The 115,343-nt window shown below is 70.7% G+C and carries 92 protein-coding genes and 1 pseudogene (1 of these 93 running past the window's edge); 51 read left to right on the top strand and 42 right to left on the bottom strand.

The genetic code is table 11. The annotated features are described in order from the left end of the window. Together ABIA38_RS28560 and ABIA38_RS28555 are read left to right on the top strand one after the other, a co-directional pair. A protein-coding gene (locus tag ABIA38_RS28560) for an APC family permease (protein WP_424641729.1) crosses the window boundary here: on the top strand, window positions 1-465 show its 3' portion. It extends 1,743 nt beyond the left edge of the window; only the last 465 of its 2,208 coding nucleotides appear in the window; the start codon falls outside the window, past its left edge; it ends in the stop codon at window positions 463-465. A 286-nt stretch (window positions 466-751) separates the two neighbouring features. Continuing rightward, window positions 752-2,110 carry a class I SAM-dependent RNA methyltransferase gene (locus ABIA38_RS28555; protein WP_424641728.1) on the top strand — a complete coding sequence of 453 codons (1,359 nt, stop codon included), beginning with the start codon at window positions 752-754 and terminating at the stop codon, window positions 2,108-2,110. A 244-nt stretch (window positions 2,111-2,354) separates the two neighbouring features. On the opposite strand, the gene ABIA38_RS28550 is transcribed toward ABIA38_RS28555, so the two are convergent. Both ABIA38_RS28550 and ABIA38_RS28545 read right to left on the bottom strand, forming a co-directional pair. Further along, window positions 2,355-3,563, bottom strand: a complete 1,209-nt coding sequence (locus ABIA38_RS28550) for a WXG100 family type VII secretion target (protein WP_424641727.1) — start codon at window positions 3,561-3,563, stop codon at window positions 2,355-2,357. Next, window positions 3,560-3,916 carry a hypothetical protein gene (locus tag ABIA38_RS28545; protein ID WP_424641726.1) on the bottom strand — a complete coding sequence of 119 codons (357 nt, stop codon included), beginning with the start codon at window positions 3,914-3,916 and terminating at the stop codon, window positions 3,560-3,562. Before ABIA38_RS28545 ends, ABIA38_RS28550 begins: the two co-directional genes overlap by 4 nt. 329 nt (window positions 3,917-4,245) lie before the next feature. On the opposite strand from ABIA38_RS28545, the gene ABIA38_RS28540 reads away from it, so the two are divergent. Both ABIA38_RS28540 and ABIA38_RS28535 read left to right on the top strand, forming a co-directional pair. Further along, on the top strand, window positions 4,246-4,797 hold the full coding sequence (locus ABIA38_RS28540) for a hypothetical protein (protein ID WP_424641725.1): 552 nt from the start codon (window positions 4,246-4,248) through the stop codon (window positions 4,795-4,797). A 66-nt stretch (window positions 4,798-4,863) separates the two neighbouring features. Beyond that, entirely contained in the window at window positions 4,864-5,787 is a 924-nt protein-coding gene (locus ABIA38_RS28535) for an LLM class F420-dependent oxidoreductase (protein ID WP_424641724.1), read from the top strand. Between the two features lie 218 nt (window positions 5,788-6,005). Here ABIA38_RS28535 and ABIA38_RS28530 read toward each other — a convergent pair whose 3' ends face one another. The 4 genes from ABIA38_RS28530 to ABIA38_RS28515 form a co-directional block, all read right to left on the bottom strand. Further along, window positions 6,006-7,631 (bottom strand): hypothetical protein, encoded by a 1,626-nt coding sequence (locus ABIA38_RS28530; protein WP_424641723.1) that lies wholly within the window; start codon window positions 7,629-7,631, stop codon window positions 6,006-6,008. Window positions 7,632-7,729: 98 nt separating this feature from the next. Then, complete coding sequence (locus tag ABIA38_RS28525) at window positions 7,730-8,503, bottom strand: hypothetical protein (RefSeq protein ID WP_424641722.1); 774 nt, start codon at window positions 8,501-8,503, stop codon at window positions 7,730-7,732. A 190-nt stretch (window positions 8,504-8,693) separates the two neighbouring features. Next, the gene (locus ABIA38_RS28520) at window positions 8,694-9,698 is read right to left on the bottom strand and encodes a substrate-binding domain-containing protein (RefSeq protein WP_424641721.1); all 1,005 of its coding nucleotides are present in this window, start codon (window positions 9,696-9,698) and stop codon (window positions 8,694-8,696) included. Between the two features lie 98 nt (window positions 9,699-9,796). Further along, a complete protein-coding gene (locus ABIA38_RS28515) occupies window positions 9,797-10,759 on the bottom strand; it encodes a PstS family phosphate ABC transporter substrate-binding protein (RefSeq protein WP_424641720.1) in 963 nt (320 codons plus the stop codon). 373 nt (window positions 10,760-11,132) lie between these two features. Between ABIA38_RS28515 and pstC the strand changes: the two genes are divergently transcribed. From pstC to ABIA38_RS28440, 15 genes are all read left to right on the top strand, one after another. Beyond that, on the top strand, window positions 11,133-12,149 hold the full coding sequence (gene pstC, locus ABIA38_RS28510; RefSeq protein ID WP_424641719.1) for a phosphate ABC transporter permease subunit PstC: 1,017 nt from the start codon (window positions 11,133-11,135) through the stop codon (window positions 12,147-12,149). Between the two features lie 52 nt (window positions 12,150-12,201). Beyond that, window positions 12,202-13,383 carry a phosphate ABC transporter permease PstA gene (gene pstA / locus ABIA38_RS28505; protein WP_424641718.1) on the top strand — a complete coding sequence of 394 codons (1,182 nt, stop codon included), beginning with the start codon at window positions 12,202-12,204 and terminating at the stop codon, window positions 13,381-13,383. Beyond that, window positions 13,380-14,993 carry a phosphate ABC transporter substrate-binding protein PstS gene (gene pstS, locus ABIA38_RS28500; RefSeq protein ID WP_424641717.1) on the top strand — a complete coding sequence of 538 codons (1,614 nt, stop codon included), beginning with the start codon at window positions 13,380-13,382 and terminating at the stop codon, window positions 14,991-14,993. The genes pstA and pstS overlap by 4 nt, the downstream gene beginning before the upstream one ends. A gap of 178 nt (window positions 14,994-15,171) precedes the next feature. Then, window positions 15,172-17,445, top strand: a complete 2,274-nt coding sequence (locus ABIA38_RS28495) for a hypothetical protein (RefSeq protein WP_424641716.1) — start codon at window positions 15,172-15,174, stop codon at window positions 17,443-17,445. Then, window positions 17,442-18,416 (top strand): sortase, encoded by a 975-nt coding sequence (locus ABIA38_RS28490; RefSeq protein ID WP_424641715.1) that lies wholly within the window; start codon window positions 17,442-17,444, stop codon window positions 18,414-18,416. The genes ABIA38_RS28495 and ABIA38_RS28490 overlap by 4 nt, the downstream gene beginning before the upstream one ends. Window positions 18,417-18,597: 181 nt before the next feature. Next, entirely contained in the window at window positions 18,598-19,314 is a 717-nt protein-coding gene (locus tag ABIA38_RS28485) for a phosphate ABC transporter ATP-binding protein (RefSeq protein ID WP_424641814.1), read from the top strand. Next, entirely contained in the window at window positions 19,292-19,678 is a 387-nt protein-coding gene (locus ABIA38_RS28480; RefSeq protein ID WP_355529452.1) for a hypothetical protein, read from the top strand. Before ABIA38_RS28485 ends, ABIA38_RS28480 begins: the two co-directional genes overlap by 23 nt. A 131-nt stretch (window positions 19,679-19,809) precedes the next feature. Further along, window positions 19,810-20,697 carry a MerR family transcriptional regulator gene (locus ABIA38_RS28475; RefSeq protein ID WP_424641714.1) on the top strand — a complete coding sequence of 296 codons (888 nt, stop codon included), beginning with the start codon at window positions 19,810-19,812 and terminating at the stop codon, window positions 20,695-20,697. Window positions 20,698-20,777: 80 nt separating this feature from the next. After that, the gene (locus tag ABIA38_RS28470) at window positions 20,778-22,706 is read left to right on the top strand and encodes a 3' terminal RNA ribose 2'-O-methyltransferase Hen1 (protein WP_424641713.1); all 1,929 of its coding nucleotides are present in this window, start codon (window positions 20,778-20,780) and stop codon (window positions 22,704-22,706) included. Next, a complete protein-coding gene (locus ABIA38_RS28465; protein ID WP_424641712.1) occupies window positions 22,703-25,303 on the top strand; it encodes a polynucleotide kinase-phosphatase in 2,601 nt (866 codons plus the stop codon). The genes ABIA38_RS28470 and ABIA38_RS28465 overlap by 4 nt, the downstream gene beginning before the upstream one ends. A 273-nt stretch (window positions 25,304-25,576) precedes the next feature. Further along, on the top strand, window positions 25,577-27,049 hold the full coding sequence (locus tag ABIA38_RS28460; protein ID WP_424641711.1) for an APC family permease: 1,473 nt from the start codon (window positions 25,577-25,579) through the stop codon (window positions 27,047-27,049). Window positions 27,050-27,180: 131 nt separating this feature from the next. After that, on the top strand, window positions 27,181-28,407 hold the full coding sequence (locus tag ABIA38_RS28455) for an arginine deiminase (protein WP_424641710.1): 1,227 nt from the start codon (window positions 27,181-27,183) through the stop codon (window positions 28,405-28,407). Between the two features lie 102 nt (window positions 28,408-28,509). Beyond that, a complete protein-coding gene (gene argF / locus ABIA38_RS28450; protein WP_424641709.1) occupies window positions 28,510-29,511 on the top strand; it encodes an ornithine carbamoyltransferase in 1,002 nt (333 codons plus the stop codon). A 229-nt stretch (window positions 29,512-29,740) separates the two neighbouring features. After that, window positions 29,741-30,676 (top strand): carbamate kinase, encoded by a 936-nt coding sequence (gene arcC, locus ABIA38_RS28445; protein WP_424641708.1) that lies wholly within the window; start codon window positions 29,741-29,743, stop codon window positions 30,674-30,676. Between the two features lie 216 nt (window positions 30,677-30,892). After that, the gene (locus ABIA38_RS28440; protein WP_424641707.1) at window positions 30,893-31,942 is read left to right on the top strand and encodes a hypothetical protein; all 1,050 of its coding nucleotides are present in this window, start codon (window positions 30,893-30,895) and stop codon (window positions 31,940-31,942) included. A gap of 430 nt (window positions 31,943-32,372) precedes the next feature. On the opposite strand, the gene ABIA38_RS28435 is transcribed toward ABIA38_RS28440, so the two are convergent. Next, the gene (locus ABIA38_RS28435) at window positions 32,373-33,638 is read right to left on the bottom strand and encodes a TerD family protein (protein ID WP_424641706.1); all 1,266 of its coding nucleotides are present in this window, start codon (window positions 33,636-33,638) and stop codon (window positions 32,373-32,375) included. A gap of 300 nt (window positions 33,639-33,938) precedes the next feature. Between ABIA38_RS28435 and ABIA38_RS28430 the strand changes: the two genes are divergently transcribed. The 4 genes from ABIA38_RS28430 (at window position 33,939) to ABIA38_RS28415 (ending at window position 38,815) form a co-directional block, all read left to right on the top strand. After that, on the top strand, window positions 33,939-34,793 hold the full coding sequence (locus ABIA38_RS28430; protein WP_424641705.1) for an ABC transporter permease: 855 nt from the start codon (window positions 33,939-33,941) through the stop codon (window positions 34,791-34,793). After that, entirely contained in the window at window positions 34,786-35,595 is an 810-nt protein-coding gene (locus ABIA38_RS28425; protein WP_424641704.1) for an ABC transporter permease, read from the top strand. The genes ABIA38_RS28430 and ABIA38_RS28425 overlap by 8 nt, the downstream gene beginning before the upstream one ends. Window positions 35,596-35,633: 38 nt before the next feature. Then, window positions 35,634-36,581: an ABC transporter ATP-binding protein gene (locus ABIA38_RS28420; RefSeq protein WP_424641813.1), complete on the top strand. Its 948-nt coding sequence runs from the start codon at window positions 35,634-35,636 to the stop codon at window positions 36,579-36,581. 596 nt (window positions 36,582-37,177) lie between these two features. Beyond that, window positions 37,178-38,815, top strand: a complete 1,638-nt coding sequence (locus ABIA38_RS28415) for a BCCT family transporter (RefSeq protein WP_424641703.1) — start codon at window positions 37,178-37,180, stop codon at window positions 38,813-38,815. 212 nt (window positions 38,816-39,027) lie between these two features. Here ABIA38_RS28415 and ABIA38_RS28410 read toward each other — a convergent pair whose 3' ends face one another. After that, window positions 39,028-39,486: an AMIN-like domain-containing (lipo)protein gene (locus ABIA38_RS28410; RefSeq protein ID WP_424641702.1), complete on the bottom strand. Its 459-nt coding sequence runs from the start codon at window positions 39,484-39,486 to the stop codon at window positions 39,028-39,030. 258 nt (window positions 39,487-39,744) lie between these two features. On the opposite strand from ABIA38_RS28410, the gene ABIA38_RS28405 reads away from it, so the two are divergent. Then, a complete protein-coding gene (locus ABIA38_RS28405) occupies window positions 39,745-40,131 on the top strand; it encodes a peptidase inhibitor family I36 protein (protein WP_424641701.1) in 387 nt (128 codons plus the stop codon). Between the two features lie 19 nt (window positions 40,132-40,150). Here the strand turns inward: ABIA38_RS28405 and ABIA38_RS28400 are convergent, their stop codons facing one another. The 4 genes from ABIA38_RS28400 to ABIA38_RS28385 form a co-directional block, all read right to left on the bottom strand. Beyond that, window positions 40,151-42,031, bottom strand: coding sequence for a serine/threonine protein kinase (locus ABIA38_RS28400; protein WP_424641700.1), 1,881 nt, complete (start codon window positions 42,029-42,031; stop codon window positions 40,151-40,153). A gap of 49 nt (window positions 42,032-42,080) precedes the next feature. After that, window positions 42,081-42,617 (bottom strand): hypothetical protein, encoded by a 537-nt coding sequence (locus tag ABIA38_RS28395; RefSeq protein ID WP_424641699.1) that lies wholly within the window; start codon window positions 42,615-42,617, stop codon window positions 42,081-42,083. A gap of 525 nt (window positions 42,618-43,142) precedes the next feature. Further along, window positions 43,143-44,705: an MDR family MFS transporter gene (locus ABIA38_RS28390; RefSeq protein ID WP_424641698.1), complete on the bottom strand. Its 1,563-nt coding sequence runs from the start codon at window positions 44,703-44,705 to the stop codon at window positions 43,143-43,145. Between the two features lie 83 nt (window positions 44,706-44,788). Beyond that, window positions 44,789-45,283, bottom strand: coding sequence for a hypothetical protein (locus ABIA38_RS28385; protein WP_424641697.1), 495 nt, complete (start codon window positions 45,281-45,283; stop codon window positions 44,789-44,791). A gap of 242 nt (window positions 45,284-45,525) precedes the next feature. Between ABIA38_RS28385 and ABIA38_RS28380 the strand changes: the two genes are divergently transcribed. From ABIA38_RS28380 to ABIA38_RS28370, 3 genes are all read left to right on the top strand, one after another. Next, window positions 45,526-45,948 (top strand): ATP-binding protein, encoded by a 423-nt coding sequence (locus ABIA38_RS28380; protein WP_355529513.1) that lies wholly within the window; start codon window positions 45,526-45,528, stop codon window positions 45,946-45,948. A gap of 842 nt (window positions 45,949-46,790) precedes the next feature. Beyond that, a complete protein-coding gene (locus tag ABIA38_RS28375; RefSeq protein WP_424641696.1) occupies window positions 46,791-48,704 on the top strand; it encodes an IucA/IucC family protein in 1,914 nt (637 codons plus the stop codon). A gap of 34 nt (window positions 48,705-48,738) precedes the next feature. Then, entirely contained in the window at window positions 48,739-49,680 is a 942-nt protein-coding gene (locus ABIA38_RS28370; protein ID WP_424641695.1) for a hypothetical protein, read from the top strand. A 237-nt stretch (window positions 49,681-49,917) separates the two neighbouring features. On the opposite strand, the gene ABIA38_RS28365 is transcribed toward ABIA38_RS28370, so the two are convergent. Continuing rightward, complete coding sequence (locus ABIA38_RS28365) at window positions 49,918-51,126, bottom strand: DUF4073 domain-containing protein (RefSeq protein ID WP_424641694.1); 1,209 nt, start codon at window positions 51,124-51,126, stop codon at window positions 49,918-49,920. 446 nt (window positions 51,127-51,572) lie between these two features. On the opposite strand from ABIA38_RS28365, the gene ABIA38_RS28360 reads away from it, so the two are divergent. Then, window positions 51,573-52,253, top strand: coding sequence for a hypothetical protein (locus ABIA38_RS28360; protein ID WP_424641693.1), 681 nt, complete (start codon window positions 51,573-51,575; stop codon window positions 52,251-52,253). A 38-nt stretch (window positions 52,254-52,291) separates the two neighbouring features. Here ABIA38_RS28360 and ABIA38_RS28355 read toward each other — a convergent pair whose 3' ends face one another. From ABIA38_RS28355 to ABIA38_RS28340, 4 genes are all read right to left on the bottom strand, one after another. Next, entirely contained in the window at window positions 52,292-52,846 is a 555-nt protein-coding gene (locus tag ABIA38_RS28355; RefSeq protein ID WP_424641692.1) for a methylated-DNA--[protein]-cysteine S-methyltransferase, read from the bottom strand. Continuing rightward, window positions 52,843-54,303, bottom strand: coding sequence for an AlkA N-terminal domain-containing protein (locus ABIA38_RS28350; protein WP_424641812.1), 1,461 nt, complete (start codon window positions 54,301-54,303; stop codon window positions 52,843-52,845). The genes ABIA38_RS28355 and ABIA38_RS28350 overlap by 4 nt, the downstream gene beginning before the upstream one ends. Before the next feature lie 468 nt (window positions 54,304-54,771). After that, a complete protein-coding gene (locus tag ABIA38_RS28345) occupies window positions 54,772-55,821 on the bottom strand; it encodes a hypothetical protein (RefSeq protein ID WP_424641691.1) in 1,050 nt (349 codons plus the stop codon). 89 nt (window positions 55,822-55,910) lie between these two features. After that, window positions 55,911-56,420 (bottom strand): SigE family RNA polymerase sigma factor, encoded by a 510-nt coding sequence (locus tag ABIA38_RS28340; RefSeq protein WP_424641690.1) that lies wholly within the window; start codon window positions 56,418-56,420, stop codon window positions 55,911-55,913. A 239-nt stretch (window positions 56,421-56,659) separates the two neighbouring features. Between ABIA38_RS28340 and ABIA38_RS28335 the strand changes: the two genes are divergently transcribed. Both ABIA38_RS28335 and ABIA38_RS28330 read left to right on the top strand, forming a co-directional pair. Continuing rightward, on the top strand, window positions 56,660-57,760 hold the full coding sequence (locus tag ABIA38_RS28335) for a PLP-dependent cysteine synthase family protein (protein WP_424641689.1): 1,101 nt from the start codon (window positions 56,660-56,662) through the stop codon (window positions 57,758-57,760). 49 nt (window positions 57,761-57,809) lie between these two features. Next, the gene (locus ABIA38_RS28330; protein ID WP_424641688.1) at window positions 57,810-58,184 is read left to right on the top strand and encodes a PH domain-containing protein; all 375 of its coding nucleotides are present in this window, start codon (window positions 57,810-57,812) and stop codon (window positions 58,182-58,184) included. A gap of 22 nt (window positions 58,185-58,206) precedes the next feature. Here the strand turns inward: ABIA38_RS28330 and ABIA38_RS28325 are convergent, their stop codons facing one another. Next, window positions 58,207-59,232 carry a Gfo/Idh/MocA family protein gene (locus ABIA38_RS28325; protein WP_424641687.1) on the bottom strand — a complete coding sequence of 342 codons (1,026 nt, stop codon included), beginning with the start codon at window positions 59,230-59,232 and terminating at the stop codon, window positions 58,207-58,209. 316 nt (window positions 59,233-59,548) lie between these two features. Here ABIA38_RS28325 and acnA point away from each other — a divergent pair, with 316 nt between their 5' ends. Continuing rightward, window positions 59,549-62,302 carry an aconitate hydratase AcnA gene (gene acnA / locus ABIA38_RS28320; RefSeq protein ID WP_424641686.1) on the top strand — a complete coding sequence of 918 codons (2,754 nt, stop codon included), beginning with the start codon at window positions 59,549-59,551 and terminating at the stop codon, window positions 62,300-62,302. Window positions 62,303-62,542: 240 nt separating this feature from the next. Here acnA and ABIA38_RS28315 read toward each other — a convergent pair whose 3' ends face one another. Continuing rightward, window positions 62,543-63,541, bottom strand: a complete 999-nt coding sequence (locus ABIA38_RS28315) for an asparaginase (protein WP_424641685.1) — start codon at window positions 63,539-63,541, stop codon at window positions 62,543-62,545. A 202-nt stretch (window positions 63,542-63,743) separates the two neighbouring features. Between ABIA38_RS28315 and ABIA38_RS28310 the strand changes: the two genes are divergently transcribed. The 4 genes from ABIA38_RS28310 (at window position 63,744) to ABIA38_RS28295 (ending at window position 69,492) form a co-directional block, all read left to right on the top strand. Then, window positions 63,744-64,211, top strand: coding sequence for a hypothetical protein (locus ABIA38_RS28310; protein WP_424641684.1), 468 nt, complete (start codon window positions 63,744-63,746; stop codon window positions 64,209-64,211). Between the two features lie 243 nt (window positions 64,212-64,454). Next, window positions 64,455-65,693 (top strand): ROK family transcriptional regulator, encoded by a 1,239-nt coding sequence (locus ABIA38_RS28305; RefSeq protein ID WP_424641811.1) that lies wholly within the window; start codon window positions 64,455-64,457, stop codon window positions 65,691-65,693. Between the two features lie 136 nt (window positions 65,694-65,829). Then, window positions 65,830-67,764, top strand: coding sequence for a 1-deoxy-D-xylulose-5-phosphate synthase (gene dxs, locus ABIA38_RS28300; protein ID WP_424641810.1), 1,935 nt, complete (start codon window positions 65,830-65,832; stop codon window positions 67,762-67,764). A gap of 258 nt (window positions 67,765-68,022) precedes the next feature. After that, window positions 68,023-69,492 (top strand): amino acid permease, encoded by a 1,470-nt coding sequence (locus ABIA38_RS28295; RefSeq protein WP_424641683.1) that lies wholly within the window; start codon window positions 68,023-68,025, stop codon window positions 69,490-69,492. Between the two features lie 92 nt (window positions 69,493-69,584). On the opposite strand, the gene ABIA38_RS28290 is transcribed toward ABIA38_RS28295, so the two are convergent. From ABIA38_RS28290 to ABIA38_RS28280, 3 genes are all read right to left on the bottom strand, one after another. Continuing rightward, window positions 69,585-70,379 carry a hypothetical protein gene (locus ABIA38_RS28290; RefSeq protein WP_424641682.1) on the bottom strand — a complete coding sequence of 265 codons (795 nt, stop codon included), beginning with the start codon at window positions 70,377-70,379 and terminating at the stop codon, window positions 69,585-69,587. 79 nt (window positions 70,380-70,458) lie between these two features. Next, complete coding sequence (locus ABIA38_RS28285; RefSeq protein WP_424641681.1) at window positions 70,459-70,788, bottom strand: hypothetical protein; 330 nt, start codon at window positions 70,786-70,788, stop codon at window positions 70,459-70,461. Between the two features lie 368 nt (window positions 70,789-71,156). Then, a complete protein-coding gene (locus ABIA38_RS28280) occupies window positions 71,157-71,966 on the bottom strand; it encodes an SDR family NAD(P)-dependent oxidoreductase (protein ID WP_424641680.1) in 810 nt (269 codons plus the stop codon). A 547-nt stretch (window positions 71,967-72,513) separates the two neighbouring features. Between ABIA38_RS28280 and ABIA38_RS28275 the strand changes: the two genes are divergently transcribed. Further along, entirely contained in the window at window positions 72,514-75,177 is a 2,664-nt protein-coding gene (locus ABIA38_RS28275; RefSeq protein ID WP_424641679.1) for a hypothetical protein, read from the top strand. 349 nt (window positions 75,178-75,526) lie between these two features. On the opposite strand, the gene ABIA38_RS28270 is transcribed toward ABIA38_RS28275, so the two are convergent. Then, window positions 75,527-76,579 carry an LCP family protein gene (locus ABIA38_RS28270; RefSeq protein WP_424641678.1) on the bottom strand — a complete coding sequence of 351 codons (1,053 nt, stop codon included), beginning with the start codon at window positions 76,577-76,579 and terminating at the stop codon, window positions 75,527-75,529. A gap of 49 nt (window positions 76,580-76,628) precedes the next feature. Next, window positions 76,629-77,150, bottom strand: a complete 522-nt coding sequence (locus ABIA38_RS28265) for a GNAT family N-acetyltransferase (RefSeq protein ID WP_424641677.1) — start codon at window positions 77,148-77,150, stop codon at window positions 76,629-76,631. Window positions 77,151-77,454: 304 nt separating this feature from the next. Between ABIA38_RS28265 and ABIA38_RS28260 the strand changes: the two genes are divergently transcribed. The 6 genes and pseudogenes from ABIA38_RS28260 to ABIA38_RS28235 all read left to right on the top strand — a co-directional run bounded on the left by ABIA38_RS28260 (window position 77,455) and on the right by ABIA38_RS28235 (window position 81,657). Further along, window positions 77,455-77,709, top strand: a complete 255-nt coding sequence (locus ABIA38_RS28260; RefSeq protein ID WP_424641676.1) for a hypothetical protein — start codon at window positions 77,455-77,457, stop codon at window positions 77,707-77,709. Window positions 77,710-77,827: 118 nt separating this feature from the next. After that, complete coding sequence (locus tag ABIA38_RS28255) at window positions 77,828-78,412, top strand: Uma2 family endonuclease (protein ID WP_424641675.1); 585 nt, start codon at window positions 77,828-77,830, stop codon at window positions 78,410-78,412. Between the two features lie 207 nt (window positions 78,413-78,619). Then, window positions 78,620-78,847: pseudogene (locus ABIA38_RS28250) on the top strand (DUF2397 family protein); the annotation flags it as partial. A gap of 220 nt (window positions 78,848-79,067) precedes the next feature. Beyond that, window positions 79,068-80,120 (top strand): SbcC/MukB-like Walker B domain-containing protein, encoded by a 1,053-nt coding sequence (locus ABIA38_RS28245; RefSeq protein ID WP_424641674.1) that lies wholly within the window; start codon window positions 79,068-79,070, stop codon window positions 80,118-80,120. Continuing rightward, window positions 80,117-80,353 carry a hypothetical protein gene (locus ABIA38_RS28240; protein ID WP_424641673.1) on the top strand — a complete coding sequence of 79 codons (237 nt, stop codon included), beginning with the start codon at window positions 80,117-80,119 and terminating at the stop codon, window positions 80,351-80,353. The genes ABIA38_RS28245 and ABIA38_RS28240 overlap by 4 nt, the downstream gene beginning before the upstream one ends. Next, a complete protein-coding gene (locus ABIA38_RS28235) occupies window positions 80,350-81,657 on the top strand; it encodes a TIGR02679 family protein (RefSeq protein ID WP_424641672.1) in 1,308 nt (435 codons plus the stop codon). Before ABIA38_RS28240 ends, ABIA38_RS28235 begins: the two co-directional genes overlap by 4 nt. Window positions 81,658-81,848: 191 nt before the next feature. Here ABIA38_RS28235 and ABIA38_RS28230 read toward each other — a convergent pair whose 3' ends face one another. From ABIA38_RS28230 to ABIA38_RS28220, 3 genes are all read right to left on the bottom strand, one after another. Continuing rightward, a complete protein-coding gene (locus ABIA38_RS28230) occupies window positions 81,849-83,984 on the bottom strand; it encodes a 3-hydroxyacyl-CoA dehydrogenase NAD-binding domain-containing protein (RefSeq protein ID WP_424641671.1) in 2,136 nt (711 codons plus the stop codon). After that, window positions 83,981-85,228 (bottom strand): thiolase family protein, encoded by a 1,248-nt coding sequence (locus tag ABIA38_RS28225; protein ID WP_424641670.1) that lies wholly within the window; start codon window positions 85,226-85,228, stop codon window positions 83,981-83,983. Before ABIA38_RS28225 ends, ABIA38_RS28230 begins: the two co-directional genes overlap by 4 nt. Window positions 85,229-85,473: 245 nt before the next feature. Next, on the bottom strand, window positions 85,474-86,901 hold the full coding sequence (locus tag ABIA38_RS28220) for an amino acid permease (protein ID WP_424641669.1): 1,428 nt from the start codon (window positions 86,899-86,901) through the stop codon (window positions 85,474-85,476). Between the two features lie 280 nt (window positions 86,902-87,181). Here ABIA38_RS28220 and efeO point away from each other — a divergent pair, with 280 nt between their 5' ends. Both efeO and efeB read left to right on the top strand, forming a co-directional pair. Then, window positions 87,182-88,318 carry an iron uptake system protein EfeO gene (gene efeO, locus ABIA38_RS28215; RefSeq protein ID WP_424641668.1) on the top strand — a complete coding sequence of 379 codons (1,137 nt, stop codon included), beginning with the start codon at window positions 87,182-87,184 and terminating at the stop codon, window positions 88,316-88,318. A gap of 71 nt (window positions 88,319-88,389) precedes the next feature. After that, a complete protein-coding gene (gene efeB / locus ABIA38_RS28210) occupies window positions 88,390-89,676 on the top strand; it encodes an iron uptake transporter deferrochelatase/peroxidase subunit (RefSeq protein WP_424641667.1) in 1,287 nt (428 codons plus the stop codon). Window positions 89,677-89,760: 84 nt separating this feature from the next. Here the strand turns inward: efeB and efeU are convergent, their stop codons facing one another. From efeU to ABIA38_RS28190, 4 genes are all read right to left on the bottom strand, one after another. Then, window positions 89,761-90,609, bottom strand: coding sequence for an iron uptake transporter permease EfeU (gene efeU / locus ABIA38_RS28205; RefSeq protein WP_424641809.1), 849 nt, complete (start codon window positions 90,607-90,609; stop codon window positions 89,761-89,763). A gap of 209 nt (window positions 90,610-90,818) precedes the next feature. Then, entirely contained in the window at window positions 90,819-92,096 is a 1,278-nt protein-coding gene (locus ABIA38_RS28200) for an HRDC domain-containing protein (RefSeq protein WP_424641666.1), read from the bottom strand. A 346-nt stretch (window positions 92,097-92,442) separates the two neighbouring features. Beyond that, complete coding sequence (locus ABIA38_RS28195) at window positions 92,443-93,111, bottom strand: response regulator transcription factor (RefSeq protein ID WP_078974877.1); 669 nt, start codon at window positions 93,109-93,111, stop codon at window positions 92,443-92,445. Window positions 93,112-93,290: 179 nt separating this feature from the next. Next, a complete protein-coding gene (locus ABIA38_RS28190) occupies window positions 93,291-93,887 on the bottom strand; it encodes a DUF3000 domain-containing protein (RefSeq protein WP_424641665.1) in 597 nt (198 codons plus the stop codon). Between the two features lie 106 nt (window positions 93,888-93,993). On the opposite strand from ABIA38_RS28190, the gene hemE reads away from it, so the two are divergent. From hemE to hemQ, 3 genes are all read left to right on the top strand, one after another. Next, window positions 93,994-95,058, top strand: coding sequence for a uroporphyrinogen decarboxylase (hemE, locus tag ABIA38_RS28185; RefSeq protein WP_424641664.1), 1,065 nt, complete (start codon window positions 93,994-93,996; stop codon window positions 95,056-95,058). A gap of 118 nt (window positions 95,059-95,176) precedes the next feature. Further along, complete coding sequence (gene hemG / locus ABIA38_RS28180; RefSeq protein ID WP_424641663.1) at window positions 95,177-96,649, top strand: protoporphyrinogen oxidase; 1,473 nt, start codon at window positions 95,177-95,179, stop codon at window positions 96,647-96,649. A gap of 30 nt (window positions 96,650-96,679) precedes the next feature. Then, complete coding sequence (gene hemQ, locus ABIA38_RS28175) at window positions 96,680-97,477, top strand: hydrogen peroxide-dependent heme synthase (protein WP_424641662.1); 798 nt, start codon at window positions 96,680-96,682, stop codon at window positions 97,475-97,477. A 39-nt stretch (window positions 97,478-97,516) separates the two neighbouring features. On the opposite strand, the gene ABIA38_RS28170 is transcribed toward hemQ, so the two are convergent. The 7 genes from ABIA38_RS28170 to ABIA38_RS28140 all read right to left on the bottom strand — a co-directional run bounded on the left by ABIA38_RS28170 (window position 97,517) and on the right by ABIA38_RS28140 (window position 103,088). Then, window positions 97,517-97,921 carry a hypothetical protein gene (locus tag ABIA38_RS28170; RefSeq protein ID WP_424641661.1) on the bottom strand — a complete coding sequence of 135 codons (405 nt, stop codon included), beginning with the start codon at window positions 97,919-97,921 and terminating at the stop codon, window positions 97,517-97,519. Next, window positions 97,918-98,730, bottom strand: coding sequence for a DUF692 domain-containing protein (locus ABIA38_RS28165; RefSeq protein ID WP_424641660.1), 813 nt, complete (start codon window positions 98,728-98,730; stop codon window positions 97,918-97,920). Before ABIA38_RS28165 ends, ABIA38_RS28170 begins: the two co-directional genes overlap by 4 nt. 60 nt (window positions 98,731-98,790) lie before the next feature. Beyond that, window positions 98,791-99,669 carry a TIGR04222 domain-containing membrane protein gene (locus ABIA38_RS28160; protein WP_424641659.1) on the bottom strand — a complete coding sequence of 293 codons (879 nt, stop codon included), beginning with the start codon at window positions 99,667-99,669 and terminating at the stop codon, window positions 98,791-98,793. A 118-nt stretch (window positions 99,670-99,787) separates the two neighbouring features. Further along, window positions 99,788-100,198 carry a peptide-methionine (R)-S-oxide reductase MsrB gene (msrB, locus tag ABIA38_RS28155; protein WP_424641658.1) on the bottom strand — a complete coding sequence of 137 codons (411 nt, stop codon included), beginning with the start codon at window positions 100,196-100,198 and terminating at the stop codon, window positions 99,788-99,790. Between the two features lie 75 nt (window positions 100,199-100,273). Continuing rightward, on the bottom strand, window positions 100,274-101,698 hold the full coding sequence (gene murC / locus ABIA38_RS28150) for a UDP-N-acetylmuramate--L-alanine ligase (protein ID WP_424641657.1): 1,425 nt from the start codon (window positions 101,696-101,698) through the stop codon (window positions 100,274-100,276). Between the two features lie 61 nt (window positions 101,699-101,759). Beyond that, window positions 101,760-102,236, bottom strand: a complete 477-nt coding sequence (locus tag ABIA38_RS28145; RefSeq protein WP_424641656.1) for an indole-3-glycerol phosphate synthase — start codon at window positions 102,234-102,236, stop codon at window positions 101,760-101,762. A gap of 111 nt (window positions 102,237-102,347) precedes the next feature. After that, on the bottom strand, window positions 102,348-103,088 hold the full coding sequence (locus ABIA38_RS28140; protein ID WP_424641655.1) for a pyrimidine reductase family protein: 741 nt from the start codon (window positions 103,086-103,088) through the stop codon (window positions 102,348-102,350). Between the two features lie 31 nt (window positions 103,089-103,119). Between ABIA38_RS28140 and zapE the strand changes: the two genes are divergently transcribed. Both zapE and ABIA38_RS28130 read left to right on the top strand, forming a co-directional pair. Beyond that, entirely contained in the window at window positions 103,120-104,163 is a 1,044-nt protein-coding gene (gene zapE / locus ABIA38_RS28135; protein WP_424641654.1) for a cell division protein ZapE, read from the top strand. Between the two features lie 85 nt (window positions 104,164-104,248). Further along, window positions 104,249-105,874, top strand: coding sequence for a PPK2 family polyphosphate kinase (locus ABIA38_RS28130; protein ID WP_424641653.1), 1,626 nt, complete (start codon window positions 104,249-104,251; stop codon window positions 105,872-105,874). 25 nt (window positions 105,875-105,899) lie between these two features. Here ABIA38_RS28130 and treZ read toward each other — a convergent pair whose 3' ends face one another. Next, window positions 105,900-107,660: a malto-oligosyltrehalose trehalohydrolase gene (gene treZ / locus ABIA38_RS28125; RefSeq protein ID WP_424641652.1), complete on the bottom strand. Its 1,761-nt coding sequence runs from the start codon at window positions 107,658-107,660 to the stop codon at window positions 105,900-105,902. Window positions 107,661-107,732: 72 nt separating this feature from the next. Then, entirely contained in the window at window positions 107,733-110,024 is a 2,292-nt protein-coding gene (gene treY, locus ABIA38_RS28120; RefSeq protein ID WP_424641651.1) for a malto-oligosyltrehalose synthase, read from the bottom strand. A gap of 155 nt (window positions 110,025-110,179) precedes the next feature. On the opposite strand from treY, the gene ABIA38_RS28115 reads away from it, so the two are divergent. After that, window positions 110,180-110,779, top strand: coding sequence for a Uma2 family endonuclease (locus ABIA38_RS28115; protein ID WP_424641650.1), 600 nt, complete (start codon window positions 110,180-110,182; stop codon window positions 110,777-110,779). A 14-nt stretch (window positions 110,780-110,793) separates the two neighbouring features. On the opposite strand, the gene glgX is transcribed toward ABIA38_RS28115, so the two are convergent. Together glgX and ABIA38_RS28105 are read right to left on the bottom strand one after the other, a co-directional pair. Further along, window positions 110,794-112,908: a glycogen debranching protein GlgX gene (gene glgX, locus ABIA38_RS28110; protein ID WP_424641649.1), complete on the bottom strand. Its 2,115-nt coding sequence runs from the start codon at window positions 112,906-112,908 to the stop codon at window positions 110,794-110,796. A gap of 161 nt (window positions 112,909-113,069) precedes the next feature. Continuing rightward, the gene (locus tag ABIA38_RS28105; RefSeq protein WP_424641648.1) at window positions 113,070-113,273 is read right to left on the bottom strand and encodes a hypothetical protein; all 204 of its coding nucleotides are present in this window, start codon (window positions 113,271-113,273) and stop codon (window positions 113,070-113,072) included. Window positions 113,274-113,582: 309 nt separating this feature from the next. Here ABIA38_RS28105 and ABIA38_RS28100 point away from each other — a divergent pair, with 309 nt between their 5' ends. Further along, window positions 113,583-114,992 carry an SAV2148 family HEPN domain-containing protein gene (locus ABIA38_RS28100; RefSeq protein ID WP_424641647.1) on the top strand — a complete coding sequence of 470 codons (1,410 nt, stop codon included), beginning with the start codon at window positions 113,583-113,585 and terminating at the stop codon, window positions 114,990-114,992. The last annotated feature ends 351 nt before the right edge of the window (window positions 114,993-115,343 follow it).

The raw sequence follows: 115,343 nt of genomic DNA, 5'->3' as shown, positions 1-115,343 counted from the left end.
GTGAAGTCGGTACGTCGGTCCAGTCCGCGTGACGTGGTCAACGTGTACATCCCGGAGTATGTGGTCGGGCGCTGGTACGAGCAGATCCTGCACAACCAGAGCGCGCTGCGACTCAAGGGGCGGCTGTTGTTCACGCCGGGCGTGATGGTGACGTCGGTGCCGTGGCAGCTGGAGTCGTCGGAACGGCTGAAGGAGCCGAAGGCGTTCGCCGCGCCCGGGTCGGTGCGGCGGGGGCCGGCGCGGATGCCGCGGGGGGCGGATGGCAAGCGGGGGGCCGAGGGGCGGTCTGCTTCGGAGGGGCGGAGCTCGGGGGCGCGGAGTTCGGAGGGTCGGTCTGCGGATGGACGGTCCTCCGAGGGTCGGTCCTCCAAGGGTCGGTCTTCGGACGGTCGGTCTTCGGACGGTCGGTCTTCCGAGGGGCGCTCGGAGGGGCGCTCGGAGGGTCGGGGCGGCGGGGAGTCGTGAGTCGGGGCGGCGGGTGGCCGTGGTCGTGGTCGTGGTGCGGCGCGATGGTGGGCGCGGGTTGATCGGGTAGGGACTACCCTGGGACGGCGCCCACGTCTGTGCGGCGCTTCTTTGTGTCGTCCCCTTTGGGTCTTTGTGTCGTCCCCGGGTGGCGCCGTCGAGTGTCGCCGGCTGTGGGCCCGCGAGCCTATGTCGACGTTGTATTTCGTCGATGTCGCACATCGTTCACCGTTGTTGTCGTTCGAGCTGTATTTCGAGCTGTATTTCGAGCTGTATGAGGAGTGCCGTGCCTGTCGGATCGACCACCCCCGAGTCGGATCAGTCCCTGCGGGGTGAGCGGTACGAGGTCGAGATCGGCCCGGTCGCTCACGGTGGGCACTGCGTGGCCCGCCACGAGGGTCGGGTCATCTTCGTTCGGCACGGGCTCCCGGGGGAGCGGGCCGTCGTGGAGATCACCGACGGCGGGCCGACGTCGCGCTTCCTGCGTGGGGACGTGGTCGAGGTGCTGACCGCGTCGCCGGATCGGATCACCCCCGCATGCCCGGTGGCCGGACCCGGGATGTGCGGCGGTTGCGACTGGCAACACGCGACGCCCGCGGCGCAGCGCCGGCTCAAGGGCGACGTGGTCGCCGAGCAACTGCTGCGGCTCGGCAAGGTCGACGTGCAGATCGAGGTCGAGGCCGTGGACAGCCCGCCCGGGCAGCCCGAGGGCCTCGGCTGGCGTACCCGCGTGCAGTTCACCGTGGACCCGGCGACGGGGCGCGCGGGGCTGCGCAAGCACCGCTCGCACGCCGTCCAGCCGATCGACGCGTGCCCGATCGCGGCGCCCGGTGTCGAGGAGCTCGGCATCGAGGCGCACGAGTGGCCGGGAGTGGCGTCGATCGAGGCGGTCTCGGCGACCGGCTCGCTGGATCGCGCGGTCACCGTGGTGCCGGCCGAGGGCGCCGACGGTCGGATGCCGATCGTCGAGCTGAACCGCGAGGTGTCGGTGTTCCGGGCCGACGACAAGGGCCGGGTACGCAAGGTGCACGGGCGACCGGCGGTGCGCGAGGTCGCCGCGGGACGGACCTGGAAGGTCTCGGCGGGCGGCTTCTGGCAGGTGCACCCGGCGGCGGCCGACGTGCTGGTACAGGCCGTCGTCGCGGGCCTGGAGCCGCGTCCGGGCGACCTGGCGCTCGACCTGTACTGCGGGGTCGGGCTGTTCGCGGGCGCGATCTCCGAGCGGCTCGCGGACAGCGACACCATTATCGGGATCGAGAGCTCGAAGCAGGCCGTCGAGGACGCGATCCACAACCTTCGGGACGTGCCGGGCGCGCGCTTCGAGACCGGCACGGTGGAGAAGGTGTTGAGCCGACCCGGATTCCTGCGCCGGGCCGACATCGTGGTCCTGGACCCGCCGCGGGCGGGGGCGGGCAAGGCGGTCGTGGAGCGGATCGCCCGGCTGACCCCGCGTCGGGTGGCGTATGTGGCGTGCGACCCGGCGGCGTTGGCGCGCGATGTCGCGTACTTCGCGGGGGTCGGGTTCAAGTTGAGGTCGGTGCGGTCGTTCGATTTGTTCCCCAATACGCATCACGTGGAGTCGGTGGCGATTCTGGAGCCGGCGCCTCGGGCGGCGAAGCGGGACGGCGGGCGCGGACGGCGGTGAAGTGGCGAGGCGGTGAGGTGGCGGGCGCGGCCATTGCCTTGGTGGGAGAAGTGGCGGAGTGGCGGAGTGGCGGGGCGGCGGGGTGGCAAAGTCGCGGAGTAGTGCAGTAGCGAAGTAGCGCTGTTTGGGTTCAGGGTCGTCCCGGCTTGGTCGGGGCGGCCCTGTTCTGTTCTCTGTGTTGGGGTCGTGGGGTTGATGTGGCCTTGGGCGTTGGGCGTGTTCGGCGTGTTGGGCTTGGGGCTCGTCAGGCGTCCTCCGGGTCGGTCCACCACGCTTCGGTGGGGTGGGTTGTGTTGCGGCTGTCGGGGTGGCGGCGGGTGTGCCGGGTGGTGGGGGTGCCGCCGGTGGTGGGGGTGGTGGGGGTGGTCACCCACGTGGGTGATGGAGGCGCGGCCGGGGTGCCGTCCCGGGCGGTGCCGCCGAGCAGGTCGGGTACGGGGCCGGCGGCGTGCGCGGCGTCGTGTGTGGCCGCCGGCTGGTCGCCGCCGGTGCGTAGGCCGGGGGCGATCCGGATGCCCGTGACCGGCGCGACGGGCGATGCGGGTGGTTGGGCGACGCGGCGGGGGCGAGGGCCGATTCCGGCGGGGTGTACCGGGCGGGGGTCGCGGGGGAGCGGGGTGCCTACAACAGGCGGGGCAGGTGGGTGCGTACAGGCGATCGCGGGAGGTGGGGCGGGCGGTGCGGGCAACGTCGGGGGATCGGGCGGCGCCGGCGGTGTCGTGGCGGCCATGCAGGTGGTCAGTGGTGCCGCGGGTGGTGGTGGCGTGGGGGGTGGTTGGGGGGTCTGCGTCGCGCACGAGGGCGTCGGGGGGACGGGTGGTGTCGCGAGGGGCGTGAGGGGGGTGGGCGTGGCTCGGTCCGGGGGACCTGCCGCGGTTGGGGAGGCGTCGGACGGGATCCGGTCGGTGGTTGGGCAGCAGGGGCGGGTGGGGACGTCGGCCGCGGCACCGGTGCTTGTGCCGGCGGTGTACGCGTCGGTGTCGATGTCGGATTCGGGGGAGGCGGCGGTCGTGGTGACCGTGGTGGTCTGCGCACTCGGTGGCGGTGGGGTCGTGGCGCATGCCGGCTCGGGGAGGATCGACAGGCGCTCGCCGAGGTCGCGGAACACGTCCTCCAGTCGAGTGGCGGCGGCCTGGGCGGTTGTTCGGTCGGTGGCGCTCTCCTGGGCCCGGGTGAGGGCGTGTGTCGCCTCGGTGAGGTGTCGGTGCAGCGCGGTGCCCTGGGCGGCGAGTCGATCGGCGGTCTCGGCGAGCGCGTGACAGCGCGCGGTGAAGCGCTCGGCCCCGCCGCCGATCCAGGACTGCGCGCCGAGCCGGGCGGTTTCGGCGAGTTGGTCCCGCAACTCGGCCAACCGGGTCGCGGCCAGGCGCCAGCCGTCGGCCGCCGCGCCGACCTCGCCGGGGCGGGCCGCGTGGATCGCGGTGTATGTATCGGTGGTGTCGCACGTGCTCATCGTGTGCCCACCGCCCGCAGCAGTGTGCCCACTTCGGTCTCGGTGTCGGTGAACCGCTGGGCGGTGCGGCCGAGTTCGGCGCGCGTGCCGGCCAACTCGGCGCGCACTTCGGCCAGCAGTTCGACCATTCGGGCGGCGGCGCGCCGATGTCGGTCGGTCAACTCGGCGCCCCCGGGCAGCGAGCCCAACGCGTCGGGGGCCAGCGCCGTATCGGCCGCGACCCGGGCCGGCTCGGCGAAGCACCCCGGCGCCAGGTAGTCGGCGCCGATGTTGTGCAACCGATGGACCAGGCCGTGCAGTTCGCCGATGTCGACCGCGTAGCCGGTCGCACCGCGGTCGTCGGTGCGGGACATGCCATCACCCCCTGATGTGTGCGTGATCGCCGGTGGACCCGGGCGTCGGGGCCGGCGGGAAAGCGGCTGTCGGTCGGCAACGATCGAGCCGCCCCTCCGGGAAACGACAAGGTTGGCACGATGGTCACCCTGCGTGCGGATGCCCTGTGGACAACCCCGGGAGTGCGTCACTCCGAAGAGTGAAACCGCTTCGAAATCCGCTTGGTTGTCCACAGATTGTTCGACGGCGGGAGATTCGTCCGCTCCTCGGGCGCAACCTGGAGACGTCGTGAACACACCGGACGAACTCCGGGCGAGCCGGACAAGCACCGCACGAGGGAGCGATCATCATGCACACCGTTCAGACCTTCGCCGAGTTGGACGACGAACTGGCCACCGTCGATTCCACGCCACGCGCGCTGGCCGCCGTCGCCCTCGCGCTGCACACCGTTCAGGAGGTGGTGCACGCGTGGAGCGGCAAGCCGGACCGGGGCGGCTGCCTGTGCCGGATCGCCGACGAACTCGGGGACGCGCGGGAGATCGTCGGTCGGATCGTCGGCCCCTGCGCCGACACCGTGGTGCCGCTGCCCGGCGGCGATCCGGCCGCCGTGCCGATCGCGGGCGCCGCCCGGGTGCTCGGGCGCGTGGCCAGGGTGCTGACCCTGCTGGCCCGGCAGGGGACGGCCGGCAACCCCTGCGGAGACTGGGCTCGGCTGGAGCCCGCCGACCGGCGGGCCTGCGCGGCGGCGTGGGCGATCGTCTTCCGCAACCTGGTCCGGCTGCGCGCGGCCGAGGAGACGGCCACCTGGTCGGGTCGACCACATCGGCACCAACCGGCGATCCCCCCGCGCCGACGCCGCGGTTCGGCGCACGTGGTGCCCTTCCCGGCGCGGCTCGCATGACCGGGTTCCGCCGGCTCCGGCGCATCGGTTCCCGGGCGATGGGCATCCTCGCGAGAGGATGGGCGCATGGAACTTCGTATCTTCACCGAACCTCAGCAGGGCGCGACCTACGACACGCTTCTTACCGTGGCCAGGGCCACCGAAGAGCTGGGTTTCGACGCCTTCTTCCGCTCGGACCACTACCTGCACATGAGTGGGGACGGCTTGCCCGGCCCCACCGACGCGTGGATCACCCTGGCCGGATTGGCCCGGGAGACCAAGCGCATCCGACTGGGCACGCTGATGACCGCGGCGACGTTCCGCCTGCCGGGCGTGCTGGCCATCCAGGTCGCGCAGGTCGACGCGATGTCCGGCGGCCGGGTCGAACTGGGCATCGGCGCGGGGTGGTTCGAGGAGGAGCACAACGCCTATGGGATTCCGTTCCCGCGCGAGAAGTTCGGCCGTCTGGAGGAGCAGCTGGAGATTCTGACCGGGCTCTGGGACACCCCGGTCGGCGCCACCTTCCGCTACGACGGGCGGCACTACTCGCTGGCCGACTCGCCCGCGCTGCCCAAGCCCGCGCAGCACCCCCACCCGCCGATCCTGATCGGCGGCTTCGGCGCCAAGCGCACACCCGCGCTGGCGGCCCGCTTCGCGGACGAGTTCAACGTCCCCTTCGGGTCGGTCGAAATCGTCGCGCAGCAGTTCGGCCGGGTCCGCGAGGCCCTGGTCGAGCACGGCCGCAAGGCGGAGGACCTGGTCTTCTCCAACGCGCTGGTGGCCTGCGTGGGCCGGGACGACGCCGAGGTGGCCCGCCGCGCCGCCGTGATCGGCCGCGAGGTCGACGAGCTCAAGGAGAACGGCCTCGCCGGCTCACCCGCCGAAGTGGTCGACAAGATCGCCCGGTTCGCCGAGATCGGCTCGACCCGGATCTACTTCCAGATCCTGGACCTGCACGACCTCGACCACCTGGAACTGATCGCGTCGGAGGTGGGCTCCCAACTCGGCTGAGCCGATCCGCCGAGGGTGCCCGGCGGACGACGCCCGGGCGACGACGCCCGGGCACGGACGCCTGAGCACGAATGCCGGAAGGGCTCTGTCGCAGCCCGTGCGCTGCGACAGAGCCCCTCTCTCACCCCACCGCCCAAGTGCCGGTACTTACACAGCGGGCGGCCGTTCGGTGTGTCCCGCAGGAGCTGTGCAAATCCAGCGGACCCTGCGGTCTCTCGTCAGGCGGTTGCGGGGGTGTCGTCGTTATCCGTGCCGAACGAGCCGCTGCCGGCCAGCAACGCACTGCGGTTGCCCCGCGAGCGGTACCACATGACGCCACCGACCAGCAGGAGCGCCCCACCGGCCGACCCGAGCAGCCGCGGGTCCAACAGGGCCCCGGTGTGCGCGAGCCCGCCACCACCGCCACCGTTGCCGCTTCCGGCGGAGGCGCCGGAGGAGGTGCCGGTCGTGGTGCCTGTGGTCGTTCCGGAGGTGGTGCCCGTCGTGGTCCCGGCGGTCGTCCCGGTCGTCGTGCCGGTGGTGTCACCGGTGGTGGTGCCCGTGGTGGTCCCGGTGGTCGTGCCTGCGGTCGTCCCGGCGGTGGTGCCACTGGTCGTACCGGCGGTGGTGCCGGTCGTGGTGCCTGTGGTGGTACCGGTGGTGGTGCCTGCGGTTGAACCGTTCGTTGCCCCGGCGTGCACGAGGGTGACCTTGAAGGGGCGTTCCACCTTGGGGCCGGTCGCGGAGGTCGTGATCGTCAGGACATAGTTGCCGTCAGTCCACGGCGCAGCGTCGCGGGGAAAGATTTCATGGGTGGCGGAGTACAGGCCCCTGTCGTCCGTCTTGTCCTTGCGCAGCTCGACCGCTGAGAAGGTGGTGTCGTCTTTCTTGGTGATCACCGCCGTGAAAGGCGTGCTCGGAGGAAAGTTCGTCAAAGTCAGGTCGTAGTTCACCAAGACGCCGGTCGCGTCCGGGATCTTGACCTCGTCGTTGAAACCCACGCTTGGGACAACGGTGGTGACAACTTTCCAAGTGGTGCCGGTCAGCTGCACATCCGCATGGGCGAGGTCGTTCGTCAGAACCGTGGAAGCATCATCCAGGCACTGAACCCTGATGCGGTAGTAGCCAGGGCCGCCACCCCCGGAGAGGAGCACCATCGGCTGGAGCGCCGGCTTTCGGTCGGCAGGCAGCGCCACCGGGAAGAACCCGCTGATTGCGATGTCGCCTCCCCCGCCCGGAGCGGTCGCCAGGAACCGGGCCTTGGTCGCTCCCGCAGGGCAAGCTTTCGCGGATGTGATCGCTGCCTTCTGCCCGATCCCCCCCGTGGCCGGGTCGATGGTGAGGATCTCGTCCCCGCCGGTGGGCGGGGCGGACGTGGGAGGTGCGGAGGTCGGCGGAGCCGAGGTGGCGGGGACGGGCACACTCCACGTTTTGCCGTCTGCGCCATCGGCTGTCGTGATGTCGACGGACGCCGCCTGACTCAACAGGTCGCCGGCGTCGTTGACGCACTCGGCGGTCATCTTGAAGGTCCCCGTGAGGTCGGTCCCAGCCAGGAACAACCGGATTGCCGCACTGCGGTTGGGGATCCGGTCTGCGGGGAGCGGGTCACCGGTCACGCCGCCGATGAGGCGTGGTGTAGTCAGCGTGCCGCCGGAAACGGTCCAGCGGAAGTTGGTGGCCGGTGCCGCGCAAGGCACCGTCGCCTTCATGGTCACCTTGGTGTCGATCTTGCCGGTCCCCGGAGCGACGATGATCGTCGGTGTCGGGGAGCCGGAATCGGCCGCCGCCGCGAGCGTCGGCATGGCCGACAGTACGAGCAGCCCGGCTCCGCACGATGCCACCACGCGCGCGAGTCTTAGGCTCATCTGGTCAACTCCGTTGAGAAGAAAGGAAACGGGGACGCATCGCAAGTGGGCCACCGGGACGAATCCCGGCGGCCCAAGGCGTTGTCACCGACGCCGCGTCACCACCACAGGCGGGACGAGTCGAGGGCGATCGCGACCGAGGAGGTCGCGTGCGAGTTCGTGCCGGAGAGCACGAGCGAGTAGGAACCGTCGGCGACGGTGGCCGGGAGGGTCAGCAGCGCGCCGCCCCAGGTGCCGTCGGGTGCGATCTGCGGCTGGAGCGAGACCGGGGTGCTGGTGCCGTCGGCGGCGACCACGGCACCGTCCACGTGTTCACCGGGCGCGAAGCCGCGGAACAGGACCAGACCGAAGCGCAGCGCGCCGATCTTGGTCGGCAGCGCACGGGCCTCGGGCGAAAGCGAGGTCCACACACCGTTGTTGACGCGCAGGTCGACGGACGCCGGCTCGGTGATGGTCAGTACGCCCTTGGCGTCGGTCGTGTAGCACTGCGCGACCAGCTTGTGTGCCACGCCTTCCTGCGCTGCGGAGCCGACCGGGAACAGCGCGCGCTGCGCGACGATCGAGGTGTCCGCGACCTTGTCGGCGGGCAGCGGCGTACCCAGGAACGAGCCGCCGAACACCCGCTCGTTGGCGCCCGGCGAACGCACGACGAATCGGAACGCGGTCGCGTCGGGGCCACACGGAACGCTCGCGCGGACGGTCGCCTTGCCGGTGGCGTCGGCCGGGCCGTACAGCGGGCTCACCTTGATGGTGCCCTGGGCGGCCGGCGCGGACGGGGTGGAGTCGGTGCCCGTAGCGGTGGCCGGTACGGCGGCGATCGCCAGTGCGGCCGGAACCGCGACCGTGAGCGCGAGCAGACGACGGAGCTTCATGAAATGCCCTTCCGGGGTCAGTGGGTTCGAGCAAAACAGCACGCGGCGACCCGTTGGGCATCCGCGGGGGAAACGTCAGGGGCTCGCAATGGCGGATGGGTGAGCGATCCGCTACGCGAGGGTGAACAAGGATTCGACGGCGTGTCGAAGCGTGGGAGTGGTGAACTCATGAGAGTCGACTCGACACCGATCAGGGCCTGAAGCCGTACGCGGCCCAGATGGGGCGCTGCGCCGGGTTCGCGGCCCAGTCGATGAACGCGATCGTTTCCCTGGCGGTCGCGTCGTACAACGGGTCATAGACGAAGTACACGCTGTTGTTTCCCGGGAAGGAGTTGGGGCTGGTGTCGCCTTCACCGGGAGCCTTGCCATCGATATTGCCCAGAATGAAACCATCGGTTCGGTTCAGGACGCCGGACGCCGGGTTCGTCTGTGCGCTGTACGCGGCTTTCGAGTACGGCATGATTGCGTTGGTAGAGGTGGCCTGCGTACCTTGGTTTTCCGTCGGAATCCCGACGATCGTCGTGGAGCAGGAGCCGTTCGCGGCTGCGGTCGGATCGAAGCCGAGCACCTTCTCGGTGAAGACTGCGCGGACATCGGAGTAGTAGCCGGACGGCAGATACTTCTGGATCGGCCCGGATGCGGTGCTTCCCGGGATCTGGCTCCAATCCGTAATCACACACTTGAAGATGTCTTGAAGCTGCCGTTGCGTCAGATCGGTTGGAATGCCGGGCTTTTTGGTGGCCCAAGTGACCGAGTCCGCAGCTACCCGAACCCACGTCAGCGCGGTTTCCTCGCTGAGGTTCCTCGGGGAGCGCGCCACGCGGACGAAACTGAGACAGTTCTCCAGAAGCTTCCCGCGCTGATTGAGCAAATCCCGTATACCGGAAGCATGGCTACCCGGCCATGAAGGACGTCTGCCATTGGTGCCGTAATTAGTGTCGCAAGCCGCCTTTCCGGTGTTGACACCACCTTGGCTGACGTCAGAGTTGACCGTCACCCAGTTGTTGCCGCCGGGATCGACGTTCGCCGCGTACTCGTTGGTGAGCGCCGAGGTGACGTTCTGCAGCGTGTCCGAACCGGCGTTGACGTAGGTGGCGGCGTTCGCCGAGGCGTTGGCGCCGACGACGAGGGCCATGGCGGTACCGACGATGCCCAGTACGGTGGCGCTCTTGCGGGTACTTGAACGCTTCGACATGTACAAGCCCTTCACAGTGGGACGGGCCGTCCCGGATCCCCCGATCCGGAACGGCCCGTGACGATCAGGTCATGTCAGGCGGTGTCGGTTCGTCGTGGTCAGACGGCGAAGCCGTACGCGGCCCAGATCGGACGCTGCGCCGAGTTGGCGGCCCAGTTGATGAAGCCGATGACGTCCGAGTTGTTCTGGCCGTTCAGCGGGTCGTAGACGTAGTAGACCGAGCGGTTGCCGACGAAGCCCGCCGTGTTGGGCGCCTTGCCGTCGATCTGGCCGAGGACGAAGCCGTTGGTGTGGTTCGTCACGCCCGTCGCGGGGTTGGTCTGCTCACCGTACGCGGCCTGCGAGAAGGGGATGATCGCGTCGAGCGAGGTGATCTGCGGCGCGTCGCCGCGGTTCTCCTGCGCGGTCTGGATGACCGTGGCGGCGCACGCGCCGTTGGAGGCTGCGGTCGGGTCGAAGCCGAGCACCTTGTCGATGAACTCCTGGCGGGTACCGGAGCCGGCCTGCGGCACGTGCTTCTGGATCGCGCCGCTCAGGGTCGGGTCGATCTGGCTCCAGTCGTTGATCGTGCACTTGTAGACGCCCTGGAGCTGAGCCTGGGTCAGGTTGGTCGGCGCACCGGCCTTCTTGGTGGCCCAGGTGACCGCGTCGCCGGCGACCCGGACGAAGTTCAGCGTGGTCTCGGCGGTGCCGGCCTTCGGGCCGCGCGAGGACCGGGCGAAGCTGAGGCACTTGGCGTTGGCGCCGGAGCGCTGGGCCAGCAGCGCGTTGATGCCGGCGCCCGAGCCGTTCGGCCACGGGTTGGCGCCCGTGCCGTACTGGGTGTTGCACTCGGCCTTGCCGGTGTTGACACCACCGGCGGCGACGCCGGCGTTCACCGTCACCCAGTTGTTGCCGCCGGGATCGACGTTTGCGTACTCGGTGGTGAGTGTCGAGGTGACGTTCTGCAGCGTGTCCGAACCGGCGTTGACGTAGGTGGCGGCGTTCGCCGAGGCGTTGGCGCCGACGACGAGGGCCATGGCGGCACCGACGGTGCCCAGTACGGTGGCGGTCTTGCGCATGCTGAAGACGCTGGACATTCGAAGTCTCAACTCTCTCTTGGCATTTGCTGTGGCCGTCGACCGCAGTGGCCGACGCCGACAACGCTGCCGGCGGCTTGATCGTCGTGGGATGTCCGGCAGGGAAACGGCACCGGGCCGCACGAGGCGCGGACGCGAACGGATCGCGCCTGTAACGGAAACCGGATACTCCGGCACCTGCCCGGCACGGTTAGGACGTCTGTCGTACACCCTCGGCACCGGTTGTTTCCGTTGCGGACAGTTGCCGGAGGGCTGCGTTCTGGTTGTCTCCAGGCGAGGGGCATCCGGCTTGATCGCCGGGCGACATGACGAACGGTCAGGTCGGTTCGCCACCCGCTTCCAGGAGCCGACAGTCATGGCACATCCGCCCGTGTTCGCCGCCGAATCGCCGGAGCTCATCGATCGGCCCCGGCGGATCGTGGTACGCCGGACCAGGGCCGACCACGTGTTCCGCTGGACCACGCGCGGCGTCGCGATCCTGGTCCTGGGCCTGCTCGCCGCGATCGGCGGCTACCTGCTCTACCAGGGCAGCGGCGCGCTCGATCGGGCCGGCTGGGCATTCCTGAGCGAGGACGCGTGGGAGCCCAAGAGCGGCAAGTTCGGTGTCCGCGGCCTGCTCACCGGCACGGTGCTGGTGGCCATCGTCGCGCTCGTCGTCGCCGTACCGATCGCGCTCACCGCGGCCCTGTACATCACCGAGTTCGCGCCCCGGCGCCTGCGCGGCGTGCTCACCTCGACCGTGGACCTGATGGCGGCGGTGCCGAGCATCATCTACGGCATCTTCGGCTTCTTCGTCCTGCAGCCCCAACTGATCCCGGTCAGCCGGTGGTTGGCCACCAACCTGGACTTCCTGCCGATCTTCGAGATCCGCACGATCGACGTGAAAGCTCGGTTCGTGGACAGCCAGTTCAGTTCCTCGCTGTTCATCTCGGGCGTCGTGGTGTCCACCATGGTCATCCCGATCTGCTGCTCGGTCAGTCGCGAGGTGTTCGGCCAGGCGCCCGCGGGGGAGAAGGAGGGCGCGCTCGCGCTCGGCGCCACCCGCTGGGGAGTGATCCGCGCGGTGGTCCTGCCGTTCGGTCGCGGCGGCATGATCGGCGGCATCATGCTCGGCCTGGGCCGAGCCCTCGGCGAGACCATTGCCGTCGCGATGATCATCTCGTTCAACACCGACTTCTCGTTCCGCATCCTCGACGGTCAGGGCTCGACGATCTCCTCGTTGATCGTCCTGAAGTACGGCGAGGCCGACACCGAGTCGATCTCCGCGCTGATGGCCGCCGGCCTCGCGCTGTTCGTCCTCACCCTCGCCGTCAACACCGTCGCCGGCGTCCTGGTCGCCCGCTCGCGCAGCGGCAAGTCCACCGAGATCTGAACACCCAGCGGCCCCAGCTCAACCAGACCCACCATCGAGGGGATCCACGACGATGACCGTCACCGAGCCGATCGTTCGGCCCGGGCCCGACGCGCCGCCGCCCGCGCCCGCGCCGCGACCACCGGAGGAAGCCCGCGTGGTGCTGCGCCGCGTGGCCCCGGAAGACATCGGCGTCGCGCTCGGCGCCGCGGTCGCCGGCGCGAGCTTCGCGTGGGTGCTGTACGGGCGGATCCTGCCGGTCACCGGCTGGCAGGGCTACCTGATCACCGCCTACGCGAGCTTCCTGCTCCTGTACGCGATCGCCACCCGCATGCGCCTGGACCGCGTCGCCGCGAGCGACCGGGTCGCCGGCGCGGTGATCTCCAGCGGTGCGGCCCTGATGGTCGGCACGGTCGCGACCGTGATCGGCTACGTCTTCGTCAAGGGCTTCGGCCGCATCCTGCACACCGACTTCTTCACCGCGACCCAGCGGCACTTCAGCGCACTGAGCGCGGACGGGGTCGCGGTCGGCGCCGCACACGCCATCGTCGGCACGTTCGAACAGATGGGCATCGCGATCGTGCTGAGCGTCCCGCTCGGGGTGATCGCCGCGATCTACATGAACGAGGTCGGCGGCCGATTCGCCGTCGTGGTGCGGGTGGTGGTCGAGGCGATGACCGCGATCCCCTCGGTGGTCGCCGGCCTGTTCGTCTACGCCTTCTTCGTCATCTCGCTCGGCCAGGGCTTCTGCGGCCTGGCCGCGGGCCTGGCACTGTCGGTGGAGATGATGCCGGTGGTCACGCGCGCCACCGAGGTGGTACTGCGACTGGTGCCCAACGGCCTGCGCGAGGCCTCGTTGGCGCTGGGTGCGGGGGAGTTCCGCACCCTGTGGAACGTCGTACTGCCCACGGCCCGCAGCGGCCTGGTCACCGCCGTCATCCTCGGCTGCGCCCGCGTGGTCGGCGAGACCGCACCCGTACTGCTGGTCGCGGGCGGCGGTGCGGGGATGAACTGGAACCCGTTCAGCGGTGTGCAGACCTCGCTGCCGTACTTCATCTGGGTCAACTACAAGTCGCCCAGCGACGAGCTCAACTCCCTTGCGTGGGGCGCCGGCGTGACCCTGCTGCTCATCGTCCTCGTGCTGTTCTCCCTCGCGCGCCTGATCGGCGGGCGCGCCCCCGGCGAGTCCGGTCGTCGCAAGCGGCGGCGCGCCACCGCTGTCGCCAAGTCCCTCACCCCGGAGCCCACTTCATGACCAGGATCAAGCGCCGCCCCGCGCTTTTGCTACGACTGGCGATCGCCTCCCTGCTCACCGTCCCACTGCTCACCGTGCCCACCGGCACCGCCTCGGCCGCCACCGCGATTCACGGCAGCGGATCGACCTGGAGTTCGCCTGCGACCATGCAATGGGCGGCCGACGTCGCCGCTCGCGGACTCTCGGTCGACTACACCCCGAACGGATCCACCGCCGGGCGCACCGACTTCACGAACCACCTGGTCGACTTCGCGGTTTCGGAGATCCCCTTCCAGGGCAACTACGTCGACCGCACCGGCCAATCGACCAACGAACTCGCGGTCCTGGCGAACTCGAACACCAAGTTCAAGTACCTGCCGATCGTCGCCGGCGGTACGTCGTTCATGTACAACCTGAAGATCCGCGGCCAGCAGGTTCGCAATCTCCAGCTGTCACCGCGCACCATTGCCGGGATCTTCACCAACCAGATCAAGGTGTGGAACGACAAGGCGATCAAGGACGACAACCCGGCCCTGTCGCTGCCCGCCACCCCGATCACCCCGGTCGTGCGCTCGGACGGCTCCGGTACCAGCGCGCAGTTCACCGCGTTCTTGACCAACCAGGTCAACGACATCTGGCGACCGTTCTTCCCCGGCGGGATGACCTCGGAGTTCCCGGTCAAGGGCGCGACCAAGGCACAGGCCGGTTCCGAGGGTGTGGCCAACTACGTCGCGGCCGGCTACGGCGAGGGCGCGATCACCTACGTCGAGACTGCCTACGCCATCCAGCGCCAATTCCCGGTGGCCTCGGTCAAGAACGCCGGCGGCGTGTACACCCAACCCACCTCGGACGCGGTCGCGGTCGCGCTCACCAAGGCCCGGCTGAACCCGGACAGCACGCAGATCCTGGACGAGGTCTACACCAACCCGGATCGGCGCGCCTACCCGATCTCCAGCTACAGCTACATGATCGTGCCGGCGGCGAAGCAGTTCGGCTTCGACGAAGCCAAAGGCGAGACGCTCGGCAAGTTCATCAAGTACTTCCTGTGCGCCGGCCAGCAACAGGCGCCGCGATTGGGCTATTCGCCGCTGCCGCCCAAGCTGGTGAGCTTCGGCTACGACGCGATCAAGTCGATCCCGGGTGCACCGGACCCCGGTGCATTGCCGGCCGACCTGAACAAGCCGACCAAGACCGAGTTCGACGCGTGCCCGAACCCGACTTTCGATCCGGCCTGGGTACCGCCGGAGCAAAAGCAGCAACAACAGCAGCAGCAACAACAAAGCGTCCCGGGCAGCACGAACAACCAGAACAACAACGGCAATGGCAACGGCACCGGCAACACGCCCAAGCCCGGTGAAACCACGCCCGGGGCGAACAACCCCGGCGGACAGGGCTCGGACGGCGCCGGCGGCACTCCCGACCAGGGCACCGGCGAAGTCGTGGCCAGCGGCGACAAGTCCGGCAATGCCGGAGGGCCGGTAAGCGCCGGATCAGTGGAAGCCGGCGACTCACCGCCGCTGCCGCCGGTGTGGTTCTACGCGCTTACGCTGGTCTGTCTGGTGGCGGCGGTGTTCGGCGCGCCGTTCCTGTACAGCCGCATAGGTCGGGGACGTGGGCCCGATGTCGGCTGAGTCGCGTGAGCGGGCCGCGTCGGGTGACCGGGAGATGTCCGGTCCGTGCGCCGCAGGCGAACACTCGAACACCGTGTCGGTTTCCGCTCCCCCGATGCCCCCGCGCCGCGCGAGGATCAGCGGGGGTCGTCAGCGGCGGGAGTCGATCCCGAACGCGGGCGACAGAGGGGGAGTTGCCGTGAGCGGCACCGAACGATCCACCGCCGCGTCGGGACGCGCGTTGTCCGCCGCCGGTGTCATCGCGCTGTGCGTGGCATTGCTTGCCGGGTGGCTGAGCGTGGTCGCAGGCACCGCCGGTGCGGCCGAGCCGGGCCGCCCGACCGTGACGGTGTCGCAGAGCACCAACCTGGTCAACCAGCGCATTCTGGTCAAGTGGACGGGCTTCACCCTGGCCGCCGATACCAAAAGCATCGTTGTGATGCAGTGCAAGGGCACCGCGCCCAAAGCCCGGGACTGCTGGGCGCCGCGTTGGACGGAGAACGGAACCGAGGTCAAGCAGCTCGACGGCTCGCCGCCGGGAACCGCCACGAAGCAGACCGGACTGCCCACCGGCCCCGACGGATCCGGCCAAGTGTGGATCCAGGTGAAACCGGCACTGCGCTTGCCCGAACTGGGCTGCTCCGATCGGCAGGCGTGCTCGATCGCGGTGTTCGTGATGCCCGCGGTGGGAAGCACCGTCTCCTCGTTCCACGCGAAGCAGGGAATCGATCTGGGTCTGTCCTACGGGCCCACGGACACCGAGATGGACCTGGCCTTCGCCGCCGGACAGGCTGCGGTCACGCCGCTGTCGTTCATCCCCACGCCCGACGCATGCCCCGGTATGGAACATCCGGACCTGTCGGTCAACGGCACCGGAGAGTTCACCCAGGCCGGTGCCTCGTGGGTGTTCGGGCTGTGCGGCGCCAGGACGAACCCGGTGAACATGACGGTCAGCGCCGGCTCCGGGCCCAGCGGTCGTGAGGTCTTCCTCAGCGACGCCGTCGACGTCGGCGTCACCCAGCAGCCGATCGGCGGGGCGCTCGACCAGGCCCGTCCGACGGCCATGCCGGGTGTCCGGGACAAGACCAAGACCGTGTACGCGCCGCTGACCAACGGTGCGTTGGCCTTCTCCTTCAACATCGACGACGCGCAGACACACCTGCCGATCACGTCGATGAATCTGACCCCTCGGTTGATCGCGAAACTGATCACCGGGGCCTACTCGGCGGCCGAGCACCGGCCGGGGGCGATCCTGGACTTCTACAGCGACCCCGAGTTCCAGGCCATCAACGAAACGCACGTCTGGCCGACCGCCGTGCGCAGCCCGATTCTGCGCGGTGTCCAGGACGACACGATCTGGGCTCTCACCGCGTGGCTCGCGTCCGACCCGGAAACAGTCACCTGGCTCTCCGGCACACCCGACGCCAACGGCGTCCTGTGCCCGCCGCAGTGGCGCATCGGCGCGGCTACCTACCCGATGGCGGTGTACACCAACCGGCTGGAGATGCTCTCCGATACGAATGTGCCGCAGTCGGTGTACGAGGACATCGTCAACCGGCTCGGCAACGCGGTGCCGACCAACCGCAGCGTGGGCGAAACCGGGCCCAAGGACGATGGCCAGGACAAGTTCGGCTACCACTACGTCATGGCCATCACCGGCGCCGAGGCGGCCGTCCGCATGGGCACCCCCGTGGCCAAGATCCGCAACGCCGCAGGCAAGTTCGTCGACCCGACCGACGCCGCGAGCGTGCGCGCCGGCCTCGCCGTCGCCAAGCTTGGGCCGGACGGGGTGACGCTGACCAACGACTACCGCAGCACCGTGGAGAACGCCTACCCGCTCACCGTCACCGACGTGGCGATGGTCTCCACCGACAAGCTCACCGCGGCCAAGGCCGCCAAGATCGATCGTTTGCTCGACTACGCGGCGACCGCCGGTCAGGTGCAGACGGGCCACTTCCAGCCCGGCGCGCTGCCGCCCGGCTACGTCCCGCTGAGCGACGCGCAGAAGGCGCAGATCGCCGCAGCCCGAAAGAAGATCGCCGACGCGCCCAAGTGGACGGGCCAACCGCCCGCCACCACCCCGCCCGCCGACCAGGGCAACAACAACAACGCCGGCGGCTCGGCGGGTACGAGCACCGGCAACAACGGCAACCCGGACACCCTGCCCGCGACCGACCCGGGCGGTGCGTCGCCCTCGGCGGCGCCGTCGACCACACCCTCCACTGCGCCCGTCGGCGCGGCCGGACCGCCCACCGACAAGGGCCCGTTCCCGCCGGTCGCCAAGGTGCTCAAGGACGCGCTCGCCGGCGACCCGTCCGCGATCGTGCTGCTCGTCCTGATGTTCGTGAGCGCGGGTGCGCTCGTGGCCTGCCCGGTACTGCTCTCACTCGGGCACAAACGTCGCACCGGCGGGTGGCCGCCACCGGTCGCCGCCGTCCTGCGCCTGATCGGTCGCCAGGGAGTCGCCGCATGACCGCCGACACCGTCTCCAAGGCGCCGGCGACCGAGCCGGCGACCGCACCCCCGACCGAGCCGGCGCCTGCGGGCGCACCCGCGGGCACCTCTGCCGGCGTCGGCGCGAAACCGCCGGCGACCGCAGGCGCCTCCCGCACGGGCAGCGCGGACCCGTACACGATCGCCGGCGCCGCGGTTGCCTTGATCGCCCTGCTGATCGCGGGCTTCGTCGGCTACCTGTACGTCGTCTCCGACATCCAACAGGCCCGCGACCAGAGCATTTTGGCCGACAAGCTCTCCGACGAGCTCTATCGCGACGTCGGCCCGCTCGGCGGCGACATCGGCAAGGGCGAACCGGTGGCGATGTTGCGGATCCCCGCGATCGGCCTGCGTCAGGTCGTGGTCGAGGGCACCACCGCGGACTCGCTCGCCAAGGGCCCCGGCCACCTGCGCACCAGCGGCCTACCCGGCCAGGGCGGGCACAGCGTGATCATGGGGCGTTCGTACACCTTCGGCGGCCCGTTCCAGGATCTCGGCGACCTGCGCGTCGGCCAGCGCATCGAGGCGACCACCCAGCAGGGCGAGTTCACCTACAAGGTGGTCGAGCGCAAGCACGTTTCCAACGGCAAGGACGACGTGCTCGCGCCCGGCCGGGAGAACCGGCTCGTGCTGATCACCGCCGACTCGTGGATCCGCCCCGGCGGTCGCACGGTCGTCATCGCCGACCTTCAGGGCCCGCCCAAGCCCCAGGAGGGCCGCCGTCCGCAAGGTCTACGCGCGGACGAGAAGGGCACCGGCGGCTACGCGGGCGCCGGTGTGCGACTGCTGCTGTGGGCGCAGGCGTTCACCCTCGTGCTCGTCGTCCTGGTGTGGGCGCTGCGCCGCAATCCCGATCGCCGAGTCACGCTCCTGCTCGGCACCCCCGTCGTGCTCGCCGTCGTGTGGGCACTGTACGAATCCGCCGCTCGCGTACTCCCGGCGACGCTCTGACGCCGGTTCTCGTCCCGTCCCACTCCACACCCCGGAGGCTCCGCACGTGACCAGCCCGGACAGCGGTGCGACGACTTTCGCCCCCGCAGCCGAGACTCAGCCTTTACCGGCACAATCCGCCGGCGGGCGTGGCTCGACGCTCACCGCGGAGGCCGTCAGCGCCTGGTTCGGCACCCACAAGGTGCTCGAACGCGTCGACCTCGTGATGGCGGCCAACTCCGTCACGGCCCTGATCGGGCCGTCCGGCTGCGGCAAGTCCACGTTCCTGCGCATCCTCAACCGGATGCACGAGCTCGTACCCAGTGCTCAGCTCGCGGGCCGGGTCCTGCTCGACGGCGAAGACATCTACGACTCCGCCCGCCGGCCGATCGAGACCCGACGGCGAGTGGGGATGGTCTTCCAAAAGCCCAACCCCTTCCCGGCGATGTCCATCTACGACAACGTGATCGCCGGCCTCAAGCTGACCGGCGTGCGCAACGTGGACAAGGACACCGTCGTGGAGTCCTCGCTGGTGCGGGCCGGCCTGTGGATGGAGGTGAGGAATCGACTCAGGCAGCCTGGCGGGGCACTCTCGGGTGGGCAGCAGCAACGTCTCTGCATCGCCCGTTCGCTTGCGGTCGATCCCGACGTGCTGCTGATGGACGAGCCCTGCTCGGCCCTCGACCCGACGTCGACCCGGCGGATCGAGGACACCATCGGCGAACTGCGCGACGACATCACCATCGTGATCGTCACGCACAACATGCAGCAGGCCCAACGCGTATCCGACAGCTGCGCGTTCTTCCTCGCGGCGGAGAACACCCCCGGCCACATCGTCGAGGCCGGACCCACCACCGCGATCTTCGGCGCCCCCCGCGACCCTCGGACGGCCGACTATGTCGCCGGTCGCTTCGGATGAGTCGCGGGCCCCGGACGGTACGCCGGAACGGCACGCGCGCTACGACGTCCACCTGGACGCCGAACAGCACGTGCGGTGGCGGCTCATCGCCCCGAACGGACGCGTGCTCGCACGCTCCGCTCGGGGCCATGTCACGGCGGGGGCCTGCCGTATCGAGCTCGACCGGTTGCGTCGCCGAGTGGTCGACCTGGTGCCCGTCATCGGGCGGGCCACCGGCGCGCCGGGCTGGTTCTGGAGCGTGGCTCTCGAACCCAGCGCGCCCGTCGCGCTTTCGGCCCGCACCTACGAGCGCCTGGAGAGCTGCCAGGTGTCCTACGAGAGATTCGTCCGCCTGCTGACCGTCACCGAGCCCGACGACTGGTGACACCCGGGCCGCGCGCCCGCCGCGATCGCGACGATCGTGGCGGCGCGCCCCCCGCAGCGGATCCCCGGCCCGGGGGCGGTGGACTCTCCCGTCACGGGAGGCGGCACCGTGGTGGGTCGGAGGTGATGAGGATGTTCCTCGGCATCGGAGATTTCGCGCGCGCCACGGGCCTGACCGTCAAGGCACTGCCCTGGTACGACGAACAGGGCGTCCTGGTGCCCGCGGACGTGGATCCGGCCACGCGCTATCGCCGATATGACATCGGCCAACTTCAACAGGCCGGACTGGTCCGCGCACTGCGTGCGGCCGGAGTGCCGCTCGCCGAGGTGCGCATCGTGCTGCGCGACGGCGGCTGCCCGCATGCGGCGCTGCGCGCGCATCGGGAGACGGTGCGGGCCGAAAGAGAACGTGACGACCGGGCGACCGCGGCGGCGGAGCGGGTGCTCGCCGGGGCGGAACACGACTACACGGTCCGGCTGTGCACGACGACGCGGGGGCAAGCGTGGGTCGGCATCGTCGAGTACGTTGCGACACCCGAGGACGCGGAGCCGACGGTCGCAGGACCCGACGGGGCGGCGGTGGGCGCCGATGTGGCGATCGAGGGCGCGTTGTTCGATCTGTACGCGAGCCTGCAGGCGGCCGGGATCGCGTCCACCGGCCCGTTCTGGCTGGACCTGGGGCGGCCCGCCGCGGACACCGGCGCCGAGGTCGCGCTGTGCCTGCCGCTGTCCGAACCGGTACCGGAGGGCTGGTCCGTCCCGGGCCGGCGGACGATCGCAGGCGTGCGCGAGGCCGGTCGTGAGCTGGTCACCGAACAGCCGATCACCGACGACGCTCCCGACGACGGCACCGCCGTACACCCGGCGTTCGCCGCCCTGGTGCGCGCGGCGGCCGACCGGGACCTGGCGATCGACCTGGGCACCCTGCGACAGCACTGCCCGCGTGAGGTGGCGGACGCGGCCGGAGGGGAGTCCTGCGGTGCGGTCGTGGAGCTGTCCGTCGACGTGGTCGTCGAGTGAGGTCGAGGGTGGCGTGTGGGAGGGCATCGGCCGCTAAAAGCGATCGTCGGTGAGTGCGCGATTGGCACATAATCGGTCCGGTGTTCCTGACCATCGCAACCACTCATCAGCCCGCCACCGACCTCGGCTTCCTGCTGCACAAGCATCCCGGGAAGGCACAGCGGTTCTCCACGACCTACGGCGAAGCACACGTCTTCTACCCCGAGGCCGACGACACGCGCTGTACAGCGGCGTTGCTACTCGACGTCGACCCGATCGCGCTCACGCGCGGGGTCAAGCGGGGCAAGGGCACCAAGGGCTCGCCCGATCTCGCGCTCGCGCAGTACGTCAACGACCGGCCGTACGCCGCCTCGTCGTTGCTCGCGGTCGCCCTCGGCACGGTCTTCCGCACCGCGATGCAGGGGCGCTGCGACGCGCGTCCCGAACTGCCCGCGACGGCGCTGCCGCTGGAGATCGAGGTGCCCGCGCTGTCCGCACGCGGTGGCGAGGAGATGGTCCGACGGCTGTTCGAGCCGCTGGGGTGGCGGGTGGGGGTCGAGAGCGTTCCGCTGGACCCGAACTTCCCGCAGTGGGGCGACTCGCGGTACGTGCGGCTGACGCTGGCAGGCACGATGCCGCTCGCGGACGCGCTGCGGCAGCTGTACGTGCTGCTCCCGGTGCTGGACAACGCGAAGCACTACTGGGTCGCGCCCGACGAGGTGGACAAGCTGCTTCGCGCCGGCGAGGGCTGGCTGGCCGCGCACCCGGACCGGGACCTGATCGCCGGACGCTACCTCTCGCGTCGGCACACCCTTACCCGCACCGCGATCGAGCGCCTCGCCGAGATCGACGAAACCGCGCCGGAACACCTCGACAACGCGATCCCGGACGACCTTGAGGACGACGCGGCGGAGGTCGCGACCGAGACGGTCGCGACCGGGGATGCCGCGCCTGCGGGCGAGCGGGATGCGCCTGCGACCGGGGACTCGGCGCCTGCGCCCGAGGGCACCGGGTCTGCGCCGGCGACCGAAGCGCTTGCGTCTGCGACCGATGCCGCTGTGCCAGCGGCTGCGCTCGCGGGCGAGGCGGCTGCGCCTGCGACCGAGGCCTTGGCGACTGCGCTTGCGACCGGCTCCGCGACCGGAGGTGTTGGGCCCGTGGGTGAGGTTGCGCTGCCTGCGACCGGAGGCGTCGCGTCTGAGGGCGCCGGGGTTGGAGTCGAGGGCGTGGTGCCTGCGACCGAGATGCTCGCGACCGTGCCTGCAGGCGTGCTCACCCCTGCGAGCGGTGAACCGGCTGTGGACGATGCCGGTGATGAGCGGCCCCTCTCGTTGGCTCGGCAGCGGCGGGATGCGATTTTGGCGGCTCTACGCGCGGCCGGGGCCGAGCGTGTGCTGGATCTGGGTTGTGGGGACGGCAAGTTGATCGGCGCACTGCTTCGGGAGCCGCGCTTTCGGGAGATCGTCGGCGTCGACGTGTCCACCCGCGCACTCACCATCGCCGAGCGCAAGCTCAAGCTCGCCCGGATGTCGGAGCGGCAGCGGGACCGGGTGCGACTGATCCAGGGCGCGCTCACCTACACCGACAAGCGGCTCGTCGGCTACGACGCCGCCGTGCTGTGCGAGGTGATCGAGCATCTGGATGAACCGCGCCTGCCCGCCCTCGAGTACGCGGTGCTGGGCGCGGCCCGTCCCGGCACCGTCGTGGTCACCACGCCCAACGTCGAGTACAACATCCGCTACGCGCCCGACGAGCCCGGCGGCGAAGGCCTCGCGGCCGGCGCCATGCGGCACGGCGACCATCGCTTCGAGTGGGACCGCGCCACGTTTCGGGCCTGGGCCGAGCACGCGGCGGCCACCTACGGCTACGCGACTCGTTTCGAACCGGTCGGCGAGGTCGACCCTGAGGTCGGCCCCTCGACCCAGATGGTCGTGTTCACCCGTACCGAGACCGGCGCCGGCGCCGGCGACATCCCCGCGACCACCGACACACCCACCGTGAACGACGAAGGCACCGGAGCAACGGCATGACCCACGACGCGAGCGCCCGCCGCGCATTGACCATGCCCGACCTGTGTCTGGTGGTCCTGATCGGCACCACCGGCGCGGGCAAGTCCACCTTTGCCCGGGACCACTTCAAGTCCACGCAGGTGCTGTCCTCCGACTACTTCCGCGGCCTGGTCGCCGACGACGAGAACGACCAGTCGGCCTCCAGCGATGCGTTCGAACTGCTCCACCACGTCGCCCGCATGCGGCTGGCGTCCGGTCGGCTGACCGTGGTGGACGCCACCAACGTGCAGCGCGAGGCCCGTGCGCAACTGGTCAAGGTTGCCCGCGACCACGATGTGTTCCCGGTCGCGATCGTGCTGGACATACCCCCGGCGGAGTCGCAGGCGCGCAACGCCGAACGCCCGGATCGCATGCACCTGCCCCCGCAGGTGATCCAGCGCCAGCACCGGGACCTGCGCCGGTCGCTGCGCGGTCTCCAGCGCGAGGGCTTCCGCAAGGTGCACGTGCTCTCCGGCGCGGAGGAGGTCGCCAGGGCGGAGATCGCGTTCGAGCGCCGATACAACGACCTGCGACACCTGACCGGGCCCTTCGACGTGATCGGCGACATCCACGGCTGCCGGGCCGAGTTGGAGTCGCTGCTGGTCGAACTCGGCTACGAGATCGCCCGCGACGACGCCGGGCGGGCGGTCGACGCCGCACACTCCGAGGGCCGCACCGCCGTGTTCGTCGGCGACCTGGTCGACCGCGGGCCCGACACCCCGGGCGTGCTGCGCCTGGTGATGGGCATGGTCGGTGCCGGACACGCGCTGTGCGTACCGGGCAACCACGAGAACAAACTGGTGCGCGCGCTCAAGGGCCGCCAGGTCAAGACCACCCACGGGCTGGCCGAGTCGCTCGAACAACTGGCCGCGGAGAGCGAGGAATTCCGCGCCGAGGTGGTCGACTTCTGCGAGTCGCTGGTCAGCCACTACCTGCTCGACGAGGGTCGGTTGGTGGTGTGCCACGCGGGCCTGCCGGAGAAGTACCACGGCCGGATGTCCGGGCGGGTGCGCAGCTTCGCGCTGTATGGCGACACCACCGGCGAGACCGACGAGTATGGCCTGCCGGTGCGCTACCCGTGGGCCGACGAGTACCGGGGCAAGGCGACGGTGGTGTACGGCCATACGCCCACGCCGCGTGCCGTATGGGTGAACAACACGATCTGCCTGGACACCGGTGCGGTGTTCGGCGGCGAGCTGACCGCGCTGCGCTGGCCGGAGCGCGAACTGGTGGCGGTGGCGGCCGAGCAGGTCTGGTACGAACCGGTGCGACCGCTGGCCTCGACCGCTCCGGGCGGTCGCGACGGGCGCGCCCTCGACCTCGGTGACGTGCTCGACCTGGCCCCCGGCGGGGTCGGTCGCCGGCATGTCGAGACGGCGGGCGCGGGCATGGTGACGGTGCGTCAGGAGAACGCGGCGGCGGCGCTCGAGGTGATGAGTCGGTTCGCCATCGACCCGCGTTGGCTGGTCTACCTGCCGCCGACGATGGCGCCGTGCGCGACCAGCACGCTGCCCGGCCTGCTCGAGCATCCGGCCGAGGCGTTCGCGCAGTTTCGCGCGGACGGCGTCACCCGGGTGATCTGCGAGGAGAAGCACATGGGTTCGCGCGCGGTCGCGCTGGTGTGCCGGGACGAGGCCGCCGCGCGGGAGGCGTTCGGCGTGGACGAGGGCATGGGCGCCGGCGCGGTATGGACCCGCACGGGGCGCGGCTTCTTCCCCGACCGGGCCACCACCGACGGCTTCCTCGACCGGCTGCGCGGCGCGATCGACGCGGCGGGCCTGTGGGCGGAACTGGACACCGACTGGCTGCTGTTCGACGCCGAGCTGATGCCCTGGTCGGCGAAGGCGCAGGAGTTGCTGCGGCAGCAGTACGCGTCGGTGGGCGCGGCTGCGACCGCCGCGCTCCCGGTCGCCGGCGCGGCACTGGCGCGTGCGCTCGAACGCGGTGTCGACGTCGCGGAACTGGCGGGCCGGATCGAGGGGCGTCGGGCCAACGCCCGCGCGTTCGTCGACGCGTACGGTCGCTACTGCTGGGACACCGACGGCCTGACGGGGTTGCGCTTCGCGCCCTTCCAGGTGCTCGCCGGGCGCGGCGGGTCCTACCTGGACCGCGACCACGAGTGGCATCTCGCGCTCGCCGACCGGCTGGTGGCGGCCGACCTCTCGGGGCTGCTCGCGCCGACCGGCCGGTTGATCGTCGACGTCACCGACGAGGCGCAGATCGCGGCGGGCGTCGATTGGTGGACCGCGCTGACCTCGGCCGGCGGTGAGGGCATGGTGGTCAAGCCGCTCGCGGGCGAGGCCGATCGGGTGGTCAACCGGCGCGTGCAGCCCGGCGTGAAGTGCCGCGGTCCGGAGTACCTGCGGATCATCTACGGCGCCGACTACACCGAACCGGTGAACCTGGAGCGCTTGCGTGATCGCGGTCTGGGCCACAAGCGGTCGATGGCGCTGCGCGAGCACGCCCTCGGCGCCGAGGCGCTCGCCAGACTCGCGGCCGGCGAGGCGCTGTGGCGCGTGCACGAGGCGGTCTTCGCCGTGCTCGCGCTCGAATCCGAGCCGGTGGACCCCAGGCTCTGAAACCGCGTCACCTGTTCGTAGCAGGGGCGGCATCCGTGGTGACCCGGATGCCGCCCCTGTATGCGTGATTGCCGGAAAGTTTCGGGTATGTCGCTTCAGTGCCATCTGCCGATCGGAGCGGGTCGAAGGTCCTTCGCCGATGGGTCCTAGCGTCGCCGCAGGTGGTGACCTGTGCCGGGGGTTCGCCCGCGGTCCCGGGTGCACGATGCGGGTGTGGTGAAAAGCGGTTCCGAGCACTCGGCGCCGGGTCGCCTCGACACACGGAGGAGAGCGATGAGTCACGCGGCGGACCCCAGGGCACCGACGGTTGCGCCCGCACCCGACGCGCCCGCACCCGCACTCGACGCACCTGCGACCGCACCCGCAGGCGACCCCGCGCAGGCGAAGGCGCGAGGCTCCCTCGGCCTCCCGCAGGCGACCGCTCTGGTGATCGGCGGCGTCGTCGGCACCGGAATCTTCCTGCTGCCGGCCACCCTCGCCAAGTACGGCACGATCAGCATCCTCGCCTTCGGCCTGGTCACCGTCGGCGCCCTGGCGATCGCGGCGATCTTCGGCAAACTGGGCGCGCGCATTCCTGCGGCCGGTGGTCCCTACGCCTACGCCCGCGAGGCGTTCGGCGAGTTCCCCGGCTTCCTGAACGCCTGGTCGTTCTGGATCACCGCCTGGGTCGGCAACGCCGGCATCGCGGTGGCCTGGGTCGGCTACGTGAACTACTTCCTGCACTGGGACTCCACCCCGGGCAAGATCGCGATCGCCTTGGTCGGCCTGTGGATTCCGGCCCTGATCAACCTGTCCGGCGTCAAGAACATGGGCCTGTTCCAGGTCGTCACCACAGTGCTCAAGTTCGTGCCCCTGATGTTCGTCGCCATCGTCGGCCTGTTCTTCGTCAAGAGCGGCAACTTCGGCGAGTTCAACGCGAGCGGCAAGAGCTTCCTGGGCGCGTTGCAGGTCTCTGCGGCGCTGGTGGTGTTCGCCTACTCCGGCATCGAGGCCGCCTCGGTCGCCGCCGAGAAGGTCAAGGACCCCGAACGCAACATCGGCCGAGCCTCGATCTACGGCACCCTCGCCTGCGCCGCCGTGTACATGCTGAGCACCGTCGCGGTGATGGGCAACGTCCCGCACGGCCAACTCGTGGACTCGTCCGCCCCGTTCTCCGACGCGCTGAACAACATGTTCGGCGGCAGCATGTGGGGCGGCATCATGGCGGCGATGGCGATCGTCTCCGGCATCGGCGCGCTCAACGGCTGGACCATGTTGTGCGCGGAGATGCCCTACGCGGCGGCCAAGGACGGCATGTTCCCCCGGCAGTTCGCCGCGGTGAGCAGGGCGGGCGTGCCGGCGTTCGGCATCCTGGTCGCCGCCGTGCTGACCTCGGTCGTGGTGGCGGTGAACTACCTGTGGTCCGAGGACGCCTTCGAGACGATCCTGCTGCTGGCCACCGTCACCACGGTGATCCCGTACCTGTTCTCCGCATCCGCGCAACTGTTCTGGCTGGTCACCCGCGAGCGCCCGGTCAGTCGCGCGGCGCTGGCCAAGGATCTCGTGATCGCGATCGTCGGCTTCCTGTTCACCCTGTGGATGGTCTACGGCGCGGGCTCGGATGCGGTGCTCAAGAGCCTGATCATGCTGCTGCTCGGCATCCCGGTCTACATCTGGGTCAAGGCCTCTCGCGGCGAGTACGGCCCCGGTGCCCGAGAGGCCGGCCGCGTCGAGGTCGAGGACGTGACGATCGATATGCGCAAGTAGCCCCGGCGCGCGCCTCGGGCGCGCGTCGTACCCCACCGAACCGGAAACACCATCCGCACGTACGCCACGCAGGTCCGGTCCCGATGGCCGGAAGGCACCACGCAGTTCGCAACGGTCAGGAGGACCATTCCATGGGGTTCCACGTCGAGTCGGAGACCGGTCGCCTCAAGCAGGTGATCCTGCACCGCCCGGATCTGGAGATGAAGCGGCTGACCCCGACGAACAAGGACGAACTCCTGTTCGACGACGTGCTGTGGGTCAAGCGGGCCCGCGAGGAACACGACGGCTTCGCGGACGCGCTGCGCGACCGGGGGATCCGCGTCCACCTGTTCACCGACCTGCTGCGCGAGACGCTCGCGGGCGAGCCCGCCGCGAAGAAGATGGTCCTGGACCGGGTCTTCGACGAACGCGAGTTCGGACTGCTCGCGGTGGACGAACTGCGCGGCCTGTTCGAGGGCTTCGACGTCAACGAACTGGTGCGCTACCTGGTCGGCGGGATCACCAAGCGGGAGGTGATGGAGTACATGCAGGAGCCGCACAGCGTCGCGTTCCACACCATGGACGTGGACGACTTCGTGCTCAAGCCGCTGCCCAACCACATCTTCACCCGGGACACCTCGTGCTGGGTCTACGACGGCGTCGCGGTGAACGCGATGATGATGCCCGCGCGCCGGCGCGAGACGGTGCACTTCGAGGCGATCTACAACCACCACCCGAACTTCGCCAAGGGCGACTTCAACGTCTGGAACCCGGGGCAGAGCAGCTTCCCCGCGACCATGGAGGGCGGCGACGTCCTGGTCATCGGCAACGGCGCGGTGCTGGTCGGGATGAGCGAGCGGACCACCCCACAGGGCGTCGAGGCGCTCGCCCGCGCGCTGTTCAAGCACGGCTCGGCGACCAAGGTGGTCGCGCTGAACATGCCGAAGAAACGCGCGTTCATGCACCTGGACACGGTGATGACGATGCTCGACGGGGAGACGTTCACCAAGTACGCGGGCATGGGCATGCTGCCCTCGTACACGATCGAGCCGGGCGAGCACGAGAAGGAGCTCAAGGTCACCGACCATCCCGCGCACGACATGCACAAGGCGATCGCGAGCGCGCTGGACCTGTCCGACATCCGGGTGTTGACCGCGACCCAGGACGTGCGCTCGGCCGAGCGCGAGCAGTGGGACGACGGCTGCAATGTGCTTGCGGTCGAGCCCGGCGTGGTCTTCGCCTACGAACGCAACGTCACCACGAACACCTACCTGCGCAAGAACGGCATCGAGGTGGTCACCATCCGCGGCAGCGAACTGGGCCGCGGTCGCGGCGGACCGCGCTGCATGAGCTGTCCGGTCGAGCGCGAGGCCGTCTAACCTGGCGGTTTGCCGATTCGTACGACCATCCTGCGAGCCGTCGAGCGCCCCTTGTTCGACGCCCGCCAGACATTCGATCCCGCCCGAAGGAACCCTGGAGCCATGGCCTTCAATCTGCGTCACCGCAACTTCCTCAAGGAACTGGACTTCACCCCCAAGGAGTTCAACCACCTGCTCGACCTCGCCGCGGACCTGAAGGCCGCGAAGTACGCGGGCATCGAGCAAAAGCGCCTCGTCGGCAAGAACATCGCGCTGATCTTCGAGAAGACCTCCACCCGCACCCGCTGTGCGTTCGAGGTCGCCGCGTACGACCAGGGCGCCGGCGTGACCTACCTCGACCCGGGCGGCTCGCAGATCGGCCACAAGGAGTCGATGAAGGACACCGCGCGCGTGCTCGGACGGATGTACGACGGCATCCAGTATCGCGGCAGCAAGCAGGAGTACGTCGAGGAGCTCGGCAAGTACGCGGGCGTGCCGGTATGGAACGGCCTGACCGACGAGTGGCACCCCACGCAGATGCTCGCGGACATGCTCACCATGCGCGAGCACTCGGACAAGCCCCTGCACCAGGTCTCCTTCGCCTACCTCGGCGACGCGCGCAACAACATGGGCAACTCGCTGCTGATCACCGCCGCGATGCTGGGCATGGACGTGCGCATGGTTGCGCCCCGGGAACTGTGGAACCACCCGGAGATCGTGGACAAGGCCAAGGAGATCGCGGTCGGCACCGGCGCCACGATCACCCACACCACCGATGTCGCCGAGGGTGTCGAGGGCGTCGACTTCCTCTACACCGACGTGTGGGTGTCCATGGGCGAGCCCAAGGAGGTCTGGGACTCCCGGATCGCGCAACTCAAGGCGTATCAGGTGAACATGGACGTGGTGAAGGCGACCGGCAACCCCAGGGTCAAGTTCATGCACTGTCTGCCGGCCTTCCACGACCGCAACACCAAGGTCGGCCAGGACATCTTCGAGAAGACCGGCATGGAGGCGCTCGAGGTCACCGACGAGGTGTTCGAGTCGGACTTCTCGATCGTCTTCGACGAGGCCGAGAACCGCCTGCACACGATCAAGGCGATCATGGTCGCCACGCTCGGCGGCTAGTCGGCCGGTAGAACGACCGGAAACGACCAGGAACAGCCAGGAATCACTGGCTACGACCAGGAACGACACGGATCGGCGCGGCCCGGGGACCGGAGCACCGGTACCCGGGCCGCCCGGGGTGACGGAACATCCCATTCATGAGGCTTTGCCGGATATCTCCGGCATCACCGCGAGGCCGCGAACGGTCACCGTCCGCTCGCGATCGCCGCCCGGACCGAAGGGACCCACCATGCGCGTCGTCGTCGCCCTAGGCGGAAACGCGATGCTCCAGCGCGGGGACAAGCCCGACGCCGACATCCAACTGCACAACATCCAGAAGGCGGTCAAGTCGCTGGCCCCGTTGGCCAGAGAACACGAGCTCGTGGTGACCCATGGCAACGGCCCCCAGGTCGGCGTCCTCGCGCTGCAGTCCGCCGCCGATCAATCGCTCAGCCAGCCCTACCCGTTCGACGTGCTCGGCGCGATGACGCAGGGCATGATCGGCTACTGGCTGCTGCAGTCGCTCCAGAACGCGCTGCCCGGCCGGCAGGTGTGTTCGCTGATCAACCAGACCCTCGTGTCCACCGCCGACCCCGCGTTCCGGGACCCGACCAAGTTCGTCGGACCGGTCTACGAGGAGGACGAGGCCAAACGACTCGCCGGCGAGCGCGGCTGGATCGTCAAACCGGACGGCAAGTGGTGGCGCCGGGTGGTGCCCTCGCCCAAGCCCGCACGTGTGGTGGAGACCAGGCTGATCCGCCAGCTGCTCGCCTCCGGCGCGGTCGCGGTGTGCGCGGGCGGCGGCGGTGTCCCGGTGGTACGCAACGAACTCGGCCAGCTCACCGGCGTCGAGGCCGTGGTGGACAAGGATCTCACCGCGGCGCTCCTGGCCGAGGCGTTGGACGCGGACGTGCTGTTGCTGCTCACGGATGTGCCGCGAGTGGTACGCGGATTCGGGCAGCCCGACGCGCAGGAGATCACCAACGCCACCCCCATGCAACTGCGCGCCGGCGACTTCCCGGCCGGGTCGATGGGGCCCAAGGTCGACGCGATCTGCCGCTTCGTCGAGATGACCGGCGACATGGCCGCGATCGGTGCGCTGGACCAGGCCGCCGAGATCCTGCGGGGCAACGCCGGGACGATCGTCACGCCGAGCGGCAAGTATCCGGAGACCAGCTTGTTGTGACCGGTCGCCGGCGAGCGCGGTCGCGGGTGCGGGCGACCGATGGCGAGCGCTCGGCTGCGGTCGCCGGCGCGGGGAGCGGGCACCGGCGACCGGACCGGAGGCCGGTTCGGGGTGCGGCGGAACCGCATGCCGGCGCGGGTTCGGGGACGATCTTTTCGGGTGCGGATCGGCAAAGGGTCTGGTCCGATCGGCCCGTGTCCTGTGACCATGTCGAGCATGGCCGTCTCCGTGATGCCTGCCGCCGACACACTCGCTCGAACCCTGCTCGCCGCCCGAGGCGCCGAGTGGGGGGACTGGTCCGTCGAGGCCCTCCAGGAGACCGCGGGGCGGCTCGGCTGGGAAACGCGCCGGGCCGAGGACGGGCACGTGGCGATCGAAACCGGCATTCCCGGCCTGGTGTGCCGGGGCGACCCCGGCGAACGTGCCGAGGGCGCCCCGTGCGTTCGTTTCACCGCTCCACTGCCGGTCCGGGTGGACCCACCACCGCCGACACCCGGCCTCCAGGGCCCGTCGCTGCCGGGCCAGTACGCCTACGGCGGTGCCGGCGGCGCCTGGGGCGCGGTGCCATATGTGCGCGATCGGGGGCGGGAGCTGGACGCCGCGCACACCCGCCTCGGCGCGGCGCTGACCGCGACGCTGGGGCCGGCGCCCTGGCGAGGCGGCCCGGCGGCGTGGTTGCGCTGGCGATCGCGCCGGATCACCCTGCGGTTGTCCCGCGACGAGGCCGACGAGGCACTGGTGATGGAGCTGTTCCCCACCCGCGCGGGTGAGGCTTTCGAGCGGCGCGGCTTCGAACGCGCGGGCTCACTGGCCGAGTTGCCCTACATCTGGTGCGTGAGCCGGCCCGACATGAGCCTGGCCGAGCTGTTCCTGCCGTTCGGCCCGGACCCGCGCGACTGGACCGACTTCCGCGACGCGCTGCCTCGCGTACTGTCCTCGCTCGTGGTGGACATGCCGCTGGTGGGCTGGGTGGAGCCGGTACTGCTCGTGCTGGGCGACGTTGCCGAACCCGCGCATACGGCCGAGATCCGGGTCGGGCAGGACCGGCTCGAACTGGGCAACGTGCCGGGCAACGGGCGACAGATCTGGCTACGCCCCGGCGCCGAACACGCTGCCGCGGCGGCCGAGTCGATCCTGGAGGCATTCGCCTACTGGGGCATCGACGGGGCACGCCGACTACGCACCCGCGCGTGGACCTCCGGCGGATACGTCGACCTACCAGGAATCGGGGTACGCCCGGAAGGCACACACCCCGACGACGCGTAAGCCACAGCACCCCTCCGCCCGAGCCTCGCGACGCTGCGGGGCCGGGCGTCGCGGAGGCGCCCGCAGCCCCCATTCGTGCCTGCACGCGGGCTGCGCCCGTGATCGCGCCTGCGCCGGCGACGACGCCCACATCAGCGCCCGCGACCGTATCCGGATTGACGAACGTGTCGCGCCTGCGTCCGCACTCGCGGTCGCACTCGCCACGGTGTCGTACCGGCGTCCGCGACCGCTTCCGGTTGCCCTTCGACCGCAGGCGCATCGGCGGATCCGCCCGTCGTACCCCCGTCAGCACCTGCGCTCGCGCTCGCGACCGTGTCACACTCGCGCCCGACCGCACACGTGACCACCCGTCGTGTCCGCGACCGCAGGCGCTTCGACGGTGATGGACGTGCCGCCTCCGCGCCCGCGCCGTGCTCGCGTGGCTCAGCGGTCAGTCCTTGGTGCCCGCTCGCCAGCGCAGACCCCAGCCGTACGCCTCGTCGACCTTCTGCTGGTTGCCCTTGATATAACGCACCTCGCGCTGGATCGTCAGCTCACCGCCTCTGTTCTCCACGAGGGCAACCGCGCACGAACGCGCCGCGCCGCCGGTCTCGTCGAGTCGGATCTCCAACTCGGGACCGGTCGCCGGCGTCAACGTCACCACCGCCTGCGCGTCGTCGAACGTCACACCCTTGTAGATGAATGCGAAGATCAGCAGCCGCTTGAAGTTGCTCTTGTGGTCGAGGTTGATGAACAAGTTCTCGCCGGCGGTGTTCGCGCCGGTGCGGTCGTCGCCGTCCAGGAACACGTACGGCGGCGTGTCGGCCGAACCGAACATGTTGCCGAGTGCCTGCACGATGCCCTTGCTGCCGTCGTTCAGCTCCCACAGGCAGCACAGGTCCAAGTCCGTCGGCCCCATCAGGCGCTTGAGCATGCCGCGCCCGGGGGCGGCCTGGACCCAGTTGAGGTTCACCCGCATTCGGCTGCCGGTGATGCCCTCCTTGCTGAGCGAGACCAGCGGCGCGGCCTTGGTCAACGTCACCTTGCTCAGCCGCACGGGCGACCCACTCGCGGTCACCGGCGCCGGCCGCTGCGGCGGTGCCGATTCGGGCTTGCGCACGTTGAGCCGAGGCGCGGGCGCCGGCGAGGGCTGCGGCGCGGGCGCGGGCGCCTGCGGAGGCGGGGGCGGGGCCGTCACCGAGATGCCGAAGTCGGTCGCGAGCCCTTCGAGCCCGGTCGAATAGCCCTGCCCGATGGCGCGGAACTTCCACGCCCCGCCCCGGCGGTACAACTCACCGGCGAGCATCGCGGTCTCCACGGTCGCGTCCGCGATGTCGAATCGGACCAGGTCCACCTCCGCCCCCGGGTCGCTGACCAACAGGTGCAGGTCACCGATGCCCGCGAAGGTGCCGCTGTGCGCGGACGCCGCCAGCACCACCCGATCCACGCTCGCCGGGATCGAGCCCAGATCGATCTCCAGCGCGTCCCGCGACCACGTCCCCTGCTCCTTGCCGACATGGCGGACCGCGCCGGAAGGATGCGTCGGCTGGTTGTAGAACACGAAGTCGGCGTCCCCCGACACCCGACCCGACGTGCCCAACAACAACGCCGACGCGTCGAGGCCGGGCGTACCCGGCCCCGGTCGCCAGACGAAGACCGCGCGTACCTTCGTCGCGGTCACCGGCGTGTTCTGTCCCTTGCCCAACTGCTGCACCATGCGCACGATCGTCACACGAGTGGGTTGATCGGTTCATCCTTTGCGGCGAAAAAATCGGGTGCCCACTCATACGGGTCAGTAAAACCAGGGTGAAACGTCCGCGCTCGTCCGCTACTCTTGCTCGCCTTGCCCGGGGTGTTGCGGGCCGAGGCCGGCGTTCGTCACGCATCAGGCTCGGCGCAACGAAACCAAGAGTGAGCATCCCCACACCTCCGACCGAGGTCACTTCGGTATGCCCGGAGTCGCGTGTCCGTTCGGCCCCGCCGACGCCGCACGCCGCCCGGGGAAAGGGATTTCACCATGTCGTCCGCTTCCGCGCGCCCGCTTCGTGTCGACCGCCCACCGGACCTGCGGGCCCGGCTGTACCGCTTCGGCGCGCTGTTCGGCGCGGGCTTTCGCCGCTGGTCCACCTACCGCCAGGCGGCCCTCGCCGGACTGTTCACCAACATCGTCTTCGGTGTGATGATCTACTCGTTACTGCGCGCCCTCTCCACCGACGGCCGCAGGCCCGGCGGCTACGACAGCGCGCAGCTCGCCACCTACGTCTGGGTCGGCCAGGGCATCCTCAGCGTCGTGCACGTCTGGACCTGGAACGAGCTCGCCGACCGGATCCGCAGCGGCGACGTGACTGCCGACCTGCTGCGCCCCATCGACCCGTTCGAGGCATTCCTGGCCGCCGATCTGGGCCGAGCCGCCTACGCGGTGCTCGCCCGGATGGTGGTCCCCGTCGTCGCCGGCGGGCTGATGTTCACGGTGTACATCCCGCACCGACCGCACACCGTGCCCCTGTTCGCGCTCTCGCTGGTCCTGGGCACGGTGCTCAGTTTCGCGCTGCGCTACCTGGTCAATCTCGGCGCGTTCTGGCTCCTGGACGCGCGCGGTCTGGGCGCGGTGTGGCTGCTCGCCTCCGGTGTGTTCGCCGGGACCTTCTTCCCGCTGCGCTTCCTGCCCGACTGGGCCCAGGCGGTGCTGTGGTTCGGTACGCCGTTCCCCGGACTGTTCCAGATTCCGCTCGATGTCGTGGTCGAACGACCCGGCTCCACCCAGCAGGTCGGCAGCGTCGTACTCCAGTTTCTGTGGGTCGCGATCCTGGTACCCCTCGTGCTGCGCGTGCAGCGGGCCGCGACCGACAAGCTGGTGATCCAGGGTGGCTGAGGTGAGGGCGGGCGGGACGTACGCGCGCCTGGTGCGAGCCCAGATCCGCAGCCAGACCCAATACCGGATGTCGTTTTGCGTCGATGTCGCCTCGTGCGCGCTCAGCACGCTGGTCGAGGCCGCGGTCGTACTGGTGGTGTTCCGGGTCTCGCCGACGGTCGGCGGGTTCGGCCTGCGCGAGGTGCTGGTGATGTCCGCGCTCGCGGTGTTCGCCTTCGATCTCGCGGACCTGCTTGTGGGCAACATCGAACGACTGTCGCTGTACGTGCGCAAGGGCATGCTCGACACCATCCTGGTCCGCCCTCTGCGGGTGCTGCCGCAACTGCTCGCCACCGACTTCGCGTTGCGCCGGATCGGCCGCGCCGCGCAGTCGTCGGTGCTGCTCGCGGTCGTACTCGTGTACGCGGACCCGCACTGGACGCCGGGCCGCGTACTGATGCTGGTGCTGACCCCGCTCGCCGGCTGCGCACTGTTCGCGGCGGTGTTCGTACTGGGGGCGTGCGTCGCATTCTGGTTCGTCGAGTCCGGTGAGATCGCGAACGCGTTCACCTACGGCGGCAAGGAGTTCGCCCGCTACCCGGCAACGATCTATCCGGGGCTGCTGCGCCGGGTGTTCGGTTACGGGGTCGGCCTCGCCTTGGTCGGCTATCACCCCGCGCTGTTCCTGACGGGGCATGCGGATCCGCTCGGCGGGCCGGACTGGCTCGCATGGCTTTCCCCGGCCGCTGCGGCGTTTGCGTGGGTGATCGCGCTGGTGGTGTGGCGGACGGGGATTCGGCACTACAGGAGTACGGGATCGTGATCGACACCGGGACCGAAACGATGATCGGAACGGAAACGATGATCGAAGTGCGGGACCTGCGCAAGGAGTTCACCGTCAAGCGCAAGGTCGGCCGGGTCCGCCGGGAGTCCCGGACGGTGGCCGCGGTGGACGGCGTGGCGTTGAGCATCGCGCGTGGTGAGATGGTCGGCTACATCGGACCGAACGGTGCCGGCAAGTCGACCACGCTCAAGATGATGACCGGGATCCTGACCCCCACGTCCGGGCATGTGCGGGTGTGCGGCCTGGAGCCGGTGCCCCGTCGACGCCGACTCGCGGGCCGGATCGGGGTGGTCTTCGGCCAGCGCTCGCAACTGTGGTGGGACCTGCCGCTGCGCGAGTCGTTCCGGCTGCTGGGCTTCGTGTACACGGTGCCGCGCGCCGAACACGAGGCCCGGCTGAAGCGGTGTCGGGCGATGCTCGAACTCGACGAGTTCATGGACACGCCGGTGCGCCAACTCTCGCTGGGACAGCGGATGCGCGGCGAGATCACCGCCGCGCTCCTGCACGGTCCCGACGTGCTGTTCCTGGACGAGCCGACGATCGGACTGGACGTGGTCAGCAAGCAGTCCCTGCGGGCGTTTCTGGCCGAGCTCGGGGAGCGCGGGGACGTCACGACCGTGCTCACGACGCACGACCTCGCCGACATCGAGCACCTGTGCCGGCGGTTGATCGTGATCGACCGCGGGCGCGTCGTGCACGACGGGACGCTGGACGCCCTGCACGCACGTTACGGGTCGCGCCGGCGGGTGGTGGTCGACCTGGATGAGGCGCGCACGTTGGACGTGCGGATGCCGGGGGTCGCGGTCGAGGCGGTCGAGGCCGAGGGCAGGCGGGTGATCTTCGCGCTGGACGGGGTTCCCGCAGGGGAGTTGATCGCACGGATCGCGCGCGACGGGGGGCTGCGGGACGTGTCCGTGCGGGAGCCGGCGATCGAGGAGGTGGTGGCCCGGCTGTACCGCGAGTGAGGCGAGGAAGGTCTCGCCGGCGGGTCGGCGGCCGGGCCTGACGGGAGGAGAGCGAGGGATTCGGTCGCGCCGGCGAGCGGGCTCCGTTCGGTGTTGGCTGCCCGGTCTCGTGGGCGCCGACCGGACTGCGGTGGGCTCCGGGGGGACTTCGGTGTCGAGGGCTGCCCGCTGTGGTCCGGTCGGGCGTCGGGGGAGAGTCTCCCTCGGGGAGGACCAGCCATGACGCACAGTCGGCACTTGTGGTCGCGCGCCGGCGACCGATGCCCGGGCGAGGCGGATGGCGGTCGCGATCGAGACCGATCGCAGTCCGGCGTACCTCGCGGAGGCGTCCGCTCGCGAGCGGGAGAGGGTTGCGACCGGCTCGTCTGGAACAGCGTGGGTGGGTCGTCTACCTCCTGTGGTGCGGTGACTGGATACGGGACCCCGACAAAGCAGGTCCGCCAGATCGTGGTGTTGTACCGGTTGGCGGTGGGCGCCGCCGGGGTGGCTGCGACAAAGGGGTGACACCGGGGTTCGGTCCGGCGCGTTCCGCTCTTCCCGGTCCGTGAGGCCGCACGATGTCGTGTGGCGTATAAGCGGATGAAAAGGACGACTCAGTGAGCGGATCGAGCCGGGATGCCGCCGCTGCGCCCCGCGTCGACCCGGTCGTCGCGGGCATCGGATTCGCCGCCGTGCTCGCCGTGGTGCTCTGGGGCGTCTTCGCCAAGGGCTCGCTCGACACCGCGGCGTCCACCGGCCTCGACTGGACGATCCGCAACTTCGGCTGGCTGTTCGTCGTCGCCGCCGACCTCTTCCTGGTGCTCGCGGTGTTCATCGCCCTGTCGAGGTACGGCCGGATCCGCCTGGGCAAGGACGACGACGAACCGGAGTTCGGCACCGGCGCGTGGGTCGCGATGATGTTCAGTGCGGGGATGGGCATCGGGCTGATGTTCTACGCCGTCGCCGAACCCATCCAGCACTTCACCACCCCACCACCGGCTTCAGGCGCGGTCCCGGAGACCCCGGGCGCGGCCGGCGCCGCGCTCGAGTGGACGCTGTTCCACTGGACGTTGCACCCGTGGGCGATCTACGCGATCGCCGGCCTCGCCCTCGCGTACGCGACCTTTCGGCGTGGTCGCGGCAACCGGGTCAGCGCCGCGTTCGTTCCGCTCCTGGGCCGACACGCGGACGGCGCGGCCGGTCGGGCGATCGACCTGCTCGCCATCTTCGCAACCGTGTTCGGCTCGGCCACGAGCCTCGGACTGGGCGCCCTGCAGGTGGCCAAGGGCCTCGATCTCACCGCCGACATCGAGGACACCTCGACCCTGCACGTGGTGATCATCATCGCGCTCACGGCCGCATTCGTGGTGTCCGCGTTCAGTGGGATCCATCGTGGGGTCAAGTGGCTCAGTACCGCCAACGTGCTGCTCGCCCTGGTGCTGATGCTGTTCGTGTTCCTGGTGGGCCCGACCGTGTACGTACTAGGGGTGCTGCCCGCGTCGGTCGGCAGCTACCTCAACGACCTGCTCACCATGGCGACCCGCACCGGAACCTTCGGCGGCGACGCCTGGATGGGCTCGTGGACCATCTTCTACTGGGCGTGGTGGCTGTCCTGGGCCCCATTCGTGGGCACGTTCATCGCACGCATCTCACGGGGACGCACGGTTCGTCAGTTCGTGATCGGCGTGTTGCTCGTGCCCAGCGGGGCGAGCACGATCTGGTTCGCGGTGATGGGTGGGACCGCGCTGCGCCTGCAACAGACCGGCGCGGCGGATCTGGTGGGCAAGGTTGCCGAGGGGCCGGAGTCCGGCCTGTTCGCGATGCTCGACGCGCTGCCGCTGTACGCCGTCACCGCGACCGTGGCGATGATCCTGGTCGCGCTCTACTTCGTCACCGGAGCCGACTCGGCCTCGCTGGTGCTCGGTTCGCTGACCAGCCGAGGCTCGCTCAAGCCCGCGCGCTGGCTGGTGGTGGGCTGGGGCGCGCTGATCGGTGCGGTCGCCGCGGTGTTGTTGGTCGCCGGTGGCCTCCAGTCGCTGCAACAGGCCACCATTTTGGTGGCATTGCCGTTCGTGCTGGTGATGATCGCACTGTGCGTCGCCCTGTTGAAGGACCTGAACAGCGATCCGACGGTCGCGGCCGGCCCGCGCCGCATGCGGGCGCGCGGCCTGTCGGACGCGGTGCGTACGACGGTCGGCGACGAGGGCGACGGGGCAGAGGCGGAGACCTTTCATCGGCACCACGGCGGGATCTGAACGCGTCGAACCGATCGGATCCGTTCGGGCACGGTTGGCGTTGCTCGGTCGTAGTCGGATGGACGTGAATTCTGGAGGTGAATTCGGGCGCATCCCGATCGGGAGGCCGCGGAGCTGTTGGGGGGCGGGCCTCGAAACCGGGCGATTTCGGGCGACGGATCGTCGAGTGCGGATCGATGATCGGCGCTTGGGGCAATCTCGGTGTGGACCGGTCAGTGCCGGAGGTCGATGACGATGCGGCTCGGGTCGGTCGGGACGGATGTGACCACATGGCGCACGTTGCTCTTGTAGCCGACGCCGACCTTGAGTTTGCCCTCGAAGTCGCAGGTGACGGCGTAGCCGGTGAGCGAGTGCAGGTTGGTCGCCACTTGGCGTGGGCCGGGGTACGTGGGGTTGCCCCGGTCGTCGTGTGCGGCGCTTGCGATGTCCAACTCGATGTATGCGGCGCTGTTCGGAAAGCGGATCGGTTTGCCGCTCGCACACTGCTCGAGGCCGCTGATGGCGGAACTCGCATACCCGGGGAGGCCGGCGGAGAAGGTGAGGACCACACGATCGTAGGTCGCCTGTTGCTCGGCGCCGATGCCGGTGAGGTACGTGGCGCCGGCGGCCTGCGCCGTGCCGGACAACACGGTTGTCGCGGTGATGGCGACAGCGGCGGCGACGCCGAACATGGTGCGGACGAGACGGCGACGCGAGACGGATACGGTGGATGCGACAGATACGGCGGATACGGCCATGACGGCCTCCGGGTGAGCGGGTGTCTACATCGAAGAAACGTTTCGCACCCTGATTCCCGGTGGGTGAAGTCGGCGGATAGTGCACTCTTTCGAGGTAATTCACGCCTGTTCGAATGCGTTCTGCCTCATGGATGAGGGACTGTGGAGGCACGTCGGAACCGGGGCACGGATTCGACGAACGGGGAATCTCCGATGAATCGCATGCGTCGCCGTATTGTCTGCGCGCTGGCCCTGACCACGAGCCTGCTGACCGCGATGGGAGCGCCGAGTGCGTCTGCGGGCGCGACGGCTGTAGCCGCCTGTGCGCCCGGACAGGTGTGCTTCTGGGCAACACCGGGTTTCGCGGATGCGCCGGTGGTGAGCTTCGAACTGACCAACGCCTCTGTGGAGCAGTGTGTGTCGCTGCCCGACGGGGTCGACGCACGGTCCTTCGCGAACCGCATGGATCGCTACGTGACGATGTATCAGAGCAGGGAATGCGCCACCGAGGGTGACTTCGGCACATATCCGGGTGACGGAGTCTTCGTGCCCGATGTGCCGTTCACGGTACGGGCCTTCCAGATTTGGGAGAAGTCGTGACCGCTGTCGTGACCTCGGCTCATCCCTGGGCCCCGGAATAGCCCGAGAAGTCGAAGGACGCGGCGATCCGATCGATCGTCGCGTCCAGACTCGGTGGCATCGCGAAGGTCTCGATGGAGAGCTTCCTAACCGGCAGCCACCACACCCGAGGGTGGTAGGACGTGCCGTTGTCGCAACCGGCCGACCAGCGCCGGTAGTCGGCGGTCTTGGTCCCGACCAGGCGCAGACCACGTTCGACGATCGTCGAGGACGTGGTCAGTGCGCTGCCGCGGGGGACGGTGCCACGGCACCAGGGGTCACCCTGCCAGACCCAACCGCAGCCGGATTCGAGATTCAACGCCCGTCCCCATTCGTCACCGGGCGGATCGGGCAGACGGATCTCCACGCCGTCCACCGCGCACCCGTCGTTCGGGCGACCCAGGAGCGCGGCGGGCGGCAACACACACACGACATTGGGGCGCTCTGCGTCCGGCTCGATCATCCAGCCGGCCGGCACGGCGAACGTGATGCCCTGCAGGCTGTGCCGGGTTTCGCCGGCCGTGCTCGGCGGCACCGCCGGGGCTTGTGACCCCGGTGTCGTGGACGCGACCGATGTGGTGGTCTTGGGGCCGTCGGAGGTGGTCGCACCGGGCGCGGCGGTCTCGCCCAGGGCAGTACACGGGATCGACGAGTCGGTGCTTCGGGCGGTCGGGGAATCGTCGTGGATCAGTTTCGGTACGGCCACCGCAGTGCCGACGGCTGGCCGGCAGGCCACCACGGCTGCGGCGACCGGGCCTGCCCGACCTCGTCTGCGGGACTCGAAGGAGAGCATTGCCGGGGCCGGCGCCTCGACCATCGACGGATGGCCGGGCAACTGTGGGGGCAAAAGCGGCGTTTCGTGGAACCTGATCGGTTGCGCGGGTTGCGGGAAGGTCGACGACAGCGGCGAATCGTCGATGGTCGGGGAGGCAGGCGCCCGAGCCGACGGTGGTGCCGTGGGCGGGGGAGCGGGCGTGGCCGGCACGGCGGCGGGTGAGGCGACGACGGACGCCTGGCGCGCGGGGAGCATCGTGGTGACGGCATCGGGGAGCCAACTGTCCGGGGCGGTGTGCGCGTCGACCCCGAGGGTCTGAAGGTAGGTGAGTACCTGAGTAGCCGGCGGGCGGTTCGCAGGATCCTTGGCCAGGCAGGATTGGACCAGGCCCCGCGACTCGCGCGGAACGCCGACCAGGTCCGGCTCGCCGTGCACGACGCGATAGGCGACGGCTTCCATCCGACCGCCGCCGAACGGTGGTCTGCCGGTCGAGGCGTAGGCCGGCACCCCGCCCAGGGCGAACACGTCGCCGGCGGAACCCACTTCCGCGTCGAGGGCCTGTTCGGGCGCGAGGTAGCCGGGGGAACCCACGGTGCTCCCAGTGCGGGTCAGTGCAGTCTGCTCACCGATCCGCGAGATCCCGAAGTCGATCACGCGCGGGCCGTCCTCGGCCAACAGCACGTTGGAGGGCTTCAGATCGCGGTGCACGACCCCGGCGGCGTGCAGCGCGGCCAGCGCCTCGGCAAGGCCGCCGGCCGGCACTCGGACGGCCTCGGTGGGCAGCGGGCCCTGCGCCGCCACGGCCGCGTGCAGGGACGGCCCGGGTATGTAGGCGGTGGACAACCACGGCTCGTCGGCCTCGGCGTCCGCATCCAGGACCGGCGCCGTGAAGAAGCCCTGTACGCGCCGCGCGACCTCGATCTCGCGCCGGAACCCGGCCCGGAAGTCGGGATCCTGGGCCGGTTCGGCGTGGATCACCTTGACCGCGACGGGCCGCCCACCGGGCGATCGGCCGAGGTATACGCGACCCATGCCGCCGGCGCCGAGCCGGCCGTGGATCGAGTAGGGCCCGATCCGAGTCGGATCACCGGCCTGGAGTTCGCGCATCGATTCCCCCTGAGCCGATGGGTGTTCGCGTTCCTGAACGCGTCCGCGCCTACCGTCGGTGCGGCACGTGCGCGACGAGGCCGACCAGATCCTGCCCGCGCAGGGCCGCGTGCGGGTCTCGGGTCCGCAACGCGGCGGCGGCGTGGTCCAACCGGTCCCGCGCCCGATCGAGGTCCGGCGCGTGCGCCGGATCGCCGCCGCGGCGAGAGCCGTCCTCGGCCTCGGACTCACGCCCACCCGCGGGTTCGGACTCGACGGTGTCCCAGGCGGCACGAAACACCGCCGCGATGGTGTCGAAATCCAGCGGGCCGTCGTCGCGCAACGATGCCCCCACCCGGTCGAAGGCGGCCAGGAACGCGGCGGTCGACGGATCGCGATCAGCCGGCAGGGCCTGGATCAGGTCGGCCGTGGCGGCCAATGTCGGGCAACTCGGCACTCGTGGCCCCGCCACCCAGTACAACTGCTTGTGCGGGATTCCGGACTCGATCACCAATCGGCCCGCGATCGCGGCGACGCGATCGGCATAGCCGCGGATCCGGAAACGCGCGCCGTTGTCGTCCTGGCGCCACAGTTCCCACTCGTTCATGCGACACAGTGTCCCTCATTCGGGTGATCGGCGGGCGTGCCAACGGGCACTCCGCTCCAATACATCGCATGACGACGATGACGTGGACAGCCCCGTGCGGACCCGAGCCTCGGTACGAGCGGCTCCGCCCCATCCCGAGTTGCAGGCCGCCGTGGACGCGGTCCTCGAACGGTTGATGTTCGCCGGATCCGGGCGACCCACGAGCATGCCGCCGCGCCGTGCCGCGATCGAGGAACGTGCCACCACGGAGCCGCAGGTGTGGGTGTGTTGGTGGCGACGGTTCGAACCGGCCCGGGAGAGGCGCGACTTGCCGGCCATACGCGGCGTGACCCTGGGCCTGATGGCGGGCTACGGCCTGTCCCGGTTGATCGAGGGCGTCCCCGAGCGCGGCCTCACTCGACGGCGAGCACCACCTGGTCCTCGACCCCGCAGGGCTCACGCTGCGCCGATTGGGTTCACCGACGAGGTGCTCGCCGGCATCCCAACCACTGGGCCTGGGATGCCGCGGAGGGTCTGCGGGACCTGTCAGCCGGCCTCGGACAGCTTGCGCTTCGTGTCCGCTGACGTGACCGTGACGTGCTCCGAACCCCGGCGCAACGGGATCTCACGCAGCATCAGGGCAAGCACGAAGCCGAGGATCGCGATCGGGACGGCGGCCAGGAACACCGCGTCGAGCGAGTCCGCGAAACCGGTCAACGTCTCCTCCCGCCGTCCCGGCGGCAATGCGTCGATCGCCTTGCGCGTAACCCCCATGCCGGTCTCGCCAGTGCCGCCCACCCCCGCTCCGGCAGCGAGCCCGTGCGCGAACACCGCCCCGAGTACGGCGGCGCCCAGGGCCGAACCTATCGAGCGGGCGAACGAGTTCAGGCCCGTGGCCACGCCGATGTCCGCCTGCTCGACCGAGTTCTGCACGGCGAGCGTGGTGACCGGTCCGATCGTACCGAGCCCGAATCCCAGCACCATCAGGCCGATCAGCAGATGCCAGTACGGACTGTCGGTGCCCAGCAGCGACAGCACCACCAGCCCGGCCGCAGCGAGCAGCGTGCCGATCAGGGGAAACCGCTTGTACCTGCCGATCCGCGAGATCAGCCGACCCGACAGTGTCGAGCACACCATCATCGAGAGCATCATCGGCGCGAGCAGCAACCCCGACTCGGTGGGACCGTGACCGCGCACTATCTGCTGGTAGATCGGCAGGAACGTACTCATCCCGACGGTCAGGCACCCGGTGACCATCGTGAGCGGGCACGCGACCCGCACGATCGTGTTGCGCGACAGCAGCCGCAGAGGGATCAACGGATCGGCCGCGCGTCGCTCGACCAACACGAAGCCCGCGAGCATGCCGACCGAGGTCACGGCCAGGACCAGACTCGGCGCGGAGATCCAGGCGAATTGCGTCCCGCCCCAACTCGTGAACAGGATCAGCGCGGTGGTCCCGCAGGTGAGCAAGGTGAGTCCGGCTCTGTCGAACGGACGCTTGACGTAGGCCTTGCTCGGCAGCCTGAGTACCACGGACGTGACCATCAGCGCCGCCGCACCCAGTGGGATGTTCACATAGAACACCCATCGCCACGACAGCGCTTCGGTGAAGAAGCCGCCGATCAGCGGCCCGCACACGGTCGAGAAGGCGACCGTGGACGCGATGAAGCCCTGGTATCGACCACGCTCGGCGGGTGGCACGAGATCGCCGATGATCGCCTGCGCGTTGCTCATGAGCCCGCCGGCGCCGAGCCCCTGGATCGCCCGGAAGGCGATCAAGGTTCCCATCGACTGTGCCGTTCCGCACAACATCGAGCCCGCGAGGAACAGCACGATGGCGAACTGGAAAAGCCGCTTGCGGCCGTGTACGTCGCCGAGCTTTCCGTACAGCGGGATCGAGACCGCCGTGGCGAGGGTGTACGCGGTGGTCACCCATGCCAGGTGTTCGAGCCCGCCGAGGTCGGCAACGATCGTCGGCATCGCCGTCGAGATGATGGTCGCGTCGAGCGACGCCAGCATGACGCCGAGCATCAACCCGCAGAAGACCAAGATGATCTGGCGATGCGTCAGAGTGTGTGGGGCGGCGGAGCCCGCCCCCGAATCCTTCACATCGCTAAAAGCTAGGCTTGGTAATGAACCATGTCAATGATCATCCAGAGCCTCGCCCCGCGATGTGCCCCGGCGCGGCCCGCCTACGCGGCACCGCTGCGCAGCAGTGCCACCACGCCGTCCACGCCTTCGCTGCGCAGTCGCTCGACCACGCGCACGCCCTCGAGGCGGGTCTTCATGTCCTGCGGGGTCAGGCCCCGTTCCAGGCACGCGGCGGCGAGTTGGTACTCGGCGGGCAGGATGCCGGCGGTCAGCCAGGCCAACACCTGAGCCGCGGTCAGGTCCAGTTGCGTCCAGCTCGTCGCCATCGCGTGCCGTTGCTCGGGCGTGGTCCGGGGGTCGATCTGCTTGATCACCCGACCGATGTCGAGAACACGCGTAGCGTCCCGATTGGGCGCCGCGGCGGGCGCGGGCGCCGGGATGACGGCACGCGGCACCGACTGCGCCTGCCGGCGCTGCTGCGGCGGCTGGTGTTGTCGATTGGACCGGGTAGGCGTCTCCGAGCTGCGCCGACGAGGCCGCCGACCGTCGAGAAGATTGGCCAGCATGGCCTGTTCGACGGCATCGAGATCTTCCACCACAGGTAGTCACCCTTCTGGAATCCGCACCGTGCACAATCCGGTCATTCGCAGCGGAATGCCGTTGTTCGGCGCTCACAATCACACGCCGGGAGGGACGTGGACTGCGATGGTCTTGCCCATGTCGACCTTCGCTCACACACGCGACCGATCATCGAATCGTAGCGATATGACGAATCGTCAACCGTGCGCCCGCAAGCGCGCCGGTCAGTACGCTGAGGCGCGGTGCGGAAAGGGGTGACATGGGAACGGGATACGAGCGATCCTGCTGGTTCACCCTGCCCGCCCAGCCGGCATCCGTCGCACAGGCCCGACGGGCCCTCGCGGACCATCTGACCTACTGGGGGCTGCCCTACGGACACGACCTGGGCTACGCGCTCAAACTCGTCGCGTCCGAACTGATCACCAACTCGGTCGAACACGCGGCCGTGTTGTCGCCCGAGGTCTCGGTGACGTGCACCGTGCACGACGGTTGGCTGTGGCTGGGCGTACGCGACCGCCATCCCTACCGTCCGGTCGCCCTGTTGGAGACGGTCGACGACACGTCGGGCCGGGGTCTGCTGATCGTGCGCAACATCGTCACCGAACTCGGCGGCCAGATCCACATCGAGGCGCACCCGGACGGCAAGACCCTGTGGGTGATCCTGCCGTGGCCGGTCGCCTGACCACCCTGCGCCCTCTCCGGTCGGCAGGTTGCGTGTTCTTCACTCGGCTGTTTCGCCGATGAACCGGCCCGGCCCGACTCGGCCCGAGGGCTCCGGGAGTCGCCGTCGTTCGGTATCGAGGCCGCCTCGCTCGACGCGTCGACCCGTCGTCGTAGGTGCCCGGCCACTGCCCGCATGCACCTTCCACAAGCACTGGCGTGCGAGCGCGAACGGGGCGAAAGTCCCCTGTTTCGATCCTCGGCGCCTACCGCACAAGGGCGTTCGTATCGTAGCCGCAGGCGAACGCTCGGTGGTGGGGTTCGGCGGATCGGACATTGCTCGGGTGGATATCCTCCACAAGTGACCCGAGAGATCCCGAAGTGCTGCAAACTCCTTCTCGAAGCGGGTTACCCACTCGGTCCGTTCACTCCATCCGCACCGATCGCCGCCCCGACGGGGCGGATTCGTCCATGGCCCGCCTGTCCGGCCGCTCGTCGGGTCCACCTGCTCGCCCGGGCGGGATCCGGAATCGGCTCGGAACTTCCTTACCGGTCACTGATGTCGCTCTTACCGGGAGGTTCGTATGGTGGCGAGCGGGGTCTTCCGGATCCGCTCGACCGCGACGCCTCAGGCGATGGCCCGGCCCCGCCGTCGCTGCTGCGGTCGCCGATTTCGCGGATCATGACGAGGGTTGCCATCGGGCAAACCCCGCACACGGGAGCCCGTTGCGGGACATGATTCTGATAACCGACGGATTGCCGTACGGTGAACGTCCCTCGGAGCAGTGGCGAACGGGCCGCGTCCATGATCCGAACCGCAGTCCGACCCACGGCCGCGCAGACCAGGGGAGGTACGTACCGCACATGTCGACATCCGCGGAGGCGCTTCCGGAGCCGGCCCGACCGGGCAGCCCTCGAAAGCCCACTCCGGGCCCGGCCGGCGACGAACCCTCGCCGGCGCGCGCCCACCCGGCCCACCTGGAGCCCGAACACCCGAACACCGGCGCGATGATCGGCGCCGCGCGTGACACCGGCGCCGGCGACCGGGTCACCGGCGATCCGCTGCTCGACCCCGTGCCCGCGCGCGCCGCCGACCACGCGGCCATCGAGAACCTGCTGCGCTGCCGCATCCGCGAGAGCGGAACGGCGGTGCCGGCGGACGGGCCGTTACGACTGCCACTGCCCGCGACCGCCAGCACCGTCGTCGCGCCGATCCTGTATCGATCCGAGACGGGCATGCACCGTTTCGGCCCGGTCCGACTGAGCAGCGGCGTCGCCCTCGACGCGACCACCCTGGCGGTGCTGCTGGCGATCGAGGCCGCACACGGCCGCGTCGGTTCGATCACCGCGATCGCCGACATGACCGACCGGGTGATCGACTCGACCCGGCGGATCGCTCACCACCTCGCCGAGCGCCGCAGGTCGCCCGAGGACGCACCCGCGACGACACCCTTCCTGAGCACCGAGCAGTCGATCCTGCTCGGCCACCCCATGCATCCCTCGCCGTCGTCGCGACAGGGCCTGTACGGGCCCTCGTCGCCGCGCTACTCACCGGAGTTGCGCGGCTCGTTCCCCTTGCACTGGTTCGCCGTGGATCCCTCGGTCGCGGTCCACGACGGCGACCTGGGGCGGCCTGTGCCGGTCGTGCTCGCCGGCCTTGCCGAGGGCGACGTGAACCTGCCTCCGGGAATGGTCGCGCTGCCGGCGCACCCGTGGCAGGCACGAGACGTGCTCGGCCGTCCCGGCGTCGCGGCGCTCCTGGAACGCGGGCTGCTGCGCGACCTCGGGCCCGGCGGCCCCGCCTGGTCCGCGACCTCCTCGCTGCGCACCGTGTACCGTCCCGGGGCGCCCGTCATGCTCAAGACCTCGCTCGGCGTCGAGATCACCAACTCCCGGCGGGAGAACCATCGCAGCGAACTCCGCCGCGGTCTCGCCGTGCACCGGATGCTCGACGCCGGCCTCAAGCGGGTCATGCACTCCGCCCATCCCGGCTTCGACGTGCTGCGCGATCTGGGCTGGATCGCCGTCGATATCCCGGGTGGACGGGGCGATTCGGGTCTCGAACTCGTGGTGCGGGACAACCCGTTCGGCGCTCGCGACCGGGTGCACTGCATCGCGGGCCTGGCGGCGCCGCGCCCGGATCTGCCGCGTGGCAGGTCGATCCTCGCCGACGTGCTCTACACGCTCGCCGCGCGCACCGCGACGCCGCTGCGCGAGACGGCGGAGTCGTGGTTTCGCCGCTACCTGGACGTGCTGGTCGCGCCGATCCTTTGGCTTCACGGGGAGTACGGGCTCGGTCTCGAGGCGCATCAACAGAACACGCTGGTCGTACTCGACACCGACGGCCGCCCGATCGGCGGGCGCTACCGGGGCAATCAGGGCTACTACTTCTCGGCCGAACGCGGTGCGCGGCTTGCTCGTTGGCTCCCCGGCGCGGGCCGGGACCTGGGTACATGGTGTCCCGACCACGTGATCGACGAACGGCTCGGTTACTACCTTGCGATCAACAACGTGCTGGGTCTGGTCGGTGCGATGGGTGCGCAAGGGCTGGCCGACGAAGGGGCATTGATCGCGATCTTCCGCGACCGGCTGGTGCGCACGCGCATCGATCACCCCGCCGGGCGCCCGCTCATGGACCGCCTCCTCGACGGTGCCACACTGCGATGCAAGGCCAACCTGCTCACCCGCGTCGCGGGTCTCGACGAACTCGAAGTCCCGTTGGAGACCCAGTCCGTCTACGTCGACATCGCCAACCCGATCGCGGACGTACGCGGCTGAGCGGTTCTCGTACCACCACAGAGGAGACGGCACGGTGCGCGCGAACGTCACGGTCCTGGCGCTGCACCGGCACGAAGGCGAACCTCTCGAATACGAGGACGCGGTCTGGATCGGCGACGGGGCGGGACGTGGGTTCCTGCCACCGGCCGGGCCCGCGTGTAGGCGAGCCCGGGTGGACCGACCGGGTGCGTTACGGGTCGCCCTCGCGGACGGCGCCGCGGAGAGCCTGCTCGCCCGGCGCTGGGCCGAACTCCTGGTCCGGGCCTGTGGGGCGGCGCCCACGCCGCTGCTGTGCGGGGGCGCGGGCTTCGCGGACGTGCTTGCCCGGGCGGCGGATCGCTGGCCCGACCTGACCAAGCGCTATTTGGTCGAGCGGGAACGGCGAGGGATGCCGGTACAACCCTACGAGTTGCGCAAGTTGGCACGCGGCGCGCACGCGTCTGCGGTCCTCGCGGCGCACCTCGCGCCGCACCCGTGGCTGTCCGGACGAGGTCAGTGGGTGGCGGCGGTGCTTGGTGACGCGTACCTCTTCCAGGTGCGTGGCGACCGGCTCTGGCGGGTCTTCCCGACCTCCCGACGGACCGACGTCGCAACCAGCAACGGTGCCGATCCGGCTGCGGTCGCCAGGCGCGTGCGCTGCGCGCGGGGGACCTGGACCGATCGCGATCTGTTGTACGTCGCCAACGACACGGTCGGTACATGGTTCCTGCGCACCGCGCTCGCCGGCGGGCGGCCGTGGGAGGAGGTGCGCGAGCCGGCCGCGAGCAGCCCTCGCGAACTCGCCCACTGGGTGGCCGCGCGCCGGCGGGCGGGTGTACTCGACGACGGTGACCTGACCCTCGTCCGCATCGACCCCACGATCGGCCCGGCCCGACCGCCCGCAGACACGGCCTCGGACGTGGAACCGGACCTCGTGCCCGGCCCCGCATCCGTGCCTCGATCGACGTCGGACGGATCACGGACCGGGTTGCGGTAGCAGTCGCCTGCGCCCGCACCCGCAGATCAAGCCGTCGCGAGACCTGCGATGAGGTGGGCACCCGGCGCACTGTGGCCCGCTTGGGGGGAGGCATCTGCGCGGGCTGTCTCTGCCTCACACGGGCGTCGGAGCCCGCCGGCTCGTCGTCGGGCTGCCGTCAGCGGAGGTGGAGGCGCCGAGAGGGGGTGGGACCGCCGCATTCGCGGTCCCACCCCCTCTCGGGTCACGACGCCGTGCTCAGCAGGCGCCTTGGTCCTCCCAGACACCCCACTGGCCGGTCGTGCCCGGCGTTTCACCGCGCGTCCACCACTTGGCGCGCCACGTGCGGTTGTTCCATACGACGGTGTCGCCGTTGGTATAGGTCATCGAGTCCGTCCACGGCTTGGCCGCCGCGCACTTGGTGTGGAGCGGGACGTTCAGCTCCTTGATCCACTGGTTGCGCCGGAAGTCGCGTGCCTTGATCGTCACCCGGTCGTTGGCGACCTCGACTTGGAGGCCGCTGTTCTCCAGCCCGCTCAGCGCGCTCTCGCCGCCGGTGCCGTTGTCGGTCCACTGGGTCTGCACGGCGCCGGTGTTGACGACCGTGAAGCCTTCGAGGTTGCCGGTCGCCGGCACGACCTTGCGCACCGCCCAGTCGGAGAGGTTCAGGTCCCAGTGGGTGTGCGAGGTGAACAGCACCGCGTCCTTGTGGGCGCCCAGGATGTTCATGATCCGGTCGGCCTGGAGGTAGTCCGACTTGTAGAGCTTGTTGCGCGTACCCGAGACCGTGTCCGGCAGCACGTGGTGAGAGAACACGAACGTCGGCTTGCCCTGTGCCTCCCAGTAGTTCATCCGCTGCTCGAGCCAGGTCAACTGCTCCTCGCTGAACCACACCTCGTCCCACTTGGTGGGATCGCTGTACTTCATGTACTTCTCCGTGCCGAGGAACAGCATCGGGACGCCGTCGACGACGCGCTCGTAGTAGACCTTGTCGAGGCCGGTGAAGTCGTAGAAGTTCTGGAACAGCGACTGCTCGGTGGTGCCGTTCGGCCAGGTCTCCTGGCACAGCTTGTCCGGGTTGCAGTACTTGGGCACGTAGAACTCGTGGTTGCCGATCGTGAAGAACGTGTTCGCCGGGTGCGGACGCGTGTTCAGGACCTGCTTCACCTGGTCGTACTCGGCCTTGTAGCCGCGCGGGGTGATGTCGCCGTTGACGACGAGCGCGCCGCTGTCGGGGTTGGTCACCTTCATCTGGTCGAGCGCTCGACCGAAGTCCGCGAGGTCGCCCTGGACGTCGCTGACGACGTTGAAGGACACCTTGGCGGGCGCGGGGGCGGGCGCCGTGTTCACGGGAGCGGCGGCACGGGCCGCGGGACGGTTCTCCGCGTAGGCGGCACCGGCGCCCGCGGTGAGCGCGAGCGCGGCGCACACGGCCGCGATGCGCCGGTGTTTGCGGAAGTTGGGCATGGCGATCCTCGGGACGGGAGGGATGTCGGGACCCGCCCATCACATCGGTTGGCGCCGGCCGCGCGGCGGCTCGCACTGATCATGAGGGTGTCGAGCGGCTGAAGATCATCCATGAAACCGGCAAAGCGTGCCCCAAGTTGTCCACAAGGGCCGAGTTGTCCACAGGTTGCCGCCGCCCGTGCCACCCGGCGAGCCTCACGCAGCAGGATCCGGGAATGGAAGAGGCGGTACGAGTCTTGCGGGGGTTGGCATGGCAGAACGACGGAGTGGTGACGCGGGAATGGGCGGCATCCGCCGGAGTATCCGGTCGGGTCTGGCGCAGGCTCGTGGACGCTGGGCGGGTGCGCGAGCTGGCGCGCGGAGTGGGGCTCGTCGATGCCGATCGATGTGCGCTCACCTCGCGCGGGTTGTTGCGCGCCGGGCTCGCAGCGTATGGAGAGCGGGCCGTGGCCGTCTTGCACAGTGCGGCCCGCGTGCACGGGATGCGTGGCGTACCGCGCGTGGAACGTGTGCACGTGGCGACGCCCGATACGGCGTCCCGGCGTGGCGGGCCCGGGATCGTGGCACATCGGCGCCGGTTGCGAGCCGACGAGATCGTGATGGTCGACGGCCTTCCGGTGACGACGCCGGTGCGGACTCTCGCCGACCTGGTGCCGAGGCTGCGGCCCGAGGAGGGCCTCGCGGTGCTCGACTCGGCACTGCATCTGGGCCTGTTGGAGGCGGCGGAGCTGGCGGACGTCGAGCACGCGGCGGCGGGCCGGCCCGGGGCAGGGCGGGTGCGACCCCTGCTGGAGATCGCGGACGCACGAGCCGAGAGCCCGTTGGAGTCACGGGTACGACTGGATTGCGTACGAGGCGGGGTCGCCCCGGACGAGCTACAGCACGAGGTCGTGCTGCCCGGCGGCGGCCGGGCCCGCGTGGACCTCGCGTGGTTGACCGGCCTGCGGCCGGTGTTCGCGGAGGCGGACGGCGCGGACGTGCACTCGCGGCCCGACGCGCTTTTTCGCGATCGGGCCAGGGCCAACGAACTGGCCCTGGCGGGCGCGCTGGTACTGCGCTTCACCTGGCACGACACACTCCGCCGAGGGCGGGTCGCGGAGCTCGTGCGCAGGGCGTTCCAGTCGTGAGCCCCCCGACCGCCCTCATTCGGTCCGAGGCCGGCTCGCTACCCCGTGACGCGGACGTTTTCCAGGGCCAACAGGCGCTGCTTGCGCGGCAGTCCGCCCGCGTAGCCGGTCAACGTGCCGTTGGCGCCGATCACTCGGTGACACGGGATGATGATGCTGATCGGGTTGCGACCATTGGCGAGTCCGACCGCGCGGGACGCGGTCGGTTGGCCCAGGAACCTCGTCGCCAAGGCCCCGTAGGACATCGTGTGTCCGAACGGGATGGTGGTCAGGGCCGACCAGACCTTGAGCTGGAAGGCCGTGCCCGCCGGCGCCAACGGCAGGTCGAACTCGCGCAGTTCGCCGGCGAAGTAAGCACTCAACTGCGCCTGCGTCTGCGTGAACGCACCGGGATCGTGTATCCAATCCGCGCCCGGCGTGGCGGCCATGTAGAGCGCGGTGAGCGAGCGGCCGTCACCGATCATGAGCAGTTCCCCGACCGGGGAATCCATCACCGCGTATCGGCGGGGCCCGTCGAGGGGGGTGTTGAACGCGGTCGGGGGCACGTTCGGGTCGGGCGTTTCGACGGCCTCGAACAGGGCGTCCTGGTTCATGCGACTTCCTTCACCGAGACGGTGGGTGCTGCGGACAGGCTCGCCCACAGATGGTGCAGCGCGTACGAGCGCCACGGGGACCACGAATGCGCGGACGAGGCCGGCAGCCCCAAGCGCGCCAGCGCGTGCTTGACGCCCAGGTCCGTCGGCAGGAACACGTCCGGATCCCCGAGTGCCCGAAGTCGAATGTACGACGCCGTCCAGGGGCCGATACCCGGAAGGGCCAAAAGGCCCGCCTCCGCGGCTCGGCGATCCACACCCGGGTCCAGTCGCACCGCGCCCGACGCGAGCGCGCCGGTGAGCGCGAACATCGCCTTCTTGCGCGCCGTGGGCATGGGCAGATCCACCGGATCCGCGTCCGCCAATGCCGCCGCGGTCGGGAACGCGTGAGTGAGTCCGCCCTGCGGTGCGGCCAACGGTTTGCCGTACAGCGAGGTCAGTCGTCCGGCGATCGTGCGCGCGCCCGCGACCGAGACCTGCTGGCCGAGTACGGCCCGCACGGCGAGTTCGTCGGGGTCCACGTGCCCCGGCGAGCGCAGGCCCGGAGTGGCCCGGACCAGGGCAGCCAGCCCGCCCTCGCCGAGTTCGGCGCTCGCCAGCGCCGCGTCCACCGCGAGCGGATCCGCGTCCAGGTCGAGCAGGCGTCGGCAGCGCTGTACCGCCGCGCCCAGGTCGCGCAGGTCGGCGAGGACCAGGCGACACCACACCCACGAGGGGCCGGGCGAGAGTTCGACCACGCCGGTGCCGTGTGGCAGTGAGAGCACCCTGCGGTAAACGCCGTCCACGTACTCCTCGACGCCCGGCACCGCCCTCAGGCCCAAGAAATCCAACGCGTGACCGAGCGCGATCGGCCGGCGGTAGGGCAGCCGCAACCGGATCTCGCCCGGCTCGACCCCGCGAGTGCCCGCACGCCCGCGCACCTCCGTCGGTGTGCGGCCGAACACCTCGCGCACGGTGTCGTTGAACTGGCGCACGCTCGCGAACCCGGCCGCGAACGCGACCTGCGCGATCTGTAGGTCGGAGGTCTCCAGCAGGATCCTGGCCGTCTGTGCCCGCCGGGCCCGTGCCAGCGCCAGGGGGCCCGCGCCGACCTCGGCCATCAGCAGGCGATTCAACTGGCGGTCGCTGTAACCGAGCCGGACCGCGAGGCCGCCGACGCCATCCCGGTCCACCACGCCGTCAGCGATCAGGCGCATGGCACGGCCGACCACGTCGGCGCGCACGTCCCACTCCGGCGACCCTGGCGAGGTGTCCGGCCGGCAGCGCTTGCAGGCCCGGAACCCCGCTGCCTGTGCGGCGGCCGCCGACGGGTAGAAGCGGGCGTTCTCACGCTTGGGCTTGACCGCGGGGCAACTCGGCCGGCAGTAGATGTCGGTGCTTGTGACCGCCATGTAGAACCAGCCGTCGAACCGGCTGTCCCGGCTACTGCACGCTCGGTAGCACTGCTCGAAGTCCATCACGTCGACCAGTGTCACCCGATCCCGCGATGGGAGCCGGCGGGAATCGGACAGCACCGTGAGGACGCCGGCAGGTCGCGCGGCGGGCCCACAGTCCGCGAGTCGGCCCGCTGTGGAAGAAGCCGACGAAGATCGAGCGGCCGGCGCGGGCATGTGCTCCGTAAGCGTGCGCGAAATCCACGAGCGAGGTCGTGAGCCCGCCTCGTCGCGCTCGATCACGTCGAGGACCGCCGCCTCGATCGAGAAGCGTCCGAGCGTGTGACCGATGGCGTCGTCCGCAACCTCGTGCATCGTCGCGGTGGCCTGGCTCAGGTGCTCCACGGCCTCCGTCTCCGTGGCCGAGCCCCGGAGCGTGAGAGGGGAATCGGCGGCGCTCGGGGGCTCGACATCCGGCGCCTGCCCGAGTGACGGCAAGTCATGCCTCGCAGGCGCCGGAGACGGCTTGGGATCGGAGCCGGACCCTGGTGTCTACCGGCTCGGAATCGCCGACCCGGAAGGCGACTCGGTCCGGTGTTGAGACCACGTACCCGAGGGTGGCGGGATCGAGTGGGTGATCGGCGAGGTGCTGGCGCCGACCGGCGGCGGGGTTTCGTATTTCTGGGAGGACGGTGACCGGTCGGTGAACGTGGGTGTGGCCTTCTCGGCCGCCTTGTTGATGGCCGGGCTCACCCATACCTGCCACGACGGGACGAGCGCGATCGAGCGCAGCCGCTCCAGTGGCAGGATCGGCGTGTCCCGGCCGATGTCCCCCTTCTCCTCGCGGGAGGCGACCTCCTCGACCCGGATCACGACGCCGTTGGGGCGTACGACTTGCACGGACCAGTCCTTGGGGCCCATCCCCGTGGGGCCGGCCTTGCCGTCGGCGCGGTTTTCCGGTGTGTCCGGCGAGGCGGGGTAGACCCAGTCCTGCCGCTCCAGCACCCGGGTTCCGTCCGCGGTCCTGACCTCTGTGCACCTTGCGTTGGTGCGGCCGTCCTGCGGTGGGCACGAGTATTCGTGCGAATCGCTGGCGCTCTGCTCCACGGACAGCGAGACCAGGGTGGGCCCTTGGGAATCTTCGAGGACCAAGGACACCGACGAGCCCGCGCTGTGAATGCCCGCGGAGGTCTTGTCGGTGTTGTCCGATCCGGTTATCTGAGAGCGGACGAGGCCCTGTGGCAGCAAGGGCAGGAGCGTCTGCAGCAGCGTCGGCGGCACCACCGGGACCATCCCGGGTGGAACGGCGAGCGTCGGCCGCGCCGTGGGCGTCATCGTGGTCGGCGGCGCGGGGACCTCCGCCATCCTGCTTGCCGGCCCCGTCACCTGTCGGTGGCCGTCCTCGTTCCCGCTCGAGACGGTGAACAGGGTCGTCCCCGCCACGGCCAGTACCGCGGCGGTTGAAGCACCCACTTGGAGGCGGCGTACCAGTTTCATTCGTCTGCCCCGGGCGATGCCGCCCTTGACCAATCCCGTCGGGGGGACCAATCCCGACGCCGACGTCCGCATCGCGGCCGCCAGCATGTTTTCGTCAGACCCCATAGACCTACTGTCTCCTCGCCATCCGTGTGACCACAGGTCGTACTGCTCACCAGCCGTACGGCCGTGCCGGCGGTGTGCTCAGTGACCCCTCATGCGGCGGAGAGCCAGCCGGACTCGCTCCCGAGCACGCTCCGCAACTTCTCCAGCGCCCGCATGGACCTGCTGCGCACGGCCCCCTCGGATACGCCCATCTGCCGCGCCGTCTGTTCCACGCTCAGGTCCTCCCAGTAGCGCAGGACCAGTACCGCCCGGTCCTTGGGTGGCAGTTCGGCCAGGCTCTTGAGAAGCGTCAACCGCAACGCCTGATCGTCCTCGGGACCGGAACCCTCCGGCAGGTCCGCGTACGGTTGCTCGGTGCTGCTCAATCTGCGCCGATGGGACAAATACGTGCGCGTCAGCACGGTGCGCGCGTACGCCTCCGGACTGTCGGCCCGGCTGACCCGCTTCCAGGCCCGGTACAACTTGCCCAGCGTCGTCTGCACGAGGTCCTCGGCGAGATGCCAATCGCCACACAGGAGCCACGCCGTGCGGAACAGTCGACCGCTGCACGCGTTGGCGAATTCCAGGAAATCGGCCGGCTCGGCGTCGAAGCCCGCCATAGACCCTCCTCGTCCCTACGCGCCCTCGCGCGTACCCACCCCATAGACGCGGCAGACCCCCCGGCACGTCACACGTTCCGGTCGAGAATACGTATCCGCAGCTCATGGGCCATTCGAGGGGTTGGCCTGGTGGACCGCGAGTCGGCCCGTAGCCTGGGCCACGATCGATCACCATCGATCCCGCAGCCCTCGTCACCCGAACCCGGCACGGGGGTACGAAACCAGCAAGGGGAGTCGACGTGACGTCGGTTGGCAACGATGTGGACCGCTTCAGCGCCAAGACCCGAGCCTGGGTGGACGAGGCCATCCGCAAGGTGAGTGCCGACGCGAACCGCTCGGCCGACACCCACCTGCTCGCCTACCCGCTGCCTGCGAAGTGGGGCATCGACCTCTACCTCAAGGACGAGTCGACCCACCCCACCGGCTCGCTCAAGCACCGGCTCGCTCGTTCGCTCTTCCTCTACGCCCTGTGCAATGGCTGGATCGGCGAGGGCACCACGGTGATCGAGGCGTCCTCGGGCTCGACGGCGGTCTCGGAGGCGTACTTCGCCAACCGGATCGGGCTGCCTTTCGTCGCGGTCATGCCTGCTACCACCAGCCCCGAGAAGATCGAACTGATCGAGTTCCACGGCGGCCGATGTCACCTGGTCGAGGACGCCACCACGGTCTACGACGTCTCGCGCGCGCTCGCTGCCGAGACCGGCGGGCATTTCATGGATCAGTTCACCTACGCCGAGCGGGCGACCGACTGGCGCGGAAACAACAACATCGCCGAGTCGGTGTTCGAGCAGATGTCCGAGGAGCGACACCCCATCCCCGAGTGGATCGTGGTCGGCGCCGGCACCGGCGGAACGAGCGCGACGATGGGCCGCTACGTCCGCTACCGCCGACACCACTCCAGGATCTGTGTGGTCGACCCGGAGAACTCGGCCTTCTTCGAAGGGTGGCGCACGCACGACCCGGCGTATACCGAGGCGTGTTCGTCGCGGATCGAGGGCATCGGCCGGCCGCGCGTGGAGGCCAGCTTCATGCCGAACATCGTCGACCGCATGATCAAGGTCCCCGACGCCGCGTCGGTCGCGGCCATGCGCGAGCTGCACCGCCGCACCGGTCACCGGGCCGGCGGCTCGACCGGCACCAACCTGTGGGGCGCACTGCGCCTGGTCGCCGAGATGCGGGCCGCGGGTCGTACCGGCTCGGTGGTCACCCTCTTGTGCGACGGCGGCGAGCGCTATGCGCACTCCTACTACTCCGACGAGTGGCTCGCCCGGCAGAGCCTGGATCTGACCTCGTACGAAGGCACGTTGCGACACTTCCACACAACCGGCGAATGGCGCTGACCGGGCGGCCTTAGGCTGGAGGCCGCAGGTCGACGAGGAGGAGCACGGCATGAGCGGGGCGGGAAACGTCGTCTTCGACAGGCGCGAGCAGTTGGAGAAGATTCAGAGCGGTCTGCTCCCGGGCGAGCAGATCATCGCGGTCTACGACGCGAAGGGCGTCGGTACCGGGTTCATCGGTCTGACCGATCGGCGCGCCATCTTGCAGGACAACTCGTTCGTAGGTAAGAAGATCGCGATCACATCGATCCCCTACTCGAAGATCAGCAGCGTTTCCATGGTCTCGAACAAGAGCTTCACCGGGTCCTACCTGAGCTCGAGCGAGATAGCCATCCACGTCGGGACGCAAACCTACAGCGTGGAGTTCCGCAGCGACGACAAGGGCCGGCACGTGCACGACGTCATCCTGCACTACATCATGCGCTGAGCCGTACGCCGACTGTCCGTGCTCAGTGCGTGGCCGGGGTCTCCCCGCGCAGCGGCAATCCGGCCACGCGGTAGATCGCGTCCATGATCCGCAGTGTCGGGACCGCGTCCGCTGCGGGCGTCAGCGGTGATTCGCCCAGCCGGATCGCGTCCGCGAACGCCTGGAGTTGCAGGCGGTACGTCGACGTCCGAGCGGCCTCGCCCAGGTGCTCGCGCCGCTTGTGCTTGTCGGTGCGCACGGTGAACCGGTGCGGCAGGTGCGGCATCAGGTAGTTCAGCACGCGCATCTCGCCGCGCGTGCCCACGACGTGTGCGTGCATGTCGAGTACGCGCCGCGACAACATCGAGGCGTGCACGGTGCCCGTGGCGCCGCCGGGCAGTCGCAACCGGGCCGACATCGCGCGGTCCACCCGCCGGTCCCGGGACAGCGTCAGCGCGTGCGCGTGCGACACCTCGATCGGATCCGTCTCCACGTCGCCCGCCAGCAGACGCATCAGGTGCACGGCATAGCACCCGGCGTCCATCAGCGCCCCACCCGCGAGGTCGTAGCGGTAGCGGATGTCGCCGAGCAGCGGCAACGGAAAGCACATCGACGTGCTGATCCGGCGGATCTCGCCGAGTTCGCCGTCGTCGAGGATCTCGCGCATGCGATTGGCGAGTGGGTGATAGCGGTAGTGGAACGCCTCCATCGCGACCAGGCCCGCGTGCTTGGCGGCGTCCGCGATCGCCTGCGCCTCGGCCTCGTTGGCCGCCATCGGCTTCTCGCACAGCACGTGCTTGCCGGCTTCCAGCGCCCGGATCGTCCAGTGCGCGTGCAGCCCGTTGGGCAGCGGGATGTACACCGCGTCCAACTCCGGGTCCGCGATCAACGCGTCGTAGCTCGGGTGCACGCGCGCGATGCCCTGACGGCGGGCGAAGGCGTCCGCGCGGGCCGGGTCGCGGGCGGCGATCGCGGCCACCCGCACCTGCGGGATCAGCCGCGCGGGCTTGACCAGCGCGGCCGGCGCGATCCGCGCCGCGCCCAATACGCCGATCCGGATCCGCTCCACGGCGTCATCCCCCTCATCGCCATTCCGCCCGATGCGCCCACATCCCGGGCGCATACCCCGGGCCACGCCGCGAACCCACAGCGAGCCCACACCGTGGGCCGTACCGGACTCGCTGTCCCGCATGTTAGGGGCGCACGCGCGTGCGTGGGGGAGAATCCGCGGCCGACCTTTCGGCGCGCCCGCGGCGGGTACCCGCACGCGGGAGTCGGGGCCTGGGATAGACTTGTCTTGACATCAAGATATCTGCGGGGCGCAGACCCCGGCATCCCTACTTAGGGTCACCTTGCTTGGCGTACGTCGGGTGGGTGTCGGCAGGATGCGGGAGAAACGCACAAGATCAAGGGAGACCGTCGTGTCCGCGAACAGCTTCGACGCTCGCTCCACCCTGAACGTGGGTGACGAGTCGTACGAAATCTTCCGGCTGGACAAGGTGGAGGGCAGCAAGCGCCTTCCCTACAGCCTGAAGGTCCTGCTGGAGAACCTGCTTCGCACGGAGGACGGCGCGAACATCACCGCCGATCACATCCGTGCCCTGGGCGGCTGGGACGCGAAGGCGGAGCCGAGCGAGGAGATCCAGTTCACGCCGGCGCGCGTGATCATGCAGGACTTCACCGGCGTGCCGTGCGTCGTGGACCTCGCCACGATGCGCGAGGCCGTCAAGGCCCTCGGCGGCGACGCCTCCCGGATCAACCCGCTCGCGCCCGCCGAGATGGTCATCGACCACTCGGTCATCGCCGACGTGTTCAACCGTCCGGACGCGTTCGAGATCAACACCGACATCGAATACGGCCGCAACAAGGAGCGCTACCAGTTCCTGCGCTGGGGCCAGACCGCGTTCGACGAGTTCAAGGTCGTACCGCCCGGCACCGGCATCGTGCACCAGGTCAACATCGAGCACCTGGCCCGCACCATCATGGTGCGGGGCGGGCAGGCCTACCCGGACACCTGTGTCGGCACCGACTCGCACACCACGATGGTCAACGGCCTGGGCGTGCTCGGTTGGGGCGTCGGCGGCATCGAGGCCGAGGCCGCGATGCTCGGCCAGCCGGTCAGCATGCTGATCCCGCGCGTGGTCGGCTTCAAGCTCTCCGGCAAGGCGCAGCCGGGCGTCACCGCCACCGACGTGGTGCTGACCATCACCGACATGCTGCGCAAGCACGGTGTGGTGGGCAAGTTCGTCGAGTTCTACGGCGAGGGCGTCGGCGCGGTGCCGCTGGCCAACCGCGCCACCATCGGCAACATGTCGCCGGAGTTCGGCTCGACTTGCGCGATCTTCCCGATCGACGGCGAGACGATCACCTACCTGCGACTGACCGGTCGCGACGAGAAGCAGCTCGCGCTGGTCGAGGCCTACGCCAAGGCGCAGGGTCTGTGGCACGACCCGAACCACGAGCCGGAGTACTCGGAGTACATCGAGCTCGACGTCTCCACCGTGGTGCCCTCCATCTCCGGCCCCAAGCGCCCGCAGGACCGGGTCGTCCTGGCCGAGGCCAAGACGCGCTTCCGCGACGCGCTGGCGGACTACGTCACCAACGGCGACGAGTCCGGCCAGGAGTCCTTCCCGGCCTCGGACGCGCCCACCGGCTCCAACGGTCGCGTGCACAACCCGACCAAGGTGGTCGGCGAGGACGGCGTCGAGTACGAGATCGACCACGGTGCGGTCGCGATCGCCTCGATCACCTCGTGCACCAACACCTCCAACCCCTCGGTCATGCTCGGCGCCGCGCTGCTCGCGAAGAAGGCCGTGGAGAAGGGCCTCAGTCGCAAGCCGTGGGTCAAGACCACGCTCGCGCCCGGGTCCAAGGTCGTCATGGACTACTACGAGAAGGCGGGCCTGATCCCGTACCTGGAGAAGGTCGGCTTCTCGCTGGTCGGCTACGGGTGCGTGACCTGCATCGGCAACTCCGGCCCGCTGCCGGAGGAGGTCTCCAAGGCGGTCAACGACGCGGACCTCGCGGTCGTGTCGGTGCTCTCGGGCAACCGCAACTTCGAGGGTCGGATCAACCCCGACGTCAAGATGAACTACCTGGCCTCGCCGCCGCTGGTGATCGCGTACGCGCTCGCGGGGTCGATGGACATCGACATCACCACCGAGCCGCTGGGCCTGGACCCCGAGGGCAAGCCGGTGTACCTCGCCGACATCTGGCCGAGCGACCAGGAGATCGCCGACGTGGTGGCGTCCTCGATCGACCAGGACATGTTCATCGACCGCTACGCCGACGTCTTCACGGGCGACTCGCGCTGGCAGTCGCTGGAGATCCCGACGGGCGCGACGTTCGAGTGGGACCCGCAGTCCACCTACGTGCGCAAGCCCCCGTACTTCGACGGCATGCAGATGCAGCCGGCGCCGGTCGTGGACATCGCGGGCGCCCGGGTGCTGGCCAAGCTCGGCGACTCGGTCACCACCGACCACATCTCGCCGGCGGGCTCGATCAAGGGTGACAGCCCTGCGGGCAAGTACCTGGCGGAGAACGGCGTCGAGCGCAAGGACTTCAACTCGTACGGCTCGCGCCGGGGCAACCACGAGGTGATGATTCGCGGCACGTTCGCGAACATCCGCCTGCGCAACCAGATCGCGCCGGGCACCGAGGGCGGCTTCACGCGCGACTTCACGCAGGCCGACGCCCCGGTCGCGACCATCTACGACGCGTCGGTGAACTACCAGGCCGCGGGCATCCCGCTGGTGGTGCTCGCGGGCAAGGAGTACGGCTCGGGCTCGTCCCGCGACTGGGCCGCCAAGGGCACCTCGCTGCTGGGCGTGCGCGCGGTGATCGCCGAGTCCTACGAGCGCATCCACCGTTCGAACCTGATCGGCATGGGCGTCATCCCGCTCCAGTTCCCGGCCGGCCAGAGCGCCGCCACGCTGGGCCTCACCGGCGAGGAGACCTTCGCGTTCGAGGGCATCACCGCGCTGAACGAGGGGCGCACCCCCAAGACCGTCAAGGTCACCACGGACACCGGCGTCGAGTTCGACGCGGTCGTGCGCATCGACACCCCCGGAGAGGCGGACTACTACCGCAACGGCGGCATCATGCAGTACGTGCTGCGTTCGCTGGTGAACAAGGGCTGATCGAGGCCGTCTAGGCCGGCTCGCCGCACTGCGGCGGCAACCGTACGGCGTCGACGCACCGGGCCGGGCTCCTTCGGGGGTCCGGCCCGGTCTGCGTGCCCGCCGGTGTCGGCATGTCCGCGCCCGTGCGCCCGCAGGCGTCCACCTGCGGGCGCACGGGCGCGGACAGTTGGCGCGGCCGGTAGGTTTCCCGACCGGCCGCACCGTCAGTGTCGCGGTCGCCTCGTGTGGGCGACAGGTCTAGTTCACCGGTTCACCCAAAAGAGGGAACGCGCGGATCGCGCCGACCACCTCGCCGGCGCCGTACACCGGCGCCTGCGCGAAGGGGGCGAGGGTGCTCTCGTCCGCGCCCATGCGTCGCAGCAGCGCCGCGATCGCGACGATGTGCGCCCGCGTCGCCCCGTCCGCGATCTTGACCGCGGCCCCGCGCCCGTCCGGCAGGCCCACCGCGTACACCGCCTCCGCGCCGTCCTTGGCGAGCAGTCCCGGGATCGCCCGCATCAGGTTCGTCACGTCGCGACCGGTGCCCGCGACCCACTCCGGATGGGTGCGCATCGCATCCGCGATCCGCCGCTCGAGAGTGCCGTCGGCCGCCCCCGCGAAGCGACCGTACGACCGGGCGAGCCCCGCCGGCGAGAGGGCGAACAGCGGCGCCCCGCAGCCGTCCACGCCCACCGCCGCGACCGGCTCGCCGGCGACGTCCTCCACCGCCCGACGGGCGGCCTGCTGCAACGGGTGCTCCGGCGCCAGGTAGTCCTCGGTCGACCAGCCGTTGCGCACGCAGGTGAGCAGCATCGCGGCGTGCTTGCCCGAGCAGTTCATCGCGATCCGCTCGGGCCCCTTGCCGGCCGCCAGCCACGCGTCCCGCTGCGCCGCGCCGAGGGGCAGGTCCGCCACGCACCGCAGCGCGCTCTCCGACAGCCCCGCCAGGGCCAGGATGCGCCGGGTCCCCTCCAGATGGAACGCCTCACCGGAGTGGCTCGCGCACGCCAGGGCGAGCAGTTCGCCCTCCAGGTCGAGGCCGTTGCGCACCATCGCGAGGCCCTGGAAGGGCTTGTTGGCCGAGCGCGGGAAGATCGGCGCGTCCACCGCGCCGTGCCCCTCGACCACCGAGCCGTCGGTACCCGTCAGCACCGCGCTGCCGTGGTGTACCGATTCCAGGAAGCCGTTCCGCCACACGCCGACCAGCGGTATGTGGGCGAACGCGGCCTCGTCGCCGGTGCGGGCGGCCTGAATCACGGGTCCTCCTGAGGGGTCGTACGAGCGTCGGAACGAGCAGCGGGACAAGCGTCGAGCAGGCCTCGAATCAGGCGTCGAACACAGCCGGCGAGTGCGGGTGCGAGTGCGGGTCGCGGCGGGTGCGGTCGAACGCGAGTACGGGGGACACTCCTCCATGATCCACGCGTGCGAGGGTGGTCGAACACCGCGCATAATCGAACATATGTACGGCAATGGCGATCGCGACACCCCGGCCTGGGAACAGCCGGGCCGCTTCGCCCTTGCGCCGGCCGGAAACGGGACCGATACCAAGCCGCGCGGGCAGGACGGAATCGCGCCCGCGGACTGGCCGCGAGGTGTCCGGCCACCCGGTGCGCCGGGCTGGGAGCACTCCGCCGCCGCCTGGCTGTACGACCTGTGCCCGCCCGGATATCGAAGCCACGACGTACTGCGCAGATACCCGGTGATCCTGGCCCGGATGGCCCGCCGGCACGTGGCCGCGGCACTTGCCGCCGCCCGGCACGGCTACGGCACCGCGCGCGTCGACCTCGAGGAGGCGGTGACCGGCCGGGCCCTGGAGGAGACGTTGCGGATGTACGAGTACGAGGGCTCGCGCGCGGCGGCCACCGAGCGTGCGGTCCGGCTGGTCGCGGAGGCATTGGCGGGCGAGCGCTGGGAGCCCCGCATGTGACGCGCGCCATGTCGAGGGCGGCTCCGGCGACCGGTCGTCGGGCGGCTCTCGGCCGGGGCGAAAGGGGTGTTCGTAACGTTCCACGCGTCGGGCGTTCGCCGAGCGCCGAATAGCGGCCCGATCGTGACGCCGTGTTCAGGTTTGACTCTTCTGTGCGGGCGAGGGGCGCAATAGAGTTCAGAACTTGTACACGACCAGTGCGTCAGATGCACCGCGGCGAGGGGATCGCAGATGTCCGACGGCATGACCGGGGCCCACTTCCCGGAGGCCCAGTCGCCGGGGTCGCACTCGTCCGGGTCCCAGTCCTCGCTGCACCGGGCCAACCTCGATCGGGTTCTGCACGCGGTCCGCATGGCCGGGGCGCTCACCCAGGCCGACATCGCCAGGAGCACCGGTCTGTCCGCGGCCACGGTGTCGAACATCGTACGGGAGTTGAAGGCCCTCGACATGGTCGAGGTGACCCCCACGTCCGCCGGCGGCCGGCGGGCCCGCAACGTCTCGCTCAGCCGCGCGTCGGGCGTGGTCGTCGGCATCGACTTCGGCCACCGCCACCTGCGGGTCGCGATCGGCGACTTCGCACACCGGGTGCTCGCCGAGGAGCACGTCCCGATCGACGTCGACTCCTCCGCCGACGAGGGCTTCGCGCTCGCCGACCGCCTGCTCGGGGTGCTCCTGGAGCGCGCCGGCGCGGTGCGCGGCGAGGTCACCGGCGTCGGGCTCGGCGTGCCCGGCCCGATCGACATCGACACCGGCGCGCTCGGCTCGACCACGATCCTGCCGGGCTGGGTGGGCTGTCACCCACGCGAGGAGATGGGGGAGCGGCTGGGCCTGCCGGTCCTGGTCGACAATGACGCCAACCTCGGCGCACTGGGCGAACTGGTGTGGGGCGCGGGCGTGGGCTGTACCGAGATGGCCTACCTCAAGGTCTCCGGCGGTGTCGGCGCCGGACTGGTGATCGGCGGCCGGCTCTACCGCGGTCCCGGCGGCACCGCGGGCGAGATAGGTCACATAACGCTGGACGAATCCGGGCCGGTGTGCCGATGCGGCAACCGGGGCTGCCTGGAGACCTTCACCAACGCCTCCTATCTGCTCGACCTGCTGCGCGGCAGCCACGGCCCGGACCTGACCATCCAGCGGATGATCGAGCTCGCCAAGGCCGGCGACGCGGGCTGCCGGCGGGTGGTCGCGGACGCCGGCCGGCATGTCGGAGTGGGCGTGGCGAGCCTGACGAACCTGCTCAATCCGCAACGGATCATCCTCGGCGGCGACCTCGCCGGCGCCGGCGACCTGTTGATCGCGCCGATCGTCGAGTCGGTCGGGCGCTACGCCATCCCCAGCGCCTCGCGCCGGTTGTCGGTGGTCACCGGGTCGCTCGGCGAGCGCGCCGAGGTGCTCGGCGCGATGGCGATGGTGATGAGCGAGATGGCCCCCTTCGCCGTCGAACGTGCGCCCGAACCCCAGGTCGCCGGCGCCGCGACGTGACGTGTTCGGCACGGATGGCCCATCGCTGTACCCCGATGCGAACCATCCGCCGGCACCGCCACGTCTAGACTCGATGGACGCCTCTCCTGCACGCAGACCCGTGGGGGCGGTGACGGATCCGACGAAGGAGGAACGGGTGGCCCTGCTGGACAGCATTCGAGGACCCCGTGATCTCAAAGCCCTCTCGCCCGAGCAGCTCGCGCGGCTCGCGGACGAGATCCGCACCTTCCTGGTGGAGTCCGTCTCCAAGACCGGTGGTCACCTGGGTCCCAACCTGGGTGTGGTCGAGCTGACGATCGCGATGCACCGGGTGTTCGAGTCGCCGCGCGACAAGATCCTCTTCGACACCGGGCACCAGAGCTATGTGCACAAGATCGTGACCGGTCGCAAGGACGGCTTCGACCGGCTGCGCCAGGCCGGCGGCCTGTCCGGCTACCCCAGCCGGGCCGAGTCCGAGCACGACGTGATCGAGAACTCGCACGCCTCCACGGTGTTGTCCTGGGCCGACGGCCTGGCCAAGGCGCACCAGGTGCGCGGCCAAAACGATCGGCACGTGGTCGCGGTGATCGGCGACGGAGCGCTGACCGGTGGCATGGCCTGGGAGGCACTGAACAACATCGCGGCGGCCAAGGACCGCCCGGTGATCATCGTGGTCAACGACAACGAGCGCTCGTACGGTCCGACCCAGGGCGGCCTCGCCGACCACCTCGCCACACTGCGCACCACGCGCGGCTACGAGCGGTTCCTGGAGTGGGGCAAGGGTGTCCTGGGCCGCACCCCGGTGGTCGGCGGCCCGGTCTACGACATGCTGCACGGCGCCAAGAAGGGTCTCAAGGACGCGGTCGCGCCGCAGGGCCTGTTCGAGGACCTCGGGCTGAAGTACATCGGTCCGATCGACGGTCACGACATCGAGGCGGTGGAGAACGCGCTGCGCCGCGCCCGCGGCTTCGGCGGGCCGGTGATCGTGCATGCGCTCACCCAGAAGGGCAAGGGCTACGCGCACGCGGTCAACGACGCGGCCGACCAGTTCCACTCGGTCGGCGTGATCAACCCCGAGACCGGTCTGCCGGTGAAGAAGTCGGGCGCGTCGTGGACGTCGGTGTTCGCCGACGAGATGGTCGCCATCGCCGACGAGCGGGACGACGTCGTGGGCATCACCGCCGCGATGCTGATCCCCGTGGGGCTGCACAAGTTCGCCGCCAAGCACCCGGACCGGGTGTTCGACGTCGGGATCGCCGAGCAGCACGCGGTGACCTCGGCGGCGGGCCTGGCCACCGGCGGGCTGCACCCGGTCGTCGCGGTGTATGCGACCTTCCTCAACCGCGCCTTCGACCAAGTGTTGATGGACGTCGCGCTGCACGGGTGCGGGGTGACCTTCGTGCTCGACCGAGCCGGGGTGACCGGGTCGGACGGGGCCAGCCACAACGGCATGTGGGACATGTCGATCCTCCAGGTCGTGCCGGGCCTGCGGCTCGCCGCGCCGCGGGACGCGACGCAGGTGCGGGCGCAGCTGCGCGAGGCGATGGAGGTCGACGACGCGCCTACCGTGGTGCGCTTCGGCAAGGGCGTGGTCGGTCCCGACATCGACGCGATCGGCCGGATCGACGGGATGGACGTGCTGCGCCGCACCGGCCCCGAGCGCAACGGCGGCGGTGAGCGCGGCGACGTGCTGATCGTCACCGTCGGGCAGATGGCCGAGATCGGCATCGAGGTGGCCGACCGGCTCGCCGACCAGGGCATCGCGGCGACCGTGGTCGACCCGCGCTGGGTCAAGCCCGTACCGGCCGGGCTCGCGCCGCTCGCGGCCCGGCATCGGCTCGTGGTCACGATCGAGGACAACGGGCGCGCCGGTGGCGTCGGTGCGGCGATCGCGCAGTCGCTGCGGGACGCGCGGGTGGATGTGCCGTTGCGCGACTTCGGCATTCCGCAGGAGTTCCTCGACCACGCCGAGCGTCCGGAGGTGCTGGCCCGGATCGGCCTGAACGCACAGGACATCTCGCGTCAGGTGGTCGAGGAGATGGCCTCCAAGACCGCGGACGCGCCCGCCGAGCAGCACGAGACGACGGCCTGACCCAGGGCCCGACGGGTCCGCGCACCACCACGATCTCGGGGTGCGGGGCGGGAAGCCACGGCTTTTCGTTCCGCACCCCGAGATCGTTGCCGTTTTTGTGGAAGTCGGGGAAGTAGTGGGAGGCGCGGGAGGGTTCGGCTTCCGGGGTCATCGGCGGCGGGTTCGAAGATCACCCTTACGCGCCGAGGACCGGTCACCCGCAGCCGGTAGCGCGCGCCTCGATCATGGCAACGGTCTCCGCCACCAGGAGGTGCTGCCATGGCCAACACGTTGTTTCGCACCAAGAACATCGAGCAGTCCATCCAGGACACCGATGTCCCCGAAGGGCACGGTCTGCGCCGGGAGTTGTCCGCGCTGGACCTGATGGTCTTCGGGGTCGGCGTGGTGGTCGGCACCGGCATCTTCGTACTGACCGGTACAGCCGCGAAGGACTACGCGGGTCCGGCCGTCGCGCTGTCGTTCGTGTTGGCGGGGTTCGTCTGCGGGCTCGCCGCGCTGTGCTACGCCGAGTTCGCCTCCACGGTCCCGGTGGCCGGTTCCGCGTACACGTTCTCGTACACCACGCTCGGCGAACTGCCCGCGTGGATCATCGGCTGGGACCTGATTCTCGAACTCGCGCTCGGCGTCGGGGTGGTCTCGATCGGCTGGTCGGGTTATCTGACCTCGCTGCTCTCGCAGGCGAACATCGACCTCCCGCAGGCGATCCGGGCCGCGCCCGGGGACGGGGGCAAGGTCAATCTGCCCGCGCTGCTCCTGGTGTTCGCGGTCGCGGTGATCCTGGTGTTCGGCGTCAAGCTCTCGGCGCGGTTCAACCTGGTCATGGTCACCATCAAGATCACGATCGTGCTGCTGGTGATCTTTGCCGGGCTGTTCTTCGTCAAGACCGGCAACTACACGCCGTTCGTGCCCGATCCGCAGCCGCCGAGGGCCGGTGAGGGTGGGCTCAAGGCGCCGCTCGTGCAGACCCTGTTCGGGTTCCAGCCGCAGATCTACGGCGTGATGGGGATCTTTTCCGGCGCGGCCCTGGTGTTCTTCGCGTACATCGGATTCGACGTGGTCGCCACCGCCGCCGAGGAGACGCGCAAGCCGCAGCGCGACATGCCGATCGGGATCCTGGGCTCGCTGGTGATCTGCACGATCCTGTACGTGTCGGTGTCGCTGGTCGTGGTGGGCATGCAGCGCTACGACATGTTGTCGTCCGCGGCGCCGTTGGCGGAGGCGTTCCGGTCGGTGGGCAAGGGCTGGATCGCGACGGTGATCAGCGTCGGTGCGGTGGCCGGGCTGACCACCGTGTGCATGATCTTGATGATGGGGCAGAGCCGGGTCTTCTTCGCGATGAGTCGGGACGGGCTGTTGCCGCCGTTGTTCGCGAAGGTGCACCCCAAGTACGGCACGCCGCACGTGAGCACGATGCTGATCGCGGTGGTGGTCGCGGCGATCGCCGGGTTCACCCCGATCCACGAGATCGACGTGATGGTCAACATCGGCACGCTGTTCGCGTTCATGGTGGTCGCGGCGAGCGTACTGATCCTGCGCCGGACCAGGCCCGACCTGCCGCGCGCGTTCCGGGTGCCGTTCGTGCCGTGGCTGCCGATCCTGTCGATGCTGGCCACGTTGTGGTTGATGCTCAATCTGAGCAGTGAGACGTGGCTGCGGTTTCTGGTGTGGATGGTGGTCGGCTTCGCGGTCTACTTCTTCTATGGGCGCCGGCACAGTCGGTTGCAGTGAGTGGTTAGTCGTGAGTGGTTAGTGGTGAGTGGTGAACGTGCCGGAGGTCGTGGGTCGACCACGGCCTCCGGCGGCGGCTGGGTTCTCGGGGGTCAGGTCCAGAGCCGGTCGGTGTAGGTGTCGGTGCCGACCACCGTGGGGATCCACGGGGCGCAGTAGGTCACCTTGCCGATGCCGGAGGCGTCGATGCGCCGGGCCCACTCCGCGAAGGCGGGCCAGCTCGCGCGCGGGTCGCCCTCGAGGAAGTAGAGCTGCATGCTGCGGGTGGCGGCGTTGGGGTCGCGCGGTACGAACGCGGGGGCGTCGTCCTTGAGCGGGACCGCGGTCCACGCGGCGACCGAGGCGATCGGCGAGCCGGCGAGGAAGTCCGGCACGTGGGCGGAGAACCACTGCTCCAGATCCTGCTGCGAGGTGCCTTCGGCGCGCTGCACGGTGAGCGAGACCAGGCCCTGGTAGTTGCGGTCGAGGGCGAGTTCCAGCGGGACCGGGTCCTGGTCGCGGTACCAGCGACGGTCGTGCAGGTACATCCCGGTGTGCGCGTGGATCCGGTGTCGGAAGCCGCGGTCGTTGCCGTAGAGCCAGTTGACCTGGTCGACCGCCCACGCGTTCCACTCGTCGAACTGGCCGTCGTTGATCCAGTAGATCGCGACGTAGGAGCCCGCGTCGATGCTGGGGACCACGTCGCTGTCGGCCGGGAAGCGCAGCGCCTTGAGGTCGGCGGTGGCCACCCACCGGCTGCCCGCGAGCAGGCCGGGTCCGATCATGCAGCCGGCGTAGTAGTGGTCGCGCTCGTACCAGCGGTTGTAGCTCACCTCGTGGCCGCGCTCGGGGTCCACGGCGGTGAACAGCATGCTGCCCACCCTGATCGGATATTCCACGAAGCTCATGACTGCCTTTCGGGTCGTGCGACGACACGTGTGGGGGACGGACGTGGGTATGGGGGTGGGCTCGGTCGGGACGTGGTGGTCAGGTCCGGTGGCGGAATCGGGTGGTGCGGTGTTCCGGATCCGTGTCGAACCTGGGGACGACGTGCTTGCCGAACAGCTCGATGGTCTTGAGCGTGTTCGCGCGGTCGTCGCAGCCCGGGTCGAGGACGAGCCGGTCGACGCCGACCGACTCGTCGGCGCGGACCGCGGCCGGGACGCCGTCCGGATCGCCGCAGATCGACGCGCCCGCGTCGGCGGCGAATTCGACCGGCTCGGGGGTCAGGTCGGGGATCAATTCGGGCCGGCAGGGGATGCCCTCGGGGTGCGGGAAGGTGTCGTGGTGGCGGTAGACGTTGCGGGTCGGATACATCGGCCGGGCCGCGACCGCGTTGGCGATCGCCCGCTCGCGGGGTGTCGGCGACGAAGCCGGTGCCGACCGCGAGCACGTTGTCGTCGACGAAGTCGGCGATCGGCTCGGCGTTGCGGATCTCGCGCTTGCAGCCGGACACGAGTCGCTCGGCGCGCGCCGGGTGGCCGATGGAGAAGCCGAGTACGCCCGGGCCCATCCGGGCGGCCATCTCGTGCCGAATTCCATTGCGCTCCCAGTTCCGCGGTCAGGTCTGGACAGGTCCGGTCCGGTCGGGGCGGGACGGCCGGTCGGGTGCTCCGGGACGGGGCTTGCGGGCGGGGTCGCCGGCGGGGGCGGTCGCGAGTGGTGGTCGCGGGGGTGGTCGTGGTTCAGGGGGTGAAGGTGCCGTCGGGGCGGCGGACCCAGCCGGAGGCGGCCATGGTGCCGCCGTCGACGTGCAGGGTCGTGCCCGTGACGAAGCGGGCGAGGTCGCCCGCGAGGAACACGATCGGGGCGGCGCAGTCGTCGGTGTCGCCCAGGCCGAGGGGCACCTTGGCGGCGTAGTCGTAGGCGCCCTCGTCGGTCTCGAAGGCCTCCGCGAGGCCGGCGTCGCCGGGGGTGGGGATCGCGTCGGGGGCGACGCAGTTGACCCGGATGCGACGGTGCGAGAGTTCGAGTGCGAGCGACCTGGTGAGTTGCTCGACGGCGGCCTTCATCGCGGCGTACACCGCGAAGCCGGGCGCGGCGCGGAACGCCTCGATGCTGGTGACGTTGACGATCGACCCGCCATCGCGCATGAGCGGGGCGCCGTGCCGGATCACGTGTGTGACGGAGGTGAAGTTCTCGTCGACCAGTGCGGTCTGGCCCTTGGGGCGGATGTCCAGGAACGGCGACCAGAATCCACCGCCGGCGTTGTTGACCAGGATGTCCAGTGGGCCGAGTGTGGTGTGCGCCTCGTGGAGGAAGCGCTCGACGCCGTCGCCGTCGCGGACGTCCAACTCGGCGGCGAACGCGCGCCGTCCGGTGGCCTCGATCGCCTTGGCGGTCTCCTGTAGGCCGACGGGCTCGCGGTCGCAGACGGCGACGTCCGCGCCGAACCTGGCGAGTGCGACGGCCGTCGCCGCGCCGATTCCCCGGGCGGCGCCGGTGACCACGGCGACGCGATCGGTGAGCAGGGCGGCGGAAGGGTCGAGCGGCACGGGGGCACCTCACTGTGGATCGCGTACGTAGTCGCCTCGGCGCGGGGCCGCCGTCGTGGGCGGGTTCTGCGCTGGGGTCACCATGCCACCTGACGACCCGTCACTTGAAGGGAGACGGCTGTCTTTTTCGACCCTGGCGCGTCGGTGGTAACGCGGGCCCGCACGCCACCTGACGGTCAGTCAGTAGGAGTGGCGGACATCACCGGCCGGCGGATTGCGTGCGAGGGGGTCGGCGGGTGGTGGTGGAAACGGTGCGGGTGATGCGGTTGATGCGGTTGGAGCCGGCGGGCGCGGGCGCAGGCGATGGTGGGTGCGCGTGCGGGCGGCTCGGTGCTGGTTTGTCGGGCGGATGGTTGCGGGCGCGGGCGCGCGGGCGTTGCCTTGCGGGTGCGGGTGCGGGTGCGGGTGCGGGTGCGGGTGCGGGTGCGGGTGCCGGTGCCGGTGGTTGGGGGCGGCCCTGTGGGTGTGGGAGGGGGCTGTTTGGGGGTTCGCATGGATTGTCCGAAATCCATGCGAAGTGGTTGTCGCGGTTACTACGCTCTGCGACGTGGCGCTATCTCCCGATTCCTGCGGCATCGTGGCCGACTTCGGAACGTGGCTCGCGCGGGCGGGGCGTTCCGCCCGGGACGCCGAGCGGATGATCGATGTCCTCGGCACGTTGCTCGATCTGCGCGTGGCGTGCCTGCGACTGGACGACCACACGCGTTGGCGGGCCGGCGACCTGAATACGCTGCTCGAGACCCTCGTGCCCGCGCACGTCGCGCTGCCTCGCGACGACACGGTGGTACTGGTGGTGCCCGCGCTGCGGCTGTTCCTGGAGTTCCTGCGGGAACGCGGCTCGCTGCACCAGGACACCGATCGGCTCGACCCGCTGTCGGCGGTGCTGGACCGGCACGAGGACGAACTGCCGGCTCGGATGGCGGACGCGACCTGCTGGGGATCGGCGAAGAAGCTGTTCGTGGCGGGCTACGCGACCGGCGCCGGACGGGGGCGGGCGTTGCCGGCGGTACGGCTGCCGGACGAGCGCGAGTTGGCTCGCGCCGCGTCGACCGCGCCCTCGTTCGCCGCCGCGCTCACCCTCGCTCGTTGGGTCGGTCGCGGGCGCCCGGTCACCGCGACCGGTGTCCTGAGGTTGGCCCCCGCGGCGGAGGCGGCGCTGGTGCTCGGCATCGAGGAGCCGGTCGCGGGCGTTCGCAGTGCGCGTGACGTGGAGCCGTTGCATCACGTGTGGTCGATCGCGTGTACGGCGGGGCTGATCGAGGTCGGGCGTACGGTCGCGACCGCGGGCGCGCTCGCCAGGGCACTGGCGGTCGGGCGTCCGTGCGACGTGTTGCAGGTGTGGTCGAGCCTGTGGGAGGGCGTCGCGGCGGGCGAGGCCACCGGGCGGCCCGCGGTGCGTCGGGCCGCGCATGTGCTGCGTGGAGGTGATGTCATTCGCGAGTTGCTGCGCGAGTTGTACGACCACGCGGGTCGGTGGGTGCCGATGGGCGGACTGTTCGAACTGCTCTCCTATACGCCCGACGGGCGTCCGCGGTCGCCCTCGGTCGCCGACCCGGCGCTGTTCACCGGTCTGACGCTGGCTCATCAGATGGACGACCTGCGGGCGTTCGGGATGTTGGAGATTCGCGAACTGGTGGGTGGTGGGGCACCGTTCATGGCCGTGCGGCTGACCCCGCTGGGGCTGTACGGGCTGCGCACGCGCTTTCTCGAACTCGGCGTGCCCGCCCCGCTCAGCGGACCGGGCGGCCCGACCGAGCCGGCGTTGCCGCCGCTGTACGTGCCGCCCCGGGCCGAGTGCGCGTTGGCCGCGCGGATGTCGCCGCTGCTCGCGCAGGCCGCCGCGCTCGCGGAGTACGTCGAGGCGCACGGGCCGTTGCCGATCACCCACGAGGGGGTGCCGGCGACCGATGTCGCACGTCGGGTCATCGCCGACCTGGGCCTGCCCGTGCAGCCGCCGCGGGTGGCGGGCCCGCCGCGCACCGCCCGGGACGAACACGCGTTGCATCGGCGTTGGACGCTCGCCCTGGGCACCGGGTTCCTGGCGCTCGCCGGCGGCAAGGTGTACGTCGCGGACGGCCTGCGAGTGTGGCGCGAGGGCGGCGACGCCGAGTTGATCGCGCTCGCCGCTCGCGCGATGGTGGTGGTGGCCGAGGACAACGCGACGTTCGGTGAGGTGCACAACGAGCGGTGGGACGTCCCCGAGGGGCTCGCCGCGTCGCTGTTCACCGGCCTGGTCCAACTCGGCGGCCCACTACCGGTGTCCCTGTTCGTCGGCTTGGCGGTGCGTCGTGACCTCGACCACGTGGTCCGCGCGCTGCCGGCCGAGCCGCCCGTCGAGGACGAGGCGTTCGCGCTGGGGCGGATCCTGGACGCGCCGAACCTGGTGCGGGAGATGGGCCGGCTGTGCGATCCCGCCACCCCGGGCGCGCCGTTCCCACCGTCGTCCCCGTCCCTGTCCCCGTCCTGGCCGGCCGAGCCGACGCCCGCGGAGTTGCTGATTCGGGTTCGCGCCGGGGTGATCCTGCTCGCGGATCGGCTGGCCGCGCTCGGCGTCGTACGGCGCACCGCCGAGGGCATCACGTTGACCGGCCTGGGCGGCACCCTCGTCCATCGGATGTTTCGCGAGCAGGGGCTGCCGGTCGCCACCGTCGACGACTACACCGCGGCGTCGGGCGCGCGGCTGTTGAGCGCGATGGGGGCGTGGCCGCGACCGATCGCGACGCGTACCTTCGCGAGTTGGATCGCCTGCCGCCCGGTCGCCGGCGCGTTGTCCGAGCTGTGTGCGGTGGCGGGCGCGGCGGGGCCCACCGAACGGCTCATGCTCTTCGCTCACGTGGGTGACGCGGACCTGCCCGAGGCCGCCGTCGAACAGGCCCTCGACGAGGCCGGCGCCGACCCCACGCTGGCCCCGCACGTGTGGAATTGGCGGCTCACCCATGACCGCGATGTACCGCCCGCGACGCTGCGCACGCTGGCCTGGCTCACCGCCGACAACGCCGCCGCGGCGCTGTCGGGCCGACACGAGGCGGCCGTACTGGGCCTGCTCACCGAGGTGACGGGCAATCAGGGCCCGGGCGCCGACGTGGTCTTCGGGGAGCTTGCGACCATGGGCCACCCCTGCGCCGAGGACGTCCTGCGCTTCGCCGAATCCACCCACCCCGACCCCGACGTGGCCCGAGCGGCCCGCAGAGCCCTGCACCGCCTGCGCTGACCACCGCCTGCGACACACGGGCGTTCCGCGTGAGCAGTGAGCCGTGAGACACGAGCCACGAGCCACGAGCCACGGCTCGACGCGGCCCGACTCGCCCGCCCGGCCCGCGTGGCCCGTCATGCCGGCGAGACGTCCTGCACCGACCGCACCGATGACGCCGTACGTGTCCCGCCTTCCACAAAGTCCAAGTCCTCGGCCCGACGCCGCCTGCGCGGCCGTTCACCGCCTGCGCCGACAACCCCATGCGCCCAGGATGTCCTGCGCAGTGGCGACATCCTCACCCCCGACCCGACCCGACCACACCGCACCCGCTGCCCCGCTCGCCCCCTCCTGCCTCCGTCTCCACCTCTCACGGTCGCCAGAGTTCGCCCGGGGCCGGGGTCGGCCAAGGGATGTCGGCGCGGACCGCGGCGAACAGTTCCGTGCAGCGTTTGTCGTCGAGGAGGACCACGCTCTGGCCGCCGCCGCGGGTGTCGAAACCGGCGACGGGGGCGGTGCGGAAGGCCAGGTCGCTCTCGTTGATGCCCTTGAGGTCCGCGGCCAGATCGAGCAGCGCCTTGAGGTTCAGATTGTCGTCCACGGTCAGCGACCTGGTCAGCGACTGCAACAGGTTCTGCGTGCGCAGCGGGCTGCCCAGGACGCCGTCCGCGGTGACCTGCTTCGCGATCGCGCCGAGCAGTTGTTGTTGGTGTGCGACCCGGTCGAGGTCGCCGCGTGGCAGCCCGTAGCGCTGCCGGACGAACTCGAGCGCCTTGGTGCCGTCCAGCTTCGTCCGACCCTTGTCGGCGTCCACCGTCACTCCGCCGAGCGCGTCGACCATGCCCTTGAAGCCGGCGAAGTCCACCGCGGCGTAGTGGTCGATCCGGACGCCCGTCAGGTTCTCGACGGTGGCCACGAGGAGCGCCGGCCCGCCCCAGGAGAAGGCTGCGTTCAGCTTGGCCTCGCCGTGCCCCGGGATGGACACCCACGAGTCGCGCGGCAGCGAGATCGCCGAGATCGAGGCGTGGCCGGCGGGCAGGTGCAGGATCATCATGGTGTCGCTGCGCCGCCCCCGCAGCGCCTCGGGATCGGCGCCGGCCGCCGCCGCGTCCATCCCCACGAGCAGGATGTTCAGTGCCCCGCGGGCCGCCGGATCCCCGGGCGGTCTCGGGCCCGCGGCCGGGATGGCCGCCCGGTCGAAGACCCCGTCGATACGCTTGATGTTGGCGTTGAGCGAGTACAACAGCCAGACGGCGCACCCGCCGACCACGAACAGCGACAGGGTCAGCAGACAGATCAGCGCGACGAGCGCCTTGCGGCGGCGCGACCAGGACGTGCGTTCGGGCGTCGGGGGCGGCTCGGCCGCCTCGTCCGGCCCGTCGACCCCGGCCGACTCGCCCGTCGCACCCAGCGCATCCGTCATGCGCAGAAGTTAGCTGACCAACCGTCAGCAACGCCGGGGAAATCGCAAATCAGTGCGGATGGTGCGGGTGGTGCGGATCCGAGACCGGTCGCCGCATACACACCCGAGGCCACCGATCGAGCCCGACCGCCGCCTCATGCGCCCGGATCGCCGCCAGGCCGGGCGTCACCTCGGCCGCGTCGAGCATCCGGAAGCCGAGCCGCGCGTAGTACGGCGCGTTCCACGCCACGTCCACGAACGTGGTCAACGTCAGCGCGAGCCCGCTCTCCTCCTGCACCCGATCCAGCAACGCCCGCCCGAGCCCGCGCCGCGCCGCGTCCGGATGTACCGACACCTGCTCGATGTGCGCGGCCCCGTCCACGAGATCCCAGATCACGTACGCGAGCGCCGGCTCGCCGACCACGAGGCACCGCCCGTCGTCCCGATACCGAGCCAACTCCGCGACGGAGAGCGGCTCGTCCGCCGCGATCTCCGGCATTCCCACCGCCGCGAACGGCACCCCGGCCGCCACCTCGATCTCCCGCAGTCGCTCCAACTCGGCAACCTGCGGCATCCGAATCAATTCAGTCACCCCACAATCCTGCCGTGTCCGAACCGCGCATCGCCGATCGGGGACACACCGGCCCGATCGCCCACGGGTTCCGACCGATTCGTCCCGATGACGTGGAACCGTTCGGGTGACTTTGTGGCGATGGAGCGCCGGCACCCGCTTTTCGGGCGGTATGAGTGGCTCGTTCCTACATGATCTCGGGAGGCGACAGGTGCGGATCTTCAAACGTTGGCGGTCGGTCACGGCGGCGGGCGGGGCTGTCGTGGCCGGCGTCGTACCGGCCGGTGCCGGCGCCGTCCAGGCGGCCTCGACGGAGCGCTGATCGGTGGATCGCCACGAGGTGTTCCTCGCCCTGCGCCGAGGCGGTGTGGCGCAGGGCGAGATGTGGATCCAGGACGCGCACGAGCCCGTGCCGCTGCTACCCGAGTTCGTGTCCCTGCGGCGTGCCGGTGCGGGCCGGCAGACCGGGGTCTTCGAACGCGGCGAGTGGTATGTGGTCGCCGATTTCACCGACGAGGCCGCAGCATGCGAGCACCTGCTCCACACCCTGGCGCTACCGGCGGACCCGTCCCGCGAGTGACCGATGCCGCGTGGGCCGCCACGTCGAAATCCCGAAGTCGCTCGACCTCGCTCGGCGGGGGACGTGGGCGCGGCGAGGGTACGGTACGGGCCGGATCGGAAGACGAGGAGTTGTCGCGATGACCGCGCTTCCCGAGTGGCTGGATCCGCCGCCGACACACGGATGGACCGTCGACGACCTGGATCGCCTTGCCGACGACGCGCCGCGCCACGTCGAAATCATCGACGGGGCCCTGATCCCGACCGGCCCCCGGACCGCGTTCCACGGTCTGATGCTGAAGGCGCTGGAGAACGGACTGACCCGGCAGAAGCCCAAGGATCTGCTGGTCATGCGGGAATGGACCGTTGTGGTCGCACCGCCGCAGGGCCCGGAACCCGACATCCTGGTGATTCCCGACGCGCTGCTGCGCGACCCCATGCAGACCCGGGTGGATGCTCGACACGTCCTCCTCGCCGCGGAGGTCGTCTCCGCCGACTCGCGCACCCGAGACTACGGCCGCAAGCGGCACCTCTACGCCGAGGCCGGCATCCCGCACTACTGGATCATCGACTACGAGCAGGCCACCAAGACGACCCGGATCTCCGTATACGAGCGCGACCCGGGCACCGAGGCATATGTGGCGACGGGGCTGTTCCACGACGTGGTCGAGGTCAAAGTGCCCTTCCCGGTCGTGCTCGATTTGTCCTGGTCGGCGATTCGTTGACGGTCGGCCGCGCCGCCGTACGCCCGGTGGGTGGTGGGGCATGGCGTTTCGCGAGTTCGGGGGAGGGGTCGACGGGGGGCGTTTAGGTTGGGTGGATGACGCGCGGGGACCAGGAGGATCGAGCTCGGCTGGTTGCGTACACCTATCTGAGCGTGTCGGAGCGGGAGGACTATCTCGCCGTCGTGCGGTTGTTTCGGGTCGTCGCTGATGGCCGATCTGTCGGCGCACGAGGTTGCCGAGCGGCTCGGGCGCGACGATGTGGAGGTCGTCACCGCGCGGTTGGACGCGCTGGTCGGTTGGGGCAACCTGATTCGCAGCACACATCGGGTGCGGGCGGCCGGCATCGCCGAGTTTCAGCGGGCTCGGGCGCGCTATCAGATCTCCAAGCTCGGTGAGCGCATCCAGCGGGACGTGGACGACGTGCTCACGTGGGCGGACGCGGCGCGCGAGGTGGCCGCCGAGTTGCTCGCGCTGGTGGATCGGGAGTTGGGCGGCCGCGCGCGAGGGATGGCGCGCGGCGCACCTCGAGCACACCCGCCAGGTGTCCGGGCACGAGGACAGCCTTCGCCGGCCGGCCGAGGAACAGGCCGCGTTGGCCGTACCGGAGGCCGCGCTCGGCGAGGACCCGTAGGCCATCCTGGCCCGCGAGCGGGAGGTGTCCGGGTGCCTGGACGAGGCCCGCACCGAGATCCGCCCCGCCGAGCACGCCGTGCAGGAGACCCACGACGAGGCCATCCGAACCGAGGCCGAACGCGACGCCCGCAAGGCGGACCTCACCGCCCTCGAGGCGGCGGTGGTCGCCGCCGGCGCCGAACTGCGCCGCGCGCTCGCGCTGCCCGAGGTCCAGCGCGGCGCCGGCCTGGACGGGGCCGAGGCACTGATCGCGCCCGAGCCGCCCGACACCGACGTGCGTGCCCGGATCCGCGCCCTCGACGGCCTGCTGCGGGAGATCCGGGCCCGGCTCCGGGCACCGGCGAAGGACGTCTCCGACACGACCCTGCTCAACCGGTACACCGAACTCCAGGCCGGCCTGCGCGGCGGCTACGACGCGGTGTTGACCGAGACCGACGAGGTCAAGCTGTGCCACATCACCGACGACCACGGTCGACACGACGTGGCCCTGATCGCCCGCCGGCTCGCCGGCCGGGCCGAGGACGCCCGCACCCGCCTCTCCGAACGCGAGCGGGAGGTCTTCGAGAAGTACCTGCTGGGCGAGTTGGGCGACAACCTGACCGGCCAGGTGTTCGCCGCGACGTCACTGATCGCGCTGATGAACGAGACCCTGGACGACGTGCGTACCTCACACGGGCTCGGCGCACGTCTGGTGTGGCGGATCCGTGAGGACGCCGACGCCGACGCCGACACCCGCGCCGCGGTCGACCTGCTCGACGGTTCCGCCGCGTTGCGCTCGCGCGAGCACGCGGAGAGCCTGCGGGCGGTGCTCCAGCGCCTGATCGAGGCCGAGCGACACAAGGACCCGACCGCCGGCTACGCCGTGCATCTGCGCAAGGCGCTCGACTACCGCGAATGGCACACCTTCGCGGTCCAGGTGCTCGACGACGCGCGCCCGGGCACGGCCCGTACCCTCAACGCGCGGATCGGTCTCAGCCAGGGCGAACAGCGGGTGATCTCCTACCTCGTCCTGTTCGCCACCGCCGCCGCGCACTTCAAGTGGTCGCCGCCGGCGCGGTCCAGGCGCCGCGGATGATCCTGCTCGACGACGCGTTCGCCAAGGTCGACGAACCCACCCACGGGCGCCTGTTGGGCCTCCTGGTTCGGATCGACCTCGACTTCGTGCTGACCAGCGAACGCCTGTGGGGGACCTTCCGCGAGGTGCCGTCCCTGCACATCTACGAATGCCTGCGCGACCCGCATCACCGCGGCGTGGCCACCCTCCATTTCACCTGGGACGGCTCCCGCAAGCATCTGGTGGCGACGTGAGTCCGAACCCGCCCGCCGGCGCGACGGGCGCGGCGCGGACCGGCCCGCCGGCGCGGGCGACACCGCCGAACGCGGGCGATTCCCCGGCGGTTTCCGCCGCCACGCCGGCCTGGCTCGCCGGCCCCGAGCTCGCCGACCTGTGGCACCGCCTGCGCGTGCGCCTGGAACGCAACGGCCATGCCGTCCAGGGCCACATCCGCGGCGCACACTGGGACCAGGCCGAGCGCCGGGCATTGTCGATGCTGCTCGGCCGGCCCGTCCCGCCGACGGGAAATGTCACCGTGTCCCTCGCCGACGTCGACGCCCGACTGCGCGCCGGCGCCGGCGGCCTCGTCCCCGCGCTCGAAGCACTCGACGGTCCGCTGCGCGATCGCCAGGGCGAACGCCGCAGCGCCCACGACACCACGAAGCGGCTGTGGGACCGGGCCGCTGTGCTTGCCGACCGCGAATGGGTCGAGTCCGTACGCCGCCGCTCCGGCGCCCTCGCCCGCCTGGACGCGGACGCCGCGCTGCGGCTGATCGAACAGGGTGCCCGGGTGCCGACCGCGCTCGACCCCGACCACCCCGTCGGCCGCGGCGACCTGGCCGCGCGGGTCACCGGCACCGCGCACGGCCTCGACGACGGGACGCTGCTCGCCCGGATCGTGCTGCGCGGGTTGGCGCTGCGATACGCGAACGGGGTGCTGCCCGCGCACGCGCCCGGTCGGCGCGACCTGTGGCGAACGGCCGGCGCGGTCGCCGACGAGGTCTCGGCGACCGTACTGACCCTGGGCCTGCGACCCCCCCGGCCCGAGCCCGGCGTCCCGCCTGCTGCGCGAGCGCACCGACGCGGGCTTCGAGACCCACCCGACCCTGCGGGAGCTCCGCCGACTGGCGGCCCACCCGTGGCGCCGGGGACGCGGGTCCACGTCTGCGAGAACCCCCGGGTGGTGGAGGTCGCCGCCGATCGTGGTGCGCGAGCTCCGCTCGTGTGTACCGCCGGCAACCCGGCGACCGTGGTGACCACCCTCCTCGAAGCCCTTGCCGAATCCGGTGCCCGGCTGTGCTACCACGGCGACTTCGACTGGCCGGGCCTGGCGATGGCCGACCGCCTCCTGCGCGGCGCCTCCCCGTGGCGGATGAGCACCCCGGACCACGAAGCGGGCATTCGCCTGGCCCGATCCCACGTCACCCCACTGGAGCCGCTCGCGGGCAGCCCGCACGACGCCACCTGGGATCCCGAACTCACCCCGACCATGCTCGCGTCGGGCGTCAAACTCGAGGAGGAGACGGTCCTCGACATCCTGGCCGCCGACCTGACCTGACGACCCGATGTGCCACGCCGGAACACGCGCGCCGGTACACGCGCGCCGACGCCCCGGGGCCGACCCGACCGGTGCCGCCCGGGCGATTCGGCGTCGGCACGCGGTGCCGAATCGCCGATGTCCCGCCCGCGCCATGCCGAAGGGGCGGCCTCCGACCCGTCGGAGACCGCCCCTTCGTGGTGTGCTGTCGCCTACCGCGGGACGGAGGCGACCCCCGCCGGGAGGAAGCGCTTGCCGAGGGTCTTCTCGCTGACCCCGGCGCGGTCCAGGTAGGGGGTGATGCCACCCAGGTGGAAGGGCCAACCGGCGCCGGTGATCATGCACAGGTCGATGTCCTGGGGGGCGGCCACGACGCCCTCCTCCAGCATCCGGTTGATCTCGTCGGCCAGTGCGGCCAGCGCGCGGTCGCGGACCTGCTCCTCGGTCGACGGAGAGTCGCCCACCTGCAGCAGCGCGGCCACCTCCGGGTCGACCTCCTGCGCGCCCGAGGCCCAGGTCAGGAACGAGCGCTTGCCCGCCTTGACCACCCGCTCCAGGTTCGGCGACACACCGAAGCGGTCCGGGAAGGCGCCGTGCAGCGTGCCGCCCACGTGGGCGGCGATCGCCGGGCCGACCAGTTCGAGCAGGACCATCGGGGACATCGGCAGCCCGAGCGGGGCCAGCGCGTTGTCCGCGACCTCGATCGGGGTGCCCTCGTCCACCGCGGCCAGCACCTCGCCCAGGAAGCGGGTGAGCACCCGGTTGACCACGAACGCCGGGGCGTCCTTGACCAGTACCGAGGTCTTCTTGAGCTGCTTGGACACGGCGAACGCGGTGGCCAGCGTGCCGTCGTCGGTCTGCTCCGCGCGGACGATCTCCAACAGCGGCAGGATCGCGACCGGGTTGAAGAAGTGGAAGCCGACGACCCGCTCGGGATGGGCCAGCTTCGAGGCCATCTCGGTGATCGACAACGACGAGGTGTTGGTGGCCAGGACGCAGGTCGGCGAGACCACCGCCTCGACCTCGGCGAACACCTGCTGCTTGACCGCCATCTCCTCGAACACCGCCTCGATCACGAAGTCGGCGTCCGCGAACGCGTCCTTCGTCAGCGAGCCGGTGACCAGCGCCTTGAGCCGGTTCGCGGCGTCCACCGAGATCCGCTTCCTGAGCAGCAGCTTGTCGACCTCGGCGTGCACGTAGCCGACGCCCTTGTCCACCCGCTCCTGGTCGATGTCGGTCAGTACCACCGGCACCCGCAGGCGACGCGCGAACAGCAGCGCGAGCTGCGAGGCCATCAGCCCGGCGCCGACCACGCCGACCTTGGTGACCGGGCGCGCCAGCTGCCGCTCGGGAGCGCCGACCGGGCGCTTGGCGCGCTTTTGCACCAGGTTGAACGAGTAGAGCCCGGCGCGCAGTTCGTCGCCCATGATCAGGTCGGCGAGCGCGTCGTCCTCGGCGTCGAAGCCGGCCTGCAGAGTGGCGACATCACCAAAGCGGGCGTTACGCGCCGCGTCGATGATCTCCAGCGCGCGATAGGGCGCGGGGGAGGCCCCGTGCACCTTCGAGTCGGCGATCTCGCGACCCCGGGCGATCGCCGCGTCCCAGCCCGCGCCGCGGTCGATCTCCGGGCGCTCGACCACGATTTCGCCGGAGACGACCTTGCCCGCCCACACCAGCGACCGGGCCAGGAAGTCGGCCGAGTCCACCAGCGCGTCCGCGATCCCGAGTTCGAATGCCTTGGGGCCGTTGAGCTGGCGGTTCTGGTTGAGCGCGTTCTCGATGATCACGGTGACCGCGCGGTCCGCACCGATCAGGTTCGGCAGCAACACGCAGCCGCCCCAACCCGGGACCAGGCCCAGGAAACACTCGGGCAGCGAAAAGGCCGGTACCGCGGTGGAGATGGTGCGGTACGTGCAGGCCAGGCCGATCTCCACGCCGCCGCCCATGGCCGCGCCGTTGTAGAACGCGAACGTGGGCACCGGCAGCGCGGTCAGCCGCTTGAACGTGTCGTGGCCGGCCTTGCCGATGGCGTGCGCGTGCTCGCGCTCGGCGACCTTCTCGACGCCCTTGAGGTCGGCGCCGACCGCGAAGATGAACGGCTTGCCGGTCACCCCCGCCGCGACGATCCCGCCCGCCGCGGCCAGTGTCTCGACCTTGTCGATCGCGGCGTTCAACTCGCCCAGACCGGCCGGACCGAACGTGTTCGGCTTGGTGTGGTCGAAGCCGTTGTCGATCGTGATCAGCGCGAATTTGCCCGCGCCGCCGGGGAGATCGAGCACGCGTACCGGGAAGTGCGAGACCAGCTCGTCCGGGAAGACCTCGGCGGCCAGTCGGGTCAGGTCGCTCACTTGTCGTTCCCCTCGGAGTTCGCGGCGGAGGTCGCGGTGCCCTCGGCAGTCGCGGTCCAGTTCGGGTTCTCCCAGATGACGGTGCCGCCCATGCCGAGCCCGATGCACATCGAGGTCAGGCCGTAGCGCACCTCGGGGTGCTCTTCGAACTGCCGGGCGAGCTGCGTCATCAGCCGTACGCCCGAGGAGGCGAGCGGGTGGCCGAAGGCGATCGCGCCGCCGTACTTGTTCACGCGCGGGTCGTCGTCGGCGATCTTGTAGTGGTCCAGGAAGGACAACACCTGGACCGCGAACGCCTCGTTGAGCTCGAACAGGCCGATGTCCTCGATGGTGAGACCGGCCCGCTCCAGCGCCTTCTCGGTGGCCGGGACCGGACCGATGCCCATCACCTCGGGCTCGACGCCGGCGAAGGCGAACTGCACCAGGCGCATCTTGATCGGCAGGCCCAGCTCGCGCGCGGTGTCCTCGGCGGCGAGCAGACACGCGGTCGCGCCGTCGTTGAGGCCGGCCGCGTTGCCCGCGGTGACCCGGCCGTGCGGACGAAACGAGGTCTTCAGCGCGCCGAGCCCGTCCATCGTGGTGCCCGGGCGCATCGGCTCGTCGACGGTGGCCAGCCCCCAGCCCTGCTCGACCGAGCGGGCCGCGATCGGGACCAGGTCGGGCTGGATCTTGTTGTCGACGTACGCCTGGGCGGCCTTCTCCTGGCTGCCGACCGCGTAACGATCCGCGCGTTCCTTGGTCAGCTGCGGGAAGCGGTCGTGGATGTTCTCCGCGGTGTTGCCCATGACCAGCGCGGACGGGTCCACCAACTGCTCGGAGATGATCCGCGGGTTCGGGTCGGCGCCCTCGCCCATGGGGTGTCGGCCCATGTGCTCGACACCGCCGGCGACCACGACGTCGTAGGCGCCGAACGCGATGCCGCCGGCGGCCGTGGTGACCGCGGTCATCGCGCCCGCGCACATGCGGTCGATCGAGTAGCCGGGCACCTCGCGCGGCAGTCCCGCGAGCAGCGCCGCGGTGCGGCCGATGGTCAGGCCCTGGTCGCCGATCTGCGTGGTGGCCGCGATCGCGACCTCGTCCACACGGGCGGGCGGCAGCGCCGGGTTGCGGCGCATCAGCTCACGGATGCACGCGATGACGAGGTCGTCGGCGCGCGTCTCGTGGTAGATGCCCTTGGGGCCGGCCTTGCCGAAGGGGGTACGGACGCCGTCTACGAAGACGACGTCCCGGACGTTACGAGGCACGAGCGCACACTCCTCCTGCGATGGGTACGAGCCCCATGCTACTCATGAGTAACCAAAGGGCCTAGTGCCGCGCCCGGCAACGTTTGCCCCGGCGCGGTGTTCGGTGCGGTGCCTCGGTGCGCCGCCGGAACGTTCTCGTACCGGAGTACTCGGATGTTTCGGCGGGGTGGCGAGCGCAGCAAGGAGCCCGAAGGGCGGATGCCGTGCCGGGCGCCGTGACGGGGCAAACGTTGCCGGGCGCGGCACTAGCCCTTGGTGCCACTGTGGTCACCGACCGGCCGGTCCGCGGCCCGCCGACGGGTCAGCCACACGTACACCGGCCCGCCCAGCGCGAGCAGTACCAGCCCCTGCCAGATCACCGTCCACCCGGAACCGACCACGGCCCAGATCGAATAGGCCGCCGCCAACACCGCGATCAGGCCGTACTTCACCAGCGCCGGCCCCGCGAACGCGGCCCGGTCGGTGCGCAGCAGGCGCAGCAGCGCGATCGCGGTCAGCCCGTAGGGGACCAGTGAGATGGTGGTCGCGATCAGGATGATCCGCTCGAACTGGTCGGCCAGACCGCCCCCGGCGGTGCTCAGGATCAGCAGGGTGACCAGCACGTTCGAGGCGATCAGGCCGAACGCCGGGGTGCCGTTCGCGTCCAGGCGGGCGAACGGTCGCGGGAACAGCCCGTCGCGGGCCGCGGCGAGCGGGATCTGCCCCTGCATCATCACCCAGCCGACCATCGCGCCCAGGCACGCGATCAGCCCGCCGGCGGCGACGATCCAGCCGCCCGCGGCACCCACCAGGACCCGGGCCGCGGCGGCGAAGGGGGCGGGGGAGTCGGCGAGTTCGGCGGCCGGTACCAGGGTCATCACCACGAAGGTGCCCAGGACGTACACACTCGCCGCGAGCACGACGCCGAGCACGGTGGCGCGCGGGATGGTCCGCCGCGGATCGCGCACGCTGCCCGCCGGGACGGTCGCCGACTCCATGCCGACGAACGCCCACAGGGTCAGCGTGGCCGCGCTGGTGACCCCGGCCGCGGCCGAGCCGCCGCCCGGGTTGAACTCCGGCACGCTGCCCCGGTCCAGGAAGAACAGGCCGACCACCGCGATGCCGACCAGCGGGATCAGCTTGAGCGCGGTCAGCACGATGGACACCACGCCGGCCGAGCCGACACCGCGGATGTTCAGCAGCGTCGCCGCCCAGGACAACGCGGCGGCGATCACCGCGCCCAGGAACCGATGGTGCGCGAGCGGCTCGACGAAGTAGGCCAGGTAGCTGACCGCGGCGATGGCGATCGCCGCGTTGCCCACCCATACCGCGATCCAGTAGCCCCATCCGGTGAAGAAGCCGATCCGATCGCCGAACACCCGCTGCACGTAGGCGTACGGGCCGCCGGTATCCGGATACATGGTGCTGAATCGCGCGAACACCAGCGCGAGCAGCAGCGCGCCGGCCGAGGTGAAGCCCCACGCGACCAGGGCCAGGCCGCCGTAGCGGGCGAGCGCGCCGGGCAGCAGGAAGACCCCGGAGCCGATCATGTTGCCCACCACGAGCGCGGTGCACGCGAGCAGGCCGAGTTCCCTGGGCCTGCCGCGTTTGCCGAGGGGAGCGGGAGTACCGGTGTCGGCGGCGGCGCGAGCCCCGGGGAGTGTTGCGGCGGGGGCCTGCTCGGCGGTGGTCACGGGTGCTCCAGGTTGAACGGACTTGGCACGACCCTACGTATATATCGGGCTTGCCATGCTTTGCCGCGCCAAAGGTCCCGGAGGGGACGTGACGTGATCCACTTTCGCCGAACCGTGCCTTTACTCGGTTTTGACTGTGTGGAGTCGTTCGGCTGACAAAATAAGCCAAGCCTAGGCTTGGTTAGCCTTGCCTAATAATTGCTTTTCGTCCCTTGTATCCAGGTCTGTCCGTCTGCCGGGCCTCGACCCGTCTTCGCCTGTCTCGTCCCCGGGAGAGTTCATGTCTGTCGTCCGTCGCCGCCCCGTCGCCCGTGTGCTGGGCACCGGGCTGCTGCTCGCGCTGCCGCTCGGGCTCACCGCCTGCAACAGCGACGACTCCTCCGGCGACGCGATCAAGGTGACCGCCAAGGACAAGTCCTGCGACGTCGCCAAGAAGGACTGGCCGGCCGGCAAGAACAGCCTCAAGGTGACCAACAAGGGCAACCAGATCACCGAGCTCTACGTCTACGCGCAGGGCGACCGCATCGTCACCGAGCGGGAGAACATAGGTCCCGGCACCTCGGCGACGCTCAACTTCGAGATCAAGGCGGGCAAGTACGAGGTCGCCTGCAAGCCCGGCATGAAGGGCGACGGCATCCGCCAGACGATCACCGTCGCGGGCACCCCCGCCGAGAAGGCGGTCGACCCGAGGTTGGCCCAGGCGGTCGCGCACTACCGGGTGTTCATCACCGACACGGTCAACCAGATGTTGCCGGTCGCGACCGACTTCGTCACCGCGGTCAAGGCGGGCGACGTGGCCCGGGCCAAGGAGCTCTACCCGAAGTCGCGCCTGGGCTGGGAGACCATCGAGACGGTGGCGGAGAGCTTCGGCGACCTCGACCCGCAGATGGACGCGCGCGAGGCGGACCTGGAGCAGGGCAAGGAGTGGTCCGGGTGGCACCGGATCGAGAAGACCCTGTGGACCACCGGCCGGATCACCGACACCGAGAAGGGCTACGCGGACCGGCTGCTCGCCGACCTGAAGACGCTCCAGTCGCGGATCAACACCGTCGAGATCACCCCGACCTCGATCGCCAACGGCGCCAAGGGCCTGCTCGACGAGGTCGCGACGAAGAAGATCAGCGGCGAGGAAGAGGCGTTCAGCCACACCGACCTGTCCGACTTCGCGGGCAACGTGGACGGCGCCAAGAAGGCGTACGACCTGCTCAAGCCGTTCGTCGCGGAAAAGGACGCGGCCCTGGCCGCGACCCTCGACGGCGAGTTCGTCAACATCCAGGGTCAGTTGGCGAAGTACAAGCAGGGCGAGGGCTACGTCGGCTACGACACGGTCGACGCGGCCAAGCGCAAGGAACTCTCGGACGTGGTCAACGCGCTCGGCGAACCGCTGTCGAAGCTGGCCGGCGTCGTCGCCCAGTAGAGTCCGACGCCATGCCCGACGCCACACCGATCGAAGAACCCGCCGAACCAACCGTGCACAGGGAGGGCCCCATGACCGAGATCGAACCCGTCGCCGAGACGGTCGAGCCGTCGGGCGACGGCGTCAGCCGGCGGGCGCTGCTGGGCTGGACCGGTGGCGCGCTGGTGGTCGGCGCCGCCGGGGCCGGCGGCGTGGCCACCGCGGTCACCAGGACCGACGACGACACGTCGAGCGGCCCGGCCCGCGGCGCGGTGGACTTCCACGGCGCCAACCAGGCGGGGATCGCCACGCCGGTCCAGGACCGGTTGCACTTCTGCGTGTTCGACGTGATCACCGACGACCGCGCCAAGCTGGTCCGGATGCTCCAGCAGTGGACCGCCGCCGCGGCGGCGATGACCGCGGGCAAGCCGATCGGTACCGGCGCGGACAGCGGCATCCCCGAGTCGCCGCCGGACGACACCGGCGAGGCCCTCGGGCTGCCGCCGAACAACCTCACGCTCACCGTGGGCTTCGGCCCCTCGCTGTTCACCAAGGACGGCAAGGACCGCTTCGGCATCGCCGCCAAGAAGCCCGAGGCGCTCGCCGAACTGCCCCCCTTCCCCGGGGACAAGCTCGACCCGCAGCGCTCCGGCGGCGACCTCGCCGTCCAGGCCTGCTCGGACGACCCGCAGGTCGCGGTGCACGCGATCCGCAACCTGGCCCGGATCGGCTTCGGCGTGGTGTCGGTGCGTTGGTCGCAACTGGGCTTCGGCAAGACCTCCTCGACCACGCCCGAGGCGATGACGCCGCGCAACCTGTTCGGCTTCAAGGACGGCACGCGCAACATCGCCGGTACCGAGTCCGACCGGCTGCGCGAACACGTGTGGGTGCCGGCCGGCGAGGGCCCGGACTGGATGACCGGCGGGTCCTACCTGGTCGCCCGCCGGATCCGGATGCACATCGAGACCTGGGACCGGACCTCGCTCAAGGAGCAGGAGGACGTGATCGGCCGGAGCAAGGGGGTCGGCGCGCCGCAGGGCGCCACCGGCGAGCACGACGTGGTGCCGCTCAAGGCGCTGCCGGAGAAGTCGCACGTGCGGCTCGCGCACCCCGACTCCAACGGCGGGGTGACCATCCTGCGCCGCGGCTACTCGTTCGTGGACGGCTCCGACGGCCTGGGCCGGCTGGAGGCGGGCCTGTTCTTCCTGGCCTACCAGCGCGACCCGCGCAAGGGCTTCATCCCGCTCCAGCAGAACTTGGCGGGCAAGGACTCGGACGCGATGAACGAGTACATCCAGCACGTGGGTTCGGCGCTGTTCGCCTGTCCCGGCGGGGTGCGCGGCGCGGACGACTACTGGGGCAAGGCACTGTTCGGCTGAGCCGGCCGAACCCTCCCGGCAACGCACGAAGGGCCCGATCCGAGGAGGATCGGGCCCTTCGGCGTAGGTACGGTGCGCGGCCGGTCAGGCGGCGGCGGGGGTCTCCCGGTTGGCCGGGGTGGGTGCCTTCTTGGTGCCCTTGGGCAGCAGGAAGAACAGCGCCATGATCGGGATCAGGTAGACGAGCCAGACGGTGACCTGCAGGACCGTGGGGTCGGGCTGGAAGTTGAGGATGCCCTTGAGCAGCGTGCCGTACCAGCTGTCCGGCGGGATGGTGTCGGTGATGTCGAAGGCCTGGTTGGTCAGACCCGGAAGGTAGTCGGCCTCCTGCAGGTCGTGCACGCCGTAGGCGAGCACACCGGCGGCGACCACGACCAGGCCGGCGCCGGTCCACAGGAAGAACTTGGCCAGGTTGATCCGGATCGCGCCGGCGTAGAAGAGGTAGCCGAGCACGACGGCGGTGCCCAGGCCGAGCGCGACGCCGATCATCGGGTCGGTGTTCTCGCCGGTGGAGCGCGCGGTGCCCCACACGATCACCGCGGTCTCCAGACCCTCGCGACCCACCGACAGGAACGCGGTCAGCACCAGCGCGCCGGTGCCCATCGCCAGCGCGTGATCCAACCGACCCTGCAACTCCGCCTTCAGCGCATGCGACGTGCGCCGCATCCAGAAGATCATCCAGGTGACCAGCAGCACCGCGAGGATCGACAGCGTGCCGCCGAACGCCTCCTGCTCCTTGAAGTCCATCTCCGCCGAGGTCAGTTCCAGGGCGGCCTCGAGCCCCACGCTCATCGCGACGGCCGCGCCGATCCCCACCCACACCGCGGGCAGTGCCTCACGCCGACCGGTCTTGACCAGGTAGGCGATCAGGATGCTGACCACGAGAGCCGCCTCCAGGCCCTCGCGCAGGCCAATCAGATAGTTGGCGAACACAGGCCACCCCACGGACTCGAACAAATGTTGAAATTAGGCGAGGCTAACCAAACCATCCGGGGGGATCCGGCGTCAATGTGGACAAAGCAAAGCTCGGGTAAGGCGGTTCGCGCGCGGGTCGCCCGCTCGACGGCCCGCCCGGGCGCGGCCCGGTGGGGCCGCGCGGGTGGTCGACGGGATCGGGTGAAGCCGCTACTCGCGTCGCGGGCTCAGGCGCTGGTGCCGTTGGCGGCGTGCGCGGCCAGCCGCAGGAACGCGCCGGACAGGGCCGGCGCGGTGAGGCCGACCTGCCACGGCCGCGCGCCGAACGCGCGCAGTACGTCGCCGACCGCGTCCGCCGTGGGCGCCGACGGTGGTGCCCAGGCGAGCCGGCGCACGTAGTCCGGCGCGAGCAGATTCTCCGTGGGCAGCGTGTGCTCGTCCGCGATGGCCGCCACCGCCGTCTTGGCCGCGGTCAACCGTTCCGCGGCGGCCGGGTCCTTGTCCGTCCACGCCCGCGCCGGCGGCGGACCCTCGTGCGGCAGCGTGGACATCGGCAACTCGACCTCGGGCAGCGCCCGCGCCTGCTCGATCGCGGCCAGCCAGACGCCGGCCTGACGTCTGCTGTCCCGGCCGGTGAAGCCGGGCAGCGCAAGCAGCGCGGCCACCGACCCCGGCCCGGCCAGCGCGGCCTCGACGATCGCGGTGTCCGGGATCACCCGCCCCGGCGAGACGTCCTTCTGCCGGGCGATGGTGTCCCGGGCCTGCCACAACGCACGTACGATCGCCAACTGCCGACGCCGGCGCACCCGATGCAGCCCGGACGTACGCCGCCACGGATCGACCCGGGGCGCGGGCGGCGGCGCGGCGGCGATCGCGGCGAACTCCTCCAGGGCCCAAGCCAGCTTGCCCTGCTCGACCAGCACCGCCTCCAGCTCGTCGCGCAGTTCGATCAGCACCTCGACGTCGAGCGCCGCGTAGCGCAGCCACGGCTCGGGCAGCGGCCGGGTCGACCAGTCCACCGCCGAGTGCCCCTTCTCCAGCGAGAAGCCGAGCACGGTCTCCACCATCGCCCCGAGCCCCACCCGGGGGAAGGCGGCGAGCCGGCCGGCCAGTTCGGTGTCGAAGATCCGCCGGGGGATCATGCCCACCTCGGCCAGGCACGGCAGGTCCTGGGAGGCGGCGTGCAACACCCACTCGGCGTCGACGATCGCCGCGCCGAGCTCGGACAGATCCGGACAGGCCGCCGGGTCGACCAGTGCACTGCCCGCGCCGGCCCGGCGCAGCTGGATCAGATAGGCGCGTTGTCCGTAGCGATAGCCGGACGCCCGTTCGGCGTCGACGGCGACCGGTCCCGCTCCGGCGGCGAAGGCGGCGACGGTCTCGGCGAGCGCCCGCGGATCCGCCACGACCGGCGGTACGCCCTCACGAGGTGCCAGTAGCGGGACCGGCGCCGGGGGGACCGGCGCCGGAAGTTCGGATGAGGTTTCGAAGGAGGCGTCGGTCACCCCACCAAAATAACCCGCCCGTCCACCCGATCGGGCAGGTCCCCGCCAAGGTGGGCGCGCCACGGACGGTGTACGGCGATCGGAAACCGCCCGAAATCAGCCGGCCCCGGGAATCCGGGAGGCGGCGGGGCGGCGGAATCGGCGGGCGCGAGCGCGGGTCCGGCCGCCACCCGGATCCGGCCGCGCGCTCCGGGGCCGGCCGCCCGGCGCGGACGCCGGGCCTGCCGCCGCCGGACACGCCGAATCCCGGCGGGTGGGTCCACCCGCCGGGATTCGGCTGTACCTGATGTGGCTGTACCTGATGTGCACCCGAGATGAGGTGTCCTGCATGCCCCGCCGTGTGGCGTCAGCTGATGATGCCCGCCCGCAACGCGAGGGCCACCATGCCGGCACGGTCGCCCGTGCCCATCTTGCGGGCGATGCGGGCGAGATGGCTCTTGACCGTCAGCGCCGACAGGCCCATCGCCTGGCCGATCGCCTTGTTGGACCGGCCCTCCGCGACGAGGCGCAGGACCTCGATCTCGCGCGCCGAAAGCTCCCGGACGCCGGAGCCGGGCTCCGTCCCGCGCTGTTCCGACGGACGCATGCGGTTTGCCTGGGGCATCCCGTGGTGCATTCCCGCTTGCCGTGCGTGTCCAGGGTTCAGTCCCGCTCGCGCGCCGGTCACCACATAGCCCCGAACGCCCGCGGCAAGCGCGGAACGAACGGCACCGATGTCGTCGGCTGCGGAGAGTGCCAAGCCGTTCGGCCACCCGGACGCGCGCATCTCGGTGAGAAGCGTGAGTCCGGAGCCGTCCGGCAGGTGCACGTCGGCGACACACAGGTCGCGCGGCGTGCCGGCACGGGATCGAGCCTCGGCGATGGTCGACGCCCCGACGACGTCGCGCACACCGAGGGCCCACAGGTGGCGGATGACCGCGTCACGAACCCGAGGGTCCGCGACGACAACCATCGCCGTGGGCTTGGAAGGACGGTAGGCAAGCAGGTTTGCAGGGTGATCGAGAAGTACCGACACCGGGCCTCCTGCGCAGTGATCGCGATTCCCGAAGAAGCGGCCCGACCAGCTACTCCTTCGGGGTGGTCACCCTGTCCTTCGGCACATATGGCGCCGGGCTTTAGAGGAAGATCCAAATCCGTTATGCGACGTTGACCCGGGTGTGTGACCGGGGGGTCTCGGACCGGTGACCCGGCGTGTCAGGAACCTGGTCGTGCGGGTCGGCGCGGTATGGCGACGACCCCCTCGCCGGAAACCACCGGCGGCAAACCCGCGCACGTGCACATGAGTTCGGTCCAGGCCAGCAGGTGCGGCAACAGGTCGTCGTCGGCGGGCGTCCAGGACGCGCGAATCTCGATCTCGGTCCGGGCGATCTGTCCGGAGAGCCCGCCGAAGCCCTGCGACGTACTGCGGCTGACCGTGCCGCTGGGGGCGCGGAAGGCGGCGCCGACCGCGTGCAGCGACTCGGTCAGCCAGGTCCAACCGACCTCGGGCAGCAGCGGGTCCATCGCCAGCTCGGGTTCGAGTTCGGCGCGCGTCATGGTGACCACGCGAAACGTCCCCTCCCAGGCCTCGTGGCCCGCCGGGTCGTGCAGCAGCACGATCCGGCCGCCGGCCAGTTCGTCCTCGTCCTCGCCCAGGGCCACCTCGGCCGCGAAGGCCGCCGAATGGGGCGCCAGGCCGCGCGGCCGGGACATCTCCTCGAGGACGATCTCCGGGCGCAGGATCGCGGCCCGCCATCCGGCCAGCGCCTGCCGGAACTCCTCGGGCTCCTCGGTCTCGCCGACTGCTGCCATGACTTGCAGCCTAGGCCGCGTCGGGGTGCGCGGGCCCGGGCGACGCGCCGGGCGGGGCGCTCCGTCTGGGCCGCCCGGTCCGGGCCGCCCGCGCGCGTCTGGGACGATGGCGGATGTGACCGAAACGAGCCTTCCGCACGCCGCCGTCAAAGACTCGGCCTTCCTGCGCGCCTGCCGACGCGAACCCGTGCCGCACACCCCGGTGTGGTTCATGCGTCAGGCGGGTCGTTCGCTGCCCGAATACCGCAAGCTGCGCGAGGGCATCGCGATGCTCGACTCGTGCACGCGGCCGGACCTGGTCACCGAGATCACCCTGCAGCCGGTGCGCCGGCACGGGGTGGACGCGGCGATCTTCTTCAGCGACATCGTGGTCCCGCTCAAGGCGATCGGCGTCGACCTGGACATCCGGCCGGGGGTCGGTCCGGTGGTGGCCGACCCGATCCGCTCGCGGGCCGATCTCGCGCAGTTGCGCGACCTCACCCCCGACGACGTCCCCTACATCACCGAGGCGGTCGGGCAACTCGTCGGCGAGTTGGGCGCCACGCCGCTGATCGGCTTTGCCGGCGCGCCGTTCACCCTGGCGAGCTACCTGGTCGAGGGCGGGCCGTCGAAGAACCACGAGCTGACCAAGGCGCTGATGTACGGCGACCCGCAGCTGTGGGCCGACCTGGTGGACCGGCTCGCGGAGATCACCTCGGCGTTCCTGAAGGTACAGATCGAGGCGGGCGCGTCGGCGATCCAGCTGTTCGACTCGTGGGCCGGGGCGTTGTCCGCGGCCGACTATCGGGCGTCGGTGCTGCCGGCGAGTACCAAGGTGCTCTCCTCCGTCGAGCACTACGGCGTGCCCCGGATCCACTTCGGGGTCGGTACGGGTGAGCTGCTGCGCATGTTCGGCGAGGCGGGGGCCGACGTGGTCGGGGTCGACTGGCGGATCCCGCTGGACGAGGCGGCGGAGCGGGTCGGGCCGGGCAAGGCGCTCCAGGGCAACCTCGACTCGGCGGTGGTGTTCGCGCCGTGGGACGCGGTCCGGGCCAAGACGGACGAGGTGCTCGTCGCCGGGCGTGCCGCCGAGGGACACATCTTCAACCTGGGGCACGGGGTGTTGCCGAACACGGACCCGGAGATGCTCACCCGCATCGTGGCGCACGTCCACGAGGCGAGCGCGCGGTAGGGCTTTTCGGCCTCGGGCGCGGCGCCGGCGCCTACCGGGCCGCATCGGTTCGTGGTCGGGCCCCTTGCCGTCCGCACCCGGACGTCGCCGACGTGTGGCCGGTTCCGGGTCTCGGGCGATGCTCGTGAGAAGGTGCGGTGTGGACAGTTCGCCGGCGGTAAACGGTCGTCATGTCGTCGTCGTGGGTGGCGGCATCGCCGGTCTCACGGCCGCCTGGGTCCTGCTCCGGGACGGCGATCCGCAGCTGACCGTCACGGTCCTCGAGGGCTCCGCCCGGGTCGGCGGCAAGCTGCACGCGGGCACCATCGCCGGTGTTCCGGTCGACGAGGGAGCCGAGTCGATGCTGGCCCGGCGGACCGAGTCGATCGACCTGGCCCGCGAGGTCGGCCTGGCCGCCGACCTGCAGCCGCCAAGCACCGCGAGCGCGTCGTTGTGGACGCGCGGCGCGCTGCGGCCGATGCCGCGCGGGCATGTGATGGGTGTGCCCGGCGACCTGGAACCACTCGCCGCCAGTGGGGTGTTGTCGGCCGCGGGTCTGGCCCGGATCCCGCTGGACCACGCGCTCGCGCCGCACCGCTACGAGGACGACGTCTCGGTGGGCCGCTATGTCGCCGAGCGGGTCGGCCACGAGGTGGTGGACCGCTTGGTCGAACCGCTCCTCGGCGGGGTGTACGCGGGCAACGCCTACGACATCTCGCTCGCGGCGGCCGTCCCGCAGCTGCTCCCGTTCGCGCGGTCCGGCGGTTCGCTGGTCGCGGGCGTGCGCGGGCTGCTGGAGGGCGCCGCCGCCCGCCCGCAGGGGCCGGTGTTCATGGGCATCCGCGGCGGGGTCGGCCGGCTGCCCGGGGCGGTCGCCGGCGCGGTGGTGGGCACCGGGCGCGGCGAGATCCGGACCCGCAGCACGGTGCGTGAACTGGAGCGCACGGCGACCGGCTGGCGGCTGATCACCGGGCCGACGAACGCGCCGGTCCCGGTCGAGGCGGACGCGGTGGTGCTCGCGGTGCCGGCGGCGCCCGCGGCCCGGTTGTTGCGCGCGCACTCGACGGTCGCGGCCGTGGAACTGTCCTCGATCGAGTACGCCGGCATGGCCCTGGTCACCCTCGCGTTCCGGCGCGCGGACCTGACGAGCGTGCCCGAGGGCAGCGGATTCCTGGTCCCGCCGGTCGACGGCCGGCGGATCAAGGCGAGTACGTTCGCCTCGAACAAGTGGGCCTGGCTGGCCGAGGCGGACCCGGACACCTTCGTCCTGCGTACCTCACTCGGGCGCGCCGGCGAGCAGGCCGCGCTGCATCGCGAGGACGCCGAACTGGTCGCCGACTCGCTCGCGGACCTGCGGGAAGCGGTGGGGCTGAGCGCCGAACCGATCGACACCAGGGTCACCCGATGGGGCGGCGGGCTGCCGCAGTACGCGGTGGGCCACCTCGGTCGGATCGCGTGCGTGCGCGACGCGGTGGAGCGGCTGCCGCGGCTCGCGGTGTGCGGCGCGGTGTACGAGGGTGTGGGCATCCCGGCGTGCGTGGCGAGTGCGACGGCGGCCGCGACCGAGGTGCTGGCCGAGCTCGCCGGGCCGCTCGCGCGCCCCGTGCACTGACCCCGGGGCCGAGCGAGGCAGAATCGGACCATGACGCAAAGCACCGCGGAGAACACTCCGGAACCGGTCGACGCCGCCGCAGCCGTGATCGACGCCGCCCTGAACGACGACGTCCTGGAGTCCGAGGGCGAGCCCACGCCGATCCGGCGCAAGGCCCGCGACCTCAACCAGGTGATCAGGTACACGATGTGGTCGGTCTTCCGGCTTCGTGAGCCGTTGCCCGGCGAGCGCGCCGGCCTGGCCGGGGAGATCGAGCAGCTGTTCGAGCAGCTGTTGGACAAGGACGTCGTGGTGCGCGGTACGTACGACGTCTCGGGCCTGCGGGCCGACGCGGACCTGATGATCTGGTGGCACGCGGAGGACTCGGACGCGCTCCAGGAGGCGTACAACCGTTTCCGCCGGACCGGGCTCGGCCGGCTGCTCGAACCGGTGTGGTCGAACATGGCGCTGCACCGTCCGGCGGAGTTCAACAAGAGCCACATCCCGGCGTTCCTGGCCGAGGAGACGCCGCGCGACTACGTCGCGGTGTACCCGTTCGTGCGTTCGTACGAGTGGTACCTGCTCGAGGACGCCGAGCGGCGCCGGCTGCTGGCCGAGCACGGGCAGATGGCGCGTGGGTTCCCGGACGTGCGGGCCAACACCGTTCCCTCGTTCGCGCTCGGCGACTACGAGTGGATCCTCGCCTTCGAGGCCGACGAACTGCACCGGATCGTCGACCTGATGCGGCACCTGCGCGGCTCGGAGACGCGCCGGCACGTGCGCGAGGAGGTGCCGTTCTACACCGGTCGCCGGCACCCCGTCGGCGAACTGCTCGCCGGCCTGGCCTGAGCCTCGCCCCGGCGTCGGCCCGCCCGACGCCGGGGACCGTCACCCGTGCGAGTGCGCCTGCGGGTGCGGGCGACGGCGCAGCCGGGCCCGCAGGCGGTCCCAGGCGGTCGGCGTGTGGGTGACCAGAGCCCTGGCGAGGGCGACCGGCAGCGTGCCCCGCGCACGCAGATGGTCGACGAACGCCTGTACGTCCGCGTGGGTGCCGCCGGTGGCCGGCTTCGGGTGGACCGGGGCCCACGCCATGAACTCGCCCGGCCACCGGGTGCCCAGGGCACTCGCCAGTTCCGGCACCGCCCGCACCGCCGAGTCGCGACGCTTGGCCGCCAACGCCCGCGCCTGCACCCGCACCCGCTCGGCGTCGAACCCCGCCGGCACCGGCCCACCGGCCACCAACGCGGCCAGCAACTCGCCCTGCTGTCGGGCCAGTCGCTCGCGGGCGCTCACGAGCGCACCGCCGGGCCGGTGACCACCGCGCGGATCGCGGCCAGCTCGCCCGCCAGTTCGGTGGTCGAGGGGAAGTCGCTGTCGCGTTCGAGGAGTACGCGCGGTGGCGGGCGCAGGGCGCACAGTGTGGTCAGGATCTCCAGGATCGGTGCGGTGACCGGGTGTGCGTGGGTGTCGTGCCACAGGCCGGCGCGTTCGACGCCGCCGGCCACGTGTACGTACTCGACGGCTTCCAGGGGCAGCTCGGCCAGGGCGGTGGCCGGGTCCAGGCCGTGGTTGACCCGTTCGGTGTGCAGGTTGGCCACATCGATCAGCAGGCGTACGCCGGTGCGGTCGACCAGTTCGGTCAGGAACCGGGCCTCGGTCATCTCGTTGTGCGGCCAGGACAGCAGCGTGGCCGGGTTCTCCAGGGCCAGGGGGATCGGCAGCGCGTCCTGGGCGATGCGCACGTTCTCCGCGACCACGTCGAGGGCGTCCCACGTCATCGGCGTGGGCAGCAGGTGACCGGCCTCCAGGCCGCCCGCCCGGACGAACGCGAGGTGTTCGCTGACGAGCGGCGAGTCCAGCGCGCTCGCCACCTCGGCCAGCCGGGCCAAGCGGGCCGGGTCGGGGCGGTCCGCGCCCGCCAGGCCGAGGCCGACGCCGTGCGGGATCACCTCGACGCCTCGCGCGCGCAGTACGCGCAGCGACTCGGGGAGGTGTTCGGCGCAGATGTTCTCGGCGATGACCTCGACGAAGTCGACGCCGGGCAGGCGCTCGATGGTCAGATCGATCTCCGCTCGCCAACCGATTCCCACCGCTGTCCCCATGTGCCCAGCATGACGTGCCCGGTCGGGGCGCTCACCGGCGGAGTTCCCTCGGCCCCTCGGCTACTGGCTGCCGCAGCCGTCCGCCGTGCCGCCGCAGGAGCCGGCTCGGGCGCCCTGCGGCGAGGCGCAGGACGTGCTGCCGCACCACCTGGACTCCGGGGAACGGCCGCCGGGAGTGGGCGCGTTGCGGCGGAAGATCTCCTTGACCACCGGGTCGGGAAAGCGGTCCAGGCCCCACAGGGCGACCGCGCCCAGACCGTGCGCGCCCAGCGCCGCGACCGCCGCCTCGTCCCGGCGCACCCGGATCAGCCGCCGCATGGTCGGCGGCGTGGGTACCACCCGCTCACCGAACACGCCGAGCAGCAGCAGTCCCGCGACGCACGCCTGACTGCCGATCACCGCGAGCAGCAGGCCCACCCACGGCAGCGCGCTCGCCGCGTCGGCCCGGACGAAGCCGGCCACCGCCGTCGCGAGGCCCAGCCCGATGGTGACGAACAGCGCCCAGCGCGGCAGTCGGCGCGGTCCCGCGTCCGGTCGGGCGACCAGGCCGTGTTCGAACAGGGTGCCGCCGATGCCCTGGATCTCCGGCGACGCGGCCACGCGCGTGCGCAGTTCGCGCAGCGGCAGCCCGCCGTACTCCTCGTCCAGCACCCGCAGCGGCGCCTCGCCCGCCGCGCCGGCCACCGGCGGGCGGCCGGCCAACACCTGGCCGTCCCGGCTCACGTGCAGCGCGCCCGCGCCGAGCAGGGCCAGGATCGACACATCGGCCGCCCGGGCCGCGCCGCCGGACAGGAACGCGTATTCGGCCGGCCCCAGTTCGGCCAGGCGCTCGGGCCGGGCCCGCCGGCCGCCGTGCCGGGCGGACCCGACGGCCAGGCCGAGCACGAGCGCCGTCCAGACCGCGTACGCGAGGGGTGCCAGCCACGGATTCATGGTCATCAGGCTTAGCGGACGAATGCCCCCGGCGTGCGGCGATGTGACCTTTGCCGCACCGCCCGGCGGCACGTTTGACGGGCGGTGCGGCCGGGCCGGCGCAGCCGCGGAGCGCGCTCGCGGCTCAGCCCCGGGGGTCGGGTTCCAGGGTCAGCGAGACGGAGTTGATGCAGTAGCGCTGGTCGGTGGGCGTTCCGTAGCCCTCGCCCTCGAAGACGTGCCCGAGGTGCGAACCGCAGCTCGCGCAGCGCACCTCGACCCGGGTCATCCCCATCGAGCTGTCCTCGATGTACTCGACCCGCTCCTCGGCCAGCGGTGCGTAGAACGACGGCCAACCGCAGTGGCTGTCGAACTTGGTGTCCGAGCGGAACAGCTCGGCCCGGCACGCCCGACAGCGGTAGATGCCGGTCGTCTTGGTCTCGGTGTACTCGCCCGTCCAGGCACGCTCGGTGCCCGCCTGGCGCAGTACGCGGAACTCGTCGGGGGACAGCTCGGCCCGCCACTGGTCGTCGGTCTTCTCGATTTCGTAGGCCATGTCCACATCCAACACGCAACGGCGCCGCGACGTTCCCCGGGATGGGGGACGGGCGCGGCGCCGTGGCGGGCCGGTTCAGTGCGCGGCGGTGCTGCGGTCGCGGATCGCGTCCAGGATCTCCGGGCCGAGCAGGGTGACATCGCCCGCGCCCATGGTCAGGATCAGGTCGCCGGGCCGGGCCAGGCCGGCCACCGAGCCGGCCACGTCGGACCAGCTGTGCTCGGTGCGCACCAGGCCGCCGTTGTCCAACGCGGCGTGCGCGATGATGTTGCTGGTCACGCCGGGCTGCGGGTCCTCGCGGGCGGCGTAGATGTCCATCACCACCGCGATGTCGGCGGCGGCCAGCGCGCGGCCCATCTCCACGCCGAGCTGCTGGGTGCGGCTGAACAGGTGCGGCTGGTAGACCGCGATCACCCGGCCCGCGCCCACCGCGCCGCGCGCGGTGGCCAGGTCGGCGGTGATCTCGGTGGGGTGGTGGGCGTAGGAGTCGACGACCCGGATGCCGCTCTCCTCGCCCTTGAGCTGGAAGCGGCGCCGGACGCCCTGGTACTTGCCCAGCCCCTCGGCCATCCGCTGCGGCTCCACGCCGAGTGCCAGGCCGACCGCGAGCGCCATCACCGCGTTGGAGGCGTTGTGCCGGCCGGGCACCGCGACGGTGAACACCAGCTCGCCGCCGGTCGCCTTGCCGTGCACGGTGACCCGGCTGCTCAGGCCCAGCGATTCGATCTCGACCAGGCGCAGGTCGGCCTGCTCGTGCTCGCCGACGGTGACCACGTTCAGCGCCGGCATGGAGAGGGCGAGCCGCTCGCGCAGGGTGATCGCGCCCGCGTCGTCCGCGGACACCACGAGCGTGCCGCCCGGGACGATCCGGGCGGCGAAGATCTCGAAGGACTCCAGGACGTCCTCGAGCGAGCCGTAGTTGGCGTGGTGGTCCAGCTCGACGTTGAGGACGACGGCGACCTCGGGCGCGTACTTGTGGAAGCTGCGGTCGCTCTCGTCCGCCTCGGCCACGAAGATGTCGCCGGAGCCGTGGTGCGCGTTGCTGCCCGCCTCGTTGAGGTCGGCGCCGATCGCGAAGGACGGATCCAGGCCGAGCGAGGTCAGGCCGACCGCGAGCATGCTCGTCGTGGTGGTCTTGCCGTGGGTGCCCGCCACGGCCACCGAGCGCCGGCCGTCCATCAGCCGGGCCAGCGCGTCCGCGCGGTGCACGATCGGGATGCCGCGCTCGCGCGCCACCACCAACTCGGGGTTGTCCTGCCGGATCGCCGAGGAGACGACCACGCAGGACACCCCCTCGGCGACGTTCGCCGCGTCGTGCCCCACGTGCACCGTGCAGCCGAGCTGACGCAGCGCGAGTACCTGCGTGGAGTCCTTGGCATCGCTGCCGGAGACCCCGGCCCCGCGAATCGCGAGGATCTTGGCCAGCCCGGACATGCCGGCGCCACCGATGCCGACGAAGAACGGGCGGCCGAGGTCGACGGGCTCGGCGGGGGGTGCCATGAAGCGGGCTCCTTCGGATCGTGGGACCCGGGCGGTTGGGCGCGGGCTCCCCGCGATTCTGTCAGCTCACGTCGTGTGCGAAGAGCTTCAGCACGGGCACGCCGACGTTCTGCCGCGCCCGCGAGGCCCAGTCGCGGTGGAAGACCTCTTCGATGAAGTGCGGGTCGGTGAGCACGATCACCTCGTCGGCGTCGTGCCGTTCGACGATCTGCTTGAGCGTGTCCAGCGGGTCGCGGCCGGGGGTGGTCTCGCCGACCGCGTTGGCGCCGTGCGCGCGCAGCGCCGCGACGCTCGCGTCGAGGGTGCGTCGGGCCGCGTCCGCGCCGTCGTCCGGGCCGGGCTTCTCCTCGATGTCCTCGGCGGCCTCGTCCAGGCGCACCAGGGCCACGTCGTCCAGCGCCTGGAGCAGCTTGCGATGGTCGGCCTTGCCGGGCAGCACCACCACGAAGGACGTCTCGACGCCCTCGTGCAGGCTGGTCACGAACTCGACGTCAGCCTCGTTCAGGACCTTTTCGATGAGCAGCACGATCGTGTACACGCAACACTCCCTCTGATCCAACCGGCCGGGGCCCGGTGCCTGTGCCCCGTCTGCCCGGGAGACCACCCTCCCACTCCCGCCGCCCGGCCGGTGCCAGTGCCGTGCCCGGCACTAGGCGCGGATGTAGCGGGCGAACAGCGACCCGTCCTCCTCGAGCAGCGAGGCCGGCCGCATCGACAGTCCCTCGGCGAGTTCGGGGCCGGTCAGGATCCGGTCGGCGGGCCCGGCGGTCAGCAGCGGGCTCAGGGTCAGGCACAGCTCGTCCAACCGGCCGCACGCCGCGAGCCGGCCCAGTACGCGCGGGCCGCCCTCGGTCAGCTGCCGGGTCAGGCCGCGCGCGGCCAGGGTGTCCAGGGCGCTCGCCAGGTCCACCTGCTCGCGGCCGGCCACGAGCACGTCGCCGTGTACGCCGGCCGCCGCCAGATTCTCGGGCGGGGCCTGCTCGCAGGTGATCACGATGGTCGGGGTGAGCGCCTCGGTGAACAGCGGCGCGGTGAAATCCAGGGCCAGGCTGCGCGAGACGATCGCGATCACCGGTGCCGGGAGTTGCCCGGCGGCGGCGCGCGCGGCGGCGTAGGCGGGCTTGGCTCGCGGCGGCCGGTAACCCTCGGCCCGCACCGTGCCGGCGCCCACCACGACCACGTCGGCCAGGCCGCGCAGCACGCCGAAGATCCGCTTGTCCGCCGGGGAGGACAGCCCCGCCGAAAGCCCGTCGGGGGCCTGGGCGGCGCCGTCCAGGCTGGCCACCATGTTGGCCCGCAGCCAGGTGCGGCCGGGCGGGTAGGCATACGCCTCGATCAGGTCGACATCGGGCTCGCCGGCGGGGTCGGCGACGGGAAGGAGACGGCGCATGCGATCGAGTTTCGCACGCGTCGTAGGCTTGATGATCGTGCTCATAGCCCCCGTCGTGTCGTTGATCGCGCGTCAGCCCACCGTCCCCGCCGACCGGCTCGTCGCCGAGATGGTTCCGCCGCCGCGTTTCGGCGACGTGCGCTTCGACACGTACATCCCGGACCCGAACCAACCCGGGCAGGCCGCCGCCGTGCTGCGGCTCGAGCGGTTCGCCGCCGAACTGAACGGGGACGGCGGCAAGCAGCGGCGCTGGTTCCGGCGCGAGCAACCGGCCGGACCGAGCGGGATCTACCTCGACGGCGGCTACGGCGTGGGCAAGACCCACCTGCTCGCCTCGCTGTGGCACGCCGCGCCCGGGCCCAAGTCGCTGTGCACGTTCGTCGAACTGACCAACCTGGTGGGCGCGCTCGGCTTCCGGCACACCGTCGAGGCGCTGTCCGGCCACCGGCTCCTGTGCATCGACGAGTTCGAACTGGACGACCCGGGTGACACGGTGCTGATATCCACGCTGCTCGGGAAGCTCGCCGACGCCGGGGTCAAGCTGGCCGCGACCTCGAACACGCTGCCGGACAAGCTCGGCGAGGGCCGATTCGCCTCGCAGGACTTCATGCGCGAGATACAGGGGCTGTCGGCGCGCTTCGAGGCACTGCGCATCGACGGCGAGGACTACCGACACCGGGGCCTGCCAGCCGCGCCCGCGCCGATCGCGGACGACGTGGTCGCCAAGGCCGCCGACGCCGGGCCCGAGGGTGCCGCGCTCGACGACTTCCCGGCACTGCTCGCGCACCTGGCCACCGTGCACCCCAGCCGGTACGGCGCGATGCTCGACGGCGTCACCGGCGTGTTCTGGCGCGGGGTGCGTCCGGTCGACGACCAGGCGACGGCGCTGCGGCTCGTGGTGCTGGCGGACCGGATGTACGACCGCGAACTGCCGGTGGTGGCCTCGGGCGTACCGTTCGACGAGCTGTTCACCGCGGAGATGCTCACCGGCGGCTACCGCAAGAAGTACCTGCGGGCGGTCTCGCGCCTGGTGGCGATGGCCCGCGAGGGCGCCGAGCGAGTGCCGCAGCGCTGACCAGGTAGGGGGCGTCGCCCGTGGGCGACCGAGGGGTCGGTACGGCATCATCGGACCCGGGTCCCGACGACGCGGAGGCAGCGGCATGGCGAAGAAGGCCGAACGCAGGAGTACAGAGCAGGCCGACCGAGGCCCGAAGGGGTCGTCCGCGGTGGGCCTCGGCGAGGTATCGGACCCGAAGAGCGCCGTGCAGCGCGCGAAGTCCGGTGGGGCCGAGAAGCCGGCGAAGGCGGACAAGGTCGCCAAGGCCGTGGGGGCCGTGAAGGCTGCGAAGGCGGACAAGCGCGCCAAGGTCGACGAGGTCGCCAAGTCGGCGGAAGTCACCCGCGTCGTCGAGGTCGCCGAGCTTGCCAAGGCCGCGAAGGCGGACAAGCCCGCGAAGGCCGCCAAGGCGGCGAAGGCCGACAAGCCCGCGAAGGCCGATAGGGCCGATAAGGCCGACAAGATCGCCAAAGCCGCGAAGAAGGCCGAGAAGGCGCTCAGGGCCGAGCGGGAGTTGCAGGCCGAGCGGGCCAAGGCGGCGAAGAAGGCGGCCCGCAAGGCCGCCAAGGCGATCGAGGCCGCCGCCGAGCGCGAGGCCGCCGACGCCGCAAAGGCCGCGAAGGCGCTCGCCAAGCAGGCCGCCAAGCGGGCCGAGGCCGAGCGCGCGGTCGCCGAGGCGCTCGATCTGGGCGCCGTCGTCGAGGAGCGGATCGAGGCAGTGCTCGGGTCCGTGCCCGATCCGGTCGTGGAACTCGTCGCGGAACCCGCGACCGAGTCCGCGGCGGAGGCCGAGCCGGGGACCGAAGTGGAGGCCGAGCCCGCGACCGAACCCGCGCCGCCCCGACTGCGCGTGCTCGCCGAACCGCCCGCCGACCGCTCGCTCGCCGACGTGTCCTCCGTGCGGGCCGCGCTGCGTCTGCCCGGCGGCCCCGTCGACCTCACCACCATCGACCCGCGCGCGACGCCGGCCTTCCCCGGCGACAAGGCCGACGCGCTCGCCGACATCGCCGCGATGGGCCCGAGGCTGGCCGAACTCCAAGAGAAGCTCTACGCCCAGGCGGTGGCCGGCGGCGCGCGGCGGCGGGTACTCCTGGTGGTGCAGGGCATGGACACCTCCGGCAAGGGCGGCACGGTCAAGCACGTGATCGGCCAGTTCAACCCGTCGGGCTGCCACATCCACGCGTTCAAGGCGCCGACCGAGGCGGAACTGGCCCACCCGTTCCTGTGGCGGATCCGCAACCAGGTGCCCGACGCCGGTCTGATCGGCGTGTTCGACCGTTCGCACTACGAGGACGTACTGATCGCCCGGGTGCGCAACCTGGTCCCGCGCCAGGTCTGGTCCCGCCGCTACGCCGCGATCAACCGGTTCGAGCAGGGCCTGGCCAAGGACGAGGTGACCGTCGTCAAGGTCTTCCTGCACATCTCGCCCGAGGAGCAGCAGGAGCGCCTGCTGGCCCGGTTGGACGATCCGGACAAGCACTGGAAGTTCAACCCGGCGGACATCGACGAACGTTCGGTGTGGCCGGACTACCGGACCGCCTACCAGGTCGCCCTGGAGAAGTGCGACGGCGACGCGGCGCCCTGGTACGTGGTGCCCTCGGACCGCAAGTGGTACCGCAACTGGGCGATCAGCCGGCTGCTCCTGGAACACCTCACCGAGTTGGACCCGCGGTACCCGGCGGGCACGTTCGACGTCGAGGCCGAGCGCAAGCGCCTGCTCGACACCTGAGCGGGCGGCCCGGTGCGGCGGCCGGTCAGCGGGTGCCGATCCGCACCACCGCGACCGAGGTCGCGGGCAGGCGCAGCGTGGTGCCCACCAGACCTCGGCGGATCTCCGCGCGGTCGTCCCACGCCGCGACGATCTCCGCCGCCCCGGTGCCCATCGGCAGCGTCGCGGGCCGGTCGGCGAGGTTGACCGCGGTACGGAAGGTGCCTCGGTGCACCATCAGCCAACCGGCGGTCTCCTCGAAGCTGACCTGAACCCGGGTCAGATCCGGGTCGGTCAGATGGTCCCACTCGCGGCGCAGCGCGATCAGTCGCCGGTACCAGGCGAGCAGTGCCGCGTGTGGGGCGGTGCGCGGTTCGTCCCAGTCCAGGCACGAGTCGCGGACGGTCTGCGGCGATTGCGGATCGGGGATCTGCGTGACGTCCCACCCGTGCGCGGCGAACTCGGCGCGGCGCCCGTTGCGTACCGCCTCGGCGAGCACCGGGTCGGTATGGTCGGTGAAGTATTGCCACGGCGTGGACGCGCCCCACTCCTCGCCCATGAACAACATCGGGGTGAACGGCGAGGTCAGTACCAGGGCCGCGCCGGCGGCGAGCAGCGCGGGCGACAGGCCGGCCGAGATCCGGTCCCCGGTGGCCCGGTTGCCGACCTGGTCGTGGGTTTGCAGGTAGCCCAGGAAGCGGTGGGCGGGCATCCGCGAGGTCGGCACCGGGCGGCCGTGCGTGCGTTCGCGGAACGAGGACCACGTGCCGTCGTGCAGCCAGACCCGGGTGAGCGTCTTGGCGAGGGTGCCCATCGACCCGAAGTCGCCGTAGTAGCCCTGCCGTTCGCCGGTGAGCAGGGAGTGCAGCGCGTGGTGGAAGTCGTCGCTCCACTGGGCCTGTACGCCCATTCCGCCGCTGTCGCGCGGGGTGACCACGCGGGGGTCGTTCAGGTCCGATTCGGCGATCAGGAACAGTGGTCGGCCGGTGGCGGCGGCGAGTCGGTCCACCGCCTCGGAGAGTTGTTCGAGGAACGGTACGGCGCGGTTGTCGGCGAGCGCGTGCACCGCGTCCAGGCGCAGCCCGTCCACGTGGTAGTCGCGCAGCCACATCAGCGCGCTGCCGACCAGGTAGGCGCGGACCTCGTCGGAACCGGGCCCGTCCAGGTTGACCGCCGAGCCCCACGGGGTCTTGTAGCGGTCGGTGAAGTAGGGGCCGAAGCGCGGGAGATGGTTGCCGGAGGGCCCCAGGTGGTTGTGCACCACGTCCAGGATCACGCCCAGGCCGTGTGCGTGGCAGGCGTCCACGAAGTGCTTGAGGCCCTCCGGTCCGCCGTACGGCTCGTGCACGGCCCAGGGACAGACGCCGTCGTAGCCCCAGCCGTGGTTGCCCGGGAAGGCGGACACCGGCATCACCTCGACGTGTGTGATGCCCAGGTCGACCAGGTGGTCCAGGTGTGCCACGGCCGCCGCGAAGGTGCCTTCGACGGTGAAGGTGCCGATGTGGAGTTCGTAGACGACCGCGCCGGGCAGCGGGCGGCCGGTCCAGGCCGCGTCGCCCCACGAGTGGGCGGTGTGGTCCAGCACCCGGCTCGGGCCGTCGGGGCCCTGCGGTTGCCACGGCGAGCGCGGGTCGGGCAACGGGTCGCTGCCGTCGATCACGAACGTGTAGTCGCTGCCGTGTACCGCCGCCGGCACCTCCGCCTGCCACCAGCCGGGCCGGTTCGCGTCCCGCATCGGTTTGCGCCGGCCGTCGACGACGACGTCCAGGGACGACGCTTTCGGGGCCCAGACCTCGAACCTGACCATGGGTGGTGTCCTTTCCGAGAACGCGGAACGCGTGGGGACGCGCGGGGGACGGGCGTGGACCTGTCCGGCCGGTCAGCCTCGGGTGAGCAGGGCCACCGGCAGGTCCTCCAGGATGTGCCGCAGCCGGGCCTGGCCGGTGTACGTGCAGCCGGTCAGCGCGTCGACCCAGCGGCCCTCGGGCAGCGGGAGCAGCGCGCCGCCCCAGCCGCCCTTGGCCGCGAGGCCGGCGGGCAGCCGGGTGGCCACCGTGATCGCCTCGCCGCCGCGGACGAAGGCGATCGTGTAGTCCGCCTCCTTGCCGCGCGCGGGCAGGGGCGTGTAGTCGCCGGCGAACCACTCGGGATGCGCGCGGCGCAGCCGCAGTGCGGCGCCGGTCACCTTGAACTTGAGCGCGTCCAGTGGGCCGTGTTCGCGGGCGAAGTCGACGGGGGCCCGGTTGTCCGGGTCGACCAGGGTGTACAGGGCGAGTTCGCCGCCCTGGTAGACGTCCGGGACGCCGGGCATGGTGAGTTGCACGAGCTTGGCGCCGAGTGAGACGGCCTGTGCGTGGCGGTCCAGGTCGGTGACGAACTCGGCGATGTCGGCGGTGAGTTCCTCGTCGGCGAGGACGGCCCGGACGAACGCCTCGCTCGCCGCCTCGTAGTCGGGGTTCGGATCGGTCCAGGTGGTGGCCCGGGCGGCCTCGCGCATCGCCTTGCGCAGGTAGGCGACGGCCCGGTCGGGGGACAGCGGCCAGGCGCCGACCAGGGTCTGCCACAGCAGGTAGGTGTCGTAGCCGTCCGGTCCGAAGCGGAACTCGGAGCGGTGCGGGCGGGCCCAGTCGTTCCAGGTGCGCACCCGTTCGGCCCAGTCCTCGGGGATCTCGGCGAGGACCGCGAGGCGGGCCCGGACGTCCTCGCTGCGCTTGGTGTCGTGGGTGCTGAGTGTGGTCATCGTGGTGGGCGACATCTGCGCGCACGCGGTGTGGAAGCCGGCGATGTCCAGGCCGATCGAGTCCGGCGCGCCGCCGACCTCGTTCAGCGAACTCAAGCCGTACCAGCGGTAGAACGCGCGGTCCTCGACGCCCTTGGCCGCGAGGGCCGCCGCGACCTGGCCGAAGCGGGCGCCGAACTCACCGTCGGCGAGCGCGAGTTCGGCGATCTCCCGGGCCGCCTCACAGACCTGGCCGGGGACCCCGGTGAGGGCGCGGGCCATGGTCGCGATCGACTCCCGGCCGCCGCCGGGGTAGGGGCGGTAGGCGGGGAAGGCGGTCAGCAGCGGCGGCAGCGCGCGGCCGACGTCGCCGGCGCCGGCGATCGGTTCGAGCCGATCCAGGGCGCGGCGCAGCCGGGCGAACTCGGTGGCCAGGCCGGTGGCGAGCACCTCTGCCTTGGCCTCCTGGGCGAGGTAGTCGAAGCCCTCCTTGACCCCGGTCTGCTCGCGGTGCAGCGCGCGCAGCGGTTCGGCGCCGTCGGGGTCGACGAACAGGTTGTCCACCCGGCGCAGCGCGTCGTAGCCGGTGGTGCCGTCGCAGGCCCAGTCGGCGGCGAGTCGTTCCTCGTCGGAGAGGACCTTCTCCACCACGATCCACGCGTTCGGCGCGGCGGCGCGCAGCCGGTCCAGATAGGCGCGCGGGTCGGCCAGGCCGTCGGGGTGGTCGACCCGCAGTCCGTGGATCAGGCCCTCGTCGAGCAGGCGCAGGACGGTCTCGTGGGTGGCCGCGAAGACCTCGTCGTCCTCTTGGCGCAGTGCGATCAGGCCGTTGACGGTGAAGAAGCGGCGGTAGTTCAGTTCGGTGTCGGCGCGGCGCCAGTGCGCGAGTTCGTAGTGCTGGGCGGCGAGCAGTTCGTCGAGCGGGAGCTCGCCGGTGCCGGTACGGAGCGGGAACTCGTGCTCGTGGTAGCGCAGCACGTCACCGGCCACGTGCAGCTCGTCGGCGACCTGCTCGACGGGGCCGCCGAGCACCGGCAGCAGCACGCGCCCGTCGTGCCGGGTCCAGTCGATGTCGAACCAGCGCGCGTAGGCCGAGTCCGGCCCGTCTCGCAGCGTCGCCCACAACTGCCGGTTCAGCGATTCGGGCGCGGGCACGGCCATGTGGTTGGGCACGATGTCCACCACGATCCCGAGCCCGTGCGCGCCGGCGGACCCGGCCAACTCGCGCAACCCGTCCGCACCGCCCAGATCGTCCGACACCCGCGAGTGGTCGACCACGTCGTAGCCGTGGGTGGACCCGGGCGCGGCCTGAAGGATGGGCGAGAGGTGCAGGTGGCTGATGCCGAGCGAGGCCAGATACGGCACCACGGCAGCGGCGTCGGCGAACCCGAACCCGGGCTGCAACTGAAGCCGATAGGTCGAGGTCGGAACACGAGAAGGCGACGAGGTCATGCGGACAAGCTTCCCCGGACCACCCGGCACTACCACCCGCCGGGGTGGTGAAACCCGTACGGACACGGATCGCCACGATCGGCGGCTTCACTCGTTCCGGTCAATTGGCGCGGAGGTAGCCTCGTAGCAGGCGAGCCTGCGTTACGAAGGGACTCATGGTGACTGCTGTATCGCGTGAGCATGCGACGGACGAGCGGATGGTGGACGTCGTCGCCGCCATCGCCGACGTCGTACCGGAGGGCTACCGCGTGGAGAGCGTTGAAGGGGAGATCTACGTGACGCCGCCGACTTTGCCCGAGCATCGTATGGACATCATCGGATTGGCGCGCCACCTGCGTGCCTTCGATGTCGGGATGGTCGAACGCGGAGACGAATTCGCGTCCGGGCTGACCGGGGACGACGTTCGGGGATATGTCATCCCGGATCTGTACGTCCAGATCCGGGAGACGACCGAGATGGACATGGCCTGGGCCCGTGCCCACGACAACTACTTCCCGCTGTCCATGCTCGCGCTGGCGGTCGAGGTCACCTCGCCGAGCACGCGAGACCGGGACTTCGGTGCCAAGCTTCGGACCTATGCCGGTACCGGCGTCCCCGTCTACGTCATCGTCGACCGCAAGGACCGCGTCGTCGTCGTTCACCACGAGCCGGAAACCGAAAAGCGCATTTACGCCGCCGTGGCCACCGTCCCCTTCGGGACGTTGGCCCCGCTGCCCAAGCCCTTCGGCGACCTGGACACCTCCTCCCTGCTCTGAGGCCGGCAGGCCGGTCACGGGCGTTGCAGGACCACCAGTGACCTGGCCTCGACCGGTTGGGTGCCGCCGCCCGGGACGGTGGGGCGGGACTTCGGGTCGCGCATTGTGGTTTTGTCGTCGGCGGTGTCGACGACCACCGTCCAGGTTTTGCCGAGGTCGAGGGGGATGGTGAAGTCCTCGGGCTCGTGGGAGGCGTTGAACAGGAGCAGGAACGAGTCGTCGGTGATCTTTTGGCCGCGCGGGTCGGGCTCGGAGATGGCGTTGCCGTTGAGGAATACCGCGACCGACTTGGCCGCCGCCGCCCACCAGTCGCCGTCGGACATCTCCTCGCCGGCGGGGGTGAACCAGGCGATGTCGGTGAGTACGTCGTGGGTGCCCTGGACGGATCTGCCGTGGAAGAAGCGGCGGCGGCGGAACACCGGGTGCTCGGCGCGCAGTCGGGTCATCATCCGGGTGAACTCGAGCTGGTCGGGCACCTCGTCGTCGGGCCAGCGCACCCAGGCGAGTTCGTTGTCCTGGCAGTAGACGTTGTTGTTGCCCTGCTGGGTGCGGCCGAACTCGTCGCCGTGCGCGATCATCGGGACGCCCTGGGACAGCAGCACGGTGGCGATGAAGTTGCGCTGTTGGCGGGTGCGCAGCGCGGTTACGTCCGGGTCGTCCGTCGGTCCCTCGACGCCGTGGTTCCAGGACCGGTTGTGGTTCTCGCCGTCCCGGTTGTCCTCGCGGTTGGCCGCGTTGTGCTTGTCGTTGTACGACACCAGGTCGTGCAGCGTGAAGCCGTCGTGGCAGGTGACGAAGTTGATCGAGGCGATCGGCCGCCGGCCGTCGTCCTGGTAGAGGTCGGAGGAGCCGGTCAGCCGCGAGCCGAACTCGGCCAGCGTGCGCTCCTCGCCGCGCCAGAAGTCGCGCACGGTGTCGCGATACTTGCCGTTCCACTCGGTCCACAGCGGCGGGAAGTTGCCCACCTGGTAGCCGCCCTCGCCCACGTCCCACGGCTCGGCGATCAGCTTGACCTGGGAGACCACCGGGTCCTGCTGGACCAGGTCGAAGAACGAGGACAGCCGGTCCACCTCGTGGAACTGCCGGGCGAGCGTGGCCGCCAGGTCGAACCGGAAGCCGTCCACGTGCATGTCGACGACCCAGTAGCGCAGCGAGTCCATGATCAGCTGCAGCACGTGCGGGCTGCGCATCAGCAGGCTGTTCCCGGTGCCGGTGGTGTCCAGGTAGTAGCGCTTGTCGTCGGCGAGTCGGTAGTAGGACGCGTTGTCCAGGCCGCGGAAGGACAGGGTGGGCCCGAGGTGGTTGCCCTCGGCGGTGTGGTTGTAGACCACGTCGAGGATCACCTCGATGTTCGCCGCGTGCAGCGCCTTGACCATCGAGCGGAACTCCTGCACCTGCTGGCCGCGTTCGCCGGTGGACGAGTAGGCCGCGTGCGGCGCGAAGAAGCCGATGGTGTTGTAGCCCCAGTAGTTGCGCAGCCCCAGGTCGGACAGCCGGTGGTCCTGGACGAACTGGTGCACCGGCATCAGCTCGATCGCGGTCACCCCCAGGCCCACCAGGTGCTCGATCACCGCCGGGTGCGCCATCCCCGCGTAGGTGCCGCGGATCTCCTCCGGCAGCCCCGGGTGGGTGCGGGTCAGGCCGCGTACGTGCGCCTCGTAGATCACCGTGTCGTGGTACTCGGTGCGCGGCGGCCGGTCGTCGCCCCAGTCGAACCAGGGGTTGATCACCACCGAGGTCATCGTGTGCGGCCCGGAGTCGGTGGTGCTCATCAGGTCGGGGTGCTCGAACGAGTAGCCGTACATCGACTCGTGCCAGTGCACCTCGCCGCACATCGCCTTCGCGTACGGGTCGAGCAGCAGCTTGTTCGGATTGCACCTGGCCCCCGCGGCCGGGTCGAACGGGCCCTGGACGCGATACCCGTACTGCTGCCCGGGTTGGATCCCCGGCAGGTAGGCGTGCCGGACGAACGCGTCGGCCTCGCGCAACTCGATGCGCTCCTCGGCGCCGCCCTCGTCGAGCAGGCACAACCACACGCGGTCGGCGGCCTCGGAGAAGACCGCGAAGTTGGTGCCGGCGCCGTCGTACGTGGCGCCCAGCGGATACGGATGACCGGGCCAGACCTGCATGAGCAACCTGCTTTGTCGCGGATCGTGCTTCGGCAGCTTGCAGTCTCCCGTACCGGACCGGATTCAGGTGTGCGATCTGCTCCGGCGTCCCCCGGTCGGGTGGATTTCGGGCCGGGGGCGGTCGTGCGGGCTGCGCGGCCGATCGGTTTTGATCGGAACGATCAGATCCAGTCGAGCAGTTCGGCCGCGAGCAGTTCCTCCCGGCACGGCCAGGCGTTGCCGCACGAGCAGAGCGCGCCGTCGACGCCGGGCAGCACGGTGCGCAGGTGGCGCGCGAAGATGTCCGCGACCACGTCGCGATACCTGGCGAAATCCTCCTCGGCGCCGCTTCGTCCCGCCGGGATCCTGCTGTTCGTGGCCAACATGACGACCTCCTGGGTGCCACGGTTCCTGCCGGCAGAGACGGACCGTCGATCCGTCCCGGTTGCGCCCGGGGACAGGTGGAGGGAAGACCCTCTCCCGCCCGGCAATTGTTCCGGGGACGGAGCGCCCCGCTGGGCAGAAGTTGCCAGAGCGCGTCGTGTCCCCCCAATTGCCTTACGCCATCCGGGTGTTGCCGGTGTCCGCGTCACTCGAACGGGGCAGGCTCGCCGGGCCGCGCGGGCTCCCCGAGGCCGCCGGGTTTCGCTATACGCTCGTTCGGTTCCGGCTCGACGACGAACGGATGGGACGCGATGGCCGATCGGGAGTCCAGCTCGCCACCCTCGACGACCGAGGATTCCGGGGAGGGGACGAGTACGACCGGCCTCGACGGCGGGAGCGGCCTCGGGTCGGCCGGCGACGGCGGCGACACCTTCCCGGACCCGTACGCGGTGTACCACGACGGCGACCCGGCGGGCGGGACGGCCGGGCTCACCGACACCGGCTCGTTCGCGCTCGACCCGGGCGGCGCCCTGCCCGGGCCTCGGCACGCGGCCGCCGGCACCGCCGTCCTGGACGGTTCGAGCCCGCCCGATCCGCTGCCCGGGACAGACCCCGCCACGCTCGCCTGGACCGAGGACGACTGGGCGGGCGCGCTGCTGCGGGCACGCCGGGCGGGTCGGGCCTACGTCTATCTGAACCTGATCGAACAGCGGCTGCGCGCGGTGATCGCCGCGGTGCTGATCCCGGTGTACGGGCCCGGCGAGCATCCGCACGACGACGGCGCGTGGGTGCTGGCCGCGGCCGGCAACGTGCAGAACGAGTGGGTCGAACGTGCCGAGGCGGTACGGGAGATGAGCCGGCGACGCGGCTACATCGTGGACCCCGCCGACGACGAGCTGATCGCGTTCCTGACGCTGCCTCAGCTGCGCGAGCTGATGGTGCGCAACTGGTGGTGCTTCGAGCCCTTCCTGCCGGACCGGCGCAAGCTGGAGCGCGCGTTGGAGGAGGTCGAGATCGGCCGGCACATCGTGGCCCGCAACCGGGTGTTGTCGCCGGACGTGCTCGCCCAGGTGGAACGGGCGTGCCTGCGGGTGCTGGCGATACTGGACGGGCCGTTGGCCGATCAGGGGGATCGGCGGCTGGGGCTGGACGCAGTCGAGGAACTGTTCGCGGGGCGATACGCGGACGTGGTGGGGGTGTTCCAGGACCGCGCGGCGCTGCAGCGCCGGTTGCCGTTCGCCGATCTGGTGGACGGGGCGCGCGGGATCGACGCGATGGGCGTCTCGCTCAATCTGCTGTGCCAGAACTATTCGGGGCGCGATCTGGCCCGGCTGGGTGCGAGCGGGTGCGAGCTGCGGCTGCTGTTCCTGAACCCGGCGGGCGACGCGATGAAGCAGCGGGAGCGGGACGAGGGGATCAAGAAGGGTCTGCTGTCCCGGATGACCACGCTCAACATCCTGCACATGCGGCGGATCCGATCGAAGCTGCGGGAGCCTCGGCGGATCGAGATCCGGTTGTACGACGAGGCGCCGCGCTTCGGGGCCTATCTGGTGGACGGGGACGTGGGGCTGATCCAGCCGTATCTGCGGCACGCGCGGGGGGTCGAGTCGCCCGCGTTCGTGCTTCGGGCCGATGCGGCGGGGGGTTCCGTGCGGGGCCTTTACCCGCTGTTCCAGGAGGAGTTCGAGCAACAGTGGGCGGACAGCAAGCGGACGTCCTGAGGGGGTTGGTGTTGCCCGCCTGCCCACCCGTTGCGTGAGTGGGACGGCTGCGGTTGCGTCTTGGTGGGGGCGGGTTGGTTTTGCCCGCCCGCCCGCCCGTTGCCTGAGTGGGACGGCTGCGGTTCGACGGCGGACGGGCCGGGCAATCGGGGCCCCGCCGCCGGGATCGGGGTGCGGCCGGCGAGCCTGTGGGCTTTCCCGCGGGGGTAGCGGCTGCGGTTGCGCCTTGGTCGAGCCCGGTTAGGGTTGCTCGCCCGCTCGCCCGCTCGCCCGCTCGCCCGCTCGCCCGCTCGCCCGCTCGCCCGCTCGCCCGCTCGCCCGCTCGCCCGCTCGCCCGCTCGCCCGCTCGCC

This window comes from Embleya sp. AB8 (assembly GCF_049739465.1).
In the GTDB taxonomy this organism is placed as follows: domain Bacteria; phylum Actinomycetota; class Actinomycetes; order Streptomycetales; family Streptomycetaceae; genus Embleya.
The sequence above is the reverse complement of the archived record's forward strand: the minus strand, read 5'-3'. Positions and strand labels throughout refer to the sequence as shown.

What these genes read in the sequence shown, in the direction of transcription:
- ABIA38_RS28535 (WP_424641724.1), top strand. Translation starts at nt 4,864, where the DNA reads ATGGAACTTCGTATCTTCACCGAACCTCAGCAGGGCGCGACCTACGAC.
- treZ (WP_424641652.1), bottom strand. Translation starts at nt 107,660, where the DNA reads ATGGTCAGGTTCGAGGTCTGGGCCCCGAAAGCGTCGTCCCTGGACGTC.
- ABIA38_RS28515 (WP_424641720.1), bottom strand. Translation starts at nt 10,759, where the DNA reads ATGCGCAAGACCGCCACCGTACTGGGCACCGTCGGTGCCGCCATGGCC.
- ABIA38_RS28165 (WP_424641660.1), bottom strand. Translation starts at nt 98,730, where the DNA reads ATGGGGACAGCGGTGGGAATCGGTTGGCGAGCGGAGATCGATCTGACC.
- ABIA38_RS28550 (WP_424641727.1), bottom strand. Translation starts at nt 3,563, where the DNA reads ATGAGCACGTGCGACACCACCGATACATACACCGCGATCCACGCGGCC.
- pstC (WP_424641719.1), top strand. Translation starts at nt 11,133, where the DNA reads ATGGCACATCCGCCCGTGTTCGCCGCCGAATCGCCGGAGCTCATCGAT.
- ABIA38_RS28395 (WP_424641699.1), bottom strand. Translation starts at nt 42,617, where the DNA reads ATGAACGAGTGGGAACTGTGGCGCCAGGACGACAACGGCGCGCGTTTC.
- ABIA38_RS28290 (WP_424641682.1), bottom strand. Translation starts at nt 70,379, where the DNA reads ATGAGCTTCGTGGAATATCCGATCAGGGTGGGCAGCATGCTGTTCACC.
- ABIA38_RS28460 (WP_424641711.1), top strand. Translation starts at nt 25,577, where the DNA reads ATGAGTCACGCGGCGGACCCCAGGGCACCGACGGTTGCGCCCGCACCC.
- hemG (WP_424641663.1), top strand. Translation starts at nt 95,177, where the DNA reads ATGCTCGTGAGAAGGTGCGGTGTGGACAGTTCGCCGGCGGTAAACGGT.
- ABIA38_RS28305 (WP_424641811.1), top strand. Translation starts at nt 64,455, where the DNA reads ATGACCGGGGCCCACTTCCCGGAGGCCCAGTCGCCGGGGTCGCACTCG.
- pstA (WP_424641718.1), top strand. Translation starts at nt 12,202, where the DNA reads ATGACCGTCACCGAGCCGATCGTTCGGCCCGGGCCCGACGCGCCGCCG.
- ABIA38_RS28465 (WP_424641712.1), top strand. Translation starts at nt 22,703, where the DNA reads ATGACCCACGACGCGAGCGCCCGCCGCGCATTGACCATGCCCGACCTG.
- ABIA38_RS28350 (WP_424641812.1), bottom strand. Translation starts at nt 54,303, where the DNA reads ATGGACTTCGAGCAGTGCTACCGAGCGTGCAGTAGCCGGGACAGCCGG.
- ABIA38_RS28400 (WP_424641700.1), bottom strand. Translation starts at nt 42,031, where the DNA reads ATGCGCGAACTCCAGGCCGGTGATCCGACTCGGATCGGGCCCTACTCG.
- ABIA38_RS28455 (WP_424641710.1), top strand. Translation starts at nt 27,181, where the DNA reads ATGGGGTTCCACGTCGAGTCGGAGACCGGTCGCCTCAAGCAGGTGATC.
- zapE (WP_424641654.1), top strand. Translation starts at nt 103,120, where the DNA reads ATGATCGTGCTCATAGCCCCCGTCGTGTCGTTGATCGCGCGTCAGCCC.
- ABIA38_RS28375 (WP_424641696.1), top strand. Translation starts at nt 46,791, where the DNA reads ATGTCGACATCCGCGGAGGCGCTTCCGGAGCCGGCCCGACCGGGCAGC.
- ABIA38_RS28365 (WP_424641694.1), bottom strand. Translation starts at nt 51,126, where the DNA reads ATGCCCAACTTCCGCAAACACCGGCGCATCGCGGCCGTGTGCGCCGCG.
- ABIA38_RS28330 (WP_424641688.1), top strand. Translation starts at nt 57,810, where the DNA reads ATGAGCGGGGCGGGAAACGTCGTCTTCGACAGGCGCGAGCAGTTGGAG.
- argF (WP_424641709.1), top strand. Translation starts at nt 28,510, where the DNA reads ATGGCCTTCAATCTGCGTCACCGCAACTTCCTCAAGGAACTGGACTTC.
- ABIA38_RS28440 (WP_424641707.1), top strand. Translation starts at nt 30,893, where the DNA reads ATGGCCGTCTCCGTGATGCCTGCCGCCGACACACTCGCTCGAACCCTG.
- ABIA38_RS28480 (WP_355529452.1), top strand. Translation starts at nt 19,292, where the DNA reads ATGTCGCCGGTCGCTTCGGATGAGTCGCGGGCCCCGGACGGTACGCCG.
- ABIA38_RS28140 (WP_424641655.1), bottom strand. Translation starts at nt 103,088, where the DNA reads ATGCGCCGTCTCCTTCCCGTCGCCGACCCCGCCGGCGAGCCCGATGTC.
- ABIA38_RS28530 (WP_424641723.1), bottom strand. Translation starts at nt 7,631, where the DNA reads ATGAGCCTAAGACTCGCGCGCGTGGTGGCATCGTGCGGAGCCGGGCTG.
- hemQ (WP_424641662.1), top strand. Translation starts at nt 96,680, where the DNA reads ATGACGCAAAGCACCGCGGAGAACACTCCGGAACCGGTCGACGCCGCC.
- glgX (WP_424641649.1), bottom strand. Translation starts at nt 112,908, where the DNA reads ATGCAGGTCTGGCCCGGTCATCCGTATCCGCTGGGCGCCACGTACGAC.
- ABIA38_RS28545 (WP_424641726.1), bottom strand. Translation starts at nt 3,916, where the DNA reads ATGTCCCGCACCGACGACCGCGGTGCGACCGGCTACGCGGTCGACATC.
- hemE (WP_424641664.1), top strand. Translation starts at nt 93,994, where the DNA reads ATGGCGGATGTGACCGAAACGAGCCTTCCGCACGCCGCCGTCAAAGAC.
- ABIA38_RS28525 (WP_424641722.1), bottom strand. Translation starts at nt 8,503, where the DNA reads ATGAAGCTCCGTCGTCTGCTCGCGCTCACGGTCGCGGTTCCGGCCGCA.
- arcC (WP_424641708.1), top strand. Translation starts at nt 29,741, where the DNA reads ATGCGCGTCGTCGTCGCCCTAGGCGGAAACGCGATGCTCCAGCGCGGG.
- ABIA38_RS28295 (WP_424641683.1), top strand. Translation starts at nt 68,023, where the DNA reads ATGGCCAACACGTTGTTTCGCACCAAGAACATCGAGCAGTCCATCCAG.
- ABIA38_RS28540 (WP_424641725.1), top strand. Translation starts at nt 4,246, where the DNA reads ATGCACACCGTTCAGACCTTCGCCGAGTTGGACGACGAACTGGCCACC.
- ABIA38_RS28520 (WP_424641721.1), bottom strand. Translation starts at nt 9,698, where the DNA reads ATGTCGAAGCGTTCAAGTACCCGCAAGAGCGCCACCGTACTGGGCATC.
- ABIA38_RS28255 (WP_424641675.1), top strand. Translation starts at nt 77,828, where the DNA reads ATGACCGCGCTTCCCGAGTGGCTGGATCCGCCGCCGACACACGGATGG.
- ABIA38_RS28435 (WP_424641706.1), bottom strand. Translation starts at nt 33,638, where the DNA reads ATGGTGCAGCAGTTGGGCAAGGGACAGAACACGCCGGTGACCGCGACG.
- pstS (WP_424641717.1), top strand. Translation starts at nt 13,380, where the DNA reads ATGACCAGGATCAAGCGCCGCCCCGCGCTTTTGCTACGACTGGCGATC.
- ABIA38_RS28430 (WP_424641705.1), top strand. Translation starts at nt 33,939, where the DNA reads ATGTCGTCCGCTTCCGCGCGCCCGCTTCGTGTCGACCGCCCACCGGAC.
- efeB (WP_424641667.1), top strand. Translation starts at nt 88,390, where the DNA reads ATGACCGAGATCGAACCCGTCGCCGAGACGGTCGAGCCGTCGGGCGAC.
- treY (WP_424641651.1), bottom strand. Translation starts at nt 110,024, where the DNA reads ATGACCTCGTCGCCTTCTCGTGTTCCGACCTCGACCTATCGGCTTCAG.
- ABIA38_RS28420 (WP_424641813.1), top strand. Translation starts at nt 35,634, where the DNA reads ATGATCGAAGTGCGGGACCTGCGCAAGGAGTTCACCGTCAAGCGCAAG.
- ABIA38_RS28190 (WP_424641665.1), bottom strand. Translation starts at nt 93,887, where the DNA reads ATGGCAGCAGTCGGCGAGACCGAGGAGCCCGAGGAGTTCCGGCAGGCG.
- ABIA38_RS28475 (WP_424641714.1), top strand. Translation starts at nt 19,810, where the DNA reads ATGTTCCTCGGCATCGGAGATTTCGCGCGCGCCACGGGCCTGACCGTC.
- ABIA38_RS28380 (WP_355529513.1), top strand. Translation starts at nt 45,526, where the DNA reads ATGGGAACGGGATACGAGCGATCCTGCTGGTTCACCCTGCCCGCCCAG.
- ABIA38_RS28285 (WP_424641681.1), bottom strand. Translation starts at nt 70,788, where the DNA reads ATGTATCCGACCCGCAACGTCTACCGCCACCACGACACCTTCCCGCAC.
- ABIA38_RS28490 (WP_424641715.1), top strand. Translation starts at nt 17,442, where the DNA reads ATGACCGCCGACACCGTCTCCAAGGCGCCGGCGACCGAGCCGGCGACC.
- msrB (WP_424641658.1), bottom strand. Translation starts at nt 100,198, where the DNA reads ATGGCCTACGAAATCGAGAAGACCGACGACCAGTGGCGGGCCGAGCTG.
- acnA (WP_424641686.1), top strand. Translation starts at nt 59,549, where the DNA reads ATGCGGGAGAAACGCACAAGATCAAGGGAGACCGTCGTGTCCGCGAAC.
- ABIA38_RS28160 (WP_424641659.1), bottom strand. Translation starts at nt 99,669, where the DNA reads ATGACCATGAATCCGTGGCTGGCACCCCTCGCGTACGCGGTCTGGACG.
- ABIA38_RS28310 (WP_424641684.1), top strand. Translation starts at nt 63,744, where the DNA reads ATGTACGGCAATGGCGATCGCGACACCCCGGCCTGGGAACAGCCGGGC.
- ABIA38_RS28115 (WP_424641650.1), top strand. Translation starts at nt 110,180, where the DNA reads ATGGTGACTGCTGTATCGCGTGAGCATGCGACGGACGAGCGGATGGTG.
- ABIA38_RS28240 (WP_424641673.1), top strand. Translation starts at nt 80,117, where the DNA reads ATGATCCTGCTCGACGACGCGTTCGCCAAGGTCGACGAACCCACCCAC.
- ABIA38_RS28405 (WP_424641701.1), top strand. Translation starts at nt 39,745, where the DNA reads ATGAATCGCATGCGTCGCCGTATTGTCTGCGCGCTGGCCCTGACCACG.
- ABIA38_RS28410 (WP_424641702.1), bottom strand. Translation starts at nt 39,486, where the DNA reads ATGTTCGGCGTCGCCGCCGCTGTCGCCATCACCGCGACAACCGTGTTG.
- ABIA38_RS28130 (WP_424641653.1), top strand. Translation starts at nt 104,249, where the DNA reads ATGGCGAAGAAGGCCGAACGCAGGAGTACAGAGCAGGCCGACCGAGGC.
- ABIA38_RS28345 (WP_424641691.1), bottom strand. Translation starts at nt 55,821, where the DNA reads ATGGGGTCTGACGAAAACATGCTGGCGGCCGCGATGCGGACGTCGGCG.
- ABIA38_RS28270 (WP_424641678.1), bottom strand. Translation starts at nt 76,579, where the DNA reads ATGACGGATGCGCTGGGTGCGACGGGCGAGTCGGCCGGGGTCGACGGG.
- ABIA38_RS28100 (WP_424641647.1), top strand. Translation starts at nt 113,583, where the DNA reads ATGGCCGATCGGGAGTCCAGCTCGCCACCCTCGACGACCGAGGATTCC.
- ABIA38_RS28355 (WP_424641692.1), bottom strand. Translation starts at nt 52,846, where the DNA reads ATGAACCAGGACGCCCTGTTCGAGGCCGTCGAAACGCCCGACCCGAAC.
- ABIA38_RS28105 (WP_424641648.1), bottom strand. Translation starts at nt 113,273, where the DNA reads ATGTTGGCCACGAACAGCAGGATCCCGGCGGGACGAAGCGGCGCCGAG.
- efeO (WP_424641668.1), top strand. Translation starts at nt 87,182, where the DNA reads ATGTCTGTCGTCCGTCGCCGCCCCGTCGCCCGTGTGCTGGGCACCGGG.
- murC (WP_424641657.1), bottom strand. Translation starts at nt 101,698, where the DNA reads ATGGCACCCCCCGCCGAGCCCGTCGACCTCGGCCGCCCGTTCTTCGTC.
- ABIA38_RS28340 (WP_424641690.1), bottom strand. Translation starts at nt 56,420, where the DNA reads ATGGCGGGCTTCGACGCCGAGCCGGCCGATTTCCTGGAATTCGCCAAC.